This is a genomic window from Citrobacter sp. CK180 (assembly GCF_030333655.1).
GTDB classification, from domain to species: Bacteria; Pseudomonadota; Gammaproteobacteria; order Enterobacterales; family Enterobacteriaceae; genus Citrobacter_B; species Citrobacter_B koseri.
Window position 1 is genome coordinate 336,591 of record NZ_JAOWFM010000055.1, and the last position, 115,343, is coordinate 451,933.

Genomic DNA, 115,343 nt, shown 5'->3' on the forward strand with positions numbered 1-115,343 from the left:
CTGAAGCAATTTGATTGGATTTTGTCACATAAAGATATTTTTAGAGGCATATCCTATGGATTGCTTGTTTTTCTTACCATGTGGCAGCTAGCCACAGTATTGTTCAGTTTAATTGGTCCAGACATGGTTAAACGATATGTATCAAGACAAGATAGAGCTGAAGAGGCCGCCCAGGCAGTTATGCCTTCAAGGAAAGATAGCTCCCCTCAATAAAGGCAAGTATCTCCATCATTCTTGATACTTGCCTGACCAATTATTGCTTCTTGTATTTCCCGTCCATAGTACCAACAGCTGAAACACCACAATAGTTATCGCAACTACGGGTCATAACATTAACAGAACCATCTTTCAATTCACTAATAACCGCCACACATGCACTCGATGAATCGCTGTAGACCCAGCGATTTTTCTGCCCTGTGCCCGCACCAACAGATTCTGCAACACCCTCCATATTACACACACCTGATGCATTGCCATTAGATGCGTTAATATTAAATTCAGTAGCACCATTTCCCGGTGATAAAGATAAAGCGCCATTACGTTTAACGTATTCGCCTGCATGTGCCATCGGTAAACAACTGACCAATAACAAAGTTAGAATAATCTTTTTCATTATTACTCCTTTATGTGTCGTTAAATATTAAAAACATTTCACTAACAAATTATTACCGATAAAATTTTGTACTGGAATATCCTTGTTTTCGTGTTTCCATACGCAGAGTATCATAGGTGTTCCCACACTTAATACATGAGTAAGCATTGATAATATTGTACCGTTCTTCTGTCCAATTTGACTTCATAATAACTTGTTTTCCATAATGAGGACCTCTTGTATCTCCACCAACCACGCCTTGGTTTTGAGTTTTACTCCTGGGTATAGCTGATAAAAATTCTCTTTTAGTATCTATTAGTTTTATACTATATGAAGCATTACAGTTCTTACATCTAAGGCCACTTGAAATAAAATAAAAAACCACTTTTACAATAGGAAACAAAAGCAGTAAAAAAATTAACGCACTGACAATTAAACGAATCAGTATTTCCATAGGCGTTAAGATATATCCTATAAATGAAATAACTCCAGTTATCCCCACACCATATAGCCATGAATGAATGTTCGCTTTATGCTTGATTTCATCTTGCTCATTATTCATACTTTCCTCCAAAATTAATTCACATTATCTATGTCGAACAACTTAGATTTACTTACACTCCATATGATTTAATCAACCAATTGTAAATGTATGGGATATATAGGGAGACTCAATAACCCTGAACGTCCCCGCACCAACAACATGGTTCATTACTTTTACATTCTGGATAGATGATTTTTCGCGTAATTGTGCTCGATGGTAAAACGCAGAATATGCCACCAAGCCTTCCCCCCAGCTAATATCTCTTGTTGGGGCAATAATCGCATTGCAGAATGATTTGTGTAGGGTAAATAACTCTTCTGCACCATTACCAACAGAGCAACTTGAGAAACAAATGCATTTCCCTCTTAATATCGGCCAGGCAAGTCGATCTAAATCTTGCCATGTAATAATAGCATCATCTGTTAGAGCAAAGCCTCTATCATATCCATGAGCACTAATGTGGACATATTTTATATTTTCTCTTTGAGCGACTTTTAACGCTTTAATGAGCATTTTCTCATTAATAGCCTCAATGCTTTTGGCATTGATACCTTGTAATTGAAGTATACGCTTTAATGTTTCTCCCTCACCTCTGCCATCATAAATATCCTGATCACTACGTGATTCAATAATCAATACTTCCTGTTTTTTCATCAGCCACGCCAAACAAGATATTCGTTTATGAATTTGTTATAGACATACCAAAAAGATCCCATCTTCAGTTCAAGGAGTTGGTTACCGCAAAAGTGTTAGATTACGAGGTATCCACTGCCTTGCTCTCTTCTCCTCCCTTCACCGCAACGACTATAGATGCGCAAAATTCATTTATAATCCATAGATGATGTTCATACAAGAGAAAAAAGGCCACAAACTTCCATCTATAGACATTTTAAGGAAGTGAAGAGCTGTATATGGCCCAGTTACCCTCAGATAGTGCAGACAAACAGGTAGGCCAACGCATTCAAATGCGTCGTAAGGAGCTGGGGATGACAGCCCAGCACTTAGCGGAGCTTGTTGATATATCCCACCAACAGCTTTCTCGTTATGAACGTGGAACGAACAAGATCAACGTAGCCCACCTCGTGAACATCGCGGTCAAGCTCAACACGCCGATTAGCTGGTTTTTCATTGATTGCTTCTCGACGTTTGAAAATGACGTCCAGAAACAACAGGATTTCGCTCCTGTAAAAGATGCAGACTTGAAGAGTCGACTTGATAATATATGGCCTCGCTTAACACATGAGCAAAGGCGCATATTGATTATGTTTCTTGATAAATACACCAAATAGCAGTAATAATTGATGGCTATTTCAACCAAATTTTTGTAAATCAGCAATGAGGGGCATTTTTATCTAATTCCATCATCTCCTGAACGACCTTTTCCAGGTTTAAAAGATCCTCAACAAACTTGTATATATCACGTCTAATAGTTTTGTTATCTAAAGATCTAAGTTCATCACGCTTCACTGATTTCACTGTATTTTCGAGCGATGATAGTGGTGTTTTAATCCCTTTATTTTTTAATTCTTTCACTATATCTGCATCGCTTAAATTTAGTCCATACTTCAAATGACTAACAAGTAGATGTAAGTGCAGCAACTCCTGAGAGTCTTCTGTTTTTGGTATGTACTTTGTTATAGAATCTGAAATTCTCAATAGATACTTCATAACTCCCGAGTATGTTTCTATAAGGTTATATTTTCCTTTCTCTGGGCGACGATAACCTAGAGTCTCACATAATTCGATTAACTTATCATAGTGAAAGTCATCGAGTCTTATTGACAACTTTTTATCCCCAAGTTTGTCCAGTTTTTCCTTGCGTCTGTTTTGGTATTCTATGTACTTCTCACGCCGATGGGCCAACTCTGCATCTTCTCGAATTTCATCTTTCTTAACCATGATTTTTCCTACCTGAATCAAATCACACTTAGATCTGATCATCAGATTAACACGATACCCACGTATTCAAGGAGGAAATCTGATGATCAGATGGAGAATTTGTTCCGTGCGCAATAGGCTCCATTCAATTCATTGATATTTATGTAAAAAATTAAACATAAAAAAATCTGTAAAGGCTGGCTGCATCAATTGGATGCGTAAATCAAACGAGCTTTTACGATGTACACCTCACGTCTGATCAAACTAAAAACCGTCCTTGAATACTGCGCCTTCTCACGAGCAACCCTCTATCGACAGATAAAAGCAGGTCATTTCCCTGAGCCTGTACGCCTGACAGGTGGAATAGCTACTACAAACGAATCCTCGCGTGCTGTTGCATGGCGAGAAGAGGAAATACTGCAATGGATTGCCAATCGTCAAAAAGTGTCGTTAGCAGAAACCAAAATTTGATGACGTTTATGGATCAGAAAATCCCATCCCTCTAATAGCACGTTATATGTACATAGATATGAATAGTGAGAGTAATAACTGATATTGATTCATATGCTGATTATGGCCTCATATGGGCTGTAACTCTCACTATTCTGAGAAGGAATAGTTATGTTATTACACAGAAGCAATATAGATATATGCCAATCTTTAAATATCGGTAACGATAATGACGGGCATAACCTAAGATTAAGAATTGATAAGTTAACTTTAGTTAGTGATTTTCTTCCTGAAGAGGAAAAAAAGGAAGCGTATAGTAAACTGGAAAAAATGAATCAGCGGAGTGAAAGGAAATATCGAGTTGAATACATTAAAAACAAAAAGGAAAAACCTTATCGCAAATCACTAAATATATACAGTAGAAAGAAGAACTCCCCAGTTCTATTGCATATTGATTATGTTCCGAAGCATCCTAATACAGGAGGGCTACGTTTGGATTTTAATCCTCAACATATGACGAAAGTAAAAATAGATGAATTAGTATCATGGATAAATTGCAACTTAGGTGAGATATTTTATCGGCTACTTGTTCGAGCATGGGTTACAAGAATTGATGTAGCTCTTGATGTATATAACTGCAAGCTAGATGATTACCTATGGGGATTTAAAAACACAGGGAAGAGCACGTATTACGATACTGAAAATGGATTACCTGGGGTTAGAATAGGCAGCAATCGCTCTCTTCTACATATTCATTGTTATGAAAAAGTTAATGCACGCCGTGACAGAAAACTCATTCTGAAGGATCGTGCCAAACTGATTAATATCAATCTGGATGATCATAAGCGCTTCTTGCGTATCGAAGCTCGATACAAGCCAGGCGCTAAACCAACCAGTAAGAAAAAAGATGCCTTGATGCTGTCCCAACTCCTGGAGATGAGAAACCCATTCAAACGGCTGCAAGTCTATTCTAACGGCTTAGGAAAGGAGTTGCTTACGAGAGGGTGTCTTACTACCCTCCCAAAAGAACCCAGCGTAATAGCGCTGAAAATCAGTCTCAGACAACAGCTAGGGCGTTCACGCTTGACTGCCTTACTTGCTAGACATAAAACAGTGCTTTTTGATGAACGTGAGATCTGGAATCTGTGGCCACGCTGCGTTGAGCAATTAAGCAGCATATACAACATAGCATCTGCTTACGGTGTACTTAAGGGTGTAGCTAATCGAAAAGACGATTAGATAAAACACTTGTAAATCAAAGCATATATAGCACTACTCAACATTCAGATCCAATCGAGTAAACCTCATTCCCACGTAGCCCGTCGCGATGCGATGGTGCTACGTGCTTCCTTTACACTCCGTACTGCCCTCGCCACTTTCGGATTATTTTTTCTTATCCATTTTCTAATCCATTAAAAATGAATAACGCATAAATAGCGGATGAATCGCAATAACCACATAAAATATAGTTATCAAAATTGCTTCACCTTAGAAAATCTCAATCGTGATATTACGCACAAATCGTTAGTCTCTGCCCTCAGTAAACCAGGGGGAAGACATGCTGTTACACGTTCTCTACTTAATTGGCATTACTGCCGAAGCCATGACCGGGGCGCTCGCTGCGGGTCGACGCCGCATGGATACATTTGGCGTAATTATCATTGCCACCGCGACAGCAATTGGCGGCGGTTCCGTTCGCGATATTCTGCTCGGTCACTATCCGCTCGGTTGGGTACAGCACCCTGAGTACGTGATTATTGTCGCTTCTGCTGCGGTTCTGACGACGATCGTCGCCCCTGTAATGCCTTACCTACGCAAACTGTTCCTTGTACTTGATGCGCTGGGCTTAGTGGTCTTTTCTATTATCGGCGCTCAGGTTGCGCTGGATATGGGGCATAGCCCGGTCATCGCTATTGTGGCGGCTGTCATTACCGGCGTATTTGGCGGCGTATTGCGTGACATGTTCTGCAAACGTATTCCGCTGGTCTTCCAGAAAGAGCTGTATGCTGGTGTTTCCTTTGCGTCTGCCGTGTTGTACATCGCGCTACAACACTACGTATCCAACCAAGACGTCGTGGTTATCTCCACGCTGGTTTTTGGCTTTACCGCTCGCTTGCTGGCGCTGCGTCTCAAACTTGGCCTGCCGGTGTTTTACTATCGCCACGAAGGTCACTAAGGGCTAAAGCCGTTAATATGCCGGGCAGCCAGCCAGTTGCCCAGCGCCCGTATTTCCGGGTTATCCCGCCACTGGATGACCCGCCTGGCGCGCCCCTCCCCTGTCGTCGGAAGCTGTTGCCAGTATCCTGCCGTGCGTGCCAGTAGCTGCCCCCATGAACGATCGCCGCTGGCCTTAAGCGCCGCCTGCGTTAACGGTATGCCCATCGCCATCACCCAGCGGATAAATGGCCGATGCCGCACCAGGTTAAACTGATGCCACAACTGCTTGCTTTTTTCTTTACTAAACCCAGGTGTCGCCTGTAGTTGTTCCTGCGTTAACGCGAGCCAGGAGAAAATATGCTCGAAACGATGCGCCTGGTGAAGCACACGCCATCCTGCCTCCCCCATCCCGTCAACCTCCAGCGCCTCCTTCGACCCCAGCCAGACCAGCCTGGCGATGAACTGCTCCTGGCATACCTCAGTCGCATAAAAACAGGTTAATGCGTTATAGCGATTCCCCGGCGGTGCGGGCTTATCCCGTTGAGTGCTACGCCAGACAACCTTATCAATACGCGGAATCCCCTGTCCGGCAAGGCTGACAAGAATGTGGTCACCTGGCGCAATGTCCCACTCCTCCCAACGCCTGACAGACCCTACATTTACGCGCTTCACCCGTTTATCATCCAGCATTACTGGCGCAAGCGACGCCACAACCGAGATTTTCCCGCTCTTGCCGACAGCAAACTGAACCCCGGTGACTTCAGCCACTTTTCCGACCGGAGGATACTTCCAGGCAACCAGCCAGTCGCCCTGCCCGGGCATCCAGTGTCTGGCCTCAGGTTCTTTACCCGTTCTTACCACGACCCCATCGGTAACGAACGGTAATCCCGTTGTCCACCATGCTGTACGCACGCGTTCAACATCATCAGCGCTTTTCACCGGTTGAGAATATTGTTGTGCAAAGCCAAATCCTGCCCCGGACAGTTGACGCAAGCGCTCAGGCATCGTTGCCGGGCCATCAGGCCATGCCCAGATGAAAACAGACAGCGACTGGAGCGACGAGGTGTTATTCTGGCGCATCATCATTCCGGCGACCTTCGAGCGGGCATTCATTCCTCCCATCTGCCGCTGAATATGGTTGTCGCGCAGCAAAAAAATCTCACCCTGCAACGTGCTATTGGCAAGCGCGCCTTTTGTGCTTTGCGGTACTGCGGGTATTAAACGCACCTTCTGCGTCCAGTCCTCGCCTTTAAGCCCGCTTCCCCGGCTAATCGCGCTGACCAGGCGCCCATCCCGGTATACGAGAGTAACCGCCACTCCATCCACTTTCGGTTGCACCCACAAATCGCTGCGCTTACGCATCCACTGCTGCACCGCCTGTTTGTCCGCAAGCTTTCGCACACCCGTATGCGGAACAGGATGGGGCAATGAGCCGCTCACTGGCGGCGCCAGTTCTGCCCCGGTATCACCGCCAAAGCAGCGTTGCCACTGCACCAATTGCGCGCTGAGCTGATCGTAAACACTATCGTCTACCGCACTAACCCCCTGCTGCCAGTAACTGTCGTTCCACTGGGCGAGCTGCTGCTGTAGCCGGGCGATTTCGTCATTCGCTCTGGCTGGCGACCAGTCAGGGCAAGCCGCCCATACCGGGAAATGCCACAGCAACAGACTCAGCACGATACTTTTCCCTCTTCTCATCAGTACCTCCGCTGTAGATTGCGGGCCAGGTATAACGCGGGGCGTCATCAAAACCGAGAGGCAAAAAGCGATCGTGCGAACGCGCTTCCAGACATTTTCATTGATTGCAGTAACTACACGGTAAATCAGGAAACAGGTACGCAAAACGCAATAAACTGACGCAAAAAGTGTGACAAAGGCTACGTCACATAGCGGCGACGTGTATAATAAGCTCGTATGTAGGCTCTCTTTCGATAATCACATACATAAGATACTCATGGCTCAAGGCACGCTTTATATTGTTTCTGCCCCCAGTGGCGCGGGTAAATCCAGCCTGATTCAGGCGTTGTTAAAAACCCAACCGTTGTATGACACCCAGGTTTCTGTTTCACACACCACGCGCGCACCGCGTCCGGGTGAAGTGCATGGCGAGCATTATTTCTTTGTCGATCATCATGAGTTCAAAACCATGATTGGCAGAGATGCGTTTCTGGAGCACGCTGAAGTGTTTGGTAACTATTACGGCACATCGCGTGAAACCATTGAGCAAGTGCTGGCAACGGGTGTGGATGTTTTTCTGGATATCGACTGGCAGGGCGCACAGCAAATTCGTGAGAAGATGCCGCAAGCGCGCAGTATCTTTATTTTACCGCCGTCCAAAATTGAGCTGGACCGCCGCCTTCGCGGGCGCGGTCAGGATAGCGAAGAAGTAATCGCAAAACGTATGGCGCAAGCTGTTGCAGAAATGAGCCATTACGCCGAATATGATTACCTTATTGTGAATGATGATTTCGACACCGCCCTGGGCGATCTGAAAACCATTATTCGCGCCGAACGTCTGCGCATGAGCCGCCAAAAGCAGCGTCATGACGCTTTAATCAGCAAACTGTTGGCAGACTGAACCCACTTTCAGTATTATGCCCAGTCATTTCTTCACCTGTGGAGCATTTTAAATATGGCACGCGTAACTGTTCAGGACGCTGTAGAGAAAATTGGTAACCGTTTTGACCTGGTACTGGTCGCCGCGCGTCGCGCTCGTCAGATGCAGGTAGGCGGCAAGGATCCGCTTGTACCGGAAGAAAACGATAAAACTACCGTAATCGCGCTGCGCGAAATCGAAGAAGGTCTGATCAACAACCAGATCCTCGACGTCCGTGAGCGCCAGGAACAGCAAGAGCAGGAAGCCGCTGAATTACAAGCCGTTACCGCTATTGCTGAAGGCCGTCGTTAATCACAAAGCGGGTCGCCCTTGTATCTGTTTGAAAGCCTGAATCAACTGATTCAAAACTACCTGCCTGAAGACCAGATAAAACGTCTTCAGCAGGCGTATCTCGTTGCACGTGACGCTCACGAGGGTCAGACACGTTCAAGCGGTGAACCCTATATCACGCACCCGGTTGCGGTAGCCTGTATTCTGGCCGAGATGAAACTCGACTATGAAACGCTGATGGCTGCGCTGCTGCATGACGTGATTGAAGATACTCCTGCGACCTACCAGGACATGGAACAGCTTTTTGGTAAAAGCGTTGCAGAGCTGGTAGAAGGGGTATCCAAGCTTGATAAGCTTAAGTTCCGCGATAAGAAAGAAGCGCAGGCTGAAAACTTTCGCAAGATGATTATGGCGATGGTGCAGGATATCCGCGTCATTCTCATCAAACTTGCCGACCGCACTCACAACATGCGCACGCTGGGCTCATTACGCCCGGATAAACGTCGCCGCATCGCCCGTGAAACCCTTGAGATCTACAGTCCGCTGGCGCACCGTTTAGGTATTCATCACATTAAAACCGAGCTGGAAGAGCTGGGTTTTGAAGCGCTGTACCCAAACCGCTATCGCGTGATTAAAGAAGTGGTAAAAGCCGCTCGCGGCAACCGCAAAGAGATGATTCAAAAAATCCTCTCTGAGATCGAAGGACGTTTGCAGGAAGCAGGCATTCCGTGTCGCGTGAGCGGGCGTGAAAAGCATTTGTACTCTATCTACTGCAAAATGGTGCTCAAAGAGCAGCGTTTTCACTCCATCATGGACATCTACGCCTTTCGCGTGATCGTACATGATGCCGATACCTGCTATCGCGTACTCGGCCAGATGCACAGCCTGTATAAGCCGCGTCCGGGGCGCGTAAAAGACTATATCGCCATTCCAAAAGCGAACGGCTATCAGTCTTTACACACTTCGATGATCGGCCCGCACGGCGTTCCGGTTGAGGTACAGATCCGTACCGAAGACATGGACCAGATGGCGGAAATGGGGGTTGCGGCGCACTGGGCTTATAAAGAGCACGGTGAAACCAGCACCACCGCGCAAATCCGCGCTCAGCGCTGGATGCAAAGCCTGCTGGAGCTGCAACAGAGCGCCGGTAGCTCGTTTGAATTTATCGAGAGCGTTAAATCCGATCTCTTCCCGGATGAGATTTACGTTTTCACACCGGAAGGGCGCATTGTTGAGCTGCCTGCCGGTGCCACGCCGGTCGACTTCGCCTATGCCGTACATACCGATATCGGTCATGCCTGCGTAGGCGCGCGCGTCGACAGGCAGCCATACCCACTGTCACAGCCGCTTACCAGCGGTCAGACCGTCGAAATTATTACCGCCCCTGGCGCACGCCCGAATGCGGCATGGCTTAACTTTGTCGTCAGCTCAAAAGCTCGCGCCAAAATTCGCCAGTTGCTGAAGAACCTCAAGCGTGATGATTCCGTCAGCCTGGGGCGCCGTTTGCTCAACCATGCCCTCGGCGGCAGCCGTAAACTGGCTGAAATCCCGCAAGAGAACATCCAGCGCGAACTGGAGCGTATGAAGCTCGCAACGCTGGACGATCTGCTGGCGGAAATTGGTCTGGGCAATGCGATGAGCGTGGTGGTGGCGAAAAATCTTCAGCAAGGCGAAGCCGCCGCACCTGCCACAACGCAGTCCAATCATGGGCATTTGCCGATTAAAGGCGCGGATGGCGTGCTGATCACCTTTGCGAAGTGCTGCCGCCCGATTCCAGGCGACCCGATCATTGCGCACGTCAGCCCAGGTAAAGGGTTAGTGATCCACCATGAATCCTGCCGCAACATCCGTGGTTACCAGAAAGAGCCAGAGAAGTTTATGGCTGTGGAATGGGACAAAGAGACGGAGCAGGAGTTCATCACTGAAATTAAGGTGGATATGTTTAATCACCAGGGGGCGCTGGCCAACCTGACGGCGGCAATCAACACGACGACCTCCAATATTCAGAGTCTGAATACGGAAGAAAAGGATGGTCGCGTCTATAGCGCCTTTATTCGCCTCACCGCGCGTGACCGTGTTCATCTGGCGAATATCATGCGCAAAATCCGCGTGATGCCGGACGTGATAAAAGTCACCCGTAACCGAAACTAGTTTTATGAACTTACAGCGTTATGCGCGTATCTGCGAGATGCTCGCCAGGCGTCAGCCTGATCTGACGGTCTGCATGGAGCAGGTCCACAAACCTCATAATGTCTCGGCGATCATTCGCACCGCCGACGCAGTAGGCGTACACGAAGTTCACGCCGTCTGGCCGGGCAGCCGTATGCGCACCATGGCGTCGGCGGCAGCGGGCAGCAATAGCTGGGTACAGGTGAAAACCCACCGTACCATCGGCGATGCGGTCAGCCATTTGAAGGGCCGGGGCATGCAGGTTCTGGCGACTCATCTCTCTGATAAAGCCGTTGATTTCCGCGAAATCGATTACACGCGCCCAACCTGCATCCTGATGGGGCAGGAGAAAACCGGCATCACCCAGGAAGCCTTAGACCTGGCGGATCAGGACATCATCATCCCGATGATCGGCATGGTGCAGTCACTTAACGTTTCCGTCGCTTCCGCTCTGATTCTCTACGAAGCACAGCGCCAGCGGCAGAACGCCGGCATGTACCTGCGTGAAAACAGCATGCTGCCGGAAGACGAACAGCAGCGCCTGCTGTTTGAGGGCGGCTATCCGGTGCTGGCGAAAGTCGCCAAGCGCAAGGGCCTGCCCTACCCTCACGTAAACATGCAGGGTGAGATCGAGGCCGACGCCGCCTGGTGGTCCACGATGCAGGCAGCAGGGTAATCACATGAAAGGCCGTTTGCTGGATGCCATCCCGCTCAATTCCCTGACCGGCGTTGGCGCGGCACAAAGCAGCAAACTGGCAAAAATTGGCCTGCACACCGTGCAGGACCTCCTGTTGCACCTTCCCCTGCGTTATGAAGATCGCACCCATCTTTACCCGATTGGCGAACTGCTGCCGGGCATTTACGCCACTGTTGAAGGCGAAGTGCTGAACTGCAATATCACCTTCGGCGGTCGCAGGATGATGACCTGCCAGATTAGCGATGGCTCCGGCATTCTCACCATGCGCTTTTTCAACTTCAGCGCGGCAATGAAAAACAGCCTGGCGACCGGACGGCGCGTACTGGCCTATGGTGAAGCCAAACGCGGGAAGTACGGCGCGGAGATGATTCACCCAGAATACCGCGTGCAGGGCGATCTCAGCACGCCGGCGCTTCAGGAAACGCTCACGCCCGTTTATCCGACCACCGAAGGCATTAAGCAAGCCACGCTGCGTAAGCTCACCGACCAGGCGCTGGACCTGCTTGATACCTGCGCCATTGCCGAGCTTCTGCCGCCTGAACTTGCGCAAGGAATGACGAGCCTGCCGGAAGCCTTGCGCACGCTGCATCGCCCACCACCGTCGTTACAGCTTAGCGATCTGGAAACCGGGCAGCATCCGGCGCAGCGACGCCTGATTCTGGAAGAGCTACTGGCGCATAACCTGAGCATGCTGGCGCTGCGTGCCGGCGCGCAGCGTTTTCACGCCCAGCCGCTTAGCACGAACGATTCACTGAAGAATCAGCTGCTGGCCGCATTGCCGTTCAAACCAACGGGTGCGCAGGCGCGCGTGGTGGCGGAGATAGAACGCGACATGGCGCTCGATGTGCCAATGATGCGTCTGGTGCAGGGCGACGTCGGTTCCGGTAAAACGCTGGTCGCCGCACTGGCTGCGCTACGCGCCATTGCGCACGGCAAACAGGTGGCGTTGATGGCGCCGACAGAACTGCTGGCCGAGCAGCATGCCAGTAACTTCCGCAACTGGTTTGCACCGCTTGGTATTGAAGTGGGCTGGCTGGCAGGTAAACAGAAGGGAAAAGCGCGCCTGGCGCAGCAGGAAGCCATCGCCAGCGGGCAGGTACAGATGGTGGTCGGCACCCACGCGATTTTCCAGGAGCAGGTACAATTTAACGGGCTGGCGCTGGTGATTATCGATGAACAGCACCGCTTCGGCGTCCATCAACGTCTGGCGCTGTGGGAAAAAGGTCAGCAGCAGGGGTTCCACCCGCATCAGTTAATCATGACCGCAACGCCGATCCCCCGCACCCTGGCAATGACCGCCTATGCCGATCTCGATACCTCCGTGATTGATGAGCTACCGCCGGGTCGCACACCTGTCACTACCGTTGCCATCCCGGACACCCGTCGTAGCGATATTATCGATCGCGTCCGCAATGCCTGTACCCAGGAAGGCCGCCAGGCATACTGGGTCTGTACGTTGATTGAAGAGTCAGATTTGTTAGAAGCCCAGGCTGCGGAAGCGACATGGGAAGAGCTCAGGCTCGCCTTACCGGAGTTGAAGATTGGTCTGGTTCATGGGCGGATGAAACCCGCAGAGAAGCAGGCGGTGATGGCGGCCTTTAAGCAAGGTGAGCTGCACCTGCTGGTCGCGACAACGGTGATTGAAGTCGGGGTGGATGTCCCCAACGCCAGCCTGATGATTATCGAAAACCCGGAACGGTTAGGTCTGGCGCAATTACACCAGTTGCGTGGACGCGTGGGCCGTGGCGCGGTGGCCTCCCATTGCGTACTACTCTACAAATCACCGCTCTCGAAAACCGCACAGAAGCGCCTTCAGGTCTTACGGGACAGCAACGACGGCTTTGTGATTGCGCAAAAGGATTTAGAGATTCGCGGCCCCGGTGAACTGCTGGGCACGCGTCAGACGGGTAACGCCGAGTTCAAAGTGGCGGATTTGCTGCGCGATCAGGCCATTATCCCGGATGTTCAACGCATCGCCCGTCACATTCACGAACATTATCCGCAACAGGCAACCGCCCTGATTGAACGCTGGATGCCCGAAACCGAGCGTTATTCCAACGCCTGATAACCCCTGCCCGAGACCGTTTGTAAAATTTATAAATGCAATCGTTTGCTTTTACCATCTGGTCAGATAAAATCACCGCTTTTCCACCATGGGATTGCCTCTGATGTCTGTTAACACCGTCGAGTCGGCAAATGCGCAACCGGTTGCGCAAACGCAAAACAGCGAACTGATTTACCGCCTTGAAGATCGCCCGCCGCTCCCTCAAACCCTGTTTGCCGCCTGTCAGCACCTGCTGGCAATGTTCGTCGCGGTCATCACGCCAGCGCTGTTAATCTGCCAGGCGCTCGGTTTACCGGCACAAGATACTCAACACATTATCAGTATGTCGCTGTTCGCCTCCGGTGTGGCCTCAATTATTCAAATCAAAGCATGGGGGCCGGTCGGTTCAGGGTTGTTATCTATTCAGGGCACCAGTTTTAACTTCGTCGCCCCGCTGATTATGGGCGGCACCGCGCTGAAAACCGGCGGAGCGGACGTCCCCACCATGATGGCAGCGCTATTCGGCACGCTGATGCTGGCAAGCTGCACCGAGATGGTTCTCTCCCGCATACTGCATCTGGCGCGCCGCATTATCACACCGCTGGTCTCCGGCGTGGTGGTGATGATTATCGGTCTGTCGCTGATCCAGGTGGGTTTAACATCCATTGGCGGCGGCTATGCCGCAATGAGCGACAACACCTTTGGCGCGCCCAAAAACCTGATGCTGGCAGGCGTTGTACTGGCGCTGATCATCCTGCTTAACCGCCAGCGCAACCCCTACCTGCGCGTGGCCTCGCTGGTGATCGCGATGGCGGCAGGCTATCTGCTGGCCTGGTTTATGGGAATGCTGCCGGAAAACACCACACCGGCAACACAAGACTTAATCATGGTGCCCACGCCGCTGTACTACGGTCTGGGCATTGACTGGAACCTGCTGCTGCCGCTGATGCTGGTCTTTATGATCACCTCGCTGGAGACCATCGGCGATATCACCGCCACCTCCGATGTCTCCGAGCAGCCGGTCTCCGGGCCGCTGTATATGAAGCGTCTGAAAGGCGGCGTGCTGGCTAACGGCCTGAACTCTTTTGTTTCTGCCGTGTTCAATACCTTCCCCAACTCCTGTTTCGGGCAGAATAACGGCGTGATTCAGTTGACCGGCGTGGCCAGCCGCTATGTCGGCTTTGTGGTAGCGTTGATGCTGATCCTGCTCGGCCTGTTCCCGGCGGTAAGCGGCTTTGTGCAGCACATTCCTGAACCAGTGCTCGGCGGCGCCACGCTGGTGATGTTCGGCACCATCGCCGCTTCCGGCGTGCGTATCGTCTCCCGTGAACCGCTGAACCGCCGCGCTATCCTGATTATCGCGCTGTCGCTGGCTGTCGGCCTGGGCGTTTCTCAGCAGCCGCTGATCCTGCAATTTGCGCCAGACTGGGTGAAAAACCTGCTCTCCTCCGGCATTGCCGCTGGGGGCATCACCGCTATCGTTCTGAACCTGATTTTCCCGCCAGAGAAGCCGTAAGCGAAATGCGGCGATGATCGACAATCATCGCCGCTGTAACGCTCTTTCACCATTCCCGCCTTGAGGATTGCGCGTAAATCGTGCATAACTCAGATGTGTGCACTTCGCGGGATGGAAGACCATGAAATTTATTGGAAAGCTGATTCTCTACATATTGATTGCCCTTTTGGTGGTGATCCTCGGCCTCTATTTTCTGCTGCAAACCCGCTGGGGCGCGGAGCATGTAAGCGCCTGGATATCAGAGAACAGCGGGTACAGCCTGACATTTGATGTCATGGATCACCGCTTCTCCGCACCGTCCCACGTTTTGCTTGAGAACGTTACGTTTGGCCGGGATGGCCAGCCCGCCACGTTAGTCGCGAAAACGGTGGATATCGGCCTGAGCAGTCGCCAGATAACCGATCCCCTGCACGTCGACGCCATCCTGTTGCAGGACGGCACGCTCAATATCTCCCCGCAGACCGCACCGCTTCCTGTTCAGGCTGACCGCCTGCAATTACAGAACATGGCGCTTAACAGCCCGGGCGGTGAGTGGAACCTGAGCGCTCAGCGCGTTAACGGCGGCGTGGTTCCCTGGCGTCCCGAAGCGGGCAAGGTATTGGGGAATAAGGCACAGATCCAGCTCAGCGCTGGTTCACTCACGCTGAATGATGTTCCCGCGACCAACGTGCTGGTTGAAGGCAGCATTGATAAGGAACAGATAATCTTAAGCAACATTGGCGCAGACATTGCGCGCGGTGCCTTAACCGGCGTGGCGCGACGCAACGCGGACGGCAGTTGGGTGGTGGAAAATCTGCGTCTGAACGACATCCGGCTACAAAGCGATAAATCGCTGACCGACTTTTTTGCCCCGCTCACCGCTATCCCGTCTCTGCAAATTGGCCGTCTTGAAGTGACCGATGCCCGCCTGCAAGGCCCGGACTGGGCAGTAACCGACCTCGATCTCAGTTTGCGCAACCTGACGTTCAGCAAAGATGACTGGCAGACGCAAGAGGGCAAACTGTCGATGAATGCCAGCGAGTTCATCTACGGTTCTCTGCATTTCTTCGATCCCATTCTGAATGCCGAATTCTCACCGCAGGGCATTGCGCTACGCCAGTTCACGACCCGCTGGGAAGGCGGTATGGTCAGAACATCCGGCAACTGGCTGCGTAATGGCAAAGCGCTAATCCTCGACGATGCCGCCATTGCCGGGCTGGAATACACGCTGCCGGAAAACTGGAAGCAACAGTGGATGAAACCTCTGCCAGGCTGGTTAAACAGCCTGACGCTGAAAAAATTCAGCGCCAGTCGCAACCTGGTGATTGATATCGACCCGGCTTTCCCGTGGCAGCTCACCGCGCTGGATGGTTATGGCGCGAATCTGGGACTGGTGCAGAACCATCAATGGGGTATATGGAGCGGGAACGCAACGCTTAACGCGGCAGCCGCGACGTTTAACCGAGTGGACGTGCGTCGCCCCTCCCTGGCGCTGGCGGCAAACAGCAGCACAGTTAACATCAACGAGCTGAGCGCATTTACGGAGAAAGGGCTGTTAGAAGCCACGGCCAGCGTTTCACAACTCCCCCAGCGCCAGACAAAAGTCAGCCTGAACGGACGCGGCGTGCCAATGAACGTATTGCAGCAATGGGGATGGCCTGCGCTGCCCATTTCCGGCGACGGCAACATCCAGCTTACCGCCAGCGGTAATATCCAGGCGGACGCCCCACTGAAGCCAACGGTAAACGGTCAGTTGCACGCGGTAAACGCCGATAAACAGCAGGTGACGCAAATAATGCGGGCAGGCGTTGTGTCAGGAGCGGAAGTCACGCAACCACAGCCTGCGCAATAGTGTGTTTTGCCCGGTGGCGCTACGCGTACCGGGCCTGTGACAGGTTTTCTCACGAAACGTCGCATGGACGTTATGTGTACTCATAATTCCCAAAAGATATGAAAACAGGTAACTCATGGATTTTGTGAAGATTTATATGAAACCGATCATGGTAAGGCGAAAGGCTGATGAAAAAAGTGAGTGGGGGGATGTGGAAACCTTGAGAAAGTAGCTATAATGCGCCCCGCCTCCATGTAGCAATGTGGGCGCGGAAGATCGTCGTCTCCGGTGAGGCGGCTGGACTTCAAATCCAGTTGGGGCCGCCAGCGGTCCCGGGCAGGTTCGACTCCTGTGATCTTCCGCCAAAGTTCCTCACTCTTCCCCTGGGTCTTAAGCCAATTCCCCAAACTCATTCCTTCATTGCGACCTGATCTTTAAACGCCCTCACCCATTATTAAGAAATCGATTATGGCTGTATCGTCCTGACGGCCTGGAGCGAACGGGAGAAAACATTACCTGGTGAACTAAAAGAAGCACAACCGCAGTTAAAAAGGATTAAGGGCGCGCTGATTCCCCTCGTCATATTGTGCGCCGGATGGCGCTTACGCTTATCCGGCCTACAAAATACAAACGGCAACGCATATCGCCTTCACATCGGGGGGAGTTCCAGCCTTTCGCAGCGCGCTTTTACCGCTTCGTGCAGCAGGCGGACTGCCGTCGAAAGCTGTTTGCGGTGCGGGCAGATCATGCTCAGCGGGACTTTCTCTCCCTGATAATCTGGCATCAGGCGCTGCAATCGCCCGTCACGCACATCTTCAGAGACATCAAGCCAGGATTTATACGCCATCCCCTCTCCGGCGATAGCCAGCCGCCGGATAACTTCAGCATCATCGCTCATCATGGTGCCGTTGACCTGTACGCTGCTGACGTCACCGTTGCGGATGAACGTCCAGCGGTCATGCAGGCGTCCGCGCAAGACGAACGTTAACGCATTCAGATTCGCTAAATCATCGGGATGACGTGGATCGCCGTGTTGCGCGACCCAGTCCGGCGAAGCCACCAGCACACGCCGGTTATCGGGGGAGACGGGCAGCGCGATGTAAGAAGCATCTTCCGTATTGCCGTAACGGAACGCGACATCAACCGGATCTTTAAATACATCGGCGACCTGATCGGAGAAAAACACCCGCAGGCGCAACGCAGGGTGGCGATGGCGAAACGACTGGAATACCGGGAGCAGTAAATTGCGCCCAAGATCGGAGGGCACGGCGATTTGCAGCGTACCGGAGATCTCATCTTCCGGCGTCTGAATTTTTTGCAGCCCGGCGTGCATCACCTCAAGCATCTGCCTGGCGTAAGGCAACCAGACCTCGCCTTCCGGCGTCAGCCGTAAGCTGCGGGTCGAGCGTGCGAACAGGCGAATGTTTAACGTAGACTCCAGCCGTTTGATGGCGGAACTGACCTGGGCAGGCTGTACCCCGGCTTCCCGCGCCGCATCGCTAAAACTGTTTAGCGCCGCCGCGCGAACAAACAACGTGAGATCTTCAAGCCGGAACATTTTCACTCCCCGAATATAAGTCCTGTCATCGTGAGGCTATTTTTCCCGTTCTGCTGGCGGTTTACCATCGAATTATACAAACGATAAACCTGTTCCCACACCGGAGACGTTATGAAAGCCATCGCAATTACCCGCGCCGCGCCAGAAGGCAGCAATATTGAGTTTTTACAGGACATTGACCTCCCTGTTCCGGTCGCCGCCGGACATGACCTGCTGGTTGAGGTGAAAGCCATCTCCGTTAACCCGGTCGATACCAAAGTACGCGCGGGTTTTAACGCAGAGACCCCGCGCGTGCTGGGCTGGGATGCCACAGGCGTAGTGAAATCAGTCGGCGAGGCGGTGACATTGTTCGCACCGGGGGATGAAGTCTGGTATGCCGGCGCGTTGGGCCGTCCGGGAAGCAACAGCGAGTTCCAGCTTGTTGATGAGCGCATCGTCGCGTTGAAACCCAAAACGCTGGATAATGCCGCCGCAGCAGCGCTGCCGCTAACCTCGATCACCGCATGGGAAATGTTGTTTGACCGCCTCGGCATTGAAGAAGGCGGCAACGAAGGGGATACGTTGCTGATTGTCGGCGCCGCAGGCGGCGTGGGCTCCATCCTGACGCAGCTGGCCCGCAAACTCACCCGACTGACGGTAATCGGCACCGCGTCGCGCCCGGAAAGCCAGAAATGGGTACGCGAAGCCGGTGCGCATCATGTCATCGACCATAGCAAACCGCTAACGGAAGAGCTGGCGCGGATCGGCATCAACACGGTGACGCACGTCGCCAGCCTGACCCACACTGATAAGCATTACCCGCAGCTCATCGAAGCCCTGGCGCCGCAGGGTAAGCTGGCGCTGATAGACGATCCGGCAACGCTCGATGCACGACCGCTGAAAACAAAGAGTATTTCGCTGCACTGGGAGTTTATGTTTACCCGCTCAATGTTTGAAACCGACGATATGCTCGCCCAGCATCAGCTACTGACCCGCGTGGCGCAGCTTATTGATGCTAAGGTGATTCACACCACGCTGGGCGAACATTACGGAGCCATCAACGCGGCGAATATTCAGAAAGCGCACGCACAGCTTGAAACGGGCCGCTCCGTCGGCAAGATTGTGCTGGAAGGCTTCTGATAAGCCCCCCAGGGACGAGAAAGTCGCCCCTGCTTTTTTATACGCCTCGTAAAACTATATGAACGGGTTGTCTCTTCCGGGACGAAATCGCTATGCTTGCCGCATCGCCCCTCTACCGCTAACGCCCATGATCAAAACGCTGCACATCGAAAACTACCGCTCGATTCGCCATCAGTCTCTGGAACTGGAACAGCTCAATATCGTCTTCGGCCCTAACGGCACCGGAAAGTCGAATATCTATAAGGCGATTCACCTGATGCACAGTGCGGCACAGGGGCAGTTCTCACAGGCGCTGGCGAACGAAGGCGGCATTCTGAAGGTATTCTGGGCCGGGAAAACGCGCAGCGACCAGTTGCGGCGCATGACTCTGGCGGTAGAAACAGAAACCTATGAATACGAGTTACAGGTAGGGTTTGTCGAGAAGCTCCCCTACCCGTCGCAGTTCGATCTCGACCCGGTCATCAAAGAGGAGTCTGTCTGGTTGAGCGGACACGCTCGCCGCCCCTCCTCACAGTTGATGAAACGTAAAAACCAGGTCGTATTCCTCAATAATATCCATCACGAGAAAGTCACCCACAGCGGCACGCTGTATGAGAACGAGTCGGTATTCGGCCAGTTGGGAGAGCCACACCTCTACCCGGAGGTGTCGCAGATGCGAGAAATGCTGCGCAACTGGCGCTTTTATCATGAGTTTTCAGTCTCGTCTGGTTCTGCGATTCGTGTTCCGCAGGTGGGATTCCGCTCACCGGTTCTGGCCAGCGACGGAGCAAACCTGGCGGCAGCGTTCCAGACAATCGTCGAGATTGGCGATGAACTGCTGCTGATGCGGATTCTCGATCGGGCATTTCCCGGTTGCGTGTTCTACAGCGATAACAGCGGCGGCCGCTTTCGCCTGATGATGAAACGCGAAGGGTTGACCCGTCCGCTGGAACCTGCGGAGTTCTCGGATGGCACGCTACGTTTCCTGTGCCTGGCCGTAGCGCTGTTAAGCCCGCGACCGCCAGCTTTTATCGCGCTCAACGAACCGGAAAACAGCCTGCATCCGCAGATGTTGCCCGCCCTCGCCCAACTGATCGCCGAAGCCAGCCGCCATTCGCAAATCTGGCTCACCAGTCATTCGCCTGAACTGGCCAATCTGATCGAGAAACATGCCGCGTTTTCGCTGTATCAACTGGCGATGGAGGACGGTGAAACACAGCTTACCCGACTGTCGTAAAAGTGGGCGATGCTAACGCCCGTCTCGTTTGTGCCGCCATCTCTGCTATGATGCCTGCACATAAAAAAGACAAAACACCATGTTGAGGAAAAAATGGGGTCCACCAGAAGAGGGATGCTGAACGTCCTGATTGCCGCCGTATTATGGGGAAGTTCAGGGGTTTGCGCGCAGTACATTATGGAACAAAGCCAGATGTCGTCGCAGTTTCTGACCATGACGCGTCTGATATTCGCCGGGTTAATTCTGCTGATGCTCTCGTTTGTTCACGGCGACAAAGTATTTTCCATTTTCAAAAACCGCCAGGACGCCCTAAGCCTGCTGTTCTTTTCCATCATGGGGGCGCTTACCGTACAGCTCACCTTCCTGCTCACCATTGAGAAATCCAATGCCGCCACCGCAACGGTGCTGCAATTTTTATCGCCGACGATTATCGTGGCGTGGTTCTCGCTGGTACGGAAAGCGCGCCCCGGCATTCTGGTGCTGACGGCCATTCTCACCTCTCTTATTGGCACCTTTTTGCTGGTAACACACGGTAATCCGACATCGCTGTCTATCTCGCCTGCCGCGCTATTCTGGGGGATTGCCTCCGCGTTTGCCGCAGCGTTTTATACGACCTGGCCCTCTACGCTGATCGCGCGTTACGGCACGCTTCCTGTCGTTGGCTGGAGCATGTTGATCGGCGGCGTGATATTGCTGCCCTTCTATGCCGGGCAGGGAACGGATTTTGTGGTCAGCGGCAGCCTGATTCTGGCGTTTTTCTATCTGGTGGTCATCGGCACATCGCTGACTTTCAGCCTGTATCTGAAAGGGGCGCAAATGATTGGCGGGCCGAAAGCGAGCATTCTGAGCTGCGCGGAACCGCTAAGCAGCGCGTTGTTATCGCTGCTGTTGCTGGGCATCAGCTTCACCCTGCCGGACTGGCTTGGTACATTGCTGATCCTCTCGTCGGTGGTGCTGATTTCAATGGATTCCCGCCGTCGCGCCCGGGCGGCATAAGGCAAAAGAGTGGACTCCAATAATCTGGTCCACTCTTTTATCGCTTATAATGTCGCGTTAATGTTTATTAGCCTTTTGTATAATCTGCAATTTTTCTGGTCGATAAGCTTACGCGTCAGCGCCCAGCGCTCCCGATAAACCAGTTTATCGCTCACATTTAATTCCAGTGCGATTTCTTTAACCGACATGCCTTGTAAGAGATGAAACACAATTTGCTGCTCACGCAGCGTGAACAAGAAACTACTTGAACGGCATTTTCTATTGCCATTAATTACCGCATTACAATGCACCATGAAAGCATCCATGCGCTCCCTGACCACCGTAAGGCCATGCAGTCCGGCGACCGAAAGAAAAGAGGTATGGTCAGGGTTATACATATCGACAAAAAAGAGTATATGATTAAAACGCATTCGCTTTATCTCTTCCCCTTTTGCCGAGAGGGTAATATCGTGTTCGAGCGTGCGACTGCGTTGTTTATACGTCGCATCAAACCGCAATGAAAACGGAATAAAATTACTGTACTTATCGATCAGGTGAAAGGGTATATCTTCATTAAGCCCCATTTTCAATCCTGATTCATGCAGGGCATCTTCAAAAAGTGTATGAATGGCAATACCATCATAAATATTTTTTGTCAGGTAAATAAATTTAAAACGTAAGGATGAAGGGTTAAAATTAAGCATAACGTTATCCTTCGCATTAGTAGTTATAGGTATTGACCACGCCATAATCATCAATCCATGAGAGTGTTTTGACTGTGCCCTCCCCTTTTGTGTTTTTGGGTAAAACAACCGTTTTAGTTGACAATGGTGCCCAAAGACCATCATCAGGTAATTGCTTTATTTCTGTACCGTCATTCAACGTAAGATCCATTAATGTTACGTACAAAGGTGAGTTATTATTTACTAACAGGCAGCGTTTTCCTCCACAATCAGATAAAGAGATGTGTAATTCTTTTATACTTTCCTCAAGGGTGATTGCTGCCAGTGCAGTGGGCCGCCAGAATAACTTCACCCGAGTACGAAAAGCGACCTGTAGCGCGCCCTTCTCCGCTTTACCATCAGCCACAGGAGGGACTTCCAGCGTGTTCAGCCAGAATAAAGATTCTCTGTCAGCAGGTAATGTATGCTGGTCGCCAGTAAACTGTACCCGCACCGCCCGGGATGTTTTTCCTTCAAGCCGAAAAATCGGAGGTAAAATGATAAACGGTGTTTTAATCTCCTCGGGACGATCAAAAATATTGTCTTTTTCAGTCCACAACTGCAATAAAACGGGTTTCAGCCCTTCATTGTAAATAGTAAATGATGTTTCGCGCGCCTTTTCATTAATTATCACTCGCGTGTAATTAATATACGTTGCCGACATAGCCGATGACGGCAATAAAAGTAAAATCAGGAAGTGGTTCAGAACATATTTTAGCCGTTTCGCCATGCCCCCTCCTCTATTTATAGACAAGGGTGAATGTCACTGCACCTCTGACATCGCCAGAAGAGACATTTGCCGCAGTCTGATATAAACCGGCACGCAGTGGCACGGTATAATTCGCATTGTCCTGAGCCGGATCATAATCCGTCAGGAGATATGCCGTATTAAACGACAGAGGGATATTCTGATCATCCAACAACTGGATACCCACGCCGCTCGCCGTTGAGGTGCTCGCCAGCGCAAAAACACCGTTGGCGTTATCAATAATGGCCGTGGTCGGCGTAAACAAATAGCTGATGCTCGATAACCCTGCCGGGCATTTTGTAAAGTTCAGATTAAAATCAGTACGCGCGGCGGTATAACCTATGCCACTAAAATCAGTTCGGCTAACAGCCGGTAAATTAACCGTGACATCCGACGTCGTACAGGTTCCCCCGGTGGTGGATATGATCAGCCCTCCCGCCAGAAAATCAGCGATCATATAGGTGCCGCTGCCAACAGACGTACTGCCCCCGTATGTCTGGTAGTGTCGCATATACATCGGGTCAAAGACGGAAGTGCTGCCTGCGGTTAACGATGTCGAGGTTTTTACAAAACGGATTTGGACATCCACGCCGAGATTCCATGAACTTCCATCGCCTGTCACCGTAAATAACTGCGAAGGCGTCTGCTGCCCTCCGGTCGCAATGGTAAGAGGATACCAGTCGCTGGTTTGCCCTTTTACCGTATAGCGCCAGCGAGCGATATACCCCAACCCGGTTTTTACCGTCGTGTTATAGACAGTATACGTTTGCCCATCGACCTGGGTAGTTCCCCAAACGGTGTAGGGGGGATACCCCTGTACCGCCATCGGGATGGCGTAGCTTTGATAATTAGTACGATGAGAGCAAGTCCATGCCGTCGGGTTGTAAGAGGTCGCCCAGGTACCTAATAAATCACCGACGGCAGCATCTTTACCCACCTGTACGGTCGTAGAGTCAAAGTACTGGTAGTAGCCATTGGTACGCTCACAGTTCACCCACGTCCCGTCCGCTCGCGCCACGCCGCACATCGCCGCCAGTGCCAGAAAAGAGAGGGCAACGCCCGTTACGATAGTTTTCATCTTTCACTCCTTAATTACTGGCATACCGCATCAGCCCGACGTAAGTCGGCGACATCTGCGCTTTTCTGCTCTGATAAGCGGTAACTGAACTGGCACTCCTGACCCGATCCACTTCCCCATTTCACGCGCAATTTGCCCGCCAGATTCTTAACGCGCGCAAAACTTTGCCCACCCTGGGCGATGTAACCGACAGTATTGCCGCTCTCATCGACCACATCGGCGCCAAAAGGCAGCACATCACCGGCATGGCGGAGAGTGAAAAGCACGGAATACCCTGTATCCGTGGCGTATTTCATCAACACCACGGCGCCTGCGGTAGGGACGCTGTTCTGGCTGGTGACGTCCAGGGAGATATCATTCGATAGCCCCCGAGGGTCGAGCTCAATCGTGTTCTGGCGATAGGGTGAGAGGTAAGGCACTGCGGCATTACCATTGCGGTTAAGGCTAAGGCTGCTGTTGTTTGCCACCTTTGCGCCTCCCGCATGTTCCGCTTCAATGACCGCCATGGTGTCCCCCATGATCGGCGTCAGCACAACGCCATTTTGCCAGGCGACAACACCGCCAGAGAGGTTCATGCCGTATTGCTGGTAGCCCTGGCCTGCTGAGAAACTGCCGCCCATGCTGGTCCACGGCGAAGTCCAGTTACCACTGACGCCACCCGTGGTTTTATTGCTGCTATGGTCGTAGTCATCCTGATTGACGAACGCGCCCCAGTTATACTGACGGTTCTCCCCGGAGGTGCCGGCGATTGAGTTTTGCAGCCCCCGATGTCCGCTTTCCTGAACATAGGTGGTACTGAGATAAGCCGAGCGCGCGCTGTTCCCTAACGGCAGGGAAATCCCTATCGCGATTTTGTTATCCCATTTGTCTTTCACTAAATCGCGGGTACGGCTGGCGTTGAGGTTAAAATTGAACCACTTGAACGCATTGGTGTAACCCAACTGATACTCGGTATCACGCCCGCTTTTGTTCCAGTAATCCTGAGTGCTGGCACTGAGATTAATGCTCCCAAGCGTCTCGGAAATAGTTTGCGTTGCGCTGAGTTGCAGACGATTCTTGCGGTTAATGCTGCTGGAATAAGCCCCTTTATTTGTCCGCTCTAAATCACGCATCAACATCGCATCGTCAATATCGTAATAACCGGAGCTGGAATAGCGATAGCTCGCCAGGGTGATATTGGTATCAACGACGGGCAGAATCCTGGCAAATGAAAAGCGGATGCTCTGGCCTTCACGTTTACTGTTATCCGCAAGCGTCGTTCGCGCATGCGTTATGTCAGCAGAAAGCGCGCCAATGAGCGTATTGAGCGCGACGCCACCTGCGACCGATTGATAATCCTCCCCGCCCATCGCACCGGTGTAAGTGGTCAGTAAGTTAGTAAAACCATGACGGAATGTCCCCATAGCAATCTGTGGTTTCTCATTCACGGAGGTATTCCGATAGCGCCCCGCCATCAGCGAATAGCGACTGGTTCCCGGGCGGAGCAGTTCAGCGATGGAAGCATAGGTCACGGTAAAACTGTGCTCACTCCCATCGGCCTCTTTAATCGTTACCAGCAGATCGCCGCCGGTGCCATTGGGGTACAGGTCATCAATACGGAACGCGCCAGGCGGAACCGTCGTTTGATAGATACGCGCGCCGCGCTGACTCACGCTGACGAGTGCGTTGGTGTTTGCAACACCGGTAATAACTGGCGCATAGCCTCGCTGGGAATCCTCATACATACGATCGTCAGAAGTCAGCATTACGCCCCGAAAACCAACGCTGTCGAAGACCTGGCCATCCGTGGTGGAATCACCCATCACCAGTTTGCTGCGCAGCGGAATAATGCCGCGCTCAAGATAAGTGCTGGTTGAGTCATAATGCCAACCCTGATCGTTGTTCCAGTTGAAAATACCGCGATAGCGTAAGCGCCAGGCATCCCAATTGAGCCCTCCCATCAGGCTCAGATACTGAGATGACATAGAGTCCGTTCCAGACATCTCTGCATGCCATGCGTTGTAATCATATTGCAACGTCGCAGCAGGAATACCGTTATCCCATAATTCAGGATTAACATAGCCGCGAACCTGGCGAAGCAGCCATATCTGAGGCGCCTGCACATTGATGCGCTGTGTCGTCACATCGTAATAAGCTGTTAAATCAGAAGATATATCACTAATACGCACACAACTTTCATTATTCTTTAACGACTGGCGCAGCATTGGATCAATTTTATCAATATCGATTCCCAGCGTTGATATCAGCTTCAGCGTAAAACACGGTTTGGCTACCACGGCATTGCTTTTATCATTTTCGAACTTAACTTCACCACGCCCTCGCCATTTGTCGTTCACATACAGATCGACATTATATTGTCCCTGCGGAACCGGGTTTCCCTGAGAATAGTTGCTAACATCAATCGCTGAGCGTAAAAAATCACTATTAAATTGCACTTCATCATTTTCAGCGAAGGCAACCTGAACAGAAATAAAAGATAAAACAACGAATTGAGCAATGCGGGTTAATCTCAGAGGACAAGAAATAACGTTATGGGCTACTTTGTAATTTTTGCTCATTTGTTGTTTCTCCACCATAATCATTTATTACACTGTAAAAAACTGAAGCACCGCTCAATTGCGTCGATTTTTTATTAGCGAGCGGAAATACTATTTCGTTTTTTGGCTTCACCATACGCTGGGGGAAGTTTTCTACAGCAGCTAATACAGCTGACCCTGTTGTTCGACGAATCTCAACCTTGCTGAAAGTGATGTAATAGGGAGAGTCGTTTACTACTTTTATGTTGTTCCCTTATTGGAATATTTTTAATTCTTTATAAGACTGTAATGGTGTTGGTTGCAGATTATCCGGGCGGTAGAATAATTTTATTCGGGTACGAAATGCCAGTTGCATATGTGTTTTGCCCGACGTTGAATCCTGTGCTTTTGGCGGAATTTCCAGCATGTTGAACCAAAACAAGGACTCCCTGTCCTGCGGCAATGACGGGTTCGTCGCCATGATTCGCACAGCTTGCCCTTTCTCCGGATCAATACGAACAACGGGAGGAGCAATGAGGAACGGAACCGTGATCTCCCCAGGCTTTGCATTTGGGTTACCATCATCCATCCATATTTGTAAAAGATAAGGATTATTCCCCCGGTTTTTTAACTGTACCGTTGATTCCTTGTCTTTTGCATTAAATACAATGCGTGTTCCGTTAATCACAACGTCAGCCATAGCGTTCAGTGAGAACGCCGAAAATAACAATACCAGCCCGGAAGATAATATCTTTAACATCTCATCACCTCATAATCAGGAGTAAAGGACGCCGCCTTTACTCCTGTCTTTATTACTCGTAAACCATGGTGTAATCGACCTGAGTCGTTACAGAACCCGCAGTAGATGCGCCAGTAGCATAATATTGCGCAAAGTAATTCAGCGTACCGTTTCCAGAAGAGATATCGACAGGGATATCATTCTGGCCATTCGCTACTGAAGCCCCTGCAACAATGGCGTTACGATCGGCATTTAATAATTGAACCTGCACGTTAGTCGCTGCATCTGCCGCTGCTGAATCAATGTTCAGACGACCGGTTGTGCTATCAACATAAGCGCCAGGTTCGAAGTAGGTGCTGGCGGTATTTAAAGATGTTCCTGAGCAGTTACTCAGCGAGATAGTGAACGGCGTAGCACCTGCCGTTGCGCCTGCTGCGCCGAGCGTAGTAGACGAAACGGTTGGCAGCGTTACCGTTGCATCATTACTGCCACCGTCGACAGAAATAGTACAAGTTGTATCAGTAATTTGTCCGTTAATTGTAATAGTTCCATCCACCGCAAATGCTGAAGCAGTAAATGCGGAAGTGATAACCATTGCTAACGCGGATAACGCATAATTATATTTACGCATAATAAATTCCCCTGGTGTTGTTGATATAAATGAACGACGTATTGAATGTGTTATTAAGGCAAAACAAACCTCACCCCATTATCAAAAATGAGTACTGAATAACACCTTCCGGTTCCATTGACATAATATACGCAAAACTTTCATCCGCAATATTAGGATTTTTCAACCAAAAGAAATCAAATCCAAATGCTTACAGGAAAATAAAGTACCGCATAATATCTGCGCTATTCACCATGCAAAATATATCGATAACCAGGTTTTTATAAGACAGTATCAGTTAAAAAAAGATAAAATTTTATAAATCAAATAAATTGATCCAGATCACTGCACAACCCAAAACAGTCGAAATTTAAACATATAAAAAACACAATAAAAACCAAATATCAAACAAACAAAAACAAAGCGATTACATTTATTGCTGCATTATTAGCCAGAAAACACCACTTTTAGAATTACGAGAATAATCCTGACAATACGACTAAAGTATTTTATATAATTTATTAATAATTAATGAGTTATTACAAACAAATCATTTTTTTAATTTTTTACAAGAATAATCCTATTTAGATTCTAAACGTAACTATTGTTAAGCTAAGGTTACAATACATACCATTTCCAGGAATTTTACCGGAACGATCTTTTCTTTTAATCACCTACTATTTCTCAGTATAAAAATCTAAAGATTGCTTACCACAACCTTACAAAAAAGGACAATCCACTATTAGAATCGGCTTTTTTGAGCACAAAAAAGGATGGAAGGGGAAAGTTTGTTGAAAACTCCGAACGGGGAAAAAAGAAGAGAAATTTCGCTATTGTCGTTAAGCGGGAAATACCATGCTGCATGTTATCGCCAGAAAAGAGTCTCTGGCGATAAAGTTCATTTAACTTAAAGCGTTACCGATCACCACCCCGGCACCGCGCCACCGTTAAAGATAGTCTCTGCGGCTTTCGCAACTTCCGGCGACTGATAAGACTGTAAAAACGCTTTCACATTTTCAGCATCTTTGTTGTCTTCCCGCGCCACCAGTATGTTCACATACGGCGAGTTTTTATCTTCGATAAAGACGCTGTCATGCACCGGAGAAAGTCCGGTTTGCTGGATGTAGGTGGTGCTAATGATCGCCACATCCACTTTCGCATCGTCCAGTACGCGCGGCAGCTGCGCGCCTTCCAGTTCCATAATATTCAGATGACGTGGGTTGTCAGTGATATCCAGCGCCGTTGGTAACAGACCTTTCCCCTCTTTCAGGGTAATCAACTTCTCTTTTTGCAGCAGCAGGAGCGCACGCCCGAGGTTAGCCGGATCGTTAGGAATGGCGATCGTCGCCCCGTCTTTCAGTTGATCAACCGTTTTAATTTTTTTCGAGTAGCCCGCCATCGGGAAAACAAAGGTGTTGCCTACCGCTACCAGCGTGTAGTTATGGGCTTTGTTATCTTGTTCGAGGAACGGTCGATGCTGGAACACGTTGGCGTCCAGTTCGCCGTGATTGGTCGCATCGTTAGGCAGCAATGAACCGCTGAATCCTACCAGTTCCACATCAAGACCGTACTTCTCTTTGGCAACTTTCTTCGCGACTTCCGCCACATCCTGCTCGGCGCCGTTAATCACGCCGACTTTGATGTGTTTCGCGTCGCTGCTTTGCTGATCGCACCCCGCCAGCAATATGCCCGCCAACAGTACCGCCGCCCCTGCCCGTAAATGAGATATCGTCAATTTCACGTTTTTATCCTTATTAAATAACCATCTGATGGGTAATGAAATGACTATAGCGGGAAGGCCGCTGCGGTTTAAAAAACGAAAAGGCATCAGCAAGAAGAAAAAGGCATATACAAAAAGCCCGGTGGCGCGAACGCTTGCCGGGCCTACGTAAACTACGCCATCAAACCAGCGCTTTCACGATCTCCATTAACCTGACGATATCGTCAGGCCGGGTGTTTCCGGTTTGCGGATCGATAATCGAGCTGTAAACATGCGGCATCACGCGCGGCACGCCCGCCTCCAGACAGGTTTGCAAAATAACGCCGAAATTTTCCAGGGAAATGCCGCCGGTCGGTTCGATCAGCGTCATCCCGTTGCGGGCTGCGCTGGTTGCCAGCACATACAGCTCCGGTAACGACGTCTCGCCGCCCATCGGAAAAAACTTCGCCGCCTGCGCCCCCATATCCTGCATCATGCGTACCGCTGCATCGCAGGAAACGCGGGCCGGCGTCCCCTGGCTGCTGCGAACGCCAGTGGAGATAAGCACCTCGCCCGGCGTGCCTGTCGGGCTGACCAGCGCGTTGATATGCGTTTTTTCGCCGCCCGTTGCCGCCAGCGCGCCAGCGGCAAAACCACATCCGGTAAAGGTCTGGTTGACGTGCGCCGGGTGTACCTTTGCAGCAATCATCGCCGCCTTATAGTATTGCGCCGGATCGCCCGCTCCCAGCCCCACGGAGATGCACGGCACCTCTGCCATCCAGCGTTTTACCTCCTGAACACCGTCCTCCACTGAGGCAAACTGTGCGGAGAGGACGCCGATCGCCGCATGGCCTTCGGCAGCATCATAGATTTCCCTGGCATTGGCGATATCTTTCGCCAGTACGTTAATCGCCACACGATTACGATAAAAATTAATCTGCTGCATGGTCGGCAATCTCCTTCAGTCGCGCCACGATTAACGCCATTTCCCCTTCTGCGACCGTTCGCGGGTCGAGGCTGAAAACGCCCTGGTGGAGGTTATAGCGACGGGCATAAATGGCGATATCGCCGCCGCGCAGCTGAGCTTCGACTTCGCGGGCATCCCGCCCCAGTTCACGGGCATTCACCCGAATACGAATACGCCAGATCGCGCGCCCGGCCTCATCCTGCTCGATATCCGCACTCAACCCACGAATCGCTGAAATGGCGTCGGCTACCGGCTGAAGCTGTTCGGCGGTGACTATCGTCTGCCCCTGGTGATAATTCTCCAGCGCATATACCAGCCCGACCATATTCTCCTTACCGATCTTCATCGCTCTGGCGATGCCGTGATGCTGCGCTTTGCAGGCGGCGATCCACGTTCTCTTGCCGGTGATAAATCCAGAGGTTGGCGCATTGAAGGCTTTCGCGCCGCTGTAGACAACCATATCCGCGCCGCTCGCCACCCAGACGTGCAAATCCTCCTCGGCAGCGGCATCAACAATTAACGGCAGGTTGTGGATCTGCGCCACCTGGACGAAGTCCTCAATGCCCAACATCCCCTTTTGCACGCAGTGATGTGATTTCACATACAGCAGGGCGGCGGTGTCATCGGTAATCGCACTCTCCAGTTGCCAGCGCGCGGCCAGGTTGCTCGACCCCACTTCCACTACGCGCCCGCCACCCAGACGGATCGCGCTGGTGATCGGCGCGCCGTAATCCACATTATGCCCACGCAGCATCACCACTTCATTGGCCATACCGGAACTGTCCGGCATCTGCGTGACCCGGGCCCGATCGCCACGGGTAATAGCGGCGGCAACGGCAATCGCAATTCCCGCCGAGGCGCATGAGGTGACATAACTGTCTTCCGCGCCGGTATAGCGGGAGACCCGCTCACCGGTTTTTTCCACCAGCTTGTCGATCTCGACAAAAGCGGAGGCCGCACGCGCCGTGGCGTGCATCACCTCCGGCGCGACGCTGGAGACGCCAAGAATCGTCATCTTGCCGCAGGCGTTAATCACCTGCTTTAGCCCCAGCTGTTGATAGATATTCTGTGTCATGGCTTACAACACTCCCAGCAGCGAGCAGACCACGCTAAGCGCCACAATCGACAGCAGAATGGTGGTATAACGCGGCCCTTTCTTCACCAGAAAGATGTAGATGGCAAATACTGCCGCCAGCGGCAGCAGGCCAGGCGCAATCGAATCGAGGATCTGCTGAACCACCACTTCAGAACCTTTCAGGGCGCTGATTTTCAGCGGGGTAGTGATCTTGACGTAGCTCGCCGACAGCGCCCCCATCATGATCAGCCCCAGCACGTTAGCGCCGTAGATCAGTTCCTTGATTCGCCCCCCTTGCAACAGCCCGACGATGGAATCACGCCCCAGCGTATAGCCTTTGTGAATCAGGCCGTAGCTGATCGCCAGCGTAATGGCCGGATAGAGAATCAGCGGCGCAATACCCCCGAATGCGCTGCCATTGGCGGCGAACGGAATAAAAATCGCAATCAACAGCGGCATCACCGCCGCCCAGACGATGGAATCGCCCATCCCGGCCAGCGGCCCCATCAGGCCGGTTTTAATCCCGGTGATGGAGGCGTCGCTGATCGGTTCGCCACGTGTTTTCTGCTCTTCCATAGCGATGGCGATGCCCTGGATCACCGCGCCAAAGGTCTGTTCTGAGTTAAAGAAGTTCAGATGGCGCTTCAGCGCTTCCACCTGTTCCTCTTTTTGCGGGTAGAGTTTTTTGATGATCGGCGTCATCGAGGCGCAGAAAATCAGACTCTGTAAACGTTCATAGGAGTTGGAAACCTCCGCGCCCAGCCAGTAGATAAACCACGCCCTGGTGATGTCCGCTTTGGTCAGCGCTCCGGTTTCCCGCGCACGCTCAACCAGTTCATGTTGCATTACGTCGCTGCTCATCATGCTGCTCCTTCATTTTTCGCCAGACCTTTAATCAGGAAGGCCACACAGGTGCCGAAGATTGCCATCGCCATGATGTCGACCTTGAGGTACAGCACCGCGAAGAATCCACCGATAAACCACGGCAGCAGACTCTTTTTGCCGATCACCATAATGGTGATGGCGAAGCCCAGCGCCGGGAGGATCCCGCCCATGATTTCAAAGGAGTGGGTCAGCCAGTGCGGCATCAGCTTGAGGAAGCTTTCTACTACGTTCTGGCCGAAATAGTTGGCGGCGAACACCACCGGGAAACGCAGCGCCAGACCGAGTAACGCCGGGTAAAGGAAAGCGCAGCGCATAATGCCCGCCATGTTTGCCGTTTCCGCGTGTTTGTCGGCCATATGTACCCAGGCGGCGTTCAGCGTACGGCGTAGCTGGTCGAGGAATACGCCGATCACGCCAAACGGAATCGCCAGCGCAATCGCCAGGTTGGGGTCCATTCCGGCTTTAACCGCAATGGGGATCGAGATACAGGCCGCCAGCGCCGGATCTGACGGCACGTTGCCGCCCGGCGTCGAGGTCACGCCCAGATAGACGAGCTGCATACCCGCCCCGATGATCATCGCCGTCTGCATGTTCCCGAGCAGCAGCCCCACAAAGACCGCGACAACTACCGGCTGAAGCAGCATGGCGGAGAAGGTGTAGCCAAGGCGTAATCGGGCAAACCAGTAATACAACCCCATCAGGCTTGCAAAGACTAAAGTATCCATAGTGTTATCCCATTATCAGAGGGTTAGAATTTTTTCAGGATATCGTCCAGCGACTGTGGTTTATCTTCCGGGATAGTCTGGAAGAACACCTGAATCCCACGACTTTTCAGGTCGTTAAGAATGCCAACGTCTTTTTCATCGAGCGTAATGTTCTGGAAAACCGCTTTGCGGTTTGGCCCGCCGCCTAAGCCCCCAACCTGAATGGTGGTGACATCAAATCCCTGCTGCACGGCCTGTTGAATGGCCGCCAGAGACGGGAACAACACCAGCACATTGCCGTCACCGAGTTGGTTTTCTTTCCACGATGCCGCAAAGCTCTGGTTGCTGTAGCAATCCACTTTGATGTTTGGCGGCGCGGCCATCAGATAGATATTTTTCATAAACGGATCGGCGTCCAGTTCGTCACTGACCACGGCAATCCGGTTCGCCTGGGATTGTCCGACCCACTTCGTCACGACCTGCCCATGAATCAGACGGCTGTCGATGCGACATAACACGATGTTTGCCATAATGATTTTCCTTATTGTGATTGTTGTAATTGACGAACATGGGCGACGACATCCAGACAACTGCTGCGCCCGGCTTCCACCAGACCGCTCACGCAGGCGGTAAGCGGGCCGTGTTCGCGCCGGTCCAGCGCCTCCAGCAGCAGCGAGGCGTTCAGCCCGGAAACCACCGCCACCGGATAATCCGCACTCAGTCGTGCCGCCACGTTGGAGGTCGTGCCGCCAACAAAATCGGTCAGAATAAGTGAGCCTTCCGGCATGGTTTTCACCACGGCTTCGACACGTTGATAAAACTCACCCAGCGTATCCACGGGCATGAGCGCAATTTCTGTTACGCCTTTAATTTCCCCCATCACCATGCGAAGGCTATTGCAGAGCTGTTGTCCCCAGCCGCCATGCGTCAGCAGCAGGATCTGGGGCAAGGATTCAGTGGTAGTCAAAATGGCCTCCTGGCTCGATTACATGAGACTGGCAATGCCCGATAGCGTCACCGCCGTAGGCCGGATAAGGCGTTTACGCCGCCATCCGGCACACATTGCCCGGTGGCGTTACGCTTACCGGGCCTACGAATAGCAAACGCCATCCGGCAAAACTCATCAGAGTAAGAGCAAAGGCTGTGCCAGGATTAGTGTCACGCGAGAGGAGAAGAGAGGTCTGGCGAGGCGCAGCGCCACGCCAGATAAGGGATCAGCTATAGAGTAATTCGTAGATATAAAAATATTCCGCGTCCGATAAACGGATGGCATAAGCCTCTTCAATCGGCAGGAAAGCCGATTTGATGACACTAAACGCGCGGGCATCCAGATCCGGTTTGTTTTCCAGCGCCATCTGTAACGGTTTTCGGTTAATCACGATACGCTCGACCATGCAGCAGCAGTGGATCAGGAAGCGCAGTGTCACCTGGCGGCTTGGTTTCAGCGAAAGCGCGGTGGTCAGATGGTTAAGCACCCCTTCCATTTCTTTCAGAATGCGCTGCGGGTTAAGCACTGAAATATGGTTGATAATGCTCTCCATCGTCAGCGCGCTGATAAAGCGCATTGCGCTGCGTTCCATTTCCAGGCGGCGTTCAGCGCTGGTGAGGTCCGGCGTTAACAGGCTCAACACCAGTTCCGGCCCCTGCTCAGAGAACAATTCCTCCAGCGAAATGAATGGAATATCCGGCAGCCCCGGCTGGAAGGTGCCAACAATACCCGCCAGTCGTTCACTGGCATGCAGCGACTGCTGGACGCGCTCCAGGCTGCGAACATCGTTGTAATCGAGGATCACCATCCGCGTGTCCTGCGACATCAGCTCGCCAAAACTCTCCTCCAGCACCTTTTTGATTTTTTCCGCCGTGCCCATGCCGGTAATACAGGAGATAACCAGCACTTTGCCGCCGTTTTCCTGCTGTGGCGTACAAAGCTGGCAGGGGATGCTTTTACCCTGCATTAACGCCGCCAGTTGCGGCAAGTCGCTGGTTTCATAGCTTAAATCCAGCCCCACCTCCAGCAGGCTGGTCAGGGTTATATTTGGCATCAGCAGAACGTCAATCTGGAATAATTTGCTGATCGTACTGCCAAAATGTACCAGCGAGCCGATGTCCACCATCAGGATCAGCCGCTGATAACGTCGGGTCTGAATCATCTGGGTCAGGGTTTCCAGCGTGTCATGCACCGACTGCTCAAACGGCATATCGATAGCACTGAACAACTCGCGCTCCAGCACCCGATTCACATACTGCGCCATGCTTGTGGCCGTTGTTGCGCCGTGAGCAATCAGGATCACCCCGCAGTCCGGGCTGGCGTCGATACGCTGACGATAATGACGACACTCTTTGAGGAACAGACACAGCCAGACCACTTCCGTCGCCGGACACTGAATATGCAGCAATTCATTGATTTTTCGGCACAACAATGTGGCGTTGTCGTACTCATCTTTGCAACGATCGAGGATCAGGCTGGAAGAATAAAGCTGCGGGATCAGGCCGCGCTGAACGTAGCCAATCAGCGCCAGAAAATGTTTACGCAGCGGATTTACCAGGTTCTCCGGCAGCGTAAACGTAAGCACCTGCTCCACGCAGCCAATAAGCAGCGTCACGCGTTCCTCAATCTGGTCGCCATAACGCGGCGGATGCGCAATATTGTCGCGACTGTAGAGGCCATATTCAAAAATCGAGCTGAGCTTATTTTTCAGGATCGCCAGCGTTTCCGCCGGAGGCACGTTACTGTTGCGCAGATTGACGTATTCGCGGGTCAGGAAGCTGTAAAAGAGATCGCTCTCTTCAATCTCGGCGCCCGTCGCCAGCGACGTTTTCAAGGCGGGCAACGTGCGCGCGTCAACGTTCAAGCGCTCTTTGCCATCAAACAGCGTGTCCACCAGCAGACGTTGCTCCGGCGTGGCGTTAAACGGCATTTCCGCCAGCCGTTTATCCAGTTGCAGCGTATCGTTATGCTCCGTCATCCCCGACGCCCATGCCTGAGCGCAGAGGAACTGGATATCACTCTTGAGCTGGCCGATGTTACCTTCCAGCGGCTTATTCAGCAGCCAGAGCAGCAGCGTCTTGTCGATACTCACCGTGCGCTCAATTTTGCGACTTTCACGTTGCAAAAAGCCGACAATCAGCTCCACCTGTTCTTCGATTGAACGCTGGCGAATGCCCGGCAGATCGATACAGACCTGAATACGCCGCTGGAAAGTACGCAACAACGCCGAACTTACCGGTTCTGTCGTCGCGCAAATCAGGCGTACCGATATCGAACGCGCCTTGCTGCTTGCCCCCAGCGGACGGTATTCACCTTTATCGAGAATGGAGAACAGCTTTTCCTGCCCTTCATATGGCAGACGGTGTACCTCATCCAGCAACAGATAGCCGCCGTCCGCCTGCTCCACCAGGCCTGGTTTATTCTCGCTCGCTCCGGTAAACGCTCCCTGTCGATGACCAAACAGGTGCGAAGAGAGCAGTTCCGGGTTATGGGCATATTCCGCACAGTTAAAATAGACCAGCGGCGGCAGGGAGCCAGCGGCGTGCTCGCAGGCAAAGCGGTGCATCAGTTCAGCAAAGAAGGTTTTGCCAACGCCGGAAGGTCCGGTCAGCAACACATGCAACCCGTGGGGGTAAAGCACTGCGGCGCGGCCTTTTTCTACTGCATCGCGCAGGCTGCGATCGTAGCCAATCAGACCGGTAAAGGGATCGTCGATTGTGTGCCCTTCCTGACGCGGCAACAGATCGGCAATCGTACGTACTTCACGTTCGGCGTCATCCAGCTTACGCCCCAGCAGCGTTTCCAGCGCCTGACGGTGCAGGAAAAACACCGGGCGGCCCCGGCTTTTGATCGCCAGACCATCATTGCAGAGTTGATTGAGATCTTTACTGACCGAGTTGCGCGCCAGCCCGAGGTTAAAGCCAATGGCTTCCGCCGTAAATGCCGTCTCCTGCGCCAGATCGGCAAGATTCAGCCCGCGCGTCAGCCGTTCGAGTTCCCCCAGTATTACCTCAATCCGTCTCATCTCTTTACCGCTTAAGAAATAAATGATTGTTCAGAACATACACTATTCTGCTGCGCAAGAAAGTGAGAGAGAGGGGAGAATCCGCCTACAACTTACAGACGAGACGGTTTTGCGAAGTAATGCGGACCGCTGAGAGAGTCGTGTTCTGTCTATACTTATGCTTAAACTTTAAATACTGGATGATGACGATGAAACAAACCGCTCTGCTGCTCTTTACCGCCCTTCTCGCGCTGCCAGGCATTGCGTTGGCTAACTCGCCTTATAGCTCGCTTCAGACCGCTAACGAAAAAAGCACCGTCCTGAAAGAGCTACGCAAAATGTGTACGCCGCAGGCATCGCTGTCGGATGAGGCATGGGAAAAGATGATCATGTCGAATGAGAGTAATCAACAGCACATCCGCGAGGCCATCGTGGCGATAGAAAGGAACAACCAGAATAACTACTGGGAAGCGCTCGGCAAAGTCGAATGCCCGGATATGTAAAACATCATGGGTGACCGAATCATCACCCCTTTTGATGTATTATCGCGTCGTTTGTATGCGAACTTTTACCGTCACCAGCAGCGCCGTCAGCAACATCAGGCTGCCGGAGAGCGCCAGCGGCGACAGCAGACCAAGGTTATCAAGCGCATAGCCGCCAACAGCCGCACCGCAGGTATTGGCAAGCTGGATCACCGCAACCTGAACGGACCCGGCTTTTTCCGCCTGATCGGCAAGCGTACGGGTGATCCACGTTGACCACCCTACCGGCACCAGCGCAAACGACAGCCCCCAGACAATCGCGATCCCTGCCGCCACCACTTTTTCGCTTCCCCACAACGTCAGCACCAGCGCGCTGACGGCCAGAACCAACGGCGCGCCTGCCAGCGCCAGTTTGACCGAGCGTTTAAGAATAAAAGAGGAGAGCGACGTTCCCACAAAACTGGCGATGCCAAAGCTCAGCAGCACCAGCGTCAGGCCATCGACATCAAAGCCCGCCAGATTCATATACACCGGGCGGATGTAGGTAAAGAACGCGAACTGTCCGGCAAAGGACATAAAGATGGCGATCATCCCCGCCATTACGCCGGGACGTTGCAACAGACTGAAGATATTTTGCTTTTGGTGAGACGGTTCGCCAGGCAGCGAAGGTAACGATTTCACTACCCAAATAACACACAGTACGCCCATCACCGCCGCCGCGTTAAAAACATGACGCCAGCCAATAATCCCACCTAAAAAACTGCCCAGCGGCGCGGCGATCACCAGCGCGATGGAGACCGCGCCAAAAATAACCGACAACGCTTTAGGCACGGTACGCGGCGGTACCAGACGCATCGTCAACGAAGCCGACATCGCCCAGAATCCCCCCAACGCCAGCCCCAGGCAGGCACGCCCGGCCAACAGCAGCGTGAAGGAAGTTGCAAACGATACCAGCAGACAGGAAAGCGTTAATAAAACGGCAAACAGGATCACCACATAGCGACGATCGGTCGCCTGAATAATTTGGGTGATAAACAGGCTGGCAAACATGGCGACAAACGCCGTTACCGTTACCGACTGCCCGGCGACGCCTTCAGAGATTCCGAGGTCCTGCGCCATCGGCGTCAGCAGGCTGACGGGCAAAAACTCAACGGTGATCAGGCAGGCAACACAGAACGCCACAGCGAAAACAGCCGACCAGTTTGGCCGGATAATCGTCTCAGTATGGGATTGTTCTTCGATTCTTGCACTCATTTCGTTACCTGCGTCTTTCTCTGCCAGAAAGCCGTGCAGTGTAACATCTAAAGTGTGACGTATTTAACGTTTTAGCAACTATATTAATAGCCGGATGGCGCTGACGCTTATCCGGCCTACAGATTCATCGTGCCTGCGGGAATGGACGACCTCAATGCAACCAGTGCACGCCATCTTCAGGTTGAAAAAGGGCGTTGTAGCGTATCTGGAAGGCGTTAATCTCTTGCATATCCGGTTCTATTTCGCGCAGAAACCCCAGCGCCAGGCGTACCTGCGCGTCAGTAATTGGCGCGGCCAGACGCGTTTTTTGCAGCTGACGATACCACTGTTGCAGGTTCTGATCGCTGCCATCCACAATCACGATCTGCCAGATCAGCAATATCTGGGCGGCATTTTGCAGATGTGATTCATCAGGACGATGCAGGTACTGTAAAAACGCCTCTCCAGGCGCTTTACCCATCTGGTCGATCATTGACTCCACCGGCACCACGCTGATGCCCAGACGCTCGCTTAACCGACGAATCGCACGCCGGGCCCCCGAGGTGAGCACCCTGAAGCCAACAATAAACACCACGACCAGCGTGGCCAGCATGATCCAAATCATAACCTGCCCTGTTAAACCAACTTTGCAGAAAGCGCCTGACAGGCTTCACGAACCCACTGAGAATATTGTGGAATGCACTCTTTTGGCATTTGCAATTCAACACCGCTGATACTGATCGCAGCAATCACCTCATGATTACGATTAAACACCGGCGCAGCGATACAATAAATACCTGGGGAATCTTCCGCGTTATCAAAGACCCATCCTTGCTCACGGATTCTGGCAAACTCCTTTAGCAAGGCTTTCTTACTGGTGATGGTGGTCTCAGTGTATTGCGGTAACTGCTCATCCGGCAAAAGTTCGTCCATTTTTTCCTGCGGTAACCAGGCACAAAGCGCTTTCCCCACGCCGGAACTGTGCATCGGCAGCTTTTTACCGACCCAGGTACGAATACCGATTGGCTGAGTGTTCTCAAGCTTCATCAGGTAAATGGGCGCGACTTCATCCAGGATACCCAGATGGCAGGTCAGATCGGTTTGCTCACGCAATTTCTCCAGAACAGGCAGAGCAACGTTGCGGATATCAAATTGCTCCAGCGAACGATTACCCCATTCGTACAATTTCAGGCCCAGGAAAAAGCGCCCCTTTTCCAGACGCAAAAGGTGATGTTCGACCAATGCGTTTAACAATGATGACGTGCTGCTTTTAGGTAATGCTAAATCTTGTTGGATCTGGCTGAACGTCGCCCCTGGTGTATTGAAGAGGTAATTACAGATTTTTACCGTCTTATCCAGTGCGGGAACAGAGGTCGTAATATCCTGGCTCATACGAAATTAATCTTTTCTATTCATAGACTCCTCTCAGTATACCGCAATCACTTTCCTCAGGAATGCGGCTTTTTTGCGCATAGAGGAAGCACAGGCAATTCCTGAAATGTTAACCGCCTAAATCAGATCGCTATCACAATTGTTCATTTGTTCTGCAAAAATCATTGACGAATGATTTGGATATTTGCTGTACTAATTTCAATATACAGAACATTAGTTCCATATACTGAACAAGAGGTAGCAATGTCGAACGTATTTAAAGGTATCTTTCCGCCAGTCCCAACCATTGTTGACAATCATGGCGAATTAGATCGCGCTGGAATGGCCACCATGATTGACCATGTCATTAACAACAGGGCTGACGGAATGCTGATTCTGGGCAGCGGCGGTGAGTTTTCACATTTTTCCACTGAGCAGAGAAAACAGATCGCCGAATTCAGTCTGCAATATGTTGCAGGAAGAGTACCGGTGTTAATTGGTATTGCCTGCGCCAGCACCGCAGAAACCATCCAGTTAGGTGAACACGCACAAAACGCAGGCGCTACGGGCGTACTGGTGGTGAATCCTTACTATGCGAAACTCAGTGATGACGCGCGTTTCACGCATTACAAACGCATTGCCGAAGCACTCAGTATACCTGTCTTTTTGTATAACTTCCCTGAGTTAACTGGCCAGGATATCGGTCTGGACGTGATCACCCGACTCGCCCGTGAAGTGCCTAATATTGTAGGAATTAAAGACACCATTGATAACATCAGCCACACCCGGGAAATTATTAATCGCGTCCACCCATTCCGCCCGGAGTTTATTGTCTTTAGCGGTTATGACGAATATTTGCTTAATACGCTATTGTTGGGCGGTCACGGTGGAATCCCTGCAACATTTAACTTTGCCCCACACATTACCAGAGGCATATATCAGGCATTTATTCGTGAAGACCTCACTACGGCTAAAGCACTACAGCAGCAACTGGCAACGCTTTCTCCTCTGTATGCATTAGAACAGCCTTTTTTTGGCGTCATCAAGACAGCTATCAAATTAACTGGAGTGGATATTTCAACTGCCGTAGTTCCACCAGCCTTACCACTCAATGAGGAAAAAACAGCCCTTGTTCGAAATATTCTGGCCCGTATTACTCTGTAAATCAGCATGAGAGCAATGATAATGAACATCAACCCTGTACTAAAACTCAATCCAAAAGATGATGTGGTTATCGCAAGACAGTGTGTTCCCGCTGGCACCTGGCTTGAAGAAGAACAAATTACAGTTATCAGCGACATTCCCGCAGGACATAAAATTGCCCTACGCTCACTAAACATCGGAGAGGCAGTGAAACGGTATGGGCAGATTATCGGTTTCGCTACCCAACCTATTCAAGCCGGCGAGCATATACATATGCACAACCTGGGCATGGGCGATTTTGAGCGTGATTACGCCTGGGGCGTGGATCGGCATTCCCCCACACCCGCCGAACATCAGGATATATTTCAGGGAATTCGTCGCGCTGACGGGCGTGCCGCCACGCGTAACTATATTGGCATTTTAAGTTCGGTTAACTGTAGCGCGACGGTCGTCAGAGCGATTGAGGATCATTTTCGTCTACACGGTCTGGCCGATTACCCAAATGTCGATGGCGTGGTGTCGCTTCCACAAAGTTTTGGTTGCGCGATTGGCTCTAAAAGTGAGTCCATGGCGGTCATGCGGCGCACGATGGCAGGTTACGCCACACACGCCAACTTTGCTGGCGTCATTATTATTGGGCTGGGTTGTGAGTCCAGCCAAATCAAAGACATGATGAATGCCCATGGGTTGGAAGATGGTCCAATGATGCACAGCTATACTATCCAGGACGTTGGCGGAACACGGCATGCCATTCAGAAAGGGATTGATCTGGTAAATCAAATGCTTCCCCTCGCGAACCGGGTCATCCGCGAACCCATTCCCGCCTCGGAAATTATTCTGGCGCTGGAATGCGGTGGCTCTGACAGCTATTCCGGTATTTCCGCCAATCCAGCGCTCGGCTATGCGGTGGATAAGCTGGTACAGCAGGGTGGCACGGCCATTCTGTCTGAAACATCAGAAATTTATGGCGCAGAACATTTATTGACCCGCCGCGCTGTCTCGCGCGAGGTTGGCGAAAAACTGATTGCGCGGATTCACTGGTGGGAAGACTACTGTCGTCGCAGCGGAAGCGAAATGAATAACAACCCTTCAGCAGGTAATAAGGTTGGCGGACTTACCACGATTCTGGAGAAATCCCTCGGCGGTATTGCCAAAGCCGGAACCACTAATCTGACAGAGGTTTATGAATACGCAGAACCAGTTACAGCAAAAGGGTTCGTCTTTATGGATACCCCCGGCTATGACCCTATTGCCGTTACCGGGCAAATCGCAGGCGGCGCGAATCTGCTTTGCTTCACCACTGGCCGGGGTTCGGCATTTGGATCCAAACCAACGCCCAGCCTGAAACTGGCTACCAACAACGCGCTCTGGCTGCGCCAACAGGAAGATATGGACATTAACTGCGGCACCATTGTCGAAGGTGAAGAGACGATCGCAGAAGTCGGTGAACGTATTTATCAAATGATCCTTGATATGGCATCCGGCAAAAAAACAAAAAGTGAAGAATTTGGCTATGGTAGTCAGGAATTTGTCCCCTGGACAATTGGCTCCATAATGTAACGCTCCACAATATAACAATACCTCGTACCGCCATGCTCACTATGAGCATGGCAAGGAGTTCCTATGTCTATTGTTAACGTAAATACTGAAGAAGAAAAATTAAAGGCTACAACAGTAAGATGGCGAATATTTATTATTATGCTTTTGTTGGGTGCGATTAATTATATTGATCGCACATCGCTTTCTATTGCCATGCCCTATATTACCGATGAATTTGGCATTACTGATACCCGGGTTGTCGGTGTTATCCATAGCGCTTTCTTCTGGGCTTATGCGCTGATGCAAATTCCCAGCGGCGTGATTGCAGATAAGTTCAAAGCCAGAAATATTATCGCACTGGCTACCATCTTATGGGGAGCATTCCAGGCCGTTGCCGCCTTATGTCACTCCATTTTCACGCTTTCGCTTTCCCGTCTTGGTCTGGGCGTCACAGAATCCCCTATCATGCCCGCAGGCGCAAAATTAATGGGAACATGGTTAACGCCAACTGAGCGTGGGCGCGGCTCAATGTTGCTCGATGGCGGCGCGCCATTAGGAACCGCGCTGGGTGCGGTCATCATCGCCGGGTTGATTGCCTTTTTCGACTCGTGGCGTATGGCGTTTGTTGTCGCGGGGGTTGGCACGATGCTCGTCGGTTTACTGGCATGGTGGTATATCCGTACTTACCCGTCAGAACACCCACGTATTAACCAGGCGGAACTGGACCATATCACCGCGGCAAACGGCCCAGCCACCAACAGTAAAAAATACCGTCTCGCTGATATCAAACCTTACCTCAAGCAGCGCAATGTGCTTGCGTTGATCGGCGGATGGGTATGCTACAGCTTTGTGTTCTATGGCCTGATGACCTGGCTGCCGCTCTATTTCCAGGCCACTTATGGCTTTGATATTAAGTCGATGGGTGGCGCGATGGCGCTGATCTTCCTGCTGTGCTTTATTGGTCAGCTCACAGGCGGTTACATCATGGATAAATGGCGCAGTAAAGGCGCAAAAACCAGCCGCGTTATGCATACCATGTTGGCAATTTCCGCCACTACCGCAGGGGTAGGGATTTTTCTGTGCGCCCAAAGTTCAACACCAGCCATTGCGATTACGTTGCTGACAATCGCGCTCTTCCCGTTACGTTGGGCCAGTGTCTACTGGTCAATACCGGGTCTGCTGGGAGCACAATCGGTAGCAGGGACTATCTGTGGCACCATGAACTTTACCAGTAACCTGTTCGCTGCCATTTTGCCTATTTTTATCGGCTTCCTGGTGCAATCTACCGGTAATTACTATGCCGCGATGATGTTCTTTGCGCTGGCCGCAGTGGGTTACCTCATCTGCTCGCTGCTCATTAACTTCGATAAAAAAATGGATATTGCTGAAAAGTAATTACCCGTCTCCGGCCCGCTCGCGGGCCATTTTTTATGGCATCAGGAACGAAGTATGTTCAATTCAGAGAACTTTATTGCCGTCGACTGGGGCTCCAGCAACCTACGCCTATGGGTTTACCAGAAGGGGAGCTGTGTCTGGCGTCACGCCAGTCATGATGGGGTGATCAATCACCATGCAGGGCAGTTCAAAGATATTTGGCTGACATTGCTCGAACAGTGCCCACACACTCTGGCAGATAATACGACGGTTATCATGAGCGGCATGATTGGCAGCAATATTGGCTGGGTAGACAGTCACTATTTACTCTGTCCGGTCTCCCTGCAAACACTGTCGCAGCATCTCACTCAAGTTCATGACGCGGGCCATCTCCCTGTATTCATCATTCCTGGTTTGCAGTTAGCGGGATCTGAAACCTGTAACGTGATGCGCGGTGAAGAAACACAGCTTCTTGGCGCGTTATCAGAAAATAGCTGGTATGCCTTCCCTGGCACCCACAGTAAATGGGTACGCATGGAGAACGATACGGTCCGTGATTTTCAAACCATCATGACCGGCGAATTTTTCCACCTGCTGACCCGACACTCCATCGTGGGAAAACACGCAACGGTACAACAGCACAATGTCGATGCTTTTTTAGCGGGCGCAAAACGTGGTCAACATGAAAACTGCCTTTCTCGCGGCGTCTTTGATCTCAGAGCACGAACACTAAGTCATATCCTTCCTCAGGACGCGCTTTTTGATGCCTTATCCGGTCTGCTGATCGGCCATGAAATCGCACAAATGCTGCAACATTACGCAATCCCTGCACACGAAGAAATTGTACTGGTCGGCAGCGACGAGCTGCTCGTCCGCTACCAGACCGTATTCCAGCTTTTTGGCCAGCGCTGTCGCCTCCTCAACGGTGAAACAGCATTCATTAACGGCATCAGGAGTGTTTTACATGAACATCCGTAATCCTTTGGTCGCAATACTACGAGGTATAACGCCCGATGAAGTTCTGGCGCATATTGATGTACTCGCAACAGCAGGTTTTACCACCGTAGAAATTCCGCTGAATTCCCCCGACTGGCAAACCAGTATCGCCATAGCCGTTGCACACTATGGTCAGACGATACATATCGGCGCAGGAACCGTGACCGCCGTTAGCGAAGTTAACCTGTTATCCGCATTCAAGTGCTCGTTTATTTTGACGCCGAATACCGACCCGTCAGTTATTGACGCGGCACGAGATGCCGGAATGACGACCTGTATCGGCTGTCATACCGCCAGCGAAGCGTTTGTCGCGATCCATCACGGCGCCAGCGCATTAAAAATTTTCCCGGCAGGCGAACTGGGGCCAGGATACATCCGCGCATTAAAAGCCGTTCTACCGACGCATATTCCACTCTATGCCGTCGGTGGCATCCGTCCCGACAATCTGGCTGACTATCTGAATGCAGGATGCATTGGCGCAGGATTAGGCAGCGATCTGTACCGCGCCGGACAAACCGTAAACCAGACGGCAAGAAATGCCCAGGCCTTTATCGAGGCGTGGAACGCCTGTAAGCAGCAATAAAAAAGCCCGGCGCCAGGCCGGGCAAAACGTTACCAATACACACTTAAGCGACTTTCAGTTGCTGTATTTTTTTCTCACGGCGAATTTTACGTTCTTCCAGCACCGCGACCATCGCCATCAGGCAGATGCAGCTAATGGCAGCGGCATCCAGCGCGGCGAAGGTGCCCGCCCAGCCGGTCAGACCAAAGACTGGCGTACCGTCGGCAATCATCCCCAGCCCCAGCTTGGCGAAGCTGTCGCCGATCAGGTAAGCGAAGGTGCCTTTAATGCCGTCCGCCGCGCCGATCGCTTTTTTCGGGACGAAGCCGACTGCCGCCACGCCGATCAGCAACTGCGGGCCAAACACCAGGAAACCGAGCGCGAACAGGGACGCCAGGTAGACGTACTGGTTGCTGGCATGCTGGTAAACGCCGAGGGTGGCGATAATCAGCGCCAGCGCAACGCAGGCCACCAGCGCACGACGACCGTTCGCCAGATCCGACAGCCAGCCCCACAGCAGCGTGCCGACCAGCGCGCCCACTTCAAACAGGGTAAAGCCCTGAATCGCCACTTCTTTAGAAAGTTTCAGTTCCTGGAATGCGTAAACGGTAGACCACTGGTCGATACCAATACGCACCACGTACAGGAAGATGTTGGAGAAGCACAGCAGCCAGATCACTTTGTTTTTCAGGACGTATTCCACAAAGATCTGCCACTTGGTCATCTCATTTTCTTCGGTCTCTTTGTCCTCTTCGCTGATCTCTTCGCCGAACAACTCTTCCGCCTTACCAAGACCATAAGATTCCGGGGAGTCGCTGCCAAAGCGCAGGCCGATGAAGCCCACAATCAGCGCGATGATCGACGGGAAGATAAACATGCCGATCACATGGCCGTCGAACAGGTAGTTCGCGCCGAACAGCGCCACGCCTGCCGCGCCAGCGCCGCCGAGGTTGTGGGAGATATTCCAGAAGCCGAGGAAGGTGCCGCGCTTACGACGGGGCGTCCATTTGGTGATGGTGGAGTAACTGCACGACCCGCCGGTACTCTGGAAGAAACCGCTCAGCGCGTAGAAGGCGATCATCAGGAACAGGCCAACGGAACCACTCCCCATGCTGGCGCTGAAGCCCAGCATACAGATAGCGGAAAGAATCAGCATAAACGGCAGGAACTGCTTGGTGTTTTTGCCGTCGGCATAGTAGGAAACCAGCGTTTTGCCTACGCCATAGGTGATCGAGAAGCCCAGACCAATCATCCCCAGTTGCGTCATGCTCAGCCCGTAGGTGGAGATCATGTCGTTCTGGGCGATGTTGAAGTTTTTGCGGATCAGGTACATGGTCAGGTAGCCGATAAAGACCACCAGATAGGACTGCATGAACGGTTTGAACCACATTTTGCGCCGTACATCGAGCGGCAGATCCAGGGTCGGCTTACGCACCTGGTTTAAGAAGTTCAGCATGGGACGGGTATCTCCTGATTTTTTAAGCCTGCTTTATTGCAGGCATTGTAAAAATCAGTCGCCCAACCAGCCTGAGACAGCGTCCAGGCGAAACCGGGAAAATTTCTTAGTTTTGCCCCACTCGGGGTAAAAAGGTGAAGTCCGTCACGTAATGCTGGCCTCGCGCGGCGCCTGCGCGTTCAAAAACGGCAGCAGCAGCAGGGCGGAAATGCCCGCCGCAATGGCAATCACCACAAAGAACCCGGTCCAGTGCCAGGTTTCCATCACCTGCGCCAGCGGCCAGCCGGAGAGCGATGCGCCAAGATAGGCAAACAGACCGACAAAACCGGTTGCCGCCCCCGCCGCCTCTTTGTGCGAACATTCCGCAGCCGCCATGCCGATCAGCATCTGCGGGCCAAAGACAAAAAAGCCGGTGGTGAAGAAGCACGCCGCCTGCATCACGTAACTGGCGAACGGCATCAGCCATAACGAACCGACAGAGAGCAGTATTCCGGCAGCGAAAATCAGGTTCATTGGCCCACGGTTGCCGTTGAACAGTTTATCTGAGCCCCAGCCCGCCACCAGCGCGCCGATAAACCCGCCCAGCTCGAACATCGTGACCGCCGTGTTGGCGGTGACCAGATCGACACCCAGCGTCTCCGACATATACAGGTTGCCCCAGTCGTTGATCGCCGCGCGCACCACGTACACCAACACATAGCACAGCGAGAGCAGCCAGATATAGGGATTCAACAGCACGTATTTGGTCAGGATCTCTTTGCGGGTCAGCCCCGCCCCCTCCTGCTGCTGAGCGATTTCCAGCTCATCATGCCGCCAGTCCCCGACCGCTGGCAAACCGATAGCCTGTGGCCTGTCGCGCAGCCGCCAGCAGAGAAAAATGCCGACGATAATCGCCAGCGTTCCGGCAATCATCATCCCGGCGCGCCAGCCATAATGCAGAGCGGCAGCAGCCATGACGATCGGAATCAGCGCCCCACCGACGTTATGCGCGGTATTCCAGATGGCCCACCACCCGCCACGCTCATTACGCGAGTACCAGGACGTCAGCAAACGGGCGCACACCGGCGCTCCCCAGCCCTGGAAGAAGGCATTCAACGCCCACAGTAATGCAAAGGCCCACAGCGACGTGGAGAAACCGAACAGGATATTCACCACGCCGGTGGCGATCAGCCCAATGCCCATAAAATAACGGGCGTTGGAACGGTCGCTGACGATGCCAGAGACAAACTTCGACAGGCCATAGGTGATGTAAAACAGCGTCGCCAGCAGGCCGATATCACTGCGGGTCAGCACGCCGCTGACGAGGATCTCCGGCACGGCGGCATTAAAACTTTTACGGGTGAAATAGAACAGCGCGTAGCCAAGCCAGATGGTAAGTAAGATCTGTCGCCGCCAGTAGCGGTAACGCGCATCGACTTCGTGTTTATCGGTTATCAACGGCGCATTTGCCGGAGCTTTCAGAAACGTCAGCATCGCCGCTCCTTAAACGTAACGCAGAGGCAACGACACGCTAACGCGCGTGCCGTGCGTACAGGAGATGGCCAGCACGCCGCCAAGCGCCGTCACGCGCTCGCGCATCCCGGTCAGACCAAAGCCTTGCTGGCCGGAATCCGGCGGCAGGCCGCTGCCATCGTCTTCAATCACCAGCATCAGCCGCTCATCCTGCTGCCAGCCCTGTAGCGTAACCGCGCTGGCATTAGCGTGTTTCACAATGTTGTTCAGCCCTTCCTGACAAACGCGAAACAGCGTTACCCGCTGGCTTTCGCTGAGCGCAGACTCGTCTATTCGCCAGTCGAGATGGCTGATAATGCCGCGACTTTCCAGCTCCATTTCCCGCATCAGCGAACGGATAGCCTGTTCCAGCGTCAGATCATCCAACTGGCGCGGACGCAAGCGCCCCAGCAGGCGACGCACTGAGTCATACACGCCCAGCGACAGTTGCTCAATGTGCGCCCCGCTCTGTTTTACGCCGCCATTATCCGCCGCCAGCCGCTGTACAATTCCCGCCTGAGTGCGAATGGCGGTGATGGTCTGACCGATGTCGTCGTGCAGTTCCCGCGCTACGTCGCGCCGCACGCTCTCTTCCGTTTCCAGCAGGCGTTCCGCCAGACGATGGTTACGCGCCAGCTCATTTTGCAGCGACTGGTTGAGTTCGCGCAGGCGCTGAATCCCCGCGCCAAGCAGCAGCCCGGTCAGGCTTTGCGCCAGCAGAGAAAGCAGTAAATCAACGGGATGATCGTGCCAGGTCTGGCTGGCAATCAGCGCGATGGCGTTCATCAACGTCGCGATCAGCGCCCCTTGCCAGCCGTAATGCCAGGCGAGCGCAATAATCGGCAGCGCAAGGCAGAACGGCGTAAAGCGTGACAGCTCAGCCGGTAGACCCAGTTGTAGCCACAGGCTGACAGTGAACAGCAGCAGATACCAGACCAGATGCCGCCCGCGCCAGTTCACCGGCTGCGAGACCAGCGCCGGGCCGAGCGGTAACCAGGTGGTGCTGGTCAGGTAATGCCAGAATACCAGACAGATGGGCGCCAGCGTCAACCCGCCGGTAAGCGTCAGCAGCAGCGCGTTTAACGTCTCTTCCCCCTGGCCTAACCAGGGCAGAGACTGTAACAATGCCGCCGCCGTCAAGGCCGCGCCCTGTAACAGCAGGGTGCGCCAGTCGCGCTGATGGCGATAGCGGGAGATTAATGCCACAGGCAGCAGCGTCAACAGGCTTCCGATCATCAAAAGCGGTAGATGCGCCAGCGCCACTTCCTGCGCCAGCCACCAGACCAACAGCCATTCCGCGCCCAGCAATACCGGCCAGTAGCTGCGCGGACACTGCAACATCAGCCCCAGGCGTAAACCGAACGGGAACAGCAGTACCGCCAGCTCCGGGCGCTCAACCAGGTGCAGGCTGATGCTCCACAGGCAAAACCACGCGGCGGAGAAGATAAAAAAGCAGGCAATAACGGTAATTAACCGGGAGAGGATGGTTTTCATTACCAGCCATCAAACATGCGGCGCGCCAGTTCAACATCGTTGCTGACGCCCAGCTTTTCCAGAAGATTGGCGCGATGTACGTGTACCGTTTTTGGCGACAGCCCCAGCTCGGCGGCGATCTCTTTCACCGCCATTCCCTGCGCCAGCTTTTCCGCCACCTGGCGTTCACGTCTGGTCAGCGGGTCCTGCCGTCCAGCCGCCAGTTTAACGGCGATATCCGGCGTCAGGTAACAGCCGCCCGTCGCCACCGTGTGTACCGCGGCAATCAGCTCGTCAGGGCTACAGCGCTTGGAAAGGAAGCCGCGCGCACCGGCGTTCAGCGCCTGTTCCACCAGCGCCGGACTGTCATGTACCGACAGCATTATCGTCGCCATCCCTTTAGGAAGCTGACTTAATAACTCCAGCCCGGAGATATCCGGCATGGAGATATCGCAGATGCAGACCTGCACGCCGCGCCCCGGTAATCCCGCCAGCGCCTCCTGCCCCGAGCCAAACTCGGCCACAACCTGTAAATCAGGTTCCAGCCCCAGCAGCTGCGCAAAGCCGGAGCGGACGATAAGGTGATCGTCAATAAGGGCGATGGTGATCATGGTTCTGTCCTGATACTTGAAAGTGCCTGATGGCGCTGCGCTTATCAGGCCTACGGGCGGGAGCCGTTGTAGGCCGGCCATCCAACAAAGCGCTTACCTTAACGATAAGCGCATGGCTGTTCAAGCCGTGAGCAGCATTCAATGCGTCTGGCGGGCGTACGACTCCGTTACGGTTCCATACTGTCCAGGTCGCAGATACGCACTTTGTCGCTATCAGAAAAAAGCGCAAAGGAATCCCGAATATCAGGCCGGATCAGGGTGGTTTTGAGCAGTGTGATGTAGACATTCTCTAATTTCATCACATTAAGCTGGCAAGTGCTTGCAAAACCAAAGACATTCACTCGCTGGTAAGCCGAGGATAACTGGCAAATATAATCTTCAGAAATGGCGTTCAGCGTAATTTCCGTCATGCCAAACACCTGCTGGCTGTACTCTCTTGGGTGCCTGAGGTACTGGAGTGAAGGATAGTGCGCTGCGAGCGTCTCTATCTTATGAATCAACGCAATAAGGTTGGAATCATTTTTCACATCAAGGATATCTTTAAATTTCGAGCCCACAAAAACATTGATCTCCCCGGCATAGACAGGCGCACTGCGCTCAGTATGCAAGCGCTGTTTCTCCTCAGAGAGAACATCAATATAAACAATATCGCAGTCTACATTTCTACTTTTGCTTTTATGCTTTACGATAGAGAAATGCAGTTCACTTCTTTTCGCGATATCCCTGATATTATAATGCTGACCAAGCCACATCCGCGTCAACTTACGACCGGGGCCTTTTCGTAGTTTTATTTGTTTATCAAGATAGCCTGCGGAGTTGATACTCAGAATGCCATCATCAAACGTTCTAATCTTAACGTCATCAGACAACATTTTTAGAATGTATTGCACTGAAAGATGGCTGATATTCGCCATATAGACATAATGGATTGTTTTATGAGAAAGAAAGCGATTGATTTTCAGCATGTTAATAAAGCCATAATCCATACTGGCGACTAAGCCAGAAGAGAATTCATTATTAACCGTTTCATATATATAGGATTTTAACTCTACCTTTGTTTTAAGGTAGATGATATGAAAACGTGCGTGTTTATACCTCGCTTTAATCTTAGAAACAATTCTGAGCTGAAGCGGGGAGCAAACAATAAAAAGATGCTCAACGATTTCCATTAGTTATTCGCTCTGAATCACAGCAACCCGGCGCATAATATCATTGCAATATGACATCGTAAAGAAGCGCCCCAGACGCTCAGGCGAGTATTGGTCACTTTGTCCGAAAAGATACTTTCTATACTTCAGATAAGACAGTTCATAAACCGGATAATAAAGACACGTCACGACCGAAAATATTACTTATAGTTATATAACACTCTCGAATAATTAACCTGAACAAGGGTTTCCCCTTGTTCAGATAGCCATTATTACTCAAAGAAAACCGAGATTTTATTAAACATTGACGGATCGGACTGATTGCGCGCCACTTTCACCACATCTTCCAGTTTATCGATCTGACTAATCATCTGCTCCAGACGCTGATCGTCGTTGACCAGTAGCCAGATGCGGCTCTGGTCGCTGCTCTGGATGGGTAGACAAAGAATCCCTTCCACGTTGAAAGCGCGACGGGCGAACAGCCCGCAAACGTGCGTCATGACGCCAGGGTGGTTACGGACGGTGAGTTCCAGGATAACGTTCTCATGTGATTGTTTCTGCATGGTTTATTCCCCCACCATCTCAGTATTGGCCGCACCCGGCGGCACCATCGGATAAACTTTTTCTTCTGCATCAATACGTACATGGATCAGCGCCGGTCCTGGGCGGCTGATGATTTCCCGCAGCGCCGCTTGCGGATCGGCTTCATTATTTAAATCACAGGTTTCCAGACCAAAACCCGCGGCAATCTGCATAAAGTTGATCATCCCCGGATAGGTGGCAGCAAACACGCCCTGCTTGTAGAACAGGCTTTGTTGCTGATGCACCAGCCCCAACGCTTCGTTATTCATCAGGATAATTTTTACATCCAGTTGGTTTTCGCTGGCGGTCGCCATCTCCTGAATATTCATCATCAGGCTGCCGTCGCCGGAGAAGCACAACACTTTCTTGTCCGGGTTCGCCAGCGCCGCGCCAATCGCCGCAGGCAAGCCAAAACCCATCGTCCCCAGCCCGCCGGAAGTCAGCCACTGACGCGGACGGTTGAGCGGATAAGCCTGTGCGGCCCACATCTGGTGCTGGCCTACGTCGGTCGTGATAATCGCGCTGTCATCTACGCAGGCGGCAACGGCATTAATCAGCCCGTAATGGCTGAGCGGATCGCTGGCTTCAGGGATCGCGCACGGGAACTCGCGCTGCAAATCCGCCACCAGTTGATGCCACTCTTCGCGTGGCTGAGCCTCAATGTGCGGAATCAACTGCGCCAGAACGTCATCAACATCAGCCTGAATGGCAACGTGCGGTTGTTTAATTTTACCCAGCTCCGCGCGATCGATATCCACATGGATGATTTTGGCATTCGGGCAGAACTGTTCGGTTTTGCCAATCGCCCGGTCATCAAAACGTGCCCCCAGAACCACCAGCAGATCCGCCTCTTGCAGAATATAGTTTGTGCTGCGCGCGCCATGCATGCCCAGCATCCCCAGAGAAAGCGGATGCGCCTTCGGCAGTATGCCCAGCGCCATCAGGGTCATAGTGGTGGGCAGTCTGGCTTTTTCCGCCAGTTCACGCACACGCGCAGGCGCGTTAATCACGCCGCCGCCAAGATACAGCACCGGGCGCTTCGCGGCGTTGATCATCGCCGCCGCATCACGAATGCTCTCAGCGCTGAATTCCGGCGTCGCCATTTTTTCAGCCGGAGCAGGCAACGCTTCAATGTCAAACACCGCCGTCTGTATATCCTTAGGAATGTCTATCCACACCGGCCCAGGGCGCCCGGACTGGGCAAGACGAAACGCATCGCACATTACCTGTGGCAACTCATTGATATCTCTGACCAGATAGTTATGTTTTGTGATGGGGATAGAGATGCCGTAGGTGTCGACTTCCTGAAACGCATCGGTGCCGATCATCGAGGCCGGAACCTGACCGGTGATGCATACCAACGGAATGGAGTCGAGACGCGCGTCGGCAATGGCGGTGACCAGGTTAGTCGCGCCCGGCCCGCTACAGGCCATACATACCGCGGGTTTACCGTCGGTTCGCGCCATCCCCTGAGCGATAAACCCCGCCCCCTGTTCATGGCGCGCCAGGATGTGGCGGATTTGCGTACTTTGGCTTAAGGCGTCATAAACGGGGAGAATCGAACCGCCCGGAATGCCAGTGACGATGTTAATGCCCTGACGTTCCAGAAAATGAACGATAAATTCTGCGCCCGTAAAGCGCGTACGCGGGGATGTTGATGTTGTGCCCGAACTTGCCATGCTCCAGTCCTTTTATTCTGGGCCGACTTGCCGGGAAGGTGTCTTAAACGAAAAACCCCGCCCGGTTTGCGCCGGCGGGGTTTTGGAATCGTGTGTTGTTCCAGTCCCTACGGCGCATTGCCGACGACCACCACCACACGCACGACGACCACTGCGGCAGGTTGCGCAGTTTTTAGTAGGGTCGCAGTCAGCATGGAAGGGTTCATTAGGGACCTTGTCTGTTTATGGATTAACAGGTTTTATACAAGCACAGCTTTTCAGGCATGACAACGGAAAATTTTTCATCTGCACAAAAATGCGTCAACGATCACGCTTTGCCAGATGCCGATGCAGGCCTGCAAAACAAAAAACCCCGCCGGAGCGAGGTTTTTATCAGCGTTATGCGGTTGGTTGCCGCAAAGCACACTGTGTTATATCAACATCAGAAGTATACGCGTTCCGCGAAGAACACGCAATTTCGGCACGAATTTTGACGCATTTGAGTATGGATCAGAAGTCGCGATCCGTCCACAAAATACTGTTCATTTATACAGTATTTATCTATAATATCACTGTACGCAATGTGTTATAGGGGGCCGCATCGTAACCGGCGCAACAAAGTCCTGGCTGAAACGGGTGGTGCCGTCAGCGCCTTAACCCCCGTGTGAGCACACTGTGTTATGTCAACAAAAGGTGCTGACAACAGGCGGCGGAGAGGTACGTCAGCACCGTGCTCCTTTTACCAGAAGGAGAGCGTATGAGCCTCGTGGATATCGCTATTCTTATCCTGAAACTCATTGTTGCTGCACTGCAACTGCTTGATGCCGTTCTGAAATACCTCCGGTAATTCAGATTCAAGCCGCACCGAAGGGGAGCGGGCAACCGCTCCCCTTTCATCATCTGCCTGGTGCTTGTCCATCGTCGATATGTTACGTTTTTATGACAACCACTGACGATACCTGAACCATGACCCTTTCCATTTTCTGCATTTTACTGTTCGCCGCGCTGCTGCATGCCAGCTGGAACGCCATCGTGAAGGCGGGAAATGACAAACTTTACTCCGCAATCAGCGTCAGTGGTTCCGCAGCGTTGATGGCGCTGGCGTGTCTGCCCTTCGCCCCGCCCCTTCCCGCCGCCAGCATCCCTTTTTTAGCCGCCTCCACCGCCTTACAGGTGGTTTATACCGTGCTGGTCGCCAAAACCTATCAGGTTTCGGATATGAGCCAGACCTATCCCCTGATGCGCGGCACCGCACCGCTGCTGGTGGCGATAATTAGCGTCCTGTTTCTTGGCGATAGCCTTTCCACAATGGCCTGGCTCGGTATCGCGGTAATTTGCCTGGCGATTCTCGGCATGGCCTGTAACGGTCGCGCCCGCTCCCGGCGGGGTATCACGCTGGCGCTGATCAACGCCTGTTTTATCGCTGGCTATACGCTGGTGGACGGCACGGGCGTGCGGGTGTCGGAAACCGCGCTGGGTTATACGCTGTGGACCTTCTTGTTGAACGGCACCTGTCTGCTTGGCTGGGCGATGATTGCCCGGCGGCGGGAAGCCTCGCGCTATCTGGCGCAGCACTGGAATAAAGGCATTTTTGGCGGTATCGGCACGATGGGTTCCTATGGGCTGGCGCTGTGGGCGATGACTCAGGCGCCGCTGGCCGTGGTGGCCGCACTGCGTGAAACATCCATTCTGTTCGGCGCGCTGATTGCCTGGCTGCTGCTCAATGAGAAAGTCGCCGGGCTACGGTTGGTCGCGGCTGGCGGGATTGCCGCCGGGGCGATATTGCTGCGTTTATCCTGATTGCCGGATGGCGGCTACGCCTTATCCGGCCTACGGGAGCCGCCGGGCACCATCAAACTGCGGTAAAATAATCTCTCGGCAACAATTGTTGCCGCTTTTTGTTTACATATCCTGCCGTTCGGCTCCCGCGCTATTCCCGCCGTGAATATGGCCTTCTTTTTTTAGTGTGGTAGATTCCACTCGCATTTATGGGAATGCGTAGCACCTTATTCTTATTTTTTTCTTTTTTTAAAAGTAATCAGCGAAATGAAAAGGCAGAGAAGCGTCAATTTGTTGTTGATGTTGGTATTACTGGTGGCCGTCGGGCAGATGGCGCAAACCATTTATATCCCCGCCATTGCCGATATGGCGCGTGAACTGAACGTTCGTGAAGGGGCAGTACAGAGCGTCATGGCCGCTTACCTGCTCACCTACGGCGTATCGCAACTGTTTTACGGCCCGCTTTCCGATCGGGTAGGGCGCCGCCCGGTGATCCTCGTCGGGATGTCCATTTTTATGCTGGCTACGCTGGTCACGATTACCACCCACAGCCTGACGGTATTGATTGCCGCCAGCGCGTTACAGGGCATGGGCACCGGCGTCGGCGGCGTGATGGCGCGTACGCTGCCGCGCGATCTGTATGAAGGTACGCAGTTACGCCACGCTAACAGCCTGTTGAATATGGGGATTCTGGTGAGTCCGTTGCTGGCGCCGCTGATTGGCGGACTGCTGGATACCGTCTGGAACTGGCGCGCCTGTTACGTTTTCCTGCTGGTTCTCTGCGCAGGCGTCACCTTCAGTATGGCGCGCTGGATGCCGGAGACGCGCCCCACAGGCGCACCACGTACCCGCCTGATCGCCAGCTATAAAACATTATTCGGCAACGGCGCATTTACCTGTTATCTGCTGATGCTGATTGGCGGACTGGCGGGAATCGCCGTCTTTGAAGCCTGCTCCGGCGTGCTGATGGGAGCGGTGCTGGGTCTGAGCAGCATGGTGGTGAGCATCCTGTTTATTCTGCCAATTCCGGCGGCGTTTTTCGGCGCGTGGTTTGCGGGTCGCCCGAATAAGCGCTTCGCAACGCTGATGTGGCAGTCGGTATTCAGTTGCCTGTTGGCGGGCCTCATGATGTGGGTTCCAGGTCTGTTTGGCGTGATGAACGTCTGGACGCTGCTGATCCCCGCCGCGCTGTTCTTCTTCGGCGCTGGAATGCTGTTCCCACTGGCGACCAGCGGCGCGATGGAACCTTTCCCATTCCTCGCCGGAACAGCTGGCGCGCTGGTGGGCGGCCTGCAAAACATCGGCTCCGGCGTGCTGGCGTGGCTCTCCGCAATGCTGCCGCAAACCGGGCAGGGTAGCCTCGGCTTTTTGATGACGCTTATGGGGCTGCTGATTTTACTGTGCTGGCTGCCGCTGGCGTCGCGTGTGCCGCATCAGGGGCAGACGATTTAATCGAATGATGGCCCGGTTTCCCGCCGGGCTTTTCACATACCGGCGAGATCATCGTGGTCAGGAGCGGCTCCAGCGCCGGACGCCACGCCCCTTCTTCTCCGTCATAAAACTGCGTATCCGCGTTAATCGCATACGGAATATTCACCCTTTGCAACTCGCACGCCATAAACCGGGCAAACGCGAGCTGCGAAGCGGAAGGGCTATTTTTGATTGATTCACCCGGCGCCCAGCCGCCAACCCAACTGACATGGCCGGTTTTTTGCTGCCAGCGCACGGCGGCGTTAATTCGCGCGCGAATCGCCGCTTTCTCCGCCGCCGTGCCTGACGTCCACGGGTATTTACCGTTATTTTTCAACGGCCCCCACGGAAAGATATGCCACTCCGCCAGCACGTAATTCTGGCTTTGCGGGGGCAGTTTTAGGGCCGACAACGCTTCCGGCGCGGCGCGCAAACGAGGCGCGACAAAAATCATGCGTTGGGGGTCAATCGCGTGAAGGGTGCGGATGGTTTTGTCATATACCCGGTTCAGGGAAGCCTGGCTGTGGTTGAGTTTCTCCGCCGGTTCATAAATCAGGTCAAACCCCAGCAGCGGCGAACGTTGCGCAAAATAGTGCGCGACGGCCACCCACCAGTTGATCACCTCTTGTTCATTGCCGGGACTGGGGTCGTTTTTATACTCATCGGCCTGATAAGCAATGATTGGAATCACGCCATACTGCTCACACGCCTCCACCAGTTTTCGCAGGTGGATGAGTCGCGCTTCCGTCGGCTCTCCCGCGACGCGTATGCGCACATGCTTAAATCCCTTCGCCTGAAAATCACGCACCACCAGAGGATCAAACTCCCGGATACCCCGTTCGGTGCGCGCCCAGTCAACGTCCATCCCCACACCAAGCTGCTGCGCATAGCGCGAAGCGGTCAACGGCGGCTGAGCCGCGCACACCGTGGCGCTGACGAGCAGGAAGAGAGAAGCAAGCGGCTTTAACACGATTGTCCTTAAGCAAATCATCAGGAGTCATATCACGTATTTAGCACGCTTTCTGGCTTTACATGCAATAAATCTTCGCGTGGCAAACGCTACGTCGCCTGCTCCTGCAACCAGCCGATAAACGCCTCGATTTTCGGCCACTGTCTGCCAGGCAGCGTGGTCACATAATAGTGCTGGTGGCATTTCAGCGTCATCTCGCCGAAAGGCGCAATCAGTTCGCCGCTATCAAGACGCTTTTGCACCAGCCGTTTACGCCCCATCGCCACACCGATATGGTTCATTGCCGCAATAACGGCTAAATCGGAACGATCGAAGCCAATGCCCGACGATGTCGGCAGATTCACGCCAAAATGCTGCGCCCAACTGTGCCATTCATCAGTGCCGGAGTCGTTGCTCCATGCCTGTCGGTCATGCAGGAGCGTACAGTGGCGCAGGTTAACCCGCGCATTCGTTAAGTCATGATGACGGGCATATTCGGGGCTGCACACCGGCAGAATGGCCTCATCCATCAGGAAGTGATGCGTCAGCTGCGCCGAGGGCGCATCATCAAAATAGATCGCTAAATCAATCCCTGCCCGCTGGAGATTCACGTTGTCATTACCGGTCAACATGGTCAGCGAGATGGACGGATAGCGGCGAGTAAAGTCTCCCAGCGCAGGCACCAGCCAGCACTGAGCAATCGAAGGCCGCGAGTAGACGGTCAGCGTCCCTGACAACTCCTGATTTTTAATATCGAGGATTTCCTGATTCAGCGTATCCAGCGACGATTTCAACGCCCAGAATACCCGCTTGCCCTCATGGGTGAGTTCTACTTTGCGGTGCGAACGGACAAAGAGCTGAATCCCCAGTTCCTCTTCCAGTTGATTGATTCGATGGCTGACCGCGCTGGGACTTAGCGACAGCTCATCCGCCGCCAGCGCAAAAGACTGATGCCTGGCCGCCACTTCAAAGGTGTACAGCTTTGATAATTGCCAACCGTTGAGTAAACGGTTTCTGCCGTCGCGTAAGGGTTCCATCGCCGCCTCTGTGACCTCTTTTTGGCTTTGCAGTGTAAAAAAATGCGCCTGGAAAATCAGCGTAAAGATGAATCAAAGTGAACCATATCGCATAAACAGACCATTATTGGATGCAAATCACCCTTTTGATTCAATCTGGTTCATGCGAAGGGCAATTTATATCGTTTGTCAGCAAGTGCCGTTTTTTCGTCCAATACGCCTATGTTAATCACAGGGCAAGGTGAGATATGCACTCTCAAATTTGGGTTGTGAGCACGCTGCTGGTAAGCATCGTGCTAATCGTGCTGACCATCGTGAAATTCAGGTTCCACCCGTTTCTGGCACTGCTGCTGGCCAGTTTCTTTGTGGGCGCGATGATGGGCATGGGGCCGCTGGAGATGGTCAATGCGATTGAAAGCGGTATTGGCGGCACGTTAGGCTTCCTCGCCGCCGTCATCGGTCTCGGAACCATTCTCGGCAAAATGATGGAAGTGTCCGGTGCGGCAGAACGGATCGGCCTGACGCTCCAGCGTTGCCGCTGGCTTTCCGCTGACGTGATCATGGTGCTGGTGGGGCTGATTTGCGGCATCACGCTGTTTGTGGAAGTGGGTGTGGTACTACTCATCCCACTGGCATTTTCGATAGCGAAGAAAACCAACACGTCGCTGCTGAAGCTGGCTATTCCGCTGTGTACCGCGCTAATGGCGGTGCATTGCGTGGTGCCGCCGCATCCGGCTGCGCTGTTTGTGGCGAATAAGCTGGGCGCGGATATCGGTTCCGTTATCGTCTACGGTTTGCTGGTTGGGCTGGTGGCGTCGCTGGTCGGCGGGCCGCTATTCCTGAAGTTCCTCGGCAACCGCCTGCCGTTTAAGCCGGTGCCGGCGGAGTTTGCGGATCTCGAAGTGCGCGATGAAAATACGCTGCCTTCTTTACGCGCGACGCTGTTTACCGTCCTGCTGCCGATTGGCCTGATGCTGGTAAAAACCGTTGCCGAACTGAATATGACGCAGGGCGGCACGCTGTATACGCTGCTGGAGTTTATCGGCAACCCGATCACCGCAATGTTTATCGCCGTTTTCGTGGCCTATTACATTCTCGGCCTGCGTCAGCATATCGGTATGGGTACGTTGCTGACCCATACCGAAAACGGCTTTGGCTCGATTGCTAACATCCTGCTGATTATCGGTGCAGGCGGCGCGTTCAACGCTATCCTCAAAAGCAGCGGTCTGGCGGATACGCTGGCGGTGATCCTCTCCAATATGCACATGCACCCGATTCTGCTGGCCTGGCTGGTGGCGCTGATTCTGCACGCCGCAGTGGGTTCCGCAACGGTCGCGATGATGGGCGCGACGGCGATTGTCGCGCCGATGCTGCCGCTCTACCCCAACGTCAGCCCGGAGATCATCGCCATTGCCATCGGTTCCGGCGCGATTGGCTGCACGATCGTGACCGACTCCCTCTTCTGGCTGGTGAAGCAATACTGCGGCGCCACCCTGAATGAAACATTTAAGTACTATACAACCGCGACATTTATCGCGTCGGTTGTTGCTCTGGCGGGCACATTCCTGCTTTCCTTTATCATCTAAGCGCAAAGAGACGTATTATGGAAAACGCTAAAATGACTTCACTCATCGCTCAGTATCCTCTGGTAGAGGATCTGATCGCCCTCAAAGAAACGACCTGGTTTAACCCAGGCGCCACCTCTCTTGCGGAAGGTTTACCCTATGTTGGTCTGACAGCGCAGGATGTACAGGATGCGCATGCCCGCCTGGCCAGTTTCGCGCCGTATCTGGCAAAAGCCTTCCCGGAAACCGCCGCAACCGGCGGGATTATTGAGTCTGAACTGGCGATCATCCCCGCAATGCAGCAACGGCTGGAAAAAGAGTACGGACAGAAAATCAGCGGCGAACTTCTGCTGAAAAAAGACAGTCACTTACCGATTTCCGGCTCGATAAAAGCCCGTGGCGGGATTTATGAAGTGCTGGCCCACGCGGAAAAACTGGCGCTGGAGGCGGGTCTGCTGACGACCGAAGATGACTACAGCGTAATGCTTTCACCGGAGTTCAGGCAGTTCTTCAGCCAGTACAGTATTGCCGTGGGTTCAACCGGTAATCTGGGGCTGTCGATTGGCATTATGAGCGCCTGTATCGGCTTTAAGGTGACGGTGCATATGTCCGCCGACGCCCGCGCCTGGAAGAAAGCCAAACTGCGCAGCCACGGCGTAACGGTAGTGGAATACGAAGAGGATTACGGCGTAGCGGTTGAGCAAGGACGCAAAGCGGCACAGTCCGATCCAAACTGTTTCTTTATTGACGATGAAAACTCCCGCACGCTGTTTTTGGGCTATGCGGTAGCCGGGCAGCGCCTGAAGGCTCAGTTTGCGCAGCAGGGGCGCGTGGTGGATGCCGACCATCCGCTGTTTGTCTACCTACCGTGCGGCGTTGGCGGCGGCCCTGGCGGCGTGGCTTTTGGTCTGAAACTGGCATTTGGCGACAACGTCCACTGCTTCTTCGCCGAACCAACCCACTCTCCGTGCATGTTACTGGGCGTATATACCGGTCTGCATGATGCCATTTCCGTCCAGGAGATTGGCATCGATAACCTGACGGCGGCAGACGGCCTGGCGGTGGGGCGCGCATCCGGGTTTGTAGGGCGGGCAATGGAACGTCTGCTGGACGGGCTGTACACCCTCGACGATCGGACGATGTACGACATGCTGGGTTGGCTGGCGCAGGAAGAAGGCATTCGCCTGGAGCCGTCCGCACTGGCGGGAATGGCCGGGCCGCAGCGTGTTTGCCGTTCGACGGATTACCAGCAGATGCACGCCTTCAGCGCTGAGCAGCTTAATCACGCCACGCATCTGGTGTGGGCGACCGGCGGCGGTATGGTGCCGGAAGAAGAGATGGCGCAGTACCTGGCGAAAGGGCGCTAAACGTCACTGACCTTAACGCAGCATCGCCATCAACTCCATCGGTGAGCGATGCTGTTTTATCAGATCCCGCATAACGCGCATATGCGGCGACGTGTAGTTAATAAACGCTTTATACCCGCCGCACAGCACGCTTTTCCCGCTTAAATCCCGATGCTTTGGACAATCACCGTTGCAGAATCGCAATAAGGCGCAGTCCAGGCAATCCGCCCCCAGCGTTGATTTTTTCTGCTGTCCAAATTCACTCGCCTGCGGGCTGGCATTCAGCATATGTAGCGGCGTTTGATGGATATTACCCAGCCGGAACGCCGGGTAGACATAGTGATCGCACTGATAGAGATCGCCGTTTGCTTCCAGGGCGAACGCGTGACCGCAGGTTTCGCTAAGCGCGCACATTTGTGCCGGATGCCCGCTCCACACGCCCAGCATCGAATCAAACAGTTGTACAAAAACGCGCCCAATATCTTCCCGAACCCAGAGATCAAACACATCGTTGAGAAAATGCCCCCAGTCTTCCGACGTCACGGAATCAGCGGTCAGTTTGCCGCTATCGTCACGTTCAACCAACGGAATGAACTGAAGAAAAGGCGTGCCAAGCTGGCGAAGATAGCGATACATACGCGCAGGCTGCTGGCTGTTCAGCCGATTCACCACCACCAGCAGGTTGAAGTCCACGCGATGGGCAACCAGCCTTGCTATCGCTTCCACCACCTTATGATGCGTTGGTTTTCCACTACGGCTAACGCGGTAAGCATCATGTAAATCGGCGGGGCCATCCAGTGAGATACCGACCAGCCAGCCATTATCGCGTAAGAATCGGCACCACTCGTCACTGAGTAAAATGCCGTTGGTCTGGAAGGTATTCTGGATGCGTTTCCCCTCTCCATAGCGTTTTTGCAACGCGACCACGCGGTGAAAAAAATCGAGTCCACACAGCGTCGGCTCTCCGCCCTGCCAGGCAAACAGCACATCATCAACCGGCTGCGCGGCAATATGCTGGCAAATAAAAGCCTCTAAGGTCGCGTTATCCATAACGGGTTGAGAGGGTTTATCGATATAAAAACAGTAATGGCAATCAAGGTTACAACGTGAGCTGGCCGGTTTAGCCATGACCTGACATCCTGTCATGCAACATCCCTAATAAAGACGATAAGTTGACGAATATGCGTTACAGCAAACAGTATTGCGAGGGACAACACCGCGAGAGAGATCAAAAATTTGTCACGCACGGCGCGAGATTCGGAAAAATCACTGTGCGCCACATCCATCAGGTTACGGCTGCGGGTATAGCGCCAGAGGATGAGCGCGACAATCGCCAGCACGCCAATAGAAACCCAGAACAGAAACCCCGCCTGATGCCAGTTATGTTTCAGCGCCAGCGCCATCAATGCGCCATAGCCTAACAGGGTACGAAACCAGGCCAGCGACGTGCGCTCCGGCTGTAGACCGGGATCAACCTGACGGCGGGCTTTGCGGCTATCCGGCATACAGCACCAGCGCCATGACAATCACCGCAACAATCATCAGCATCAGGCTGATTATCAGCAGGCTATGGGTGTACGGCAGGTCTTCTTTCAGACGCATCGCTTTTTCGTTGCGTAGCCAGCGCAGATAGCCATAAATCGCCAGGCCGCCCGCAAAGAGACACAGCAGCAGCGCCAGCAGTTCGCGAATCACCGGCGTGGCGAAGTCCGGCGCGAGTTGGTCAAGCCCGACGCCCGCCGCCAGAAACCCCAGCGCGGTGCGAATCCACGCCAGAAAGGTACGCTCATTTGCCAGCGAGAAGCGGTAATCCGGCGCTTCTCCGAGGCGGGAAATCTTCATGACGGCTCCTTTAAATTATTGCCGGATGGCGGCGTAAGCGCCTTATCCGGCCTACGGTATTACGCTTTTGTAGGCCCGGTAAGCGCAGCGCCACCGGGCATCATTATTGCCGGATGGCGGCGTAAGCGCCTTATCCGGCCTACGGTATTGCGCTTTTTGTAGGCCCGGTAAGCGCAGCGCCACCGGGCATTATTATTGCCGGATGGCGGCGTAAACGCCTTATCCGGCCTACGGTATTGCGCTTTTGTAGGCCCGGTAAGCACAGCGCCACCGGGCATCATTATTGCCGGATGGCGGCGTAAGCGCCTTATCCGGCCTACGGTATTGCGCTTTTGTAGCACCACCGGGCATAACGCATCAAAACTTCTGCTTTTTCTCTTCTACTTTCACGCCTTGCGTGGGCAAACCGGTATCGTAATCACGTACCACCGGAGAATAACCGTCTTGCGGGCGTGGGCGGAATGCCCCCATCCAGCGCGGCCGGGCATCTTTACGCCACGGACGCAGGCTCCACTGGTACGTGCGGAACGGGTCGCGGATTTTATCCATGTAATCCAGCAGCGCGTCGTGCATCTGACTGCGAACACCGGCAAATTCCGGCGCAGCAATCAGATTATGCAGTTCATCCGGGTCATTACGCCTGTCGTACAGCTCATCGCTGGTAAACAGGTTCAGCACCAGCTTCCAGTTATCCGTCACCCAGCAGCGCACCGGAATAAAGCCGCCAAAGCTGTCATGCTCGATCTCATAGCGGTTGAACTCCACCATCACCCCGCGCGGCGCTTCAACGGCCAGGATGTTTTCACCCGGAAGAATATCGGGCTTATCAATCCCCGCCAGCGCCATCATCGTAGGCAGCAGGTCAATATGGCTGACCGGCGTATCGATCTGCTGCGGCGCTCCCTGCGGCGGGCGCATAATCAGCGGGATGCGGGTAATGTCATCATACATTGCCGCCCCTTTGCTGATGAGTTTGTGCGCCCCCATCATTTCACCGTGATCGGAGGTATAAATCACCCAGGTATTCTCACGTTGTTCCGGGGTTAACGCATTGATCACCCGCCCAATCTGATCGTCAACAAAGTCATTGCAGGCAAAGTAGAGCGGATGATGATAACAGCCATCATCGCCCACCGGAGACGGCATCGCCTGCGCCCATAGCCGATGGTGCTCAGGTTTATTGCTCAGCGAATCCTGCGCCTTCGCGCCCAGGTCATAATAAAAATCCTGATACTTCTCCAGATACTCAACCGGACAGGTAAACGGATGATGCGGCTCATCATAAGAGACCACCATCAGGAACGGTTCGTCATCTCTCGCTGGCTGATGGAGAAAATCAACCGCCCGGTTGCTGATGCGATACGCCCAGGTAAAGGTCTCATCAATATTATTGGTCTGCAAATCCTCAATACTGTTCAGTCCGTTACGCCACAGGCTGATTTCATTCTCCGTCAGTTCAGAAAGGTAGTTCGCGCCGTCATACCAGTAGTCGGCATCCCACTCAGGCGGGCACTCGCCGGTGCCAAAGTAATCGTGCCCGTCGAGGTGCCATTTGCCGATATAGCAGGTGTGATAGCCTGCATCCTTAAAATAACGCCCCATCGTGGAAATGTTCTTCCCCGGCGCGACGTTGTTCGTCCACGGGCCGGACTGATTGGCATAAATACCGGTAAAAAGCCCCGCGCGGGCTGGCGTACACACCGGCGAGCAGGTATACGCGGAGTTAAAGCGAATCCCTTCAGCGGCCAGGCTGTCAATATGCTGCGTGTTCAGTGGCTTACCGCTATAGCAACCCACCATATTGGTCGCCTGTGTATCGGTCATAATGAACAGAAAATTCGGACGGGTCATGCTTTATCCTTAGCGTCAGAAACATAAACCACAGGCGCGGAATGGCGCGTCTGCCATGAGCTGTAAATCAGGTAAACAACCACCGCAGCGGTGATGGCGTAGCTGAGAATGGTCAGCCACCGGGTCTGATAGCCACCGAACTGCGCCAGACCAGAATAGACGCCAATCATCGCGAACAGGACGCCAACGGCGGCGATCTTAACGTTTTTCCACGGTTTCATGTCGACCGCAAACGCATCATGAAATTTAAACGGCGTTGCACGCGGCTTAATCACGCCAATGAGCAGCATCACCACGACGTTGATACAGAAGGTGCAGGCCAGCACATAGAGGAAATGAAAATCAAATTTCACCAGGTAGTTGATGGTGATGTAACTGACAATACCGAGTCCCATTGCGACCTTCGCAGCCAGCGCCGGAATACGTGGAAAGAAGAAGCCCATAATAACAATGGTCACCAACGGCACGTTATAAATCCCGTTGAGCTGTTTCATCCAACTGTAGAGCCCTTGCGGCGCATAGGCGATCCACGGCGCCACCAGCACGGAGATCACGGCCACAATAAAGCCAAAGCGACGACCAACAGTGACCAGTTTATCGGGGCTGGCCTGTTCATTAATCAGTCGGCGATAGATACCGAGGCTAAACAGGGTCGAAGCACTGTTCAAAAAACCGCAGAATGCGCTGATAATCGCGCCAAACAGCACCGCGCTAAAAAAGCCAATCAGCGGCAGCGGCATCACTTTGTTCACCAGCGCCGGGTAGGCCATGTCTGCTTTTGGTAGATCCTGAAAGAGATGAAAAGCGATAACGCCCGGCAGCACCAGAATCAGCGGGTCCAGCATCTTCAACACCGCCGTAAGCAGCGCCCCTTTTTGCCCTTCCGATAAACTTTTTGATGCCAGCGTACGCTGAACGATCCCCTGGTTGGTGCACCAGTAGAACGTATTGACCAGGATAAGCCCGGTCAACGCCGCGCCAATCGGCACCGGGTCGTTGCTGCCGCCAATCGAGTTCAGCATCAGGCTGTGATCCTGGGTTAAGCGCGTAATACCTTCGCTCAGACTGCCTTTCCCCATCGCCATCAGACCAAACAGCGGCACCATCAGGCCGCCAATCACCAGGCCGATACCGTTAATCACATCGGCAATGGCAATCGCCCGCATCCCGCCGACGACAGCATACAGGATGCCGCTAATCCCCAGCACGACAGCCATCAGCCAGATCGCCGTATGTTGTGAAATACCAAAGGTTTCAGTGACATGAAACATGCTGTTAAAGGCAAGCGCGCCGGAATACAGAATGATGGGTAAAAAACAGATTCCCGTCGCAATCAAAAAACAGCAATCAATAATGATGCGGGTGGTTTTGTCATAGCGCTCTTCAATAAAATCCGGGATCGTTGCAATGCCGCGTTGCAGATAGCGTGGCAGAAAGATCAGCGCCAGAAAAATAAGCGGAATTGCGGAGATGACTTCCCATGCCATTACCGACATACCGCTGCGGTAAGCCTGGCCGGTTAATCCCACCAGTTGTTCCGTTGAGAGGTTAGTTAACATCAGCGAGGCGGCAATAACCGGCGCTTTTAACGAACGCCCCGCCAGAAAATATCCCTGCTGCGAACCGGTATCCGCTTTTCGTAACTTCCACCAGGTGATAACCGCCACCAGTAGCGTAAAACCAACAAAGCTCAAAATTTGTAGCGTATTCATCTCATAGCCCTTGTTTTTCATTATGTCCCGGCAGCGGTAGGGTCAACACGAGGTAAAGCGTGCCGGGTCAGGCAGTCAGATTTCTTAATTACAAACATCGCCTCCCTGAAGCATTCACTTTCTGTTATGTTCAGGTTGTGGGCATCATTCTCCGGCGAGAAAATAAAATGAATGGAAACTTGCTAAGTTCGCATGTAAAAAACGAAACTACGTACAATATTCCCCTGCTGATTAATGAAAATGTGATCTCCAGCGGAATTTCATTGATCTCGCTGTGGCATACCTACGCTGACGAAAATTACCGTGTTATATGGCCGCGAGATAAGAAAAAACCGCTAATCGCCAATTCGTGGGTCGCGGTCTATACCGTACAGGGGTGCGGGAAAATCCTGCTGAAAGACGGCGAGCAAATTACATTAAACGGCAACTGCATTATCTTTTTAAAACCCACCGATATACAGTCTTACCATTGCGAAGGTTTATTGTGGGAACAATACTGGATGGAATTTACCCCAACCAGTATTATGGATATTCCTATCCGACAACAAAGCGTTATTTATAACGGTGACGTTTATAATCAGGAACTGGCCGAAGTTTCACAATTAATTACCAGCCCGGAACCGATTAAAAATAATCTCGCCGTCGCGTTTCTCACGAAAATTATTTATCAGTGGATTTGTCTTATTGACTCAAACGGGAAAAAAGACCCACAACGCATACAGGTTGAAAAGTTAATTGCAGCGTTACATGCCAGCCTGCAACGCCGCTGGAGCGTGGCGGATATGGCAGCCACGATCCCCTGTAGCGAAGCCTGGCTGCGTCGTCTGTTTTTACGCTATACCGGGAAAACACCGAAAGAATATTATCTGGACGCCCGGCTGGAACTGGCATTATCGCTGTTAAAACAGGAAGGGAATTCGGTGGGTCAGGTAGCGGATATGCTCAACTTCTTTGACTCATTTCATTTCAGCAAAGCATTTAAGCATAAATTTGGCTACGCGCCGTCGGCGGTGTTGAAACATCCTGACCGGCACCCGCTGGATGCCGGTCAACAAGATTAGTGCAGTTCAGGCCAGTATTCTTTGTTGGCTTCAATCAGATCATCAAGAATCGCTTTGGCGACAGACGCACTCGGCACGGTTTTGGAGAGCGTAATCGCCTGCCACAGACGCTGATAGGAGCGATGCTCCCAGGCATCGACCACCAGTTTCTCGACGGCCACCTGCTGGCTCATCAGCCCTTTCTGGAACTGCGGAATATCGCCAACCGTCAGAGGTTCCGGCCCGTTATGCCCCACCAGGCAAGGGATCTCCACCATCGCTTCATCATCAAAGTTATGAATCGCCCCGTTGTTTGGCACAATCAGCAGCATCCGTTCCTGCGTATTAAAGGCGATTGCCGTTGCCAGATCGACGATATAAGACGCGTGTTCATCAATTTCCAGCTCGCCAGCGGAGGAGTGGCCCGCTTCAATAATGGCGCGGCAGGAGCCAAATACCTGTTTTTCACGGTGATCCATCACCTCATTAGCACGCGTGCGCGCCGGGTTCGAGTGCTGCACCACATAGTCCGGGAACAGATAGTATTTCAGATAGGTGTTCGGCATGGTGTCCGGGTCCAGCGCCTGCACATCCTTCGCTTTGGCGAACGTATCATTCCAGCTCGCTTCAGTATGCGGATCGTTAGATGGCGGAACATAACCGTGTTTCGCGACGTATTCCCGCAGTTTCGGCATCAGGTCGTTACCCTGCAAGTCCTCAATCGACGTCCACCAGCCAAAGTGGTTCAGCCCGTAATAACGCACGCGCATTTGCTTACGATCTTGCAGGCCGACAATCTGCGCCATCCGCCCTTCAATGCCGATCGGCATATCACAGATATTGAGGATTTTAGCGTTCGGGCGCAGACGGCGCGTCGCCTCGGCCACTATCGCCGCCGGGTTGGAGTAGTTCAGCATCCACGCGTTCGGGGAGTATTTCTCCATGTAATCCACCAGCTCCAGCACGCCGCCAATAGAACGCATCCCATACGCAATCCCGCCCGGGCCACAGGTTTCCTGGCCTAACACGCCGTGGCGCAGCGGGATTTTTTCGTCTTTTTCCCGCATCGGGTATTTGCCCACGCGGATATGCGCCATCACGAAATCAACATCGGTAAACGCTGCTTCGGGATCGGTGGTGTAACTAAACTCAATCTCCGGCGCCTGCTCTTTAAGGATGATTTTGCACGCTTCGGCAATCACTTCCTGGCGAGCGCCGTCGTTGTCATAGAATTTCAGCGCGCGAAGCGGAAAACGGTCCTGGTTTGCCAGCAACATCAATACGATGCCCGGCGTAAATGTGCTGCCGCCGCCTGCGATAACCACTGAGAATTTTTTCATGATACTGCCTCCGTCATGGGGATTTGTTCGGTCGATAAGGGGGATTTCATTAGCGTTTCAAGCTGGTCACGCACCTGGGGCACATGCAGGCCGACAATCACCTGGATGCCATTGCCACGGCGAACCACGCCGTGCGCGCCCAGCGCTTTAAAGACGTCATCACTCTGGGTCTGCGCCATATCGTGGAGCGCGATACGTAAGCGCGTGGCGCAGTTATTAATGCTTTCGATATTGCCCGCGCCGCCCAGCGCCTGGAGGAACCCGGCTGCCTGCCCAAGTTTTGCGTCCGGCGCGGGCGCCGTTGTCTGTCCACGCGCAGCCTTGTAATCCGCTTTGCTGTAGAGTCTGACTTCACTCTCTTCACGACCCGGCGTTTTCAGGTTGAAGCGCAGGATCAGGGTGCGGAAAACCACAAAATAGAGGGCGGTGAATGCCAGCCCAATGCCTATCTGGGTAAACATCATTCCGGCATGGTTGTGGAACATCGGGATCCAGTTTTGCGGTAAGAATTGATCCAGCAGTCCGCCGCCCATATTTCCTACCACGCCGCAGATATACATCACCGTCGCCATTGAGGCCGCCAGCACCGCGTGTACGGCAAACAGCAGCGGAGAAATAAACAGGAAAGTGAATTCCAGCGGTTCCGTGATGCCCACCAGTACAGCGGTCAACGTGGCGGGGATCAGCAAACCGGCGACCTTCACCCGGTTTTCTGGCGATGCGGTGTAATAGAGCGCCAGCGCAATCCCGACGGAGCCAAAGATTTTTGAGTTACCGTGTAGGGCAAAACCGCCTTCCGGGAATAACGTCTTCAGCGATTCCGTGCTCTGGCTGAACGCCTGCATATGTTGCGCCCAGTAAACCTGAATGCCACCTTCTACCGCCGCCGGGCCAAAAATGAAGGGGCCATAGACGAAGTGGTGCAGCCCTGTCGGGATCAGAATACGTTCGAGGAAGGTGTAGACCCACACGCCCAGCGCGCCCGCTGAACGCAGGAAAGCCTGTAGGGATTCAATGCCCATCTGCACTTTTGGCCAGCCGAGCAGCGTCAGCCAGGCGCAGGGGATCATCACCAGGAACGCGATAATCACCACAAACGACGTGCCCTGAAAAATACCGAGGAACACGGGCAACGGCTTATCGAAATAGCGGTTGTGCAGCGCGGTGACGATGCCCGAAATCATAATGGCGCCGATAATGCTGGTATCGAGCGTTTTTATTCCGGCCATCATCGTCAGACCGCTGCCTGCCGTCGGGTCTACGCTGAAGTCCACGCCGAAAAAATGACCCCAGGTCATGCCCATGGCATTAATGAAATAGTTCCATGTCAGGAAGCTGACCAGCACCGCCAGACAAGCTCGGCCTTGCGCCTGTTTAGCCAGGCCAATCGGCAAGCCGACGGCGAAAATCAGCGGCATATTACGGAAAACCGTCCAGCCGCCCTCTTCAATAATATGAACGATTTGCGCGAATAAACTGTTGGGATCGGTCAGCGCTTCGCCAACAAAAAGCGGGTTGCGCAGCATGATAGCGATACCCACGACGATACCGGCGAACGGGAACAGCAGTACCGGGGTAAACATAGCGCCGCCAAAGCGTTGTATTTGACTGAGCATTTTTACATCCTCATATAACAACCAGTAGGGAGAGGCCTTTTTTGTAGTGATTGCTGGCCTGATACGAGAATAGGTAGTTGCGATTCTGAGAACATGACGCGCCGCTTCGATTCGTGATCGCATTCATGGTTTTAATTCAGTCAATGATGTCTACTTTTTACATAAAAGTTAGACATCAAAAGGTTCGTAGCGCAGAAATTAAAGGAAAAAAGAGGTCTGGTAGTGATCTACAAATCGATAGCGGAACGACTAAGAATCCGGCTCAACTCATCTGATTACAACATCGGTAGCCCGTTACCTGGTGAAAAAAAGCTGGCGGAAGAGTTTGCTGTGTCACGAATGACCATCCGCAAAGCCGTCGATATGCTGGTGGGATGGGGACTGGTGGTGCGGCGGCACGGGAGCGGCACATACGTGGCGCGTAAAGACGTTCATCATGAAACCACCAACCTGACCGGACTGGCGGAAGTGCTGCGGCGTCAGGGAAAAGAGGTCACCAGCCAGGTGCTGGTATTTGAAGTGATGCCTGCGCCCCCCGCCATTGCCAGCCAGTTGCGGATTCAGATCAACGAACGTATCTACTTTTCCCGCCGCGTGCGCTATGTGGATGGCAAACCGCTGATGCTGGAGGACAGCTATATGCCCGTCAGGCTGTTCCGTAACCTCTCGCTGATCCACCTGGAAGGGTCGAAATTTGATTATATTGAGAAAGAGTGCGGCATCACCATCAGTGGCAACTATGAAAGCCTGACGCCCGTACTGGCCGATAAACAGCTCTCCGCGCAAATGAACGTCCCCGAGCAAACGCCGCTACTGCGGATCACATCGCTTTCTTACAGCGACAGCGGGGAGTTTTTGAATTATTCGGTCATGTTCAGAAATGCCAGCGAATACCAGGTGGACTACCATTTACGGCGCGTCCACCCGGATGCAAACCTGACCTAGCCTAACCCCCAGAAAAGCACCGCCAGCAGTTGTGGGGTGATAATCCGCAGGAACATTACCAGTGGATAAACGGTGGCGTAGGAGAGCGCCGCCGCACCGCTGGTGGCATGCAGGTTGTTAGCAAACGCCAGTGCAGGCGGATCGGTCATTGACCCCGCCAGCATCCCGCATAGCGTCAGGTAGTTCATTTTGGCAAAGATACGCGCCAGAAGACCGACGGTAATCAGCGGAATGGCAGTAATAAAGATGCCGTAACCAATCCAGCTCAGACCATCACCCTGAGTCAACGTATCAATAAAGTCACCGCCAGATTTCAGCCCGACCACCGCAAGAAACAGCACGATCCCCAGCTCACGCAGCGCCAGGTTGGCGCTTGGCGGCATAAACCAGTACAGCTTGCCAATGCTGCCGATACGTCCCAGAATCAGCGCCATGATCAACGGCCCGCCCGCCAGTCCCAGCTTTAACGCTACCGGGAATCCAGGGACAAACAACGGAATCGACCCCAACAGCACGCCCAGACCAATACCGATAAACACCGGTAACATCTGCACCTGTTGCAGTTTTTGCTGGGCGTTACCCACAACATTGGCCACCGCATCAATTGAAGAGGGACGGCCAACCAGATTGAGGATGTCACCGAATTGCAGGCTGGCGTCGCTACTGGCCACCAGCTCTACGCCCGCACGGTTCAGACGGGAGATCACCACGTCATAGCGCTCTTTAAAATGGAGGTCGCGAATGCGTTTTCCGAGCACCTTTTCGTTAGTGACCACGACGCGTTCAACGCGCAAATCCGTCCCTCGCGTTGAGAGCGAAGTGTCCACCTCCTGACCAATGACCAGCTGCGCGTTATGCAGATCGGCGGGCTGTCCCACCAGATGCAGCAGGTCGCCCGACTGGATGATCGTTCCCGGTGAAGGCACCATCAGCGTCTCGTCGCGTTTCAGACGCGAACAGATGATTTTATCGCTGTTCAGGATAGGCACATCCTGGATCGCCATATTGTTGAGATTCGGGTTCTCAACACGGATATTCATGGTCTGGATTAACGAGTGTCCATTGCTAAGCGTGTCTTCATGCTGCTTCGCTTCCGCCTCCACGTTGACGCGAAAAATCATCCGCATCAGCCACATGGTGAGCAAAATACCGCAAATCCCGAAAGGATAGGCCATCGCATAGCTCATCCCCATCTGGTCCACCGCTTCCATTGGCGTTCCCAGATCGCGCAGAATTTGCTGCCCTGCCCCCAGCGCTGGCGTATTGGTGACCGCGCCGGAGAAAATCCCCAGCACCACCGGTAGCGGGATAGCGAAGATTTTATGCAGAATGGCGGTAACCAGCCCACCGATAATGACAATCAGGATGGCAAAGAGATTAAGGCGCAACCCTGAGACGCGCAGAGAGGCAAAGAACCCCGGGCCCACCTGAATACCAATGGTGTAAACGAAGAGTATCAGGCCGAATTCCTGGATAAAGTGCAGCATGTCACTGCTCAGCGTCATCCCGGCCTGATCGACAAAGTGGCCGACGATAATCCCGCCGAACAGTACGCCGCCAATGCCAAAACCGACACCCCGCACCTTGATATTGCCGATCCACAACCCGACAACCGCCACCAACGCCAGAACGCTGACCGTCAATGCTATATCACTCATCTTCTTTTCCCTGTGAATAACATTATTAATTAAATGGATTCTCGCAGAGTACAAGCGGTATGTATGGGTGGTAAAGCACAAAAATGCCCCGTCATTGCTGGCGGGGCGGTTTGTTGAAAAGCATGATGCCGGACCTACAGGTTCGGCATCGCTTTGTAGGCCCGGTAAGCATAGCGCACCGGGCGATTTGCCGGATGGCGGCTACGCCTTATCCGGCCTACAGGTAGTCCTGGATTAGCTATTTAACGCGGGACGTTCGCTAATAGCGATACGCTGCGGAGCGATGGTTTCCGGCTCGTTGCGGGTTAAATCAATGTGCAATAACCCATTGGTGAAGGTCGCGCCGCTGACCTCCATATTTTCTGCCAGAGTAAAACTCAGACTGAATGGCTGTGTCACCAGGCCCTGATGCAACCATTTGGTTTCTTTTTCCGGCTGCGCTGGCGTGCCTTTTACGGTCAGGCGCGTGCCTTCCAGCTGAATATCCAGATCTTCCTGACGGAAACCGGCTAACGCGAGGGTAATGCGGTAGTGGTTGTCATCGCTTTTTTCAATGTTATAGGGCGGGAAGCTCTGGCTTTCACCGGTGTTTTGCAGGGCGTTGGCCAGTTTGTCAAAACCGATCCATTGACGCAGCAGTGGGGATAAATCGTAATTACGCATAATCATCTCCTTCTAAGAAGCGAGTAATACCCAGCGAATCCTCAGATTCGCATATGCTCCCTGACGGCGAGCACGGGGATAACAGGCCGCCGACGGCGACCTGACTGAATCAGTTAATTTCGATACGGCGCGGTTTGTTCGCTTCTGGAATCACGCGCTCCAGGTCGATATACAGCAGACCGTTCACCAGGTTAGCGCCGCGAACATGAATGTTCTCTGCTAACTGGAATTTGCGTTCAAAGTTACGCTCTGCGATACCCTGGTAGAGATAGGTACGTTCTTTTTGCTCATCCGCGTGAGCGCCTTTTACCACCAGCAGATTATCCTGAGCGGTAATTTCCAGTTCGCTTTCCGCAAAGCCTGCAACGGCAATCGCAATGCGGTAATGGTTTTCATCCACCAGTTCGACGTTATACGGAGGATAACCGCCATTACTCTGGCTCTGGTTGTTTTCTAAGAGGTTAAACAGACGATCAAAACCAATGGCAGAACGGTACAGCGGGGATAAGTCAAAGTTACGCATAATGAATAGCTCCTGAAATCAGCGAGAATAGTTGACCTTCCATCATGGACAGGTCAGGTAGCCAGAACACCCATCAGGCGTGCTCTTTATTTGCCTACACCCTAAAAATGGGTCTGGAAATGAACTTTTCAAGCGCTTGCAGGGGACTTTTTTTGCAGTTTGTTGTCTATCGCATAGACTGGGTGAACAGCACACATTGTTAAAGTGCGATAAGCGCCACAGTGCGACGTGATGGTGATGTTATTTTTCGCGACGGATCGCTATAACTCATCATGCAAACACCGATAATCAACAGATGAATAAATCATGATAAAAAATGTGTTGTTAACGCTGATGATGTGCAGTGGATTGGTTTTACTGGGTGGCTGCTCCAGCGTAATGTCACATACCGGCGGCAAAGAGGGGACCTACCCCGGCACACGCGCCAGCGCCGAAATGATCGGCAGCAGTGATACAAACTGGGGCACCAAATCACTGGCAATCCTGGATATGCCCTTTACCGCCGTCATGGATACGATACTCTTGCCGTGGGACTTCTTCCGCACAGACAGCTCAGTGAAGTCGCGAGTGGAAAAGAGCGAGGAGAAAACAAAGATGACCAACGCCGTTATCCCCCCGGCAAGAATGCCCGCTCACTGATTTATCGTTCGGTTTCCGTCACCCAAAGCTGGCGGAAACCGTCAACCTCTTCCATCCACGCGATTAACGCCCCATCCGGCGAAAAAACAACGGCGTCCGCGGAAGGCGGGCTGTCATGACTCGCCGTTAAAAAGGCGATTGCTCCGCTCTGCGCGTCGCAGCAGGCAATGCGGTTTTCCAGCACAAACCCCAACCACCGGCCTGACGGGTGCCAGTTGAACGCTGACTGAATATCGGTCGCGTTATGCGTAAGCTGGCGCGGCTCTCCCCCCTGCGCCGGGATCAGCCAGAGCTGAACAATACCGCGATCATCGCGCATCAAAAACGCAATGTCCGTGGCTTGCGGGTTACTCCGCACCCAATGGCGCGGAACGTTTACCAGCCCAGGGAAAGCGCGATCATGCGTAAAGGTCAGACGGCGCTGAACAACGCCCGCAGGCGGCGCTGGCAGCGTTGATTCTGTTCCGGTCAGCGGCATATCGCCTGCCTGTTTCCAGCCTTTTTCATCCTGCGGCAACGCCACCAGAAACAGCTCCGGCACTTTTTCACCCTTCGCCGACAAGGTATCGCCAATAAACGCCAGCGCATGATCGCCTACCCAACCCTCTTCGTAGGCGCGGTTAATGTCATCGCTGCCTGGCCGTGGCGCCGGCGTGGTCTGGCTCACTAACACGCACCAGTGGCTGCCGCTGTACTCCCGAGGATGCTGAACCGCCACCGTAACCGGGCCATACGGCACCGCAACGCCGACGTTACGCAAGTCCAGCGCCGGATCGCGCTCACGCAGTACATGGTCGTTATAGGTGAAGCTGACACGCTCGCCGTTCGGACTGAACACATGCACATGGCTGCCGCCGCGCAGCGCGCCGGGCGTATACGGCACGGTGATGTCCATTGCATCCAGATTCGTCACGCGGTTTTGCGCCGCTATCACGCCGCGACGATGGTGGAAATCATAATGCCACGTCTCGTCCGGGTTCTCCGGGCCATGAATGAACACATAGCGATCGTCTTGTGGATGAACGGTCACCACGCCAACGTGCGCGCCCTGCGTAGCGCGATAAATGACCTCAATCTCGCCAGTCCGTACGTTGACGCGCTCAATCGTCTCACCGGTAAACGAGGCGCCTGACGGACGCACATCAAAAACCAGCCACTGGCTGTCCGCCGTCCAGGTGTTGGTATTCGTAAGCTGATGATGACGCGAAGCGAAAGTGATTTGTTTCATGGAGATACCCTGATGCGCGGTTTTCGCATCAGGGTATAGCATTGGAAGAAATTAGCCTACCCGTTTAACGTCGCCGACCAGCAGGATATAAGAGAGCGCGCCAATCAGGGCAACAGCGGAGATATAGACCAGCGCCGGGCCAAAGCCATAATCCTGCGCAAGGTAGCCAATCACCAGCGGCACGGTGATGCCGCCCAGTCCGCCAACAAAGTTAAACACGCCGCCGGTCAGGCCAATCAGACGCATCGGTGCGAGTGAAGAGACCAGTGACCAGGTGATAGACGCAAAACCATTGCCGAAGAACGCCAGCGCCATCAGAGTCATAATCCATACGGGATCGTTAGTGTAGTTCGCCCCCATGATGCAGGTAGAAATCAGCAGCCCGCAGATAATAGGCGTTTTACGCGCAACACCCAACGAGAACCCTTTTTTCACCAGCTTATCCGCCAGCCAGCCGGAGAGCAGCACCCCAAAGAAAGCGGCAAGGAACGGTACGGTCGTCATAAAACCCGCCTTCAGGGCGGTGATCCCTTTCTCCTGGGTTAAATAGTTCGGGAACCAGGTCAGGAAGAACCACAGCGTAGAAGTAACCGCAAATTGCCCCAGGTAGACCCCGACAAGTTTGCGGTGAAACACCAGTTTCCAGTCAGCTTTGGTCAGTGGCTGACGCGCCTCTTTTTTGACTGGCGCATCGCCGTCCACCAGACCGCCGCCATCGCGAATATAGTCCAGCTCAGCCTGGCTGATGCTTTTGGTCAGGCGCGGCGGCTGATAAACCTTGAACCAGATTAGCGACCAGATAATCCCGATTCCCCCGGTAACGATGAACACCCAGTGCCAGCTCAGCATCTCCTGAATCCAAATCAGCAGCGGCGTCAGAAACGCCAGGCCGACAAACTGCCCGGAGGTGTAGAAACCGACGGCGGAGGCGCGCTCATGCTCCGGGAACCAGCTGGTAACCATCCGGTTATTGGTCGGAAATGCGGGCGCCTCAAAAATCCCGGTGATGGCGCGAAGACCAATCAGCGACATTAATCCGGTGGCGAACCCCTGAAATAGCGTTGCAACAGACCAGCCCAAAATAGCGATAAAGTAGGTCAGTCGCGATCCCACACGGTCAAGGAACCAGCCGCCAGGAATCTGGCATAGCGTATAAAGCCACGCAAAAGCCGAAAAGACGTAGCCCATTTCCGCTTTGGTGATGCCGAATTCTTCCTGAATATGCGCCGACGCCACGGCGAGGTTCGCGCGGTCAACATAACAAATAACCACGGTAATAAAGATCATAATCAGCGTCAGATAACGACGACGCCCGGGTTTTGCAGCTGTAACTGAAATATCCATCGCAATCTGTCTCCAGATTTTGGGCATAGCGAGACCGCTCACCATACCCTGTAATTTACAGAGGGTTATATTTTTGTATGTAAGGTTTTTGCCCGGTGGCTTACCGGGTCTACGGGATGGCGATTACCATTCCGCTACGCTGCCATCTTCATGACGCCATAACGGGTTGCGCCAGTCCGGCGCGTTTTTACTCAGTTCAATGACTTTAGCTTCGTCAATGTCCACGCCAAGGCCCGGTTTAGTTAACGGTTTAAAGAAGCCGCCTTCCATACTGAAATCATCCTTGTTTTTCACGAAGTCGAGCAGCTCCGCGCCTTTGTTGTAGTGAATGCCCATGCTCTGCTCCTGGAATACCGCATTGCGCGATACGAAGTCGATATGCAGACAGGCTGCCAGCGCAATCGGCCCCAGCGGACAGTGCGGCGCCAGCGCCACGTCGTAGGCTTCCGCCATCCCGGCGATTTTGTAGCATTCGGTGATACCGCCAGCGTGCGACAGATCCGGTTGCAGAATCGCCAGCCCGCCCGCTTCCAGCACGCGTTTAAACTCAAAGCGTGAGAACATGCGCTCGCCTGCGGCAATCGGAATATGCGTCTGCGCCGCCAGCTTCGGATAATATTCCGCCTGCTCCGCCAGCACCGGCTCCTCAATAAACAGCGGACGATATTGTTCCAGCTCTTTAATTAAAACCTTCGCCATCGGGGCGCTGACACGACCGTGGAAGTCGAGACCAAATTCAATTTCGTTACCAAAAGCCTCACGGATTTGCGCTACGGTATTGACTGCCGCATCCACCGCGCGTGAATTATCAATCACGCCCATCTCTTCACAACCGTTCAGTTTGAAGGTGTCGAAGCCAATAGCGCGCAGTTTCCTGATGCCGTCGATCACTTCCGCCGGACGGTCGCCGCCCACCCAGCTGTAGGCTTTAATTTTGTCGCGAACCAGACCGCCCATCAGTTGCCATACCGGCGCGTTCAGCACTTTGCCTTTGATATCCCACAGCGCCTGGTCGATACCGGCGATGGCGCTCATCATTATTGGGCCGCCGCGATAAAAACCGGCGCGGTACATCACCTGCCACAGATCGTTGATACGCGCCGGATCCTGACCGATCAGATAGTCGCCAAACTCATGAACCGCCGCTTCGACGGTACGCGCGCGCCCTTCTATAACCGGTTCGCCCCAGCCAACCACGCCTTCATCCGTTTCGATTTTCAGGAACATCCAGCGCGGGGGTAAACGGTACGTGGTGATTTTGGTTATTTTCATTTCACTGCCTCTCGATACGCTTTAACAAATGCCGTCGCCTGCTGCGCGGTACGCTCAACGGACTGCCCGGCGCGATAGAGATCGCTGCCCAGCCCGGCGCCTGCGCAACCCGCGTTAATCCATTGCGCCAGGTTTTCCGGCGTCACGCCCCCCACGGCAAACACCGGGACATCAGCCGGAAGCACCGCTTTCAGCGCTTTGATGTAGTCCGGGCCAAATGCCGATGAGGGGAATATTTTCAGCGCCTGCGCACCCGCATCCAGCGCGGTAAAGGCCTCGCTGGCGGTCGCGCATCCAGGGCATACGGTCATGCCATAACTCACCGCGCGACGAATCACCTCGGGCTGAATATTTGGCGTGACGATTAGCTTGCAGCCCATTTGCGCTAACAGGTCTACCTGATCGGGCTGAAGTACGGTACCCGCGCCGATCAACGCCTTATCGCCATACGCATCCACTATCGCCGGGATACTTTTTTCCCACTGCGGGGAGTTAAGCGGGATTTCCACCGCATCAAAACCAGCCTCGATGACCGCGCCAACATGCGCCAGCGCTTCATCGGGCGTCACGCCACGTAATATCGCAATAAGCGGAAGATCAGTTTGCCACTGCATGAGCGATGCTCCTTATTCCTGCCTGAAATGCCTTCTCACCGGAAACGACGGTTGCATGACGGCCAATGGCGCTGAACGCCTGCTGGTAGCGTTCCGCCAGCGCGTCTCCGGCAACAATGGTGATCTGCCGGGCGTCAAAGCTTTCGCTAAGGGTGGCGACTTCAGCGCCAATCAACAGACCGGATAAAAATTCACTCACCTGCGCGCGCGGGAGTGTTCCCAGGACGTGCGAGGCGCGAACCTCAAAAAGTTGCGGCAGGATGGCGGGGGTAGCGAGACCACGCTCCAGCCCGGCAGTAAAGGCGACAGGCGAGGTTTCCTGTTCAGGCAACCCTGCGCCAACCAGTGAATAACGCAGCAACAGATGGTGTAATTCACCCGTCATCACGGTGCGAAAATCGTGAATTTGCGCATTATCAGCCCGTACCCATTTACAGTGCGTACCGGGCATCACATAGACAGAAGAAGGAGAAAGCGTGCGGGCGCCAAGCAACTGTGTCTCTTCGCCGCGCATCACATTGTGGTTATCGTCGCGTGAGACACAGAGTCCGGGAATAATCCAGATCTTGTCGCCAACGGAGGTTAACTGCTCGCCTATGGCAGAGAAATGGGCAGGAACCGGCAGATAGGGGGCGATTTTCCAGCCCACATTACTGCCGACCATTCCCGCCATAACCACGGGAGTGGCGCTGTCGCGCCAGTTTTGCGTCACTTCTGCTAACACCGCTTCAGGAGATTTACCCTTCAGACGCGTTACGCCTGCTTCTGATTGCCTGCTCTCCAGGCATTTGTCGCCCTGGTAAAGCCAGGCGCGCAAATTGGTCGATCCCCAGTCAATTGCGATGTAGCGAGCTGTCATGTGATTTCCTTGAGCCTTCGTGTCGAGCTGGCGATCATCGTTAAGGCCGCCTGCTCTGCCGCATCGCCATCCTGATGCCGTATCGCATCGAATAGCGCCTTATGTTCCTGGAGCGTTTTTGGCATGTTGGCCTCATCACCCATCCAGGTTCGTTCAAACACCGCTCGCTGTAGCGAACTGATCGCCACGCTAAGCTGTTGTAAAACCGGGTTATGTACCGACTGCAATACCGCCTCGTGATAGCGAATATCCGCTTCGTTGAAGGCATCCCGGTTCTGGTTGTTGGCGATCATGTCATTGAGCGCCGACTCAATTTCGGCCAGATCGCTCGACGTCGCGCGTTCCGCCGCCCAGCGCGCAATAGCCGGTTCCACCAGGTTACGGACTTCACTCATCGCGCTGATCAGCCGCGGGTCATAATCGTTTTCCAGCACCCATTGCAGCACGTCGGTATCGAGGTAGTTCCACTGGTTTCGTGGTGCGACAAACGCTCCGCGATAACGCTTCATTTCAATGAGCCGCTTCGCCATCAGCGAACGGAACACTTCGCGAATGATGTTGCGCGAGGTTTCAAACTCCTCACACAGATCCGCTTCCGCAGGCAGTGCCGAACCCGGTACGTACTTGCCGCTGACAATCTGTTTTCCCAGCGTGATGACGATACGATCGGTTTTATTGAGGGTCATGGAGAGTCCTTGTGCTCTGTATGTACCGCTCTACTTTACCGTTACCGCTGAAATTCGCCTCAACTTTGTAGTACTAACGTGATGTCATTCATCGTTGCTGTGTTGATAATGTAGTACAACATAAATGTGTTGTACTACAATTTAGATCACAAAAACGACAATCAGTAATGGGAATGTTATGAAGGGAAAATGAGGGCGTAAAAAAACCCGCAGCAGAGGCGGGTTACGGAACGTCTGTTTTGCCGGATTAATCCAGGCCAGCCACTTAATTCAGTACAAATTTCTCAATTGCGTATGCCACGCCGTCTTCCAGGTTGGATTTGGTGACAAAATTAGCCACCTCTTTCACCGACGGAATCGCGTTGTCCATCGCCACACCCATGCCTGCATATTCGATCATCGCGATGTCGTTTTCCTGATCGCCAATCGCCATGATTTCTTCCGGCTTGATCCCCAGCACATCGGCCAGCGACTTCACGCCAGTGCCTTTATTGACGCGTTTATCCAGGATTTCGAGGAAGTACGGCGCACTTTTTAACACGGTATATTTCTCTTTTACTTCCGCCGGAATACGTGCAATGGCCTGATCAAGGATGACGGGTTCATCAATCATCATCACTTTCAGGAACTGCGTTGCCGGGTCCATTTTCTCCGCTTCACAGAACACCAGCGGAATGGTGGCGACATAGGATTCATGTACGGTGTAGTAGCTGATATCACGGTTTGCGGTGTACAGCGTGTTGCGATCCAGCGCGTGGAAGTGTGAGCCGACTTCGCGGGACAACTTCTCCAGAAAGCGGTAATCGTCATAGCTCAGCGCCGTTTGCGCAACGGTACTACCATCGCCCGCTTTCTGCACCAGCGCGCCATTGTAGGTGATGCAGTAGTCGCCGGGTTGTTCCATGTGAAGCTCTTTCAGATAGCTATGGACACCCGCATACGGACGGCCAGTGGTCAGCACCACGTTAACGCCACGGGCGCGCGCGGCGGCAATCGCCGTTTTTACCGCAGGTGAAATGGTGTGATCGGGCAGCAAAAGGGTGCCATCCATATCGATAGCAATGAGTTTGATAGCCATGAGTTCCCCGGATTAAATGAGTCCGTCCTCATGCTAACGCGATTCCGCTCAAAAAACAGCAACGAAAAGGGGGATAGAAAGGGGAACCGGGATTCCCCTTTTGCAGATCGGTTGTAGGCCGGATAAGGCCTAAGCCACCATCCGGCAGATTAGGCTGATGAACTGCCTGATGGCGCTTCGCTTATCAGGCCTACAAGCTGATTAGATATCGATGTTTGCCGCTTTCAGGGCGTTCTCTTCGATAAAGGCGCGACGCGGTTCAACAGCATCGCCCATCAGCGTAGTGAACAGCTGGTCGGCGGCAATCGCATCTTTCACGGTGACGCGCAGCATACGACGGCTTTCCGGGTCCATTGTGGTTTCCCACAGCTGATCCGGGTTCATCTCGCCCAGACCTTTATAGCGCTGAATCGCCAGGCCACGACGGGACTCTTTCACCAGCCACTCCAGCGCCTGCTCGAAGCTCGCAACCGGCTGACGGCGCTCGCCGCGTTCAATGAACGCATCGTCTTCGATCAGACCGCGCAGCTTCTCACCGAGCGTGCAGATGCGACGGTATTCGCCGCCGGTAACAAACTCGTGATCCAGCGGATAGTCGGTATCCACGCCGTGAGTACGCACGCGAACAATCGGTTCGAACTGCTGCTGTTCGGCGTTCTCGCGAACGTCAAACTTCCACTGGCTGCCGTGCTGCTCTTTCTCGTTCAGCTCGGTAATCAGCGCGTTCACCCAACGGGTGACAGCCTGTTCGTTGCTAAGATCGGCTTCCGTCAGCGTCGGCTGATAAACCAGCTCTTTCAGCAGCGCTTTCGGGAAGCGACGCTCCATACGGCCAATCATTTTCTGCGTCGCGTTGTAATCAGAAACCAGTTTTTCTAACGCTTCGCCCGCCAGTGCCGGTGCGCTGGCATTGGTGTGCAGCGTTGCGCCATCCAGAGCGATGGAGATCTGGTACTGATCCATCGCCTCATCATCTTTAATGTACTGTTGTTCCTGCTTGCCTTTCTTCACTTTGTACAGCGGCGGCTGCGCAATGTAGACGTGACCGCGTTCGACGATTTCCGGCATCTGACGATAGAAGAAGGTCAACAGCAGCGTACGGATGTGCGAGCCGTCGACGTCCGCATCGGTCATGATGATGATGCTGTGATAGCGCAGTTTATCCGGGTTGTACTCGTCACGACCGATGCCGCAGCCCAGTGCGGTGATCAGCGTCGCCACTTCCTGGGAAGAGAGCATCTTGTCGAAGCGCGCTTTCTCCACGTTGAGGATTTTACCCTTCAGCGGCAGAATCGCCTGGTTCTTGCGGTTACGACCCTGTTTAGCAGAGCCGCCCGCGGAGTCCCCTTCCACAAGGTACAGTTCAGACAGCGCCGGGTCGCGTTCCTGACAATCCGCCAGTTTACCCGGCAGACCCGCCAGATCCAGCGCGCCTTTACGACGCGTCATTTCACGCGCACGACGCGCTGCTTCACGCGCACGCGCCGCATCGATAATTTTACCGACCACGATTTTGGCGTCGGACGGGTTTTCCAGCAGGTATTCGCTCAGCAGCTCGTTCATCTGCTGTTCCACCGCCGATTTCACCTCGGAAGAGACCAGTTTATCTTTAGTCTGGGAGGAGAATTTCGGGTCCGGCACCTTCACGGAAACCACGGCAATCAGGCCTTCACGCGCATCGTCGCCGGTGGCGCTGACTTTGGCTTTCTTGCTGTAGCCTTCTTTATCCATATAGGCGTTCAGAGTACGGGTCATCGCCGCACGGAAGCCTGCAAGGTGCGTACCGCCGTCACGCTGCGGAATGTTGTTGGTAAAGCAGTAGATGTTTTCCTGGAAACCGTCGTTCCACTGCAATGCCACTTCCACGCCGATACCGTCTTTTTCGGTGGAGAAGTAGAAGATATTCGGGTGGATCGGCGTTTTGTTCTTGTTGAGGTACTCAACAAACGCTTTGATGCCGCCTTCGTAGTGGAAATGGTCTTCTTTGCCGTCGCGCTTGTCTTTCAGACGAATAGAGACGCCGGAGTTCAGGAAGGACAGCTCACGCAGACGCTTAGCCAGAATTTCGTATTCAAATTCGGTGACGTTGGTGAAGGTTTCCAGGCTCGGCCAGAAACGCACCATCGTACCGGTTTTATCAGTTTCGCCAGTCACCGCCAGCGGCGCCTGCGGTACACCATGCTCATAGATCTGACGGTGGATTTTGTTATCGCGCTGGATAACCAGTTCCAGTTTCTGGGACAGGGCGTTAACCACGGAAACACCCACGCCGTGTAGACCGCCGGACACTTTATAGGAGTTATCGTCGAATTTACCGCCCGCGTGCAGCACGGTCATGATCACTTCCGCAGCAGAAACGCCCTCTTCCGGGTGAATACCGGTCGGGATGCCACGCCCGTCATCCTGCACGGATACGGAGTTATCGGCATGAATGGTGACGATAATGTCTTTACAGTGACCCGCGAGCGCTTCGTCGATAGCGTTATCTACCACCTCGAATACCATGTGGTGCAGACCGGTGCCGTCATCCGTGTCGCCGATATACATACCCGGGCGCTTACGCACCGCATCCAGCCCTTTCAGGACTTTGATACTGGAGGAGTCATAAGAATTCGACATCAACGTTTCTCGCTCAATTTATCTTGGGTTAATCCGTTATTTTACCCTTTTCCACGGTGAACATCTTCGAATTTTTGTCCGACATGTCCAGAACGTGTTCAGCGCTGATTGCGCTGACAAAGACCTGTGATTGCGTCGCTTTCAAGCGGCTGGCCAGCAGCCCGCGACGCGCATCATCAAGTTCAGAGGCAAAATCATCTATCAGGTAGAGACACCGCCGCCCGCTTTCACGGGTGAGGAACTCCCCTTGCGCCAGTCGTAAAGCGCACATCAGCAGTTTAAGCTGCCCACGCGATAAGGTATCTTCCACCGGCGCACCGTCAGCACGAATGCGGAAATCCGCTTTGTGCGGACCATGCGCAGTGTAGGTCAACATGCGATCGCGTTCGAAGCTCCGCTCCAGCACCTCGGCATAATCCGTCTCTTTTTCCCAACCGCGCTGAAAAGAGAAGGTGAGGGAGAACTCCGGTAGAAATTGCTGGCAGGTATCCGCCATATCCTGCGCAATACCAGCACTGTACTCAGCACGCCAGGTACTGATTTGTTCCGCGAGAGGAATCAACTCCTTATCCCACGGACGCAATTGTTCATAACGGCTTACCTGGCGCAGCGCCGCGTTGCGCTGCTTGAGCAACCGCTTCAGGTTGCTCCAGGCGGTAAAAAAACCGACTTCGTTGTGAAAGCATCCCCAGTCAAGGAACGCTCTTCTGTATTTGGGGCCGCCGTTGAGTAAAGTAAACCCCTCAGGGGTAATCAACTGCATCGGCATCAGGTGCGCCAGCTCCGCCACTTTGTGACCGTCGGTGCCGTCGATACGCACTTTGCTGTCGCCCAGCTTGTCTTTCGTCAGGCCGATGGCGGTTTCGCGCTCTTCCCCTTGCAAACGTCCGTGGAGGACAAACGACTCCTGCTCGTGACGAATGACGCGGCCAATCTGCAAACTGCGAAACGCCCGGCCGTGGCCGAGCGTATAGATAGCCTCCAGCACGCTGGTTTTGCCGCTACCGTTTGCGCCAACCAGGAAGTTAAAGCCGGGGGATAAAGCGAGATCCGCATTTTCAATATTGCGAAAGTTGCGGATCAACAGGCGGGTGAGCGACATTACAGTCTCATTGGCATCACAACATACGCAGCACTTTGAGACGCCGCATCTTCAATCTGTACGCTGGAAACGGAGTCTGTCAGCAGAATACGCACGGTTTCACATTTCAGCGCGTTCAGCACATCGAGCACGTAGCTGACGTTAAAGCCGATCTCCATCTCAGTACCGCCGTAGGTGACGTCCAGAATCTCTTCCGCTTCTTCCTGTTCCGGGTTGTTGGCGGTGATTTTGAGTTGGTTTTCGCTCACATACAGGCGTACGCCACGGAATTTCTCGTTGGAGAGAATCGCCGCGCGGGCAAACGCCTGCTTGAGAATATCGCAACCCGCTTCCAGCGTTTTGTCCGGGTTCTTCGGCAATACGCGGCGATAATCCGGGAAACGACCATCAACCAGCTTGGACGTAAAGATAAAATCACCGACGTGGGCGCGGATGTTGTTACTGCCGATCTGTACGCGCAGCGGGGTTTCGCCGCCGTCGAGCATACGCATCAGCTCAATCACGCCTTTACGCGGCACAATCACCGAATGGTTAGGCAGAGATTGCCCGACCGGCATAGAGCAGACCGCCAGACGGTGACCGTCGGTCGCGACGGTACGCAACTCTTCACCTTCAGTCTCAAACAGCATGCCGTTTAAGTAGTAACGAACGTCCTGATGCGCCATTGAGAACTGGGTGGCTTCAATCAGGCGCTTCATCGTTGCCTGCGGCAGGGTGAATTCGACTTCGCTCTGCCAGTCATCCAGATTAGGGAAATCGGCGGCAGGCAGCGTGGAAAGCGAGAAACGGCTACGCCCGGAGCGCACCAGCATCCGATCGCCTTCCAGCTGGACGGCAATTTCAGCCCCTTCCGGCAAGCCACGGCAGATATCAAAGAATTTCCGCGCCGGGACGGTAGTTGCGCCTGGTTCATGAGGCTGAATCAACGCAACGCGCGCCACCATTTCCATTTCAAGATCGGTGCCCGTCAGCGACAGCGTACCGTCAGCCACCTGCAACAGCAGGTTACCGAGAATGGGCAGTGTAGGACGACCGCCCAGCGGGCCACTGACCTGCTGAAGCGGTTTTAATAAATGTTCACGTTCAACGGTAAATTTCATAGCGTCACGAAGATAATGTTCTGATTAAGTTTGAGAAATCTTCTTTAATATCATGGCTTTCTTCACGCAACTGCTCAATCTTACGACATGCATGAAGTACGGTAGTGTGGTCACGTCCACCAAACGCGTCGCCAATTTCCGGCAGACTGTGGTTGGTGAGCTCCTTTGCCAGCGCCATAGCCATCTGACGCGGGCGCGCTACCGAGCGAGATCGACGCTTGGAAAGCAGATCCGCGATTTTAATTTTGTAATACTCCGCCACCGTCTTCTGGATATTGTCGATGGTGACCAGCTTTTCCTGCAACGCCAGCAGATCGCGCAGCGCTTCACGCACAAAGTCGATAGTGATAGCGCGTCCGGTAAAGTTAGCGTTAGCGATCACGCGGTTCAGCGCCCCTTCCAGCTCACGCACGTTAGAGCGTAGTCGCTTGGCAATAAAGAACGCCACCTCGCCAGGCAAACGAATATCATTTTCGTCCGCTTTTTTCATCAGGATCGCCACGCGGGTTTCCAGCTCAGGCGGTTCGATCGCCACCGTCAACCCCCAGCCGAAGCGGGATTTCAGACGATCTTCAACGCCGTTGATCTCTTTTGGATAACGATCCGACGTCAAAATGATCTGCTGATTACCTTCTAACAGGGCGTTAAAGGTGTGGAAAAACTCTTCCTGGGATCGTTCTTTATTGGCGAAGAATTGAATGTCATCGATAAGCAGTGCATCAACGGAACGGTAGTAGCGTTTAAACTCTTCAATCGCGTTGTTTTGCAAGGCTTTAACCATGTCCTGCACAAAGCGCTCGGAGTGCATATACACCACTTTCGCATTCGGTTTGCGCGCCATAATACCGTTGCCCACCGCATGCAACAGGTGAGTTTTACCCAGACCGGTGCCGCCGTAGAGGAACAAGGGATTGTAGGCGCCGCCGGGGTTGTCCGCCACCTGACGCGCCGCCGCGCGCGCCAGTTGGTTGGATTTACCTTCGACGAAGTTATCAAACGTGTGTTTCACGTTGACGTTAGAGCGGTAGGTCGGTTCTGCCGGAGCCGGCACGTTATCCCAGCCCGGGCGCGCCGCGGCTGGCGCCGCACGCTGTGGCTGCGCCTGAGCGACCTGCGCAGGCGCAACAACATTGTTGACCGGCGTTTTGAGCGTTTGAGTGACGGGTTTCGTCCCGACCTCAAAACGCAGTTGTGGGGCATCCGCTCCGCAGAAATTATTCAGCAGTCCATTGATATTATTGAGGTACTTGTCTCTTACCCAATCGAGCACAAAACGGTTTGGCGCATACAAAGCCAGCGTGTTATCGCTCAGTTCCGCCTGCAACGGGCGTATCCACATACTGAATTCTGTGGCTGGTAACTCATCCTGCAATCGGGCAAGACACTGCTGCCAAAGCGAAAGTGACACGGCGGACTCCACTCGAACAAAAGTCGATAAATGACAAAGGCTGAAACATTCATGATTGTTGACGCACGTCGAAAAGACCCTGTGCATAAAAGGGTGACGTGCGAATTGCTATCTGCAATTTTACCCGATCAGGATCCGTTGAAACGATCAGGACCGCGGATCATAGCCTAAACTGAGCAAGAGATCTTCTGTTTCTCACAGATTCTTCCCGATTTATCCACAGGATGATCCAGAACCGGGTAAGTGTAAACGATCCAGGCGAAGTGCTGCACGATTTCGCGCGCATATTGAAAAAATTAATGAGTAAAGACATTAAGCGCCTTAAACGATCTAATAAAGATCCCGTGCGATCCTTGCGCTTTGCCCGGCAGTCCGTATAATCCTCCACCCGTTGTACAATGCCCATCGTACGGCGTTAGCGCTGCTTGTTTTTCGCGCGAAAAGGTGCGGAAAAACGCAGGGTTTTAAGGAAAGAGAATTGACTCTGGAGTGTACAATTATTACAATCCGGCCTCTTTAATCACCCACGCTGAGGCGTAAGTCGTTCGATAATCGTTCGGGTATACGCAAAAGTCAGTGAATTTATTCAAGTTTAGGTAGAAATCGCCATGAAACGCACTTTTCAACCGTCTGTACTGAAGCGCAACCGTTCTCACGGCTTCCGTGCTCGTATGGCTACTAAAAATGGTCGTCAGGTTCTGGCACGTCGTCGTGCTAAAGGCCGCGCTCGTCTGACCGTTTCCAAGTAATAAAAGCTAACCCCTGAGTGGTTAAGCTCGCATTTCCCAGGGAGTTACGTTTGTTAACTCCCAGTCATTTCACATTTGTCTTCCAGCAGCCACAACGGGCTGGCACGCCGCAAATCACCATCCTCGGCCGCCTGAATTCGCTGGGGCATCCCCGCATCGGTCTAACCGTCGCCAAGAAAAACGTTCGACGCGCGCATGAACGCAATCGGATTAAACGTCTGACGCGTGAAAGCTTCCGTCTGCGTCAACATGAACTCCCTGCAATGGATTTCGTGGTGGTGGCGAAAAAAGGGGTTGCCGACCTCGATAACCGTGCTCTCTCGGAAGCGTTGGAAAAATTATGGCGCCGCCACTGTCGCCTGGCTCGCGGGTCCTGATAGCCCTTATACGGGTCTATCAACGCCTGATCAGTCCGCTGCTTGGGCCGCATTGCCGTTTCACGCCAACCTGCTCAAGCTACGGAATTGAGGCATTGCGCAGGTTTGGAGTGATAAAAGGCAGTTGGTTGACGGTGAAACGCGTATTAAAATGCCACCCTTTACACCCTGGTGGTGACGATCCCGTCCCGCCCGGACCATTTGATACCAGAGAACACTAACGATGGATTCGCAACGCAATCTTTTAGTCATCGCTTTGCTGTTCGTGTCTTTCATGATCTGGCAAGCCTGGGAGCAGGATAAAAATCCGCAGCCTCAGACCCAACAGACCACGCAGACAACGACCACCGCAGCGGGTAGCGCCGCCGACCAGGGCGTACCGGCCAGTGGCCAGGGGAAACTGATTACGGTTAAGACCGACGTGCTTGATCTGACCATCAACACCCGTGGCGGTGATGTTGAGCAGGCCTTGCTGCCAACTTACCCGAAAGAGCTGGGTTCTAAAGAACCGTTCCAGTTGCTGGAAACGACTCCGCAGTTTATCTACCAGGCGCAAAGCGGCCTGACCGGTCGTGATGGCCCGGATAACCCGGCTAACGGCCCGCGTCCGCTGTACAGCGTCGATAACGACACGTTTGTCCTCGCGGATGGCCAGAACGAACTGCATGTTCCGATGACCTGGACTGACGCCGCTGGCAACACCTTCACCAAAACGTTTGTCCTCAAACGCGGTGAATATGCGGTCAACGTCAACTACAGCGTGCAGAACGCCGGTGAGAAACCGCTGGAGGTCTCCACCTTTGGTCAGTTGAAGCAATCCATCAATCTGCCGTCTCATCGCGACACCGGTAGCAGCAACTTTGCACTGCATACCTTCCGTGGCGCGGCGTACTCTACGCCGGATGAGAAGTACGAAAAATACAAATTCGACACCATTGCCGATAACGAAAACCTGAACGTCAGCTCCAACGGCGGCTGGGTCGCCATGTTGCAGCAGTACTTCGCAACGGCATGGATTCCGCGTAACGACGGCACCAATAACTTCTATACCGCTAATCTGGGTAACGGCATTGCCGCTATCGGCTATAAATCTCAGCCGGTTCTGGTACAGCCGGGTCAGACTGGCGCAATGACCAGCACCCTGTGGGTTGGCCCGGAAATTCAGGATAAAATGGCGGCCGTTGCACCGCACCTGGATCTGACCGTTGATTACGGTTGGCTGTGGTTCATCTCTCAGCCGCTGTTCAAACTGCTGAAATGGATTCATAGCTTCCTGGGTAACTGGGGCTTCTCCATCATCGTTATCACCTTTATCGTTCGTGGCATCATGTACCCGCTGACAAAAGCGCAGTACACCTCCATGGCGAAGATGCGTATGCTACAGCCGAAGATTCAGGCTATGCGCGAGCGTCTGGGCGATGACAAACAGCGTCAGAGCCAGGAAATGATGGCCCTGTACAAAGCTGAGAAGGTTAACCCGCTGGGCGGCTGCTTCCCGCTGATCATCCAGATGCCTATCTTCCTGGCGTTGTACTACATGCTGATGGGCTCCATTGAACTGCGTCATGCGCCGTTCGCACTGTGGATCCATGACTTGTCCGCACAGGACCCGTACTACATCCTGCCGATCCTGATGGGCGTGACGATGTTCTTCATCCAGAAGATGTCTCCGACCACTGTGACCGACCCGATGCAGCAGAAGATCATGACCTTTATGCCGGTCATCTTCACGGTATTCTTCCTGTGGTTCCCGTCAGGTCTGGTGCTGTACTATATCGTCAGCAACCTGGTAACCATCATCCAGCAGCAGCTGATTTACCGTGGTCTGGAGAAACGTGGCCTGCATAGCCGCGAGAAGAAAAGCTCCTGATTCCATGTAGGCCGGGTAAGCGTAACGCCACCCGGCAATCAGAACAGCGATGACAGGGCGGTCAATTGACCGCCTTTTTTATTAGCAAAAAAGAGAAGATCATGAGCCATAACGACACTATCGTCGCCCAGGCTACCCCACCGGGACGCGGTGGCGTCGGTATCCTGCGCATTTCCGGTCTCAAGGCGCGCGAGGTGGCCGAAGCCGTATTGGGCAAGCTACCAAAACCGCGTTACGCCGATTACCTGCCGTTTAAAGATGCCGATTGCACGGCGCTGGATCAGGGGATCGCGCTGTGGTTTCCCGGCCCAAACTCGTTCACTGGTGAAGACGTACTGGAACTGCAAGGGCATGGCGGCCCGGTCATTCTCGACCTGCTGTTAAAACGTATTCTGACGCTCCCCGGCCTGCGCATTGCCAGACCGGGCGAGTTCTCCGAGCGCGCGTTCCTCAATGACAAGCTCGACTTAGCCCAGGCAGAAGCGATTGCCGACCTGATCGACGCCAGTTCCGAGCAGGCGGCACGCTCGGCGCTGAACTCGCTACAGGGGGCATTTTCCGCGCGTGTGAATCATCTTGTGGAAGCACTCACTCACCTGCGCATCTATGTGGAAGCGGCCATTGACTTCCCGGACGAGGAGATCGACTTTCTCTCCGACGGCAAAATTGAAGCCCAGCTCAACGGCGTGATCGCCGATCTCGATGCGGTACGCGCCGAAGCGCGTCAGGGCAGCCTGCTGCGTGAAGGGATGAAGGTGGTCATTGCCGGACGCCCTAACGCCGGGAAATCGAGCCTGCTGAACGCCCTGGCGGGCCGTGAGGCCGCCATTGTCACCGATATCGCTGGCACCACCCGCGACGTGCTGCGCGAGCATATTCACATCGACGGAATGCCGCTGCACATCATCGATACCGCCGGTCTGCGCGATGCCAGCGATGAAGTGGAACGTATTGGGATTGAGCGCGCCTGGCAGGAGATAGAACAGGCCGACCGCGTGCTGTTTATGGTGGATGGCACAACCACCGATGCCGTTGATCCGGCGGAAATCTGGCCGGACTTTATCGCCCGTTTACCGGCGAAACTGCCGATCACCGTTGTGCGCAACAAAGCTGACATCACTGGCGAGACGCTGGGTATCAGCGAGGTGAATGGTCACTCACTTGTCCGTCTTTCCGCCCGTACCGGCGAAGGCGTGGACGTATTGCGTAACCATCTCAAACAAAGCATGGGCTTTGACACCAATATGGAAGGCGGCTTCCTTGCCCGCCGTCGCCATCTTCAGGCGCTGGCAGAAGCCGCAGAACATCTCCAGCAGGGCAAATCACAGCTGCTTGGCGCCTGGGCTGGCGAACTGCTGGCGGAGGAGCTGCGTCTGGCACAGCAGGCGCTGAGTGAGATCACCGGCGAGTTTACCTCCGACGATCTGCTGGGCCGTATTTTCTCCAGCTTCTGTATTGGTAAGTGATGTTGTTTTGCCCGGTGGCACTACGTTTACCGGGCCGACTAAATCTGTAGGCCGGATAAGGCAAAGCCGCCATCCGGCAATAATAAATTTCCTCACAGGAAATCACCGTTATCCAAATGGCAACTCGCGTCACAGAAAAGCTCCCCGTATTCTTAGCGCCACGCTTATTGTGAGGACGCTATGACCCGCTTTCTAATCTGTAGTTTTGCCCTTGTTTTACTCTACCCAGCTGGCATCGACATGTATCTGGTCGGTTTACCCCGTATTGCCGCCGATCTGAACGCCAGCGAGGCGCAGCTGCACATCGCGTTTTCGGTATACCTGGCCGGGATGGCCACCGCAATGCTGTTTGCGGGTAAAGTTGCAGACCAGTCAGGGCGCAAACCGGTGGCGATAGCGGGCGCGGTGATATTCATCATCGCCTCCATGCTTTGCTCACGAGCAACGGATGGGTCGCTGTTCCTGACCGGGCGCTTTATTCAGGGCATCGGGGCGGGGTGCTGTTATGTGGTGGCGTTTGCGATTTTGCGCGACACGCTGGACGATCGCCGCCGGGCGAAAGTGTTATCGCTATTAAACGGAATTACCTGCATTGTGCCGGTATTAGCGCCAGTGTTAGGGCATTTGATTATGCTTAAATTCCCGTGGCAAAGTCTGTTTTACACGATGATAGCGATGGGTATCGCGGTATGCCTGCTCTCGGTGTTTATCCTGAAAGAAACGCGCCCGGCAACATGCTCATCGACCTCGCGCCCTCAGCAAAATGCAGAGTCGCTGCTCAACCGCTTTTTCCTCAGCCGTCTGGCGATCACCACGTTGAGCGTGTCGGTGATCCTCACATTTGTAAACACCTCGCCGGTGTTGCTCATGGAAATGATGGACTTTGATCGCGGTGAATACGCCACCACAATGGCGCTGACGGCAGGCATCAGCATGGCGGTGTCGTTCTCAACGCCCTTTGCGCTGAGCGTATTTAAACCGCGCACGCTGATGCTCACGTCGCAAGGGCTGTTTCTGGCTGCGGGCATCGTACTCAGCCTCTCATCCTCTCACGCCGTCACGCTCTTTGGCCTGACGCTCATCTGCGCGGGTTTTTCAGTTGGCTTTGGCGTGGCGATGAGCCAGGCATTAGGCCCATTCTCACTGCGTGCTGGCGTCGCAAGCTCTGTACTCGGCATTGCACAGGTCTGCGGGTCATCGCTGTGGATATGGCTGGCGGCAGTCATTGGCTTTAACGCCCTGAATATGCTGATCGGGATTCTGATTGGCTGTAGCATGGTCTGTATCCTGTTACTGATGACCATACAGCCCGCAGCGCATTATGAAAAAATCCATCACCAGTCTCGATCTTAATCTGTTGTTATGTTTGCAGCTTCTGATGCAGGAGCGCAGCGTCACCAAAGCGGCGAAGCGGATGAACGTCACGCCCTCGGCGGTGAGTAAGTCGCTGTCAAAGCTGCGAACATGGTTTGATGACCCGCTGTTTGTGAACACGCCGCTGGGGCTGACGCCGACGCCGCTGATGGTCAATATGGAACAAAGCCTGGCGGACTGGATGCAGATGAGCAATCAGCTGCTTGATAAACCGCATCACGAATCGCCACGCGGCCTGAAATTTGAACTGGCGGCAGAGTCGCCGCTGGTAATGATCATGTTCAATTCTCTGTCGCAGCAGATTTATCAGCGCTATCCGCAGGCCACAATCAAGGTGCGTAACTGGGATTACGACTCGCTGGATGCCATTACACGCGGCGAGGTGGATCTCGGCTTTACCGGAAGGGAGAGCCATCCCCGTTCGCGGGAGCTTCTCAGCCTGCTGCCGCTGTCTATCGATTTTGAAGTCCTGTTCAGCGACCTCCCCTGGGTCTGGCTGCGGGAAGATCACCCGGCGCTACAAGAAGAGTGGAATCTGGAAACATTTTTACGCTATCCGCATATCAGCATTTGCTGGGAGCAAAGCGACACCTGGGCGCTGGATGATGTATTGCAGGAGATGGGCCGCAAACGCAACATCGCCTTAAGTTTACCGGGGTTTGAACAATCGCTGTTTATGGCCGCCCAGCCGAACCACTCGCTGCTGGCGACCGCGCCTCTCTACTGCCAGCGTTATAACCAGCTCCACCAGCTCCCGTTGGTCGCGCGTCCTCTCCCTTTTGACGCCGCCCAGCGAGAAAAGCTGATGGTGCCTTTTACCCTCCTTTGGCATAAACGTAACAGCCATAACCCTAAAATTATCTGGTTAAAAGAGACCATTAAAACGCTCTATAGCCACCTCTCCTGACGGTAAATTAACCACGACCGCGTCAGAAATGTAAAAGTCGCGTAAGCGCCGCTGTTTTTGTCGAACTTTTGACCAGTAAAACCTGTCCATAATCTACGTAAATGTTACTCTCGTAATAATCACGGACCATTAATCACGGAGCGAAAAATGGCGACACATTTTGCCAGAGGGATTCTTACGGAGGGACACCTGATTTCAGTCCGTCTGCCTTCTCCATGCCACATCGAAGCCAGAAACCTTCCCGCTCACCGCCGGACACGTTTTTTGGCTTCACGCGGCTTACTCGCTGAACTGATGTTTATGCTCTACGGAACCAGCGAGCTGCCGGAAATAGCTATTCAGGCCAAAGGGAAGCCTGTCTTTCGCGATAAAAATCTGCCCGCGTTCTCCATCTCATATGCCGGGAATATGGTGGGCGTGGCGCTGACAACGGAGGGGGAATGCGGTCTGGATATGGAATTACAGCGAGCCATGCGAGGCTTCCATAGCCCACTCTCAGCCGAGAGCCCGGCGTTCTCCAGCAACGAAAATCTGTGGATCAACAATCAGAGCGATCCCAACGAAGCGCGCGCGCAACTGATCACCTTACGCCAGAGCGTGCTAAAGCTAACCGGTGACGTACTGAATGACGATCCGCGTGAACTCCAGCTCCTTCCCGGCGCAGGCCGCCTGAAATGCGCCCACGTTACGCAGGTGGAGGCAATATGCGACGCGGAAGATATTCTGGTCTGGTCGGTGGCGGTTACGCCAGCCATTGAAAAACTGAATGTTTGGGAGTTTGATAGTAAGCAAGGATGGAAAAGCCTGGCCGATATCCAGACCCGGGCGAATGAACCCACCGGTCGCCTGATGCGATTCGCTCAATTATCCACAGCAAAGTCATCTTATACACTTAGCTGATTCGGCCCTGTCCCGGCCGCCATGATGAAAAGGAGTAATCATGTCCGAAACGTTGAATGTTGTTACGTTACTGGGGAGCCTGCGCAAAGGTTCATTTAACGGTATGGTCGCCCGCACGCTGCCGAAAATTGCCCCGGCAGGCATGGAGGTCAGCGCATTACCTTCGATTGGCGATATTCCGCTGTATGACGCTGATGTGCAACAGGAAGAGGGGTTCCCGGCGAGCGTTGAAGCGCTGGCGGAGCAAATCCGTAAAGCGGACGGCGTCGTCATCGTCACACCGGAATACAACTACTCGGTGCCTGGCGGACTGAAAAACGCGATCGACTGGCTGTCCCGCCTGCCAGAACAGCCGTTAGCCGGGAAACCGGTGCTGATCCAGACCAGCTCAATGGGGGCAATCGGCGGCGCTCGCTGTCAGTATCATCTGCGCCAGATTCTGGTATTCCTTGATGCGATGGTAATGAACAAACCGGAGTTTATGGGTGGCGTGATTCAGAACAAAGTTGACCCGCAAACCGGGGAAGTGGTTGATCAAAGCACGATTGATCATCTTACCGGCCAGCTAACCGCATTTGGCGATTACATTCAGCGCGTTAAAGCGTGATAACAGCGCGCGCGTAGGGCCGCAGGCCGGATAAGGCATTTGACCGCCATCCGGCTATCAAATTTGCCTGATGGCGCTACGCTTGTCAGGCCTGGACACCTCGCGCAGCGCCGTATCAGCGGCAATTAGTGCGCGTCGATAAACACAATCTTCAGCACAAACAACAACGCCACAACCACCACGCAAGGGCTCAGCTCACGCAGACGTCCGGTACCGATTTTCATCACACAGTAAGAGATAAAGCCCAGCGCGATACCTTCGGTAATCGAGAAGCTGAACGGCATCATCACAGCAGTAATAAATGCCGGAACAGACTCGGTAAGGTCTTGCCATTTCACGCGCGCCAGACTGGAAGTCATCAATACGCCAACATAGATCAGCGCCCCGGCAGCGGCATAGCCCGGCACCATTCCCGCCAGCGGCGACAGGAAGATAACCAGCAGGAACAGCAAACCGACAACAACGGCGGTCAGGCCCGTGCGCCCGCCGACGGATACGCCGGATGAGGACTCGATATAGGCGGTAACCGACGAAGTTCCGATAAACGCCCCGGTCACAGAAGAGACGCTATCGACGAACAGCGCCTGCTTCATCCGCGGGAATTTACCTTTCTCATCAGCCAGACCGGCTTTGTCGGTAACGCCAATCAGCGTACCGGAGGAGTCGAACAGGTTCACCAGCATGAAGGAGAAAATCACGCCAGCCAGACCAATGTTAAACGAGCCCGCCAGATCCACATGCCCGATCACAGAGCTAACGCTTGGCGGCGCAGAGATAATGCCGTTGTAATGCACATCACCCATCATCCAGCCGAGCAGCGTCGTTACAATAATAGAGACCAGCACGGCGGCATGAATGTTACGTGATGCCAGAATAGCGATGATGAAGAAGCCCAGCACGCCGAGCAGTACGCTGTGAGAGGTCAGATTACCGATGCTCACCAGGGTTTCCGGGTTCGCGACGATAACGCCTGCGTTTTTCAGCCCCATCATGCCGATAAACAGGCCGATACCGCTGGTGATGCCCACGCGCAGACTGACCGGAATGTTAGCAATCATCCAGTAACGCACGCGGAAGATGGTCAGCAGCAGCAGGCCGATCGCTCCCCAGAAGATTGCGCCCATACCAACCTGCCAGGACAGCCCCATCGCGCCAACGACCACGAAGGCGAAAAACGCGTTCAGACCCATAGCCGGCGCCAGCGCGACCGGTAAATTAGCAAACAGCCCCATCAGAATGCTGCCGAACGCCGCGATAAGACAGGTGGTAACGAAGACGGCGCTGGTGTCCATGCCAGCAACGCCAAGAATCTGCGGGTTAACAAAAACGATGTAAACCATCGTCAGGAAGGTGGTAAAACCGGCGATCACTTCGGTTCGTGCCGTCGTGCCATGTTCGCGCAGTTTAAACACGCGTTCCAGCATACCCTGACCAGAAGTCTGGGTGGTGTGTTGTTGACTCATTATCTATTTCCGAACAAGGAGGGAAAATTCGTCGCTATCCTATACCAAAATGCGACAATAAGGGCAGTTGTGAGACACTTTTTTCATTGAATTTGCTTATACGGCAACGATTGCGTCGCACAATAAGGCATTACGAAAACGTTAAACTAGCGAGAAAAGAAAGCATGTCCCAGATTCAAGCGGTATTTTTCGACTGCGACGGTACGCTGGTCGACAGTGAAGTCATTTGCTCCCGCGCGTATGTCGCGATGTTCCAGGAATTCGGCATCACGCTCGATCTCGAAGAGGTGTTCAAACGCTTTAAAGGCGTAAAACTCTACGAAATCATCGATATCATTAACGAGGAGCAGGGTGTGTCGTTAGCAAAAGCGGATTTAGAACCCGTTTACCGCGCCGAGGTCGCACGCCTGTTCGACTCAGAACTGGAGGTGATCGCAGGGGCAAATGCGCTGCTGGACAGCATGACGGTGCCGATGTGCGTCGTCTCTAACGGCCCGGTCAGCAAAATGCAGCATTCACTGGGCAAGCTGGGCATGTTGCATCATTTTCCAGAAAAATTGTTCAGCGGCTATGACATTCAACGCTGGAAGCCCGATCCGGCTCTGATGTTCCACGCGGCAAAAGCCATGAACGTTAACGTGGAGAATTGCATTCTGGTGGATGATTCCAGTGCCGGCGCCCGGTCGGGAATCGATGCGGGAATGGAGGTGTTCTACTTCTGCGCCGATCCGCACAACAAACCGATCGATCATCCAAAAGTAACGACGTTTACCGATCTGGCGCAGTTGCCGGAATTGTGGAAAGCGCGGGGTTGGAATATCGTCGATTAAACCGTAGGCCTGATAAGCAAAGCGCCATCAGGCGAATGGCGCAGAATGCCGGATGCGGCGTAACGCCTTATCCGGCCTACAATAGCGACGCCGGGGGATCCCGGCGAACGCAACAAGCTGCTTATTCCTTCGGATCTTTCCCCGCCAGCAGCTTATCCAGTTCATCACCGCCGACGTGACGGAAGTCTTGCCCCTTCACGAAGTAGAAGATGTATTCGCAGATATTCTGGCAGCGATCACCGATGCGCTCAATGGAGCGTGCGCAGAACAGCGCGGTCAGCACGCTTGGAATGGTGCGCGAATCTTCCATCATGTAGGTCATCAGCTGACGCACGATACCTTCGTATTCCTGGTCAACTTTCTTGTCTTCACGGTAGATACGCACCGCTTCGTCAATATCCATTCGCGCGAACGCGTCCAGCACATCATGCAGCATCTGTACGGTGTGACGCCCCAGCGACTCCAGGCTCACCAGCAGCGGCTGGTGCTGGTGGGAGAATTTCTCCAGCGCGGTGCGACAAATTTTGTCCGCCACGTCGCCAATGCGCTCCAGTTCAGCGATAGTTTTGATGATCGCCATCACCAGGCGCAGGTCGCTCGCTGTCGGCTGGCGTTTGGCAATGATGCGCACGCACGCTTCATCGATCGCCACTTCCATCATGTTGACGTGCTTATCGCCGTCAATAACGCGCTTCGCCAGTTCGCTATCCTGATTATGCATCGCGGTGATCGCATCAGAAAGCTGTTGCTCCACCATGCCGCCCATGGTCATCACCTGGGTGCGGATGCTTTCCAGTTCTGCGTTGAACTGGCCGGAAATGTGTTTGTTAAGGTTTAGGTTGTCCATGGTTAGCTCCAAATCAACCGTAGCGGCCAGTAATATAATCTTCGGTTTGCTTTTTAGCGGGCTTAGTGAACAGATCGTCCGTGTTGCTGAACTCAATCAACTCGCCCAGATACATAAACGCCGTGTGGTCGGAACAACGCGCAGCCTGCTGCATGTTGTGCGTCACGATCACCACGGTGTAGTCCTGCTTCAGCTCAGTGATCAGCTCTTCAATACGCCCGGTGGAAATCGGGTCCAGCGCTGAACACGGCTCATCCAACAGCAGAACTTCCGGGCGAATGGCGATACCACGCGCAATGCACAGACGCTGCTGCTGACCACCCGAGAGAGAGTACCCGCTCTGGTGCAATTTATCTTTGGTTTCGTTCCATAATGCGGCTTTGGTCAACGCCCACTGAACGCGTTCGTCCATATCGGCGCGAGACAGTTTCTCAAACAGGCGCACGCCAAAAGCAATGTTGTCATAGATAGACATCGGGAACGGCGTCGGCTTCTGGAACACCATCCCCACTTTGGCACGCAGCAGAGCGATATCCTGGGTGTTGGTGAGGATATTATCGCCATCCAACAGGATCTCACCTTCCGCGCGCTGCTCTGGATACAACGAATACATTTTGTTAAAGGTACGCAGCAGTGTGGATTTACCACAGCCAGACGGCCCAATAAACGCCGTGACCTGGTTCTTCGCGATATCCAGGTTGATATCCTTCAGGGCATGGAATTTGCCGTAGTAGAAGTTCAAATCACGAACCTGAATCTTACCCGGAGCAGTATCAACCATACTCATTTCAATCTCTTCCTCATTCGGCGTCGCCGTTGGCCGCGCCGTAAAAAATTAACCGCTGTTCACATCTGTAGGCCAGATAAGGCGTTTACGCCGCCATCCGGCACCTGAAATTAACCGTGTTTACTCTTCGCAAAAATGATGCGCGCCAGAATATTCAGCAACAATACGCACAGGGTAATGATCAACACCCCAGCCCAGGCCAGTTGCTGCCACTCCGCAAACGGACTCATCGCAAATTTAAAGATAGTGACCGGCAGGTTAGCGATAGGCTGCATCATGTCGGTGCTCCAGAACTGGTTGGAAAGCGCAGTAAAGAGCAGCGGCGCGGTTTCACCCGCAATACGGGCAACCGCCAGCAGTACGCCGGTGATGATCCCGGAAATCGAGGCTTTCAGGGTAATCGCCGAGATCATTTTCCATTTCGGCGTCCCCAGCGCATAGGCCGCTTCACGCAGGCTATCCGGCACCAGTTTCAGCATGTTCTCTGTGGTACGAATGACGATAGGCACCTGTAGCAGCGCCAGCGCAATCACGCCCGCCCAACCGGAGAAGTGCTCCATTTGCGCCACCACGATGGTGTAAACAAACAGACCGACCACGATAGACGGCGCGGAAAGCAGGATGTCGTTAATGAAACGGATCACTTCCGCAAGCCAGGATTTACGGCCATATTCCGCCAGGTAGATCCCCGCCATGATGCCAAGCGGCGTACCAAATACCGTCGCCCACAAAATTAACAGTCCGCTCCCCGCCAGGGCGTTCGCCAGACCACCGCTAGCGGTATTCGGCGGCGGCGTCATTTCGGTAAACAGCGCCAGCGACATGCCGTCGAAACCACGCGTAATGGTGGACATCAGGATCCAGATGAGCCAGAACAGCCCAAACGCCATCGTCGCCATTGAGAGCGTCAATGCGATGCGGTTTCTCGTGCGGCGCTTAGCCTGCATTTTACGGCGGGATTCCGCCAGTTCTGCGGTCGTTTGCATTTCAAGCGTAGCCATTAGCGTGCCCCCTCATTCTTCGCCAGACGCATAATCATCAGCTTAGAAATCGCCAGCACAATGAAGGTAATCACAAACAGAATCAGACCCAGTTCCATCAACGCGGCAACGTGCAGACCAGACTCCGCTTCGGCAAATTCGTTCGCCAGCGCAGAGGTAATACTGTTGCCCGGCATGTACAGCGAAACGCTGTCGAGCTGGTAGGTGTTACCGATGATAAAGGTCACCGCCATGGTTTCTCCCAGCGCACGACCCAGTCCCAGCATAACGCCGCCAATCACCCCATTTTTGGTGAACGGAAGGACGATACGCCAGATAACCTCCCAGGTGGTGCAACCGATGCCGTAGGCCGACTCTTTCATCATCACCGGGGTTTGTTCGAAGACATCGCGCATAACTGCCGCGATGTAAGGAATGATCATAATGGCGAGAATGACGCCCGCCGCCAGAATACCGATACCAAATGCCGGGCCGGAGAACAGTGCACCAACAAACGGAATGTTGGAAAGAATATTCCCGACTGGTTCCTGGAACCAGGTGGCAAACAGCGGCGCGAAGATAAACAGGCCCCACATGCCGTAGACGATACTGGGGATAGCCGCCAGCAGTTCGATGGCGATGCCCAGCGGGCGACGCAGCCAGCCCGGCGCCAGTTCCGTCAGAAACAGGGCAATACCGAAGCTCACCGGAACAGCGATCAGCAGAGCGATAAACGAGGTAACCAGCGTGCCATAAATGGGAACCAGCGCGCCGTAGATATCGTTTGGCGCATCCCACTCTTTAGTCCACAGGAACGAGAAGCCAAACTTCTCAATGCTTGGCCAGGAGGAGATAATCAGCGAGACAATAATGCCACCCAACATCAATAGCACAATCAGCGCAGCCAGTTTTACCAGCGCGCTGAATATCATGTCACCCTTTTTACCCGGCGGGTTAAAAGCAGGCTTGGTTGCAGCCATAAATTACTCTTTCCATTAAACGCGTTTACGAAGTTGCCCATGCCGGATGGCGCTACGCTTATCCGGCCTACAAATCGGGCCTACAGTCGGAACTGTAGGGCGGATAAGCGTAGCGCCATCCGCCAGTTCGTTAAAGATATTCTATTAGTACAGCGCTTTACCGCTGCTGTCCTTCACATTGGTCTTCCATGCTGCACGAACCTGCTCAACAACGCTGTCCGGCAGGCTGGCGTAATCCAGGTCATTCGCCTGTTTGCCGCCATTTTTGTATGCCCAGTCGAAGAACTTCAGCACTTCAGCGCCCTGCTCAGGTTTCTTCTGCTCTTTGTGGACCAGGATGAAGGTGGTGGAAGTGATTGGCCACGCATCGTCACCTTGCTGGTTCGTCAGATCCTGAGCGAAAGAGGTGCTCCAGTCAGCGCCTTTCGCGGCGTTAGCAAAGCTCTCTTCGGTCGGGCTTACGGGTTTACCATCCGCTGAAATCAGTTTGGTGTAAGCCAGGTTGTTCTGCTTCGCATAAGCGTATTCAACATAGCCGATAGAGCCCGGCAAACGCTGTACGAATGCGGCGATACCGTCGTTACCTTTACCGCCCAGACCGGTCGGCCAGTTAACGGTAGAGCCAGCGCCGACTTTAGATTTCCACTCTTCGTTCACTTTCGCCAGGTAGCTGGTGAAAACGAAGGAGGTGCCGGAACCATCTGCACGACGCACAACGGCGATGTTCTGAGAAGGCAGTTTCAGACCCGGGTTCAGTTTGGTGATGGCTTCATCATCCCACTTCTTAATTTTACCCAGATAGATGTCACCCAGGGTTTTCCCATCCAGCACCAGTTCGCCAGACTTCAGACCCGGGATATTCACCGCCAGCACTACGCCGCCAATGACGGTCGGGAACTGGAACAAACCTTCCTGCTCCAGTTTTTCGTCAGACAGCGGAGCGTCGGATGCACCGAAATCAACGGTGTTAGCCGTAATTTGTTTTACACCACCGGAGGAGCCGATACCCTGGTAGTTTACTTTGCTACCGGTCTCTTTCTGATAGGTATCAGCCCATTTGGCATACACCGGCGCAGGGAAAGTTGCACCTGCACCTGTCAGGCTCGCTGCTGCGAAAGCAGAGAACGCGCTCATGGATAAGGTCGCGGCGACAACAGTTGCGACAGTGGTACGCATGACTTTCATAATGTCTCCTGCAAGATTTTCGTAAATCATTGTTAAGTGGCTACGATGAGCAAAATAGGACAAACAGGTGACAGTTAAATGTACGAAATATGACAGTTTTATGACAACGAAAACTGATGAAATAAATCACAGAAAAAACAATTTATAAACAATCAGTTAATTCACTTCATGACAATATGATTTCATGAAAATTTTCTTTTTATGACACTGAAAACAGTAGCTGAAGATGACGGTTTGTCACATTAAAACGACGGGAGAATTGATTAAAAACAGAACAGCGCAGAAAAAAATGCCCCGCTTTCGCAGGGCATCGTCACGATTACTCAACGGTAACTGATTTCGCCAGGTTACGCGGCTGGTCCACATCGGTGCCTTTGATCAGCGCAACGTGATACGCCAGCAGTTGCAGCGGAACGGTGTAGAAGATCGGTGCAATCACCTCTTCCACATGCGGCATCTCAATGATGTGCATGTTGTCGCTGCTGACAAAACCGGCATCCTGGTCGGCGAAGACGTACAGCTGGCCGCCACGGGCGCGGACTTCTTCGATGTTGGATTTCAGTTTTTCCAGCAGTTCGTTGTTCGGCGCCACCACGATAACCGGCATATCTGCGTCGATCAGCGCCAGCGGGCCGTGTTTCAGCTCACCTGCCGCATACGCTTCTGCGTGAATATAAGAGATCTCTTTCAGCTTCAGCGCACCTTCCAGCGCGATCGGATACTGATCGCCACGGCCCAGGAACAGGGCATGGTGTTTGTCAGAGAAATCTTCCGCCAGCGCTTCGATACGCTTGTCCTGAGACAGCATCTGTTCGATACGGCTCGGCAGCGCCTGCAAACCGTGAACGATGTCGTGCTCGATAGACGCATCCAGACCTTTCAGACGCGCCAGCTTCGCCACCAGCATCAGCAGAACGGTCAGCTGAGTGGTAAACGCTTTGGTGGAGGCCACGCCGATTTCCGTCCCGGCGTTGGTCATCATCGCCAGATCGGATTCACGCACCAGGGAAGAACCCGGAACGTTACAGATGGCGAGAGAACCCAGATAGCCCAGCTCTTTCGACAGGCGCAGACCGGCAAGGGTATCCGCCGTTTCGCCAGACTGAGACAGGGTGATCATCAGGCTGTTACGACGCACGGCGGATTTGCGGTAGCGGAATTCAGAGGCGATTTCGACGTCGCACGGAATACCGGCCAGCGATTCAAACCAGTAGCGAGAAACCATACCGGAGTTATACGACGTGCCGCAGGCGATAATCTGAATATGTTCAACCTGAGACAGCAGTTCGTTCGCTTTTGGCCCCAGCTCGCTTAAATCCACTTCACCGTGGCTGATACGCCCGGTCAGCGTATTTTTAATCGCATTCGGCTGTTCGTAGATCTCTTTCTGCATGTAGTGACGGTAAATACCTTTATCGCCCGCGTCATATTGCAGACTGGATTCGATATCCTGACGTTTCACTTCCGCGCCGGATTTATCGAAAATGGAGACCGAACGACGGGTCACTTCCGCAATATCGCCTTCTTCCAGGAAGATGAAGCGACGGGTTACCGGCAGCAGCGCCAGCTGGTCGGAAGCGATAAAGTTTTCGCCCATACCCAGACCGATAACCAGCGGGCTGCCAGAGCGCGCCGCCAGCAGCGTATCCGGGTGACGGGTATCCATGATTACCGTGCCGTACGCGCCGCGCAGTTGCGGAATCGCACGCATAACCGCTTCACGCAGCGTCCCGCCCTGTTCCAGCTCCCAGTGCACTAAGTGAGCAATCACTTCGGTGTCGGTCTCAGAAACGAAGGTATAACCACGCGCTTTCAGTTCTTCACGCAGTGGTTCATGGTTTTCGATGATGCCGTTATGCACCACCACAATGTGGTCAGAAACATGCGGATGCGCGTTTGCTTCCGAAGGTTCACCGTGGGTCGCCCAGCGGGTGTGAGCAATACCGGTGCCGCCATGCAGAGGATGATCTTCCGCTGCCTGGGCCAGCATCTGTACTTTACCAAGGCGACGCAGACGGGTCATGTGACCTTCCGCATCAACCACGGCCAGACCGGCAGAGTCATAACCACGGTATTCCAGACGACGTAAACCTTCGAGAAGGATTTCAGCTACATCACGTTGCGCGATAGCGCCAACAATTCCACACATAGTATTTAATTCCGATTTTGGCATTAAGCCTGTCGTTGTCGCCGACCTGTATACCCGTATTTTCGGGCGCCCCGAGCCTTGTAGAGAGTGGGGTTATTTTTATAGGTACTGCTTTTGGGCGAGCGATATATCTTTATCGCCTCATCCCTCATCTGCCGGATGGCGCTTATGCTTATCCGGCCTACAGAACGTCATCGAACGTAGGTCGGATAAGGCAAAGCCGCCATCCGGCAAAAAGACTTACTTCTTCTTCACCGGACGCTGCCAGCCCTGCTTATGCACCTGCGGCACGCGGCTTAACACCAGTTCGTTATCCGCAACGTCGCGGGTAACGGTTGTGCCGGCGGCGATGGTCGCACCTTTCCCCACAGTGACCGGCGCCACCAGCTGAGTATCAGAACCGACAAACACATCATCGCCAATAATCGTTTTGAATTTATTTGCGCCATCGTAGTTGCAGGTAATGGTGCCCGCGCCGATATTCACGTTGTCGCCAATTTCCGCATCACCCAGATAGCTCAGGTGGCCCGCTTTCGAACCTTTCCCCAGACGCGCTTTTTTCATTTCAACGAAGTTGCCGACATGAGCGCCTTCCCGCAGTTCCGCGCCAGGGCGCAGACGGGCAAACGGACCAATAGTACAGGCCGCTTCCAGGTGCGCATCTTCCACCACGCTGTACGGGCTGATGTCACAGTCATCGCCAATTACACTGTTTTTAATAACGCAACCCGCGCCAATCTTCACGCGGTGACCCAGCGTGACGTTGCCTTCGATGATAACGTTAGTATCAATTTCAACATCGCGCCCGTGGGTGAGAGCGCCGCGCAGGTCAAAACGCGCGGGATCGCGCAGCATCACACCGGCCAGCAGCAGCTTTTCGGCCTGTTCGGACTGATAAACGCGTTCCAGACGAGAGAGTTGCAAACGGTTGTTTACGCCTTCCACTTCGCTTAAACGATCCGGGTGTACAGCAGCGATTTCGCGGCCTTCCTGATATGCCAGCGCAATGATGTCGGTAATGTAATATTCACCCTGAGCATTATTGTTGGTCAGTTTCGCCAGCCAGCGCTTCATGTCCGCACCATTAGCGATCAGGATACCGGTATTGATTTCCTGGATCTGACGCTGTTCGTCGGTGGCATCTTTATGCTCAACGATGCCGGTCACTTTACCGTTCTCACGCGTAATACGACCGTAACCGCTCGGATCGTCCAGCTTCACGGTTAACAAACCAATGCCGCCCTGCGGTTTGGCGTCACGCAGACGCTGTAAGGTTTCCACAGAGATCAGCGGCACATCGCCATAGAGCATTAAAATGTCTTCGTCATCGCTAAAGAACGGTGCCGCCTGCTGCATCGCATGGCCCGTCCCCAGTTGCTCTGCCTGCAAAACCCAGTTCAGGTTGTCATTTTTAAGGGTGTTTTTAAGCAGATCGCCGCCGTGGCCATAGACCAGATGCACCTGAGATGCGCCTAATTCATTAGCGGCATCAATGACATGCTGAACCATCGCTTTTCCCGCAAGGGTATGCAGCACTTTAGGAAGATCGGAATACATACGCGTGCCTTTGCCTGCGGCAAGGATCACTACGCTCATAGCACTATTCAACATACGCGTCCTGACTGTAATTTGAGAACGAATTTATACCGTTTCACATTGAAAATACTACATTTTTTTCATCGTGAAATGGGCAGAAGAGAAAACGCTCAACGCGGGGTTTTCACCGCTTGTTAATGGGATATTTTCGTTCATCACCCTGCCTTTTGTCTTCAGAAAAGTCAGACTTACCTTTCATTAAAGGCTTAGGTTAATGTTTTTGCTATTTTTTTGACCCATGAATAAAGATGAGACAGCACGGAATAACATTCAGGCAAAAAAAAACCAGCCTGATTTCAGACTGGTTTTTATGCTTTCAAGCCGGTGTTACATCGCTTTTTTGGTCAACTCGATAACGCGCAGTTTGGCGATCGCTTTGGCCAGTTCCGCAGATGCCTGAGCGTAATCCACGTCACCATGAGAGCTCTTAATGCGCTCTTCAGCCTTACGTTTCGCTTCCAGAGCTCGCGCTTCGTCGAGATCCTGGCCGCGAATCGCGGTATCAGCCAGTACGGTCACACTGCCAGGCTGCACTTCAAGAATGCCGCCAGACAGGTAGATAAACTCTTCATGACCGAACTGTTTAACGATGCGGATCATACCAGGCTTAATGGCGGTGAGCAGCGGCGCGTGGCCCGGGTAAATACCCAGTTCACCTTCACTACCCGTTACCTGGATTTTTTCGACCAGACCAGAGAACATTTGTTGCTCTGCGCTGACGACGTCCAGGTGGTAAGTCATTGCCATATCACCCTCCGATTAAGGCGTTAAAGTTTTTTGGCTTTTTCCACGGCTTCGTCGATGGAACCGACCATGTAGAACGCCTGCTCCGGCAGGTGATCGTATTCGCCTTCCATGATGCCTTTAAAGCCACGGATGGTGTCTTTCAGGGAGACGTATTTACCCGGAGAACCGGTAAATACTTCTGCCACGAAGAACGGCTGGGACAGGAAGCGCTGGATCTTACGTGCGCGAGCTACCACCAGTTTGTCTTCTTCAGACAGTTCATCCATACCCAGGATGGCGATGATGTCTTTCAGTTCCTGGTAACGTTGCAGGATAGACTGTACGCCACGCGCAGTGTCGTAGTGCTCCTGACCAACAACCAGCGGGTCCAGCTGACGGCTGGTGGAATCCAGCGGGTCAACGGCCGGGTAGATACCCAGAGACGCGATCTGACGGCTCAGTACCACGGTTGCGTCAAGGTGCGCAAAGGTGGTGGCTGGAGACGGGTCAGTCAAGTCATCCGCAGGTACGTATACCGCCTGTACGGATGTGATAGAACCGGTTTTGGTGGAGGTGATACGTTCCTGCAAAACACCCATCTCTTCCGCCAGGGTCGGCTGGTAACCTACCGCTGAAGGCATACGACCCAGCAGTGCGGATACTTCCGTACCGGCCAGGGTGTAACGGTAGATGTTGTCGACGAACAGCAGAACGTCACGACCTTCGTCACGGAATTTCTCCGCCATGGTCAGGCCGGTCAGCGCAACGCGCAGACGGTTTCCCGGCGGCTCGTTCATCTGGCCGTAAACCAGGGATACTTTGTCGATAACGTTGGAGTCGGTCATTTCGTGGTAGAAGTCGTTACCCTCACGAGTACGTTCACCTACGCCCGCAAACACGGAGTAACCGGAGTGTTCGATCGCGATGTTACGGATCAGCTCCATCATGTTTACGGTTTTACCTACACCCGCACCACCGAACAGACCCACTTTACCGCCCTTCGCGAACGGACACATCAGGTCGATAACTTTGATACCGGTTTCCAGCAGTTCCTGAGAGTTTGACAACTCTTCGTAGGACGGTGCCGCACGGTGGATAGCCCAACGCTCTTCTTCACCGATCTCGCCTTTCATATCTACTGGTTCGCCCAGTACGTTCATGATACGACCCAGCGTTGCTTTACCTACCGGGACTTCGATCGGGTGCTCAAGGTCTTTCACATCCAGACCACGACGCAGGCCGTCGGAAGAACCCATGGCGATGGTACGTACGATACCGCCACCGAGCTGCTGCTGAACTTCCAGCACCAGATGTTCATTACCATTCTGCACCTCAAGGGCGTCGTACACGCGCGGTACGGCATCCTGAGGGAACTCGACGTCAACTACGGCGCCGATTACCTGGACAATTTTTCCAGTAGCCATCTTGAATCCTCTACGAATTAACCTGGTTATACCGCGGATGCACCACCGACGATTTCGGTGAGTTCCTGAGTAATGCTGGCCTGACGAGCTTTGTTGTATACCAACTGCAACTCTTTAATCAGGCTACCGCCATTGTCGGTCGCGGCTTTCATCGCCACCATACGTGCGGCCTGCTCGCTGGCCAGGTTTTCTACCACGCCCTGATAAACCTGAGATTCCACATAGCGACGCAGGAGGGTATCCAGCAGCGCTTTCGGATCGGGTTCGTACAGGTAATCCCAGGTTTTACGTTTCAGTTCATCATCTTCTGAAGCCGGTAACGGCAGCAGCTGAGTGATAGTCGGAACCTGAGACATGGTGTTAATAAATTTGTTGCTGACAATGTAAAGCTTGTCCAGACGGCCTTCATCATAGGCCTGCAACATCACTTTTACCGGGCCGATCAGTTCGGACAGGGATGGGTTATCCCCCATACCCGTCACCTGGGCGACAACATTGCCACCTACGGAACTAAAGAAAGACACGCCTTTAGAGCCGATCATTGCGAGGTCGCACTGAACGCCTTTATCGGACCATGCTTTCATATCCGCCAGCAGTTTCTTGAACAGGTTAATGTTCAAGCCACCGCACAGACCACGGTCGGTCGACACCACCAGGTAGCCCACGCGCTTAACGTCGCGTTCTTCCAGATAGGGGTGCTTATATTCCAGATTACCGTTCGCAAGGTGACCAATCACTTTGCGCATGGTATCTGCATAAGGACGGCTGGCCGCCATGCGATCCTGCGATTTACGCATTTTGGAAGCGGCGACCATCTCCATCGCTTTAGTGATCTTTTGCGTGTTCTGGACGCTTGCGATCTTACTACGTATCTCTTTTGCGCCGGCCATGAGCTTCTCCTCAATGCCTTGCGGCCTGCCTTAAGGCAGGCCACCAGACGTTACCAGGACTGGGTTGCTTTGAAGGAATCGAGGATGCCTTTCAGCTTGCCTTCGATTTCGTCGTTATAGCCACCGGACTGGTTGATCTCTTGCATCAACGGAGCGTGATCACGGTCGACGTAAGCCAGCAGAGCGGCTTCGAAGCTACCGATTTTCGCCAGTTCTACATCCGCCAGATAACCACGTTCTGCCGCGAACAGAACCAGAGACTGCTGCGCAACGGACATCGGCGCATACTGTTTCTGTTTCAGCAGTTCAGTCACTTTCTGACCGTGGTCAAGCTGTTTACGGGTTGCATCGTCAAGGTCAGATGCAAACTGGGAGAACGCTGCCAGTTCACGATACTGCGCCAGCGCGGTACGGATACCACCGGACAGTTTCTTCATGATCTTGGTCTGCGCTGCACCACCAACACGGGATACGGAGATACCCGGGTTAACCGCAGGACGAATACCAGAGTTAAACAGGTTGGTTTCCAGGAAGATCTGACCATCGGTAATAGAAATTACGTTGGTCGGAACGAACGCAGAAACGTCACCCGCCTGGGTTTCGATAATCGGCAGCGCAGTCAGAGAACCGGTTTTCCCTTTCACTTCACCTTTAGTGAAGGCTTCAACGTATTCAACGTTAACACGCGCAGCACGCTCCAGCAGACGAGAGTGGAGGTAGAATACGTCGCCCGGGAATGCTTCACGTCCTGGCGGACGACGGAGCAGCAGGGAGATCTGACGATAAGCAACAGCCTGTTTGGACAGGTCATCGTAGATGATCAGCGCATCTTCGCCGCGGTCGCGGAAGTATTCGCCCATTGCGCAACCGGCATACGGCGCCAGGTATTGCAGTGCGGCAGATTCAGATGCGGTGGCAACCACAACGATGGTATTTTGCAGCGCGCCGTGTTCTTCCAGCTTACGAACCACGTTAGAGATGGTGGACGCTTTCTGGCCGATAGCCACGTAGACGCACTTGATGCCGGAATCACGCTGGTTGATGATGGCGTCGATTGCCAGAGCGGTTTTACCGGTCTGACGGTCACCGATGATCAATTCACGCTGACCACGACCGATTGGGATCATGGAGTCAACGGCTTTATAACCCGTCTGAACTGGCTGATCAACGGACTGACGTTCGATTACGCCCGGCGCGATAGCTTCAACAGCAGAGAAGCCGTCGTGCTCAACCGGACCTTTACCGTCGATTGGCGCGCCCAGGGTGTTAACCACACGGCCCAGCAGGCCACGGCCAACCGGAACTTCCAGGATACGGCCAGTACATTTAACCTTCATGCCTTCGGCAAGGTCAGCGTACGGCCCCATCACAACCGCACCTACAGAGTCGCGCTCCAGGTTCAGTGCGATAGCGTAACGGTTACCCGGCAGGGAGATCATTTCACCCTGCATACAATCGGCCAGGCCGTGAATGCGGATAACACCGTCACTTACAGAAACAATAGTACCTTCGTTGTGAGCTTCACTCACAACATTGAACTGAGCAATGCGCTGCTTGATCAGTTCGCTGATTTCGGTGGAATTCAGTTGCATGCTCCAGTCCCCTTAAGACTGCAAGACGTCTGCAAGGCGTTCAAGACGGCCGCGTACGCTGCCATCAATGACCATATCACCCGCTCGGATGATAACGCCTGCCATTACAGACTTATCGATTTTGCAATTCAGCTTAACTTTGCGTGACAGACGTTTTTCCATCGCAGCGCTAATTTTCGCAAGCTGTTCTTCACTCAATGCGGTGGCGGAAGTTACCTCAACTTCAGAGGTGGACTCACTCGCGGCGCGCAGGTGAATAAACTGCTCCAGAACATCCGGGAGCGCGTTCAGACGATTATTTTCAGCCATCACCCGAATCAGGTTCTGACCGTTTTCGTCCAGCTGCTCACCGCAGACTGCGATAAACGACTCAGCGAGCGTTTCCGGCGCCAGCGCGCCAGAGAGAAGCTCTGCCATTTGTTCGTTCTTGGTTACCTCGGCGGCAAACGCCAGCATGTCCTGCCAGCGCTCTACACTTTGGTGTTCGACGGCAAAGTCAAAAGCTGCTTTGGCGTAGGGGCGAGCTACCGTAACAAATTCAGACATCAGCCCCTCCCTCCTTACAGTTCAGCGACAAGTTTGTCCACGATGTCGCTGTTAGCAGCTTCATCCACGGAACGTTCGATGATCTTCTCGGCGCCAGCAACAGCCAGGATAGCAACTTGCTTACGCAGCTCTTCACGGGCACGTTTACGCTCGGCGTCAATTTCCGCCTGCGCCTGGGCCACGATTTTAGTACGTTCCTGCTCTGCTTCAGTTTTGGCTTCATCCAGGATCTGAGCGCGACGTTTGTTCGCCTGCTCAATGATTACCTGAGCTTCCGCCTTCGCTTTTTTCAGCTGGTCGGTCGCGCTGGCCTTTGCAAGGTCAAGGTCCTTATGTGCTCGTTCTGCGGAAGCAAGACCGTCAGCAATTTCTTTTTGACGTTTTTCGATGGCAGCCATTAACGGCGGCCATACGTACTTCATGCAGAACAGAACGAACAGGACAAACGCGATGGCCTGGCCGAGGATTGTTGCGTTAAGATTCACAGCACAATGCCTCTATCTAGTTAACGTTCTGATATTGCTCTTAATTCAAGCAACGCTTACTACGCGACAGCGAACATCACGTACAGACCCAGACCTACAGCGATCATCGGGATAGCATCCACCAGACCCATAACGATAAAGAACTGAGTACGCAGCAGAGGAATCAGATCAGGTTGACGCGCTGCGCCTTCCAGGAATTTACCCCCGAGGATGCCGATACCGATCGCAGCACCGATTGCCGCCAGACCCATCATCACAGCGGCAGCCATGTACAGCAGATCCATATTCAGGTTTTCCATGACAGTCTCCAGTTTGTTTCAGTTAAAACGTAGTAGTGTTGGTAAAATTAATGCTCTTCAGACGCCATCGACAGATAGACAATCGTCAGAACCATGAAGATGAAGGCTTGCAGCGTAATGATCAGGATGTGGAAAATGGCCCACGGCACATTCAGAATCCACTGTGACCACCACGGCAACAGACCAGCAATCAGAATGAAAATCAGCTCACCGGCATACATGTTGCCGAACAGTCGCAGACCGAGTGATACCGGTTTGGACAGCAGACTTACCCCTTCAAGGATTAAGTTGACAGGGATGAACGCCCAGTGATTGAACGGCTGTAGCGTCAACTCTTTCGTGAAGCCGCCGATGCCTTTCATTTTGATGCTGTAGAACAGAATGAGGATAAATACGCCCAGCGCCATCGACAGGGTGATGTTCACGTCAGCGGACGGAACGACACGCAGTGCCGGCAGACCGAAGATATGCTCGCCGATATACGGCAGCAGATCGATAGGCAGTAAGTCCATCAGGTTCATCAGGAATACCCAGACGAAGATCGTCAAGGCCAGCGGCGCAATCAGCTTGCTTTTGCCATGGTA

111 protein-coding genes, 1 tRNA gene and 1 other annotated feature (2 of these 113 cut by a window edge) are annotated in these 115,343 nt (G+C 53.3%); of the genes, 41 read left to right on the plus strand and 71 right to left on the minus strand.

What is annotated here, in order from left to right; all coding sequences use genetic code 11:
* On the plus strand, window positions 1-213 hold the end of the coding sequence (locus tag OGV50_RS20420; RefSeq protein WP_193940952.1) for a hypothetical protein. Its footprint begins 306 nt before the window's first position; the window shows 213 of its 519 coding nt (coding positions 307-519); the start codon falls outside the window, past its left edge; it ends in the stop codon at window positions 211-213.
* Window positions 214-253: 40 nt separating this feature from the next.
* Here OGV50_RS20420 and OGV50_RS20425 read toward each other — a convergent pair whose 3' ends face one another.
* From OGV50_RS20425 to OGV50_RS20435, 3 genes are all read right to left on the minus strand, one after another.
* Complete coding sequence (locus tag OGV50_RS20425) at window positions 254-613, minus strand: acyl-CoA dehydrogenase (RefSeq protein ID WP_193940953.1); 360 nt, start codon at window positions 611-613, stop codon at window positions 254-256.
* Window positions 614-665: 52 nt separating this feature from the next.
* On the minus strand, window positions 666-1,154 hold the full coding sequence (locus OGV50_RS20430; protein WP_200093258.1) for a hypothetical protein: 489 nt from the start codon (window positions 1,152-1,154) through the stop codon (window positions 666-668).
* A 72-nt stretch (window positions 1,155-1,226) separates the two neighbouring features.
* Window positions 1,227-1,790: a hypothetical protein gene (locus tag OGV50_RS20435; RefSeq protein ID WP_193940954.1), complete on the minus strand. Its 564-nt coding sequence runs from the start codon at window positions 1,788-1,790 to the stop codon at window positions 1,227-1,229.
* Between the two features lie 257 nt (window positions 1,791-2,047).
* On the opposite strand from OGV50_RS20435, the gene OGV50_RS20440 reads away from it, so the two are divergent.
* Complete coding sequence (locus OGV50_RS20440; protein WP_085347587.1) at window positions 2,048-2,425, plus strand: helix-turn-helix domain-containing protein; 378 nt, start codon at window positions 2,048-2,050, stop codon at window positions 2,423-2,425.
* A 40-nt stretch (window positions 2,426-2,465) separates the two neighbouring features.
* On the opposite strand, the gene OGV50_RS20445 is transcribed toward OGV50_RS20440, so the two are convergent.
* Entirely contained in the window at window positions 2,466-3,035 is a 570-nt protein-coding gene (locus OGV50_RS20445) for a hypothetical protein (protein WP_200093256.1), read from the minus strand.
* A 219-nt stretch (window positions 3,036-3,254) separates the two neighbouring features.
* On the opposite strand from OGV50_RS20445, the gene OGV50_RS20450 reads away from it, so the two are divergent.
* The 3 genes from OGV50_RS20450 to OGV50_RS20460 all read left to right on the plus strand — a co-directional run bounded on the left by OGV50_RS20450 (window position 3,255) and on the right by OGV50_RS20460 (window position 5,640).
* A complete protein-coding gene (locus OGV50_RS20450) occupies window positions 3,255-3,485 on the plus strand; it encodes a helix-turn-helix transcriptional regulator (protein ID WP_200093254.1) in 231 nt (76 codons plus the stop codon).
* Window positions 3,486-3,635: 150 nt separating this feature from the next.
* Window positions 3,636-4,703 (plus strand): hypothetical protein, encoded by a 1,068-nt coding sequence (locus tag OGV50_RS20455; RefSeq protein WP_286488728.1) that lies wholly within the window; start codon window positions 3,636-3,638, stop codon window positions 4,701-4,703.
* 319 nt (window positions 4,704-5,022) lie between these two features.
* Complete coding sequence (locus OGV50_RS20460) at window positions 5,023-5,640, plus strand: trimeric intracellular cation channel family protein (protein WP_012135781.1); 618 nt, start codon at window positions 5,023-5,025, stop codon at window positions 5,638-5,640.
* On the opposite strand, the gene ligB is transcribed toward OGV50_RS20460, so the two are convergent.
* Complete coding sequence (ligB, locus tag OGV50_RS20465) at window positions 5,637-7,319, minus strand: NAD-dependent DNA ligase LigB (protein WP_200093250.1); 1,683 nt, start codon at window positions 7,317-7,319, stop codon at window positions 5,637-5,639. The two genes, OGV50_RS20460 and ligB, sit on opposite strands and share 4 nt — an antisense overlap.
* Before the next feature lie 256 nt (window positions 7,320-7,575).
* Here ligB and gmk point away from each other — a divergent pair, with 256 nt between their 5' ends.
* The 8 genes from gmk (at window position 7,576) to OGV50_RS20505 (ending at window position 17,109) form a co-directional block, all read left to right on the plus strand.
* Entirely contained in the window at window positions 7,576-8,199 is a 624-nt protein-coding gene (gene gmk / locus OGV50_RS20470) for a guanylate kinase (RefSeq protein WP_012135783.1), read from the plus strand.
* A gap of 54 nt (window positions 8,200-8,253) precedes the next feature.
* Window positions 8,254-8,529 (plus strand): DNA-directed RNA polymerase subunit omega, encoded by a 276-nt coding sequence (gene rpoZ, locus OGV50_RS20475; RefSeq protein ID WP_000135058.1) that lies wholly within the window; start codon window positions 8,254-8,256, stop codon window positions 8,527-8,529.
* Between the two features lie 18 nt (window positions 8,530-8,547).
* On the plus strand, window positions 8,548-10,659 hold the full coding sequence (spoT, locus tag OGV50_RS20480) for a bifunctional GTP diphosphokinase/guanosine-3',5'-bis pyrophosphate 3'-pyrophosphohydrolase (protein WP_012135784.1): 2,112 nt from the start codon (window positions 8,548-8,550) through the stop codon (window positions 10,657-10,659).
* A gap of 4 nt (window positions 10,660-10,663) precedes the next feature.
* A complete protein-coding gene (trmH, locus tag OGV50_RS20485; RefSeq protein ID WP_049011031.1) occupies window positions 10,664-11,353 on the plus strand; it encodes a tRNA (guanosine(18)-2'-O)-methyltransferase TrmH in 690 nt (229 codons plus the stop codon).
* Between the two features lie 4 nt (window positions 11,354-11,357).
* A complete protein-coding gene (gene recG / locus OGV50_RS20490) occupies window positions 11,358-13,439 on the plus strand; it encodes an ATP-dependent DNA helicase RecG (RefSeq protein ID WP_200093248.1) in 2,082 nt (693 codons plus the stop codon).
* 103 nt (window positions 13,440-13,542) lie between these two features.
* Entirely contained in the window at window positions 13,543-14,934 is a 1,392-nt protein-coding gene (gene xanP, locus OGV50_RS20495; RefSeq protein WP_024131065.1) for a xanthine/proton symporter XanP, read from the plus strand.
* Between the two features lie 121 nt (window positions 14,935-15,055).
* Window positions 15,056-16,765, plus strand: coding sequence for an AsmA family protein (locus OGV50_RS20500; protein ID WP_049008087.1), 1,710 nt, complete (start codon window positions 15,056-15,058; stop codon window positions 16,763-16,765).
* Between the two features lie 249 nt (window positions 16,766-17,014).
* Window positions 17,015-17,109: transfer RNA gene (locus tag OGV50_RS20505), tRNA-Sec, on the plus strand.
* Window positions 17,110-17,393: 284 nt separating this feature from the next.
* On the opposite strand, the gene OGV50_RS20510 is transcribed toward OGV50_RS20505, so the two are convergent.
* Window positions 17,394-18,302 (minus strand): LysR family transcriptional regulator, encoded by a 909-nt coding sequence (locus OGV50_RS20510; RefSeq protein WP_115614299.1) that lies wholly within the window; start codon window positions 18,300-18,302, stop codon window positions 17,394-17,396.
* 111 nt (window positions 18,303-18,413) lie between these two features.
* Between OGV50_RS20510 and OGV50_RS20515 the strand changes: the two genes are divergently transcribed.
* The 3 genes from OGV50_RS20515 to OGV50_RS20525 all read left to right on the plus strand — a co-directional run bounded on the left by OGV50_RS20515 (window position 18,414) and on the right by OGV50_RS20525 (window position 21,633).
* The gene (locus OGV50_RS20515) at window positions 18,414-19,421 is read left to right on the plus strand and encodes a zinc-binding alcohol dehydrogenase family protein (RefSeq protein ID WP_115614298.1); all 1,008 of its coding nucleotides are present in this window, start codon (window positions 18,414-18,416) and stop codon (window positions 19,419-19,421) included.
* Window positions 19,422-19,548: 127 nt separating this feature from the next.
* Window positions 19,549-20,637, plus strand: coding sequence for an AAA family ATPase (locus OGV50_RS20520; protein ID WP_012135794.1), 1,089 nt, complete (start codon window positions 19,549-19,551; stop codon window positions 20,635-20,637).
* Window positions 20,638-20,730: 93 nt separating this feature from the next.
* Window positions 20,731-21,633, plus strand: coding sequence for a carboxylate/amino acid/amine transporter (locus tag OGV50_RS20525; RefSeq protein ID WP_024131066.1), 903 nt, complete (start codon window positions 20,731-20,733; stop codon window positions 21,631-21,633).
* A gap of 44 nt (window positions 21,634-21,677) precedes the next feature.
* Here the strand turns inward: OGV50_RS20525 and OGV50_RS20530 are convergent, their stop codons facing one another.
* The 15 genes from OGV50_RS20530 to dagR form a co-directional block, all read right to left on the minus strand.
* Window positions 21,678-22,316, minus strand: a complete 639-nt coding sequence (locus OGV50_RS20530) for a helix-turn-helix domain-containing protein (RefSeq protein ID WP_114848124.1) — start codon at window positions 22,314-22,316, stop codon at window positions 21,678-21,680.
* Window positions 22,317-22,332: 16 nt separating this feature from the next.
* On the minus strand, window positions 22,333-23,064 hold the full coding sequence (locus OGV50_RS20535) for a fimbrial biogenesis chaperone (RefSeq protein WP_200093244.1): 732 nt from the start codon (window positions 23,062-23,064) through the stop codon (window positions 22,333-22,335).
* 10 nt (window positions 23,065-23,074) lie between these two features.
* Window positions 23,075-24,160, minus strand: a complete 1,086-nt coding sequence (locus OGV50_RS20540; RefSeq protein ID WP_115614297.1) for a fimbrial protein — start codon at window positions 24,158-24,160, stop codon at window positions 23,075-23,077.
* Window positions 24,161-24,174: 14 nt separating this feature from the next.
* Window positions 24,175-26,595 (minus strand): fimbria/pilus outer membrane usher protein, encoded by a 2,421-nt coding sequence (locus OGV50_RS20545; RefSeq protein WP_286488730.1) that lies wholly within the window; start codon window positions 26,593-26,595, stop codon window positions 24,175-24,177.
* 94 nt (window positions 26,596-26,689) lie between these two features.
* A complete protein-coding gene (locus tag OGV50_RS20550) occupies window positions 26,690-26,941 on the minus strand; it encodes a fimbrial biogenesis chaperone (protein WP_286488742.1) in 252 nt (83 codons plus the stop codon).
* A 9-nt stretch (window positions 26,942-26,950) separates the two neighbouring features.
* Entirely contained in the window at window positions 26,951-27,436 is a 486-nt protein-coding gene (locus tag OGV50_RS20555; protein ID WP_286488731.1) for a fimbria/pilus periplasmic chaperone, read from the minus strand.
* Between the two features lie 52 nt (window positions 27,437-27,488).
* Window positions 27,489-28,046, minus strand: coding sequence for a fimbrial protein (locus OGV50_RS20560; protein ID WP_112001393.1), 558 nt, complete (start codon window positions 28,044-28,046; stop codon window positions 27,489-27,491).
* Window positions 28,047-28,947: 901 nt separating this feature from the next.
* On the minus strand, window positions 28,948-29,766 hold the full coding sequence (gene nlpA, locus OGV50_RS20565) for a lipoprotein NlpA (protein WP_200093239.1): 819 nt from the start codon (window positions 29,764-29,766) through the stop codon (window positions 28,948-28,950).
* 160 nt (window positions 29,767-29,926) lie between these two features.
* Window positions 29,927-30,670 (minus strand): 2-dehydro-3-deoxy-phosphogluconate aldolase, encoded by a 744-nt coding sequence (gene dagF, locus OGV50_RS20570; RefSeq protein WP_049008076.1) that lies wholly within the window; start codon window positions 30,668-30,670, stop codon window positions 29,927-29,929.
* Window positions 30,657-31,766 (minus strand): D-glucosaminate-6-phosphate ammonia lyase, encoded by a 1,110-nt coding sequence (dgaE, locus tag OGV50_RS20575; RefSeq protein WP_112001391.1) that lies wholly within the window; start codon window positions 31,764-31,766, stop codon window positions 30,657-30,659. Before dgaE ends, dagF begins: the two co-directional genes overlap by 14 nt.
* Before the next feature lie 3 nt (window positions 31,767-31,769).
* Window positions 31,770-32,630: a PTS system mannose/fructose/sorbose family transporter subunit IID gene (locus OGV50_RS20580; protein ID WP_200093237.1), complete on the minus strand. Its 861-nt coding sequence runs from the start codon at window positions 32,628-32,630 to the stop codon at window positions 31,770-31,772.
* A complete protein-coding gene (locus OGV50_RS20585; RefSeq protein ID WP_012135807.1) occupies window positions 32,627-33,376 on the minus strand; it encodes a PTS mannose/fructose/sorbose/N-acetylgalactosamine transporter subunit IIC in 750 nt (249 codons plus the stop codon). The genes OGV50_RS20580 and OGV50_RS20585 overlap by 4 nt, the downstream gene beginning before the upstream one ends.
* A 23-nt stretch (window positions 33,377-33,399) precedes the next feature.
* On the minus strand, window positions 33,400-33,885 hold the full coding sequence (locus OGV50_RS20590) for a PTS sugar transporter subunit IIB (protein WP_042323421.1): 486 nt from the start codon (window positions 33,883-33,885) through the stop codon (window positions 33,400-33,402).
* Window positions 33,886-33,896: 11 nt separating this feature from the next.
* Complete coding sequence (locus OGV50_RS20595) at window positions 33,897-34,322, minus strand: PTS sugar transporter subunit IIA (protein ID WP_024131069.1); 426 nt, start codon at window positions 34,320-34,322, stop codon at window positions 33,897-33,899.
* A 247-nt stretch (window positions 34,323-34,569) separates the two neighbouring features.
* Window positions 34,570-37,368 carry a transcriptional regulator DagR gene (gene dagR, locus OGV50_RS20600; protein ID WP_115608686.1) on the minus strand — a complete coding sequence of 933 codons (2,799 nt, stop codon included), beginning with the start codon at window positions 37,366-37,368 and terminating at the stop codon, window positions 34,570-34,572.
* 188 nt (window positions 37,369-37,556) lie between these two features.
* On the opposite strand from dagR, the gene OGV50_RS20605 reads away from it, so the two are divergent.
* Window positions 37,557-37,850, plus strand: a complete 294-nt coding sequence (locus OGV50_RS20605) for a YicS family protein (RefSeq protein ID WP_024131070.1) — start codon at window positions 37,557-37,559, stop codon at window positions 37,848-37,850.
* A 39-nt stretch (window positions 37,851-37,889) separates the two neighbouring features.
* Here the strand turns inward: OGV50_RS20605 and nepI are convergent, their stop codons facing one another.
* The 3 genes from nepI to OGV50_RS20620 form a co-directional block, all read right to left on the minus strand.
* A complete protein-coding gene (gene nepI, locus OGV50_RS20610; RefSeq protein WP_200093234.1) occupies window positions 37,890-39,083 on the minus strand; it encodes a purine ribonucleoside efflux pump NepI in 1,194 nt (397 codons plus the stop codon).
* Window positions 39,084-39,234: 151 nt separating this feature from the next.
* Window positions 39,235-39,687 carry a DUF1198 domain-containing protein gene (locus OGV50_RS20615; protein ID WP_012135814.1) on the minus strand — a complete coding sequence of 151 codons (453 nt, stop codon included), beginning with the start codon at window positions 39,685-39,687 and terminating at the stop codon, window positions 39,235-39,237.
* Window positions 39,688-39,698: 11 nt separating this feature from the next.
* Window positions 39,699-40,454, minus strand: a complete 756-nt coding sequence (locus OGV50_RS20620) for an IclR family transcriptional regulator (protein WP_200093232.1) — start codon at window positions 40,452-40,454, stop codon at window positions 39,699-39,701.
* A gap of 243 nt (window positions 40,455-40,697) precedes the next feature.
* Between OGV50_RS20620 and OGV50_RS20625 the strand changes: the two genes are divergently transcribed.
* The 5 genes from OGV50_RS20625 to OGV50_RS20645 all read left to right on the plus strand — a co-directional run bounded on the left by OGV50_RS20625 (window position 40,698) and on the right by OGV50_RS20645 (window position 46,068).
* Complete coding sequence (locus OGV50_RS20625) at window positions 40,698-41,597, plus strand: dihydrodipicolinate synthase family protein (protein ID WP_200093230.1); 900 nt, start codon at window positions 40,698-40,700, stop codon at window positions 41,595-41,597.
* Between the two features lie 21 nt (window positions 41,598-41,618).
* Window positions 41,619-43,136 carry a UxaA family hydrolase gene (locus tag OGV50_RS20630; RefSeq protein WP_024130069.1) on the plus strand — a complete coding sequence of 506 codons (1,518 nt, stop codon included), beginning with the start codon at window positions 41,619-41,621 and terminating at the stop codon, window positions 43,134-43,136.
* A gap of 63 nt (window positions 43,137-43,199) precedes the next feature.
* Window positions 43,200-44,510 carry an MFS transporter gene (locus OGV50_RS20635; protein WP_012000761.1) on the plus strand — a complete coding sequence of 437 codons (1,311 nt, stop codon included), beginning with the start codon at window positions 43,200-43,202 and terminating at the stop codon, window positions 44,508-44,510.
* Window positions 44,511-44,564: 54 nt separating this feature from the next.
* A complete protein-coding gene (locus OGV50_RS20640; RefSeq protein ID WP_049008034.1) occupies window positions 44,565-45,467 on the plus strand; it encodes a 2-dehydro-3-deoxygalactonokinase in 903 nt (300 codons plus the stop codon).
* The gene (locus OGV50_RS20645) at window positions 45,454-46,068 is read left to right on the plus strand and encodes a 2-dehydro-3-deoxy-6-phosphogalactonate aldolase (RefSeq protein WP_071259142.1); all 615 of its coding nucleotides are present in this window, start codon (window positions 45,454-45,456) and stop codon (window positions 46,066-46,068) included. Before OGV50_RS20640 ends, OGV50_RS20645 begins: the two co-directional genes overlap by 14 nt.
* A gap of 43 nt (window positions 46,069-46,111) precedes the next feature.
* Here OGV50_RS20645 and uhpT read toward each other — a convergent pair whose 3' ends face one another.
* The 8 genes from uhpT to ivbL form a co-directional block, all read right to left on the minus strand.
* Complete coding sequence (gene uhpT, locus OGV50_RS20650) at window positions 46,112-47,503, minus strand: hexose-6-phosphate:phosphate antiporter UhpT (RefSeq protein ID WP_286488732.1); 1,392 nt, start codon at window positions 47,501-47,503, stop codon at window positions 46,112-46,114.
* A gap of 144 nt (window positions 47,504-47,647) precedes the next feature.
* Window positions 47,648-48,976 carry an MFS transporter gene (locus OGV50_RS20655; protein WP_012000766.1) on the minus strand — a complete coding sequence of 443 codons (1,329 nt, stop codon included), beginning with the start codon at window positions 48,974-48,976 and terminating at the stop codon, window positions 47,648-47,650.
* 9 nt (window positions 48,977-48,985) lie between these two features.
* Complete coding sequence (uhpB, locus tag OGV50_RS20660) at window positions 48,986-50,488, minus strand: signal transduction histidine-protein kinase/phosphatase UhpB (RefSeq protein WP_248623112.1); 1,503 nt, start codon at window positions 50,486-50,488, stop codon at window positions 48,986-48,988.
* Window positions 50,488-51,078, minus strand: a complete 591-nt coding sequence (gene uhpA / locus OGV50_RS20665; RefSeq protein ID WP_024130070.1) for a response regulator transcription factor UhpA — start codon at window positions 51,076-51,078, stop codon at window positions 50,488-50,490. Before uhpA ends, uhpB begins: the two co-directional genes overlap by 1 nt.
* 167 nt (window positions 51,079-51,245) lie before the next feature.
* Window positions 51,246-52,247, minus strand: coding sequence for a glycosyltransferase family 52 protein (locus OGV50_RS20670; RefSeq protein WP_012000769.1), 1,002 nt, complete (start codon window positions 52,245-52,247; stop codon window positions 51,246-51,248).
* A gap of 251 nt (window positions 52,248-52,498) precedes the next feature.
* Window positions 52,499-52,789 carry an acetolactate synthase small subunit gene (ilvN, locus tag OGV50_RS20675; RefSeq protein ID WP_012000771.1) on the minus strand — a complete coding sequence of 97 codons (291 nt, stop codon included), beginning with the start codon at window positions 52,787-52,789 and terminating at the stop codon, window positions 52,499-52,501.
* A gap of 3 nt (window positions 52,790-52,792) precedes the next feature.
* Window positions 52,793-54,487, minus strand: a complete 1,695-nt coding sequence (gene ilvB, locus OGV50_RS20680) for an acetolactate synthase large subunit (protein WP_200093226.1) — start codon at window positions 54,485-54,487, stop codon at window positions 52,793-52,795.
* Window positions 54,488-54,594: 107 nt separating this feature from the next.
* The gene (ivbL, locus tag OGV50_RS20685; RefSeq protein ID WP_047460165.1) at window positions 54,595-54,693 is read right to left on the minus strand and encodes an ilvB operon leader peptide IvbL; all 99 of its coding nucleotides are present in this window, start codon (window positions 54,691-54,693) and stop codon (window positions 54,595-54,597) included.
* A 530-nt stretch (window positions 54,694-55,223) separates the two neighbouring features.
* Between ivbL and tisB the strand changes: the two genes are divergently transcribed.
* The 3 genes from tisB to emrD all read left to right on the plus strand — a co-directional run bounded on the left by tisB (window position 55,224) and on the right by emrD (window position 57,697).
* Entirely contained in the window at window positions 55,224-55,313 is a 90-nt protein-coding gene (gene tisB, locus OGV50_RS20690; RefSeq protein ID WP_047460159.1) for a type I toxin-antitoxin system toxin TisB, read from the plus strand.
* 119 nt (window positions 55,314-55,432) lie between these two features.
* Window positions 55,433-56,266: an EamA family transporter gene (locus OGV50_RS20695; RefSeq protein WP_200093224.1), complete on the plus strand. Its 834-nt coding sequence runs from the start codon at window positions 55,433-55,435 to the stop codon at window positions 56,264-56,266.
* Between the two features lie 246 nt (window positions 56,267-56,512).
* The gene (gene emrD / locus OGV50_RS20700; protein WP_200093222.1) at window positions 56,513-57,697 is read left to right on the plus strand and encodes a multidrug efflux MFS transporter EmrD; all 1,185 of its coding nucleotides are present in this window, start codon (window positions 56,513-56,515) and stop codon (window positions 57,695-57,697) included.
* On the opposite strand, the gene OGV50_RS20705 is transcribed toward emrD, so the two are convergent.
* Entirely contained in the window at window positions 57,624-58,685 is a 1,062-nt protein-coding gene (locus OGV50_RS20705) for a cellulase family glycosylhydrolase (protein ID WP_225622034.1), read from the minus strand. The genes emrD and OGV50_RS20705 overlap by 74 nt on opposite strands.
* An 89-nt stretch (window positions 58,686-58,774) precedes the next feature.
* A complete protein-coding gene (gene dsdC / locus OGV50_RS20710; protein ID WP_024130072.1) occupies window positions 58,775-59,701 on the minus strand; it encodes a DNA-binding transcriptional regulator DsdC in 927 nt (308 codons plus the stop codon).
* A gap of 227 nt (window positions 59,702-59,928) precedes the next feature.
* On the opposite strand from dsdC, the gene dsdX reads away from it, so the two are divergent.
* Window positions 59,929-61,266 (plus strand): D-serine transporter DsdX, encoded by a 1,338-nt coding sequence (gene dsdX, locus OGV50_RS20715; protein ID WP_012000780.1) that lies wholly within the window; start codon window positions 59,929-59,931, stop codon window positions 61,264-61,266.
* 17 nt (window positions 61,267-61,283) lie between these two features.
* The gene (dsdA, locus tag OGV50_RS20720) at window positions 61,284-62,612 is read left to right on the plus strand and encodes a D-serine ammonia-lyase (RefSeq protein WP_286488733.1); all 1,329 of its coding nucleotides are present in this window, start codon (window positions 61,284-61,286) and stop codon (window positions 62,610-62,612) included.
* Window positions 62,613-62,624: 12 nt separating this feature from the next.
* Here the strand turns inward: dsdA and OGV50_RS20725 are convergent, their stop codons facing one another.
* The 5 genes from OGV50_RS20725 to OGV50_RS20745 form a co-directional block, all read right to left on the minus strand.
* Window positions 62,625-63,737: an anaerobic sulfatase maturase gene (locus OGV50_RS20725; RefSeq protein WP_200093216.1), complete on the minus strand. Its 1,113-nt coding sequence runs from the start codon at window positions 63,735-63,737 to the stop codon at window positions 62,625-62,627.
* Window positions 63,734-64,096, minus strand: coding sequence for a DUF202 domain-containing protein (locus OGV50_RS20730; protein ID WP_012000783.1), 363 nt, complete (start codon window positions 64,094-64,096; stop codon window positions 63,734-63,736). Before OGV50_RS20730 ends, OGV50_RS20725 begins: the two co-directional genes overlap by 4 nt.
* A complete protein-coding gene (locus OGV50_RS20735; RefSeq protein WP_049010188.1) occupies window positions 64,086-64,433 on the minus strand; it encodes a YidH family protein in 348 nt (115 codons plus the stop codon). The genes OGV50_RS20730 and OGV50_RS20735 overlap by 11 nt, the downstream gene beginning before the upstream one ends.
* 357 nt (window positions 64,434-64,790) lie before the next feature.
* The gene (locus OGV50_RS20740) at window positions 64,791-66,284 is read right to left on the minus strand and encodes a sulfatase-like hydrolase/transferase (protein ID WP_058668309.1); all 1,494 of its coding nucleotides are present in this window, start codon (window positions 66,282-66,284) and stop codon (window positions 64,791-64,793) included.
* Window positions 66,281-67,996, minus strand: a complete 1,716-nt coding sequence (locus tag OGV50_RS20745; protein ID WP_198448085.1) for a solute:sodium symporter family transporter — start codon at window positions 67,994-67,996, stop codon at window positions 66,281-66,283. The genes OGV50_RS20740 and OGV50_RS20745 overlap by 4 nt, the downstream gene beginning before the upstream one ends.
* A gap of 167 nt (window positions 67,997-68,163) precedes the next feature.
* Between OGV50_RS20745 and OGV50_RS20750 the strand changes: the two genes are divergently transcribed.
* Window positions 68,164-69,057, plus strand: a complete 894-nt coding sequence (locus tag OGV50_RS20750) for a helix-turn-helix transcriptional regulator (RefSeq protein ID WP_115614289.1) — start codon at window positions 68,164-68,166, stop codon at window positions 69,055-69,057.
* Here OGV50_RS20750 and OGV50_RS20755 read toward each other — a convergent pair.
* Both OGV50_RS20755 and OGV50_RS20760 read right to left on the minus strand, forming a co-directional pair.
* Complete coding sequence (locus OGV50_RS20755) at window positions 69,054-70,376, minus strand: 6-phospho-alpha-glucosidase (RefSeq protein ID WP_047460135.1); 1,323 nt, start codon at window positions 70,374-70,376, stop codon at window positions 69,054-69,056. The two genes, OGV50_RS20750 and OGV50_RS20755, sit on opposite strands and share 4 nt — an antisense overlap.
* The gene (locus OGV50_RS20760; RefSeq protein WP_071259109.1) at window positions 70,373-71,992 is read right to left on the minus strand and encodes an alpha-glucoside-specific PTS transporter subunit IIBC; all 1,620 of its coding nucleotides are present in this window, start codon (window positions 71,990-71,992) and stop codon (window positions 70,373-70,375) included. The genes OGV50_RS20755 and OGV50_RS20760 overlap by 4 nt, the downstream gene beginning before the upstream one ends.
* A gap of 222 nt (window positions 71,993-72,214) precedes the next feature.
* Between OGV50_RS20760 and OGV50_RS20765 the strand changes: the two genes are divergently transcribed.
* Window positions 72,215-72,937, plus strand: a complete 723-nt coding sequence (locus OGV50_RS20765; protein WP_012000790.1) for a GntR family transcriptional regulator — start codon at window positions 72,215-72,217, stop codon at window positions 72,935-72,937.
* On the opposite strand, the gene OGV50_RS20770 is transcribed toward OGV50_RS20765, so the two are convergent.
* From OGV50_RS20770 to ibpA, 3 genes are all read right to left on the minus strand, one after another.
* A complete protein-coding gene (locus tag OGV50_RS20770) occupies window positions 72,934-74,595 on the minus strand; it encodes a putative transporter (protein ID WP_101744157.1) in 1,662 nt (553 codons plus the stop codon). The genes OGV50_RS20765 and OGV50_RS20770 overlap by 4 nt on opposite strands.
* Window positions 74,596-74,829: 234 nt before the next feature.
* Complete coding sequence (ibpB, locus tag OGV50_RS20775) at window positions 74,830-75,258, minus strand: small heat shock chaperone IbpB (RefSeq protein WP_047460126.1); 429 nt, start codon at window positions 75,256-75,258, stop codon at window positions 74,830-74,832.
* Window positions 75,259-75,367: 109 nt separating this feature from the next.
* Window positions 75,368-75,781 carry a small heat shock chaperone IbpA gene (gene ibpA, locus OGV50_RS20780; RefSeq protein WP_006687722.1) on the minus strand — a complete coding sequence of 138 codons (414 nt, stop codon included), beginning with the start codon at window positions 75,779-75,781 and terminating at the stop codon, window positions 75,368-75,370.
* Window positions 75,775-75,847, minus strand: a sequence feature (ROSE (Repression Of Heat Shock gene Expression) occurs in the 5'-region of heat shock genes and acts as an RNA thermometer to modulate expression.). Its footprint overlaps the gene before it by 7 nt.
* A gap of 240 nt (window positions 75,848-76,087) precedes the next feature.
* Between ibpA and OGV50_RS20785 the strand changes: the two genes are divergently transcribed.
* Window positions 76,088-76,420 (plus strand): YceK/YidQ family lipoprotein, encoded by a 333-nt coding sequence (locus OGV50_RS20785; protein ID WP_012000796.1) that lies wholly within the window; start codon window positions 76,088-76,090, stop codon window positions 76,418-76,420.
* 1 nt (window position 76,421) lies between these two features.
* Here the strand turns inward: OGV50_RS20785 and OGV50_RS20790 are convergent, their stop codons facing one another.
* The 11 genes from OGV50_RS20790 to dnaA all read right to left on the minus strand — a co-directional run bounded on the left by OGV50_RS20790 (window position 76,422) and on the right by dnaA (window position 89,730).
* Window positions 76,422-77,648, minus strand: a complete 1,227-nt coding sequence (locus tag OGV50_RS20790; protein WP_114848137.1) for a YidR family protein — start codon at window positions 77,646-77,648, stop codon at window positions 76,422-76,424.
* A gap of 51 nt (window positions 77,649-77,699) precedes the next feature.
* Entirely contained in the window at window positions 77,700-79,037 is a 1,338-nt protein-coding gene (locus OGV50_RS20795) for an MFS transporter (RefSeq protein WP_075203724.1), read from the minus strand.
* Window positions 79,038-79,115: 78 nt separating this feature from the next.
* Window positions 79,116-80,264, minus strand: a complete 1,149-nt coding sequence (gene dgoD, locus OGV50_RS20800) for a galactonate dehydratase (protein WP_049008765.1) — start codon at window positions 80,262-80,264, stop codon at window positions 79,116-79,118.
* Window positions 80,261-80,878, minus strand: coding sequence for a 2-dehydro-3-deoxy-6-phosphogalactonate aldolase (locus OGV50_RS20805; protein ID WP_104867979.1), 618 nt, complete (start codon window positions 80,876-80,878; stop codon window positions 80,261-80,263). Before OGV50_RS20805 ends, dgoD begins: the two co-directional genes overlap by 4 nt.
* Window positions 80,862-81,737, minus strand: coding sequence for a 2-dehydro-3-deoxygalactonokinase (locus tag OGV50_RS20810; RefSeq protein ID WP_049008769.1), 876 nt, complete (start codon window positions 81,735-81,737; stop codon window positions 80,862-80,864). The genes OGV50_RS20805 and OGV50_RS20810 overlap by 17 nt, the downstream gene beginning before the upstream one ends.
* Complete coding sequence (gene dgoR / locus OGV50_RS20815; RefSeq protein WP_049008770.1) at window positions 81,734-82,423, minus strand: D-galactonate utilization transcriptional regulator DgoR; 690 nt, start codon at window positions 82,421-82,423, stop codon at window positions 81,734-81,736. The genes OGV50_RS20810 and dgoR overlap by 4 nt, the downstream gene beginning before the upstream one ends.
* Window positions 82,424-82,688: 265 nt before the next feature.
* Window positions 82,689-83,501 (minus strand): sugar-phosphatase, encoded by an 813-nt coding sequence (gene yidA / locus OGV50_RS20820; RefSeq protein ID WP_200093214.1) that lies wholly within the window; start codon window positions 83,499-83,501, stop codon window positions 82,689-82,691.
* Between the two features lie 201 nt (window positions 83,502-83,702).
* Complete coding sequence (gene gyrB / locus OGV50_RS20825; protein ID WP_286488734.1) at window positions 83,703-86,120, minus strand: DNA topoisomerase (ATP-hydrolyzing) subunit B; 2,418 nt, start codon at window positions 86,118-86,120, stop codon at window positions 83,703-83,705.
* Window positions 86,121-86,148: 28 nt separating this feature from the next.
* Entirely contained in the window at window positions 86,149-87,222 is a 1,074-nt protein-coding gene (gene recF, locus OGV50_RS20830; RefSeq protein WP_286488735.1) for a DNA replication/repair protein RecF, read from the minus strand.
* On the minus strand, window positions 87,222-88,322 hold the full coding sequence (gene dnaN / locus OGV50_RS20835; protein ID WP_012000806.1) for a DNA polymerase III subunit beta: 1,101 nt from the start codon (window positions 88,320-88,322) through the stop codon (window positions 87,222-87,224). Before dnaN ends, recF begins: the two co-directional genes overlap by 1 nt.
* Before the next feature lie 4 nt (window positions 88,323-88,326).
* Window positions 88,327-89,730, minus strand: coding sequence for a chromosomal replication initiator protein DnaA (dnaA, locus tag OGV50_RS20840; RefSeq protein ID WP_060815936.1), 1,404 nt, complete (start codon window positions 89,728-89,730; stop codon window positions 88,327-88,329).
* Between the two features lie 299 nt (window positions 89,731-90,029).
* Here dnaA and OGV50_RS23690 point away from each other — a divergent pair, with 299 nt between their 5' ends.
* The 10 genes from OGV50_RS23690 to OGV50_RS20885 all read left to right on the plus strand — a co-directional run bounded on the left by OGV50_RS23690 (window position 90,030) and on the right by OGV50_RS20885 (window position 97,980).
* The gene (locus OGV50_RS23690) at window positions 90,030-90,110 is read left to right on the plus strand and encodes a hypothetical protein (protein WP_429837870.1); all 81 of its coding nucleotides are present in this window, start codon (window positions 90,030-90,032) and stop codon (window positions 90,108-90,110) included.
* 228 nt (window positions 90,111-90,338) lie between these two features.
* Window positions 90,339-90,479: a 50S ribosomal protein L34 gene (rpmH, locus tag OGV50_RS20845; protein ID WP_000831330.1), complete on the plus strand. Its 141-nt coding sequence runs from the start codon at window positions 90,339-90,341 to the stop codon at window positions 90,477-90,479.
* A 17-nt stretch (window positions 90,480-90,496) separates the two neighbouring features.
* Window positions 90,497-90,856 carry a ribonuclease P protein component gene (rnpA, locus tag OGV50_RS20850; protein ID WP_012000809.1) on the plus strand — a complete coding sequence of 120 codons (360 nt, stop codon included), beginning with the start codon at window positions 90,497-90,499 and terminating at the stop codon, window positions 90,854-90,856.
* Window positions 90,820-91,077 carry a membrane protein insertion efficiency factor YidD gene (yidD, locus tag OGV50_RS20855; protein WP_001307474.1) on the plus strand — a complete coding sequence of 86 codons (258 nt, stop codon included), beginning with the start codon at window positions 90,820-90,822 and terminating at the stop codon, window positions 91,075-91,077. Before rnpA ends, yidD begins: the two co-directional genes overlap by 37 nt.
* Window positions 91,078-91,079: 2 nt before the next feature.
* The gene (gene yidC / locus OGV50_RS20860; protein WP_115626124.1) at window positions 91,080-92,726 is read left to right on the plus strand and encodes a membrane protein insertase YidC; all 1,647 of its coding nucleotides are present in this window, start codon (window positions 91,080-91,082) and stop codon (window positions 92,724-92,726) included.
* 101 nt (window positions 92,727-92,827) lie between these two features.
* On the plus strand, window positions 92,828-94,192 hold the full coding sequence (mnmE, locus tag OGV50_RS20865; RefSeq protein WP_200093209.1) for a tRNA uridine-5-carboxymethylaminomethyl(34) synthesis GTPase MnmE: 1,365 nt from the start codon (window positions 92,828-92,830) through the stop codon (window positions 94,190-94,192).
* Window positions 94,193-94,372: 180 nt separating this feature from the next.
* Window positions 94,373-95,545 (plus strand): MFS transporter, encoded by a 1,173-nt coding sequence (locus tag OGV50_RS20870; protein WP_286488736.1) that lies wholly within the window; start codon window positions 94,373-94,375, stop codon window positions 95,543-95,545.
* Window positions 95,514-96,473, plus strand: coding sequence for an HTH-type transcriptional regulator YidZ (gene yidZ, locus OGV50_RS20875; protein WP_012000814.1), 960 nt, complete (start codon window positions 95,514-95,516; stop codon window positions 96,471-96,473). The genes OGV50_RS20870 and yidZ overlap by 32 nt, the downstream gene beginning before the upstream one ends.
* A gap of 147 nt (window positions 96,474-96,620) precedes the next feature.
* A complete protein-coding gene (locus tag OGV50_RS20880) occupies window positions 96,621-97,373 on the plus strand; it encodes a 4'-phosphopantetheinyl transferase family protein (protein ID WP_024130084.1) in 753 nt (250 codons plus the stop codon).
* A gap of 40 nt (window positions 97,374-97,413) precedes the next feature.
* A complete protein-coding gene (locus tag OGV50_RS20885; RefSeq protein WP_012000816.1) occupies window positions 97,414-97,980 on the plus strand; it encodes an NADPH-dependent FMN reductase in 567 nt (188 codons plus the stop codon).
* A gap of 125 nt (window positions 97,981-98,105) precedes the next feature.
* Here the strand turns inward: OGV50_RS20885 and adeP are convergent, their stop codons facing one another.
* A complete protein-coding gene (adeP, locus tag OGV50_RS20890) occupies window positions 98,106-99,443 on the minus strand; it encodes an adenine permease AdeP (RefSeq protein ID WP_200093207.1) in 1,338 nt (445 codons plus the stop codon).
* A 164-nt stretch (window positions 99,444-99,607) separates the two neighbouring features.
* Here adeP and yieH point away from each other — a divergent pair, with 164 nt between their 5' ends.
* Complete coding sequence (yieH, locus tag OGV50_RS20895) at window positions 99,608-100,273, plus strand: 6-phosphogluconate phosphatase (protein ID WP_049008777.1); 666 nt, start codon at window positions 99,608-99,610, stop codon at window positions 100,271-100,273.
* A gap of 121 nt (window positions 100,274-100,394) precedes the next feature.
* Here the strand turns inward: yieH and phoU are convergent, their stop codons facing one another.
* The 15 genes from phoU to atpB form a co-directional block, all read right to left on the minus strand.
* Complete coding sequence (gene phoU / locus OGV50_RS20900; RefSeq protein ID WP_012000820.1) at window positions 100,395-101,120, minus strand: phosphate signaling complex protein PhoU; 726 nt, start codon at window positions 101,118-101,120, stop codon at window positions 100,395-100,397.
* A gap of 13 nt (window positions 101,121-101,133) precedes the next feature.
* Window positions 101,134-101,907: a phosphate ABC transporter ATP-binding protein PstB gene (gene pstB / locus OGV50_RS20905; protein WP_012000821.1), complete on the minus strand. Its 774-nt coding sequence runs from the start codon at window positions 101,905-101,907 to the stop codon at window positions 101,134-101,136.
* Window positions 101,908-102,017: 110 nt separating this feature from the next.
* Window positions 102,018-102,908: a phosphate ABC transporter permease PstA gene (gene pstA, locus OGV50_RS20910; protein WP_286488737.1), complete on the minus strand. Its 891-nt coding sequence runs from the start codon at window positions 102,906-102,908 to the stop codon at window positions 102,018-102,020.
* Entirely contained in the window at window positions 102,908-103,867 is a 960-nt protein-coding gene (gene pstC / locus OGV50_RS20915) for a phosphate ABC transporter permease PstC (RefSeq protein WP_012000823.1), read from the minus strand. Before pstC ends, pstA begins: the two co-directional genes overlap by 1 nt.
* Window positions 103,868-104,011: 144 nt before the next feature.
* On the minus strand, window positions 104,012-105,052 hold the full coding sequence (gene pstS, locus OGV50_RS20920; protein ID WP_024130085.1) for a phosphate ABC transporter substrate-binding protein PstS: 1,041 nt from the start codon (window positions 105,050-105,052) through the stop codon (window positions 104,012-104,014).
* A 319-nt stretch (window positions 105,053-105,371) separates the two neighbouring features.
* Complete coding sequence (gene glmS, locus OGV50_RS20925) at window positions 105,372-107,201, minus strand: glutamine--fructose-6-phosphate transaminase (isomerizing) (RefSeq protein ID WP_115182296.1); 1,830 nt, start codon at window positions 107,199-107,201, stop codon at window positions 105,372-105,374.
* A gap of 240 nt (window positions 107,202-107,441) precedes the next feature.
* A complete protein-coding gene (glmU, locus tag OGV50_RS20930) occupies window positions 107,442-108,812 on the minus strand; it encodes a bifunctional UDP-N-acetylglucosamine diphosphorylase/glucosamine-1-phosphate N-acetyltransferase GlmU (protein ID WP_110494872.1) in 1,371 nt (456 codons plus the stop codon).
* 312 nt (window positions 108,813-109,124) lie between these two features.
* Window positions 109,125-109,544, minus strand: a complete 420-nt coding sequence (locus OGV50_RS20935; protein ID WP_012000828.1) for a F0F1 ATP synthase subunit epsilon — start codon at window positions 109,542-109,544, stop codon at window positions 109,125-109,127.
* A gap of 20 nt (window positions 109,545-109,564) precedes the next feature.
* On the minus strand, window positions 109,565-110,947 hold the full coding sequence (gene atpD, locus OGV50_RS20940; RefSeq protein ID WP_012000829.1) for a F0F1 ATP synthase subunit beta: 1,383 nt from the start codon (window positions 110,945-110,947) through the stop codon (window positions 109,565-109,567).
* 26 nt (window positions 110,948-110,973) lie between these two features.
* Entirely contained in the window at window positions 110,974-111,837 is an 864-nt protein-coding gene (atpG, locus tag OGV50_RS20945) for a F0F1 ATP synthase subunit gamma (protein ID WP_047460091.1), read from the minus strand.
* 50 nt (window positions 111,838-111,887) lie between these two features.
* Window positions 111,888-113,429, minus strand: coding sequence for a F0F1 ATP synthase subunit alpha (gene atpA / locus OGV50_RS20950; RefSeq protein ID WP_012000831.1), 1,542 nt, complete (start codon window positions 113,427-113,429; stop codon window positions 111,888-111,890).
* A 12-nt stretch (window positions 113,430-113,441) separates the two neighbouring features.
* Window positions 113,442-113,975, minus strand: coding sequence for a F0F1 ATP synthase subunit delta (gene atpH, locus OGV50_RS20955; protein ID WP_012000833.1), 534 nt, complete (start codon window positions 113,973-113,975; stop codon window positions 113,442-113,444).
* 14 nt (window positions 113,976-113,989) lie between these two features.
* A complete protein-coding gene (gene atpF / locus OGV50_RS20960) occupies window positions 113,990-114,460 on the minus strand; it encodes a F0F1 ATP synthase subunit B (RefSeq protein WP_003827022.1) in 471 nt (156 codons plus the stop codon).
* A 59-nt stretch (window positions 114,461-114,519) separates the two neighbouring features.
* The gene (gene atpE, locus OGV50_RS20965) at window positions 114,520-114,759 is read right to left on the minus strand and encodes a F0F1 ATP synthase subunit C (protein ID WP_000429386.1); all 240 of its coding nucleotides are present in this window, start codon (window positions 114,757-114,759) and stop codon (window positions 114,520-114,522) included.
* 47 nt (window positions 114,760-114,806) lie between these two features.
* Window positions 114,807-115,343 carry the 3' portion of a F0F1 ATP synthase subunit A gene (gene atpB, locus OGV50_RS20970; protein ID WP_047460083.1) on the minus strand. 279 nt of this gene lie beyond the right edge of the window, so 537 of the gene's 816 nt are visible here — the last part of the coding sequence; its start codon lies beyond the right edge, outside the window; its stop codon occupies window positions 114,807-114,809.

What these genes read in the sequence shown, in the direction of transcription:
- atpG (WP_047460091.1), bottom strand. Translation starts at nt 111,837, where the DNA reads ATGGCCGGCGCAAAAGAGATACGTAGTAAGATCGCAAGCGTCCAGAAC.
- gyrB (WP_286488734.1), bottom strand. Translation starts at nt 86,120, where the DNA reads ATGTCGAATTCTTATGACTCCTCCAGTATCAAAGTCCTGAAAGGGCTG.
- OGV50_RS20725 (WP_200093216.1), bottom strand. Translation starts at nt 63,737, where the DNA reads ATGACAGGATGTCAGGTCATGGCTAAACCGGCCAGCTCACGTTGTAAC.
- OGV50_RS23690 (WP_429837870.1), top strand. Translation starts at nt 90,030, where the DNA reads ATGAGTAAAGACATTAAGCGCCTTAAACGATCTAATAAAGATCCCGTG.
- OGV50_RS20535 (WP_200093244.1), bottom strand. Translation starts at nt 23,064, where the DNA reads ATGGCGAAACGGCTAAAATATGTTCTGAACCACTTCCTGATTTTACTT.
- OGV50_RS20770 (WP_101744157.1), bottom strand. Translation starts at nt 74,595, where the DNA reads ATGAGTGATATAGCATTGACGGTCAGCGTTCTGGCGTTGGTGGCGGTT.
- OGV50_RS20645 (WP_071259142.1), top strand. Translation starts at nt 45,454, where the DNA reads ATGAACATCCGTAATCCTTTGGTCGCAATACTACGAGGTATAACGCCC.
- OGV50_RS20605 (WP_024131070.1), top strand. Translation starts at nt 37,557, where the DNA reads ATGAAACAAACCGCTCTGCTGCTCTTTACCGCCCTTCTCGCGCTGCCA.
- dsdX (WP_012000780.1), top strand. Translation starts at nt 59,929, where the DNA reads ATGCACTCTCAAATTTGGGTTGTGAGCACGCTGCTGGTAAGCATCGTG.
- atpE (WP_000429386.1), bottom strand. Translation starts at nt 114,759, where the DNA reads ATGGAAAACCTGAATATGGATCTGCTGTACATGGCTGCCGCTGTGATG.
- OGV50_RS20655 (WP_012000766.1), bottom strand. Translation starts at nt 48,976, where the DNA reads ATGCTGACGTTTCTGAAAGCTCCGGCAAATGCGCCGTTGATAACCGAT.
- OGV50_RS20540 (WP_115614297.1), bottom strand. Translation starts at nt 24,160, where the DNA reads ATGAAAACTATCGTAACGGGCGTTGCCCTCTCTTTTCTGGCACTGGCG.
- ilvN (WP_012000771.1), bottom strand. Translation starts at nt 52,789, where the DNA reads ATGCAGAAACAATCACATGAGAACGTTATCCTGGAACTCACCGTCCGT.
- OGV50_RS20635 (WP_012000761.1), top strand. Translation starts at nt 43,200, where the DNA reads ATGTCTATTGTTAACGTAAATACTGAAGAAGAAAAATTAAAGGCTACA.
- pstS (WP_024130085.1), bottom strand. Translation starts at nt 105,052, where the DNA reads ATGAAAGTCATGCGTACCACTGTCGCAACTGTTGTCGCCGCGACCTTA.
- adeP (WP_200093207.1), bottom strand. Translation starts at nt 99,443, where the DNA reads ATGAGTCAACAACACACCACCCAGACTTCTGGTCAGGGTATGCTGGAA.
- OGV50_RS20935 (WP_012000828.1), bottom strand. Translation starts at nt 109,544, where the DNA reads ATGGCAATGACTTACCACCTGGACGTCGTCAGCGCAGAGCAACAAATG.
- tisB (WP_047460159.1), top strand. Translation starts at nt 55,224, where the DNA reads ATGAGCCTCGTGGATATCGCTATTCTTATCCTGAAACTCATTGTTGCT.
- rpmH (WP_000831330.1), top strand. Translation starts at nt 90,339, where the DNA reads ATGAAACGCACTTTTCAACCGTCTGTACTGAAGCGCAACCGTTCTCAC.
- OGV50_RS20435 (WP_193940954.1), bottom strand. Translation starts at nt 1,790, where the DNA reads ATGAAAAAACAGGAAGTATTGATTATTGAATCACGTAGTGATCAGGAT.
- uhpB (WP_248623112.1), bottom strand. Translation starts at nt 50,488, where the DNA reads ATGAAAACCATCCTCTCCCGGTTAATTACCGTTATTGCCTGCTTTTTT.
- OGV50_RS20630 (WP_024130069.1), top strand. Translation starts at nt 41,619, where the DNA reads ATGAACATCAACCCTGTACTAAAACTCAATCCAAAAGATGATGTGGTT.
- nepI (WP_200093234.1), bottom strand. Translation starts at nt 39,083, where the DNA reads ATGAGTGCAAGAATCGAAGAACAATCCCATACTGAGACGATTATCCGG.
- OGV50_RS20640 (WP_049008034.1), top strand. Translation starts at nt 44,565, where the DNA reads ATGTTCAATTCAGAGAACTTTATTGCCGTCGACTGGGGCTCCAGCAAC.
- uhpT (WP_286488732.1), bottom strand. Translation starts at nt 47,503, where the DNA reads ATGCTGAACTTCTTAAACCAGGTGCGTAAGCCGACCCTGGATCTGCCG.
- OGV50_RS20515 (WP_115614298.1), top strand. Translation starts at nt 18,414, where the DNA reads ATGAAAGCCATCGCAATTACCCGCGCCGCGCCAGAAGGCAGCAATATT.
- pstB (WP_012000821.1), bottom strand. Translation starts at nt 101,907, where the DNA reads ATGAGTATGGTTGATACTGCTCCGGGTAAGATTCAGGTTCGTGATTTG.
- OGV50_RS20870 (WP_286488736.1), top strand. Translation starts at nt 94,373, where the DNA reads ATGACCCGCTTTCTAATCTGTAGTTTTGCCCTTGTTTTACTCTACCCA.
- OGV50_RS20615 (WP_012135814.1), bottom strand. Translation starts at nt 39,687, where the DNA reads ATGATTTGGATCATGCTGGCCACGCTGGTCGTGGTGTTTATTGTTGGC.
- emrD (WP_200093222.1), top strand. Translation starts at nt 56,513, where the DNA reads ATGAAAAGGCAGAGAAGCGTCAATTTGTTGTTGATGTTGGTATTACTG.
- OGV50_RS20520 (WP_012135794.1), top strand. Translation starts at nt 19,549, where the DNA reads ATGATCAAAACGCTGCACATCGAAAACTACCGCTCGATTCGCCATCAG.
- recF (WP_286488735.1), bottom strand. Translation starts at nt 87,222, where the DNA reads ATGTCGCTCACCCGCCTGTTGATCCGCAACTTTCGCAATATTGAAAAT.
- OGV50_RS20530 (WP_114848124.1), bottom strand. Translation starts at nt 22,316, where the DNA reads ATGCTTAATTTTAACCCTTCATCCTTACGTTTTAAATTTATTTACCTG.
- gmk (WP_012135783.1), top strand. Translation starts at nt 7,576, where the DNA reads ATGGCTCAAGGCACGCTTTATATTGTTTCTGCCCCCAGTGGCGCGGGT.
- OGV50_RS20735 (WP_049010188.1), bottom strand. Translation starts at nt 64,433, where the DNA reads ATGAAGATTTCCCGCCTCGGAGAAGCGCCGGATTACCGCTTCTCGCTG.
- ivbL (WP_047460165.1), bottom strand. Translation starts at nt 54,693, where the DNA reads ATGAACCCTTCCATGCTGACTGCGACCCTACTAAAAACTGCGCAACCT.
- yidD (WP_001307474.1), top strand. Translation starts at nt 90,820, where the DNA reads ATGGCGCCGCCACTGTCGCCTGGCTCGCGGGTCCTGATAGCCCTTATA.
- OGV50_RS20525 (WP_024131066.1), top strand. Translation starts at nt 20,731, where the DNA reads ATGGGGTCCACCAGAAGAGGGATGCTGAACGTCCTGATTGCCGCCGTA.
- mnmE (WP_200093209.1), top strand. Translation starts at nt 92,828, where the DNA reads ATGAGCCATAACGACACTATCGTCGCCCAGGCTACCCCACCGGGACGC.
- OGV50_RS20805 (WP_104867979.1), bottom strand. Translation starts at nt 80,878, where the DNA reads ATGCAGTGGCAAACTGATCTTCCGCTTATTGCGATATTACGTGGCGTG.
- atpD (WP_012000829.1), bottom strand. Translation starts at nt 110,947, where the DNA reads ATGGCTACTGGAAAAATTGTCCAGGTAATCGGCGCCGTAGTTGACGTC.
- OGV50_RS20670 (WP_012000769.1), bottom strand. Translation starts at nt 52,247, where the DNA reads ATGGAAATCGTTGAGCATCTTTTTATTGTTTGCTCCCCGCTTCAGCTC.
- dnaN (WP_012000806.1), bottom strand. Translation starts at nt 88,322, where the DNA reads ATGAAATTTACCGTTGAACGTGAACATTTATTAAAACCGCTTCAGCAG.
- yidA (WP_200093214.1), bottom strand. Translation starts at nt 83,501, where the DNA reads ATGGCTATCAAACTCATTGCTATCGATATGGATGGCACCCTTTTGCTG.
- phoU (WP_012000820.1), bottom strand. Translation starts at nt 101,120, where the DNA reads ATGGACAACCTAAACCTTAACAAACACATTTCCGGCCAGTTCAACGCA.
- OGV50_RS20625 (WP_200093230.1), top strand. Translation starts at nt 40,698, where the DNA reads ATGTCGAACGTATTTAAAGGTATCTTTCCGCCAGTCCCAACCATTGTT.
- yidC (WP_115626124.1), top strand. Translation starts at nt 91,080, where the DNA reads ATGGATTCGCAACGCAATCTTTTAGTCATCGCTTTGCTGTTCGTGTCT.
- OGV50_RS20750 (WP_115614289.1), top strand. Translation starts at nt 68,164, where the DNA reads ATGAATGGAAACTTGCTAAGTTCGCATGTAAAAAACGAAACTACGTAC.
- pstC (WP_012000823.1), bottom strand. Translation starts at nt 103,867, where the DNA reads ATGGCTGCAACCAAGCCTGCTTTTAACCCGCCGGGTAAAAAGGGTGAC.
- glmU (WP_110494872.1), bottom strand. Translation starts at nt 108,812, where the DNA reads ATGTTGAATAGTGCTATGAGCGTAGTGATCCTTGCCGCAGGCAAAGGC.
- OGV50_RS20440 (WP_085347587.1), top strand. Translation starts at nt 2,048, where the DNA reads ATGGCCCAGTTACCCTCAGATAGTGCAGACAAACAGGTAGGCCAACGC.
- recG (WP_200093248.1), top strand. Translation starts at nt 11,358, where the DNA reads ATGAAAGGCCGTTTGCTGGATGCCATCCCGCTCAATTCCCTGACCGGC.
- ligB (WP_200093250.1), bottom strand. Translation starts at nt 7,319, where the DNA reads ATGAGAAGAGGGAAAAGTATCGTGCTGAGTCTGTTGCTGTGGCATTTC.
- OGV50_RS20810 (WP_049008769.1), bottom strand. Translation starts at nt 81,737, where the DNA reads ATGACAGCTCGCTACATCGCAATTGACTGGGGATCGACCAATTTGCGC.
- OGV50_RS20510 (WP_115614299.1), bottom strand. Translation starts at nt 18,302, where the DNA reads ATGTTCCGGCTTGAAGATCTCACGTTGTTTGTTCGCGCGGCGGCGCTA.
- OGV50_RS20755 (WP_047460135.1), bottom strand. Translation starts at nt 70,376, where the DNA reads ATGAAAAAATTCTCAGTGGTTATCGCAGGCGGCGGCAGCACATTTACG.
- OGV50_RS20795 (WP_075203724.1), bottom strand. Translation starts at nt 79,037, where the DNA reads ATGGTGAGCGGTCTCGCTATGCCCAAAATCTGGAGACAGATTGCGATG.
- dsdC (WP_024130072.1), bottom strand. Translation starts at nt 59,701, where the DNA reads ATGGAACCCTTACGCGACGGCAGAAACCGTTTACTCAACGGTTGGCAA.
- yidZ (WP_012000814.1), top strand. Translation starts at nt 95,514, where the DNA reads ATGAAAAAATCCATCACCAGTCTCGATCTTAATCTGTTGTTATGTTTG.
- OGV50_RS20430 (WP_200093258.1), bottom strand. Translation starts at nt 1,154, where the DNA reads ATGAATAATGAGCAAGATGAAATCAAGCATAAAGCGAACATTCATTCA.
- OGV50_RS20555 (WP_286488731.1), bottom strand. Translation starts at nt 27,436, where the DNA reads ATGTTAAAGATATTATCTTCCGGGCTGGTATTGTTATTTTCGGCGTTC.
- OGV50_RS20445 (WP_200093256.1), bottom strand. Translation starts at nt 3,035, where the DNA reads ATGGTTAAGAAAGATGAAATTCGAGAAGATGCAGAGTTGGCCCATCGG.
- dagR (WP_115608686.1), bottom strand. Translation starts at nt 37,368, where the DNA reads ATGAGACGGATTGAGGTAATACTGGGGGAACTCGAACGGCTGACGCGC.
- OGV50_RS20880 (WP_024130084.1), top strand. Translation starts at nt 96,621, where the DNA reads ATGGCGACACATTTTGCCAGAGGGATTCTTACGGAGGGACACCTGATT.
- OGV50_RS20460 (WP_012135781.1), top strand. Translation starts at nt 5,023, where the DNA reads ATGCTGTTACACGTTCTCTACTTAATTGGCATTACTGCCGAAGCCATG.
- ibpB (WP_047460126.1), bottom strand. Translation starts at nt 75,258, where the DNA reads ATGCGTAATTACGATTTATCCCCACTGCTGCGTCAATGGATCGGTTTT.
- pstA (WP_286488737.1), bottom strand. Translation starts at nt 102,908, where the DNA reads ATGGCTACGCTTGAAATGCAAACGACCGCAGAACTGGCGGAATCCCGC.
- uhpA (WP_024130070.1), bottom strand. Translation starts at nt 51,078, where the DNA reads ATGATCACCATCGCCCTTATTGACGATCACCTTATCGTCCGCTCCGGC.
- OGV50_RS20745 (WP_198448085.1), bottom strand. Translation starts at nt 67,996, where the DNA reads ATGAATACGCTACAAATTTTGAGCTTTGTTGGTTTTACGCTACTGGTG.
- OGV50_RS20620 (WP_200093232.1), bottom strand. Translation starts at nt 40,454, where the DNA reads ATGAGCCAGGATATTACGACCTCTGTTCCCGCACTGGATAAGACGGTA.
- OGV50_RS20500 (WP_049008087.1), top strand. Translation starts at nt 15,056, where the DNA reads ATGAAATTTATTGGAAAGCTGATTCTCTACATATTGATTGCCCTTTTG.
- OGV50_RS20585 (WP_012135807.1), bottom strand. Translation starts at nt 33,376, where the DNA reads ATGGATACTTTAGTCTTTGCAAGCCTGATGGGGTTGTATTACTGGTTT.
- dsdA (WP_286488733.1), top strand. Translation starts at nt 61,284, where the DNA reads ATGGAAAACGCTAAAATGACTTCACTCATCGCTCAGTATCCTCTGGTA.
- OGV50_RS20425 (WP_193940953.1), bottom strand. Translation starts at nt 613, where the DNA reads ATGAAAAAGATTATTCTAACTTTGTTATTGGTCAGTTGTTTACCGATG.
- dagF (WP_049008076.1), bottom strand. Translation starts at nt 30,670, where the DNA reads ATGCAGCAGATTAATTTTTATCGTAATCGTGTGGCGATTAACGTACTG.
- OGV50_RS20455 (WP_286488728.1), top strand. Translation starts at nt 3,636, where the DNA reads ATGTTATTACACAGAAGCAATATAGATATATGCCAATCTTTAAATATC.
- trmH (WP_049011031.1), top strand. Translation starts at nt 10,664, where the DNA reads ATGAACTTACAGCGTTATGCGCGTATCTGCGAGATGCTCGCCAGGCGT.
- xanP (WP_024131065.1), top strand. Translation starts at nt 13,543, where the DNA reads ATGTCTGTTAACACCGTCGAGTCGGCAAATGCGCAACCGGTTGCGCAA.
- OGV50_RS20560 (WP_112001393.1), bottom strand. Translation starts at nt 28,046, where the DNA reads ATGCGTAAATATAATTATGCGTTATCCGCGTTAGCAATGGTTATCACT.
- glmS (WP_115182296.1), bottom strand. Translation starts at nt 107,201, where the DNA reads ATGTGTGGAATTGTTGGCGCTATCGCGCAACGTGATGTAGCTGAAATC.
- OGV50_RS20740 (WP_058668309.1), bottom strand. Translation starts at nt 66,284, where the DNA reads ATGACCCGTCCGAATTTTCTGTTCATTATGACCGATACACAGGCGACC.
- dgoR (WP_049008770.1), bottom strand. Translation starts at nt 82,423, where the DNA reads ATGACCCTCAATAAAACCGATCGTATCGTCATCACGCTGGGAAAACAG.
- OGV50_RS20730 (WP_012000783.1), bottom strand. Translation starts at nt 64,096, where the DNA reads ATGCCGGATAGCCGCAAAGCCCGCCGTCAGGTTGATCCCGGTCTACAG.
- OGV50_RS20760 (WP_071259109.1), bottom strand. Translation starts at nt 71,992, where the DNA reads ATGCTCAGTCAAATACAACGCTTTGGCGGCGCTATGTTTACCCCGGTA.
- OGV50_RS20885 (WP_012000816.1), top strand. Translation starts at nt 97,414, where the DNA reads ATGTCCGAAACGTTGAATGTTGTTACGTTACTGGGGAGCCTGCGCAAA.
- OGV50_RS20695 (WP_200093224.1), top strand. Translation starts at nt 55,433, where the DNA reads ATGACCCTTTCCATTTTCTGCATTTTACTGTTCGCCGCGCTGCTGCAT.
- ibpA (WP_006687722.1), bottom strand. Translation starts at nt 75,781, where the DNA reads ATGCGTAACTTTGACTTATCCCCGCTGTACCGTTCTGCCATTGGTTTT.
- OGV50_RS20790 (WP_114848137.1), bottom strand. Translation starts at nt 77,648, where the DNA reads ATGAAACAAATCACTTTCGCTTCGCGTCATCATCAGCTTACGAATACC.
- atpA (WP_012000831.1), bottom strand. Translation starts at nt 113,429, where the DNA reads ATGCAACTGAATTCCACCGAAATCAGCGAACTGATCAAGCAGCGCATT.
- OGV50_RS20450 (WP_200093254.1), top strand. Translation starts at nt 3,255, where the DNA reads ATGTACACCTCACGTCTGATCAAACTAAAAACCGTCCTTGAATACTGC.
- yieH (WP_049008777.1), top strand. Translation starts at nt 99,608, where the DNA reads ATGTCCCAGATTCAAGCGGTATTTTTCGACTGCGACGGTACGCTGGTC.
- dgaE (WP_112001391.1), bottom strand. Translation starts at nt 31,766, where the DNA reads ATGACACAGAATATCTATCAACAGCTGGGGCTAAAGCAGGTGATTAAC.
- atpH (WP_012000833.1), bottom strand. Translation starts at nt 113,975, where the DNA reads ATGTCTGAATTTGTTACGGTAGCTCGCCCCTACGCCAAAGCAGCTTTT.
- OGV50_RS20785 (WP_012000796.1), top strand. Translation starts at nt 76,088, where the DNA reads ATGATAAAAAATGTGTTGTTAACGCTGATGATGTGCAGTGGATTGGTT.
- OGV50_RS20590 (WP_042323421.1), bottom strand. Translation starts at nt 33,885, where the DNA reads ATGGCAAACATCGTGTTATGTCGCATCGACAGCCGTCTGATTCATGGG.
- OGV50_RS20580 (WP_200093237.1), bottom strand. Translation starts at nt 32,630, where the DNA reads ATGATGAGCAGCGACGTAATGCAACATGAACTGGTTGAGCGTGCGCGG.
- dgoD (WP_049008765.1), bottom strand. Translation starts at nt 80,264, where the DNA reads ATGAAAATAACCAAAATCACCACGTACCGTTTACCCCCGCGCTGGATG.
- rpoZ (WP_000135058.1), top strand. Translation starts at nt 8,254, where the DNA reads ATGGCACGCGTAACTGTTCAGGACGCTGTAGAGAAAATTGGTAACCGT.
- ilvB (WP_200093226.1), bottom strand. Translation starts at nt 54,487, where the DNA reads ATGGCAAGTTCGGGCACAACATCAACATCCCCGCGTACGCGCTTTACG.